The organism is Leptolyngbya sp. GB1-A1, from assembly GCF_039962475.1.
GTDB lineage: Bacteria > Cyanobacteriota > Cyanobacteriia > Elainellales > Elainellaceae > Leptolyngbya_A.
In genome coordinates, this window is sequence record NZ_JAMPLI010000011.1 from 1 (window position 1) to 115343 (window position 115343).

Annotated in this window: 99 protein-coding genes (1 of these 99 running past the window's edge); 44 read left to right on the top strand and 55 right to left on the bottom strand. The window is 50.9% G+C overall.

Annotated elements, in window-relative coordinates; all coding sequences use genetic code 11:
* From NDI45_RS13015 to NDI45_RS13025, 3 genes are all read right to left on the bottom strand, one after another.
* Positions 1-743, bottom strand: a 743-nt coding sequence (locus NDI45_RS13015; RefSeq protein ID WP_348247591.1) for an ATP-dependent metallopeptidase FtsH/Yme1/Tma family protein, incomplete at its 3' end; no start/stop codon positions are given.
* Positions 744-1128: 385 nt separating this feature from the next.
* Positions 1129-1962, bottom strand: coding sequence for a HEAT repeat domain-containing protein (locus NDI45_RS13020; protein ID WP_348247592.1), 834 nt, complete (start codon positions 1960-1962; stop codon positions 1129-1131).
* Positions 1963-2511: 549 nt separating this feature from the next.
* Positions 2512-3207: a 2,3-bisphosphoglycerate-dependent phosphoglycerate mutase gene (locus NDI45_RS13025; RefSeq protein ID WP_348247593.1), complete on the bottom strand. Its 696-nt coding sequence runs from the start codon at positions 3205-3207 to the stop codon at positions 2512-2514.
* 102 nt (positions 3208-3309) lie between these two features.
* Here NDI45_RS13025 and NDI45_RS13030 point away from each other — a divergent pair, with 102 nt between their 5' ends.
* On the top strand, positions 3310-3690 hold the full coding sequence (locus tag NDI45_RS13030) for a hypothetical protein (RefSeq protein WP_348247594.1): 381 nt from the start codon (positions 3310-3312) through the stop codon (positions 3688-3690).
* 89 nt (positions 3691-3779) lie between these two features.
* Positions 3780-5120: a serine/threonine-protein kinase gene (locus NDI45_RS13035; protein WP_190793168.1), complete on the top strand. Its 1341-nt coding sequence runs from the start codon at positions 3780-3782 to the stop codon at positions 5118-5120.
* A gap of 11 nt (positions 5121-5131) precedes the next feature.
* Here NDI45_RS13035 and NDI45_RS13040 read toward each other — a convergent pair whose 3' ends face one another.
* Positions 5132-6235, bottom strand: a complete 1104-nt coding sequence (locus NDI45_RS13040; protein ID WP_348247595.1) for a tRNA (guanine-N1)-methyltransferase — start codon at positions 6233-6235, stop codon at positions 5132-5134.
* Positions 6236-6579: 344 nt separating this feature from the next.
* Here NDI45_RS13040 and NDI45_RS13045 point away from each other — a divergent pair, with 344 nt between their 5' ends.
* Positions 6580-8145 carry a DASH family cryptochrome gene (locus tag NDI45_RS13045; RefSeq protein ID WP_348247596.1) on the top strand — a complete coding sequence of 522 codons (1566 nt, stop codon included), beginning with the start codon at positions 6580-6582 and terminating at the stop codon, positions 8143-8145.
* A gap of 40 nt (positions 8146-8185) precedes the next feature.
* Here the strand turns inward: NDI45_RS13045 and NDI45_RS13050 are convergent, their stop codons facing one another.
* The 6 genes from NDI45_RS13050 to NDI45_RS13075 form a co-directional block, all read right to left on the bottom strand.
* The gene (locus NDI45_RS13050; RefSeq protein WP_348247597.1) at positions 8186-9082 is read right to left on the bottom strand and encodes a hypothetical protein; all 897 of its coding nucleotides are present in this window, start codon (positions 9080-9082) and stop codon (positions 8186-8188) included.
* A 272-nt stretch (positions 9083-9354) separates the two neighbouring features.
* Positions 9355-10347 (bottom strand): type IV pilin-like G/H family protein, encoded by a 993-nt coding sequence (locus NDI45_RS13055; RefSeq protein WP_348247598.1) that lies wholly within the window; start codon positions 10345-10347, stop codon positions 9355-9357.
* Positions 10348-10367: 20 nt separating this feature from the next.
* On the bottom strand, positions 10368-10808 hold the full coding sequence (minE, locus tag NDI45_RS13060) for a cell division topological specificity factor MinE (RefSeq protein WP_190793163.1): 441 nt from the start codon (positions 10806-10808) through the stop codon (positions 10368-10370).
* A gap of 99 nt (positions 10809-10907) precedes the next feature.
* Positions 10908-11714 carry a septum site-determining protein MinD gene (minD, locus tag NDI45_RS13065; RefSeq protein WP_190793162.1) on the bottom strand — a complete coding sequence of 269 codons (807 nt, stop codon included), beginning with the start codon at positions 11712-11714 and terminating at the stop codon, positions 10908-10910.
* Positions 11715-12023: 309 nt separating this feature from the next.
* On the bottom strand, positions 12024-12833 hold the full coding sequence (gene minC / locus NDI45_RS13070; RefSeq protein WP_348247599.1) for a septum site-determining protein MinC: 810 nt from the start codon (positions 12831-12833) through the stop codon (positions 12024-12026).
* A gap of 193 nt (positions 12834-13026) precedes the next feature.
* On the bottom strand, positions 13027-14367 hold the full coding sequence (locus NDI45_RS13075; RefSeq protein WP_190791320.1) for a four-carbon acid sugar kinase family protein: 1341 nt from the start codon (positions 14365-14367) through the stop codon (positions 13027-13029).
* Positions 14368-14762: 395 nt separating this feature from the next.
* Here NDI45_RS13075 and NDI45_RS13080 point away from each other — a divergent pair, with 395 nt between their 5' ends.
* Complete coding sequence (locus tag NDI45_RS13080; protein ID WP_348247600.1) at positions 14763-16655, top strand: EamA family transporter; 1893 nt, start codon at positions 14763-14765, stop codon at positions 16653-16655.
* 108 nt (positions 16656-16763) lie between these two features.
* Here the strand turns inward: NDI45_RS13080 and NDI45_RS13085 are convergent, their stop codons facing one another.
* On the bottom strand, positions 16764-18203 hold the full coding sequence (locus NDI45_RS13085; RefSeq protein WP_348247601.1) for a proton extrusion protein PcxA: 1440 nt from the start codon (positions 18201-18203) through the stop codon (positions 16764-16766).
* A gap of 266 nt (positions 18204-18469) precedes the next feature.
* Between NDI45_RS13085 and NDI45_RS13090 the strand changes: the two genes are divergently transcribed.
* A complete protein-coding gene (locus NDI45_RS13090) occupies positions 18470-20677 on the top strand; it encodes a recombinase family protein (protein WP_348247602.1) in 2208 nt (735 codons plus the stop codon).
* A gap of 23 nt (positions 20678-20700) precedes the next feature.
* On the opposite strand, the gene NDI45_RS13095 is transcribed toward NDI45_RS13090, so the two are convergent.
* The 3 genes from NDI45_RS13095 to NDI45_RS13105 form a co-directional block, all read right to left on the bottom strand.
* Positions 20701-21093 (bottom strand): hypothetical protein, encoded by a 393-nt coding sequence (locus NDI45_RS13095; protein WP_348247603.1) that lies wholly within the window; start codon positions 21091-21093, stop codon positions 20701-20703.
* Entirely contained in the window at positions 21090-21287 is a 198-nt protein-coding gene (locus NDI45_RS13100) for a hypothetical protein (RefSeq protein WP_190791317.1), read from the bottom strand. The genes NDI45_RS13095 and NDI45_RS13100 overlap by 4 nt, the downstream gene beginning before the upstream one ends.
* A 140-nt stretch (positions 21288-21427) precedes the next feature.
* Complete coding sequence (locus NDI45_RS13105) at positions 21428-21628, bottom strand: hypothetical protein (protein ID WP_190791316.1); 201 nt, start codon at positions 21626-21628, stop codon at positions 21428-21430.
* A 511-nt stretch (positions 21629-22139) separates the two neighbouring features.
* On the opposite strand from NDI45_RS13105, the gene NDI45_RS13110 reads away from it, so the two are divergent.
* Entirely contained in the window at positions 22140-23810 is a 1671-nt protein-coding gene (locus NDI45_RS13110) for an alpha-amylase (RefSeq protein ID WP_348247604.1), read from the top strand.
* Between the two features lie 312 nt (positions 23811-24122).
* Here the strand turns inward: NDI45_RS13110 and NDI45_RS13115 are convergent, their stop codons facing one another.
* The 5 genes from NDI45_RS13115 to NDI45_RS13135 all read right to left on the bottom strand — a co-directional run bounded on the left by NDI45_RS13115 (position 24123) and on the right by NDI45_RS13135 (position 26873).
* Positions 24123-24473, bottom strand: coding sequence for a hypothetical protein (locus tag NDI45_RS13115; RefSeq protein WP_190791314.1), 351 nt, complete (start codon positions 24471-24473; stop codon positions 24123-24125).
* A 301-nt stretch (positions 24474-24774) separates the two neighbouring features.
* Positions 24775-25143: a hypothetical protein gene (locus tag NDI45_RS13120; protein ID WP_348247605.1), complete on the bottom strand. Its 369-nt coding sequence runs from the start codon at positions 25141-25143 to the stop codon at positions 24775-24777.
* A 356-nt stretch (positions 25144-25499) separates the two neighbouring features.
* Positions 25500-26162: an endonuclease III gene (gene nth, locus NDI45_RS13125; protein ID WP_348247606.1), complete on the bottom strand. Its 663-nt coding sequence runs from the start codon at positions 26160-26162 to the stop codon at positions 25500-25502.
* 63 nt (positions 26163-26225) lie between these two features.
* Entirely contained in the window at positions 26226-26414 is a 189-nt protein-coding gene (gene rpsU, locus NDI45_RS13130) for a 30S ribosomal protein S21 (protein WP_190791312.1), read from the bottom strand.
* Positions 26415-26552: 138 nt separating this feature from the next.
* A complete protein-coding gene (locus NDI45_RS13135; RefSeq protein ID WP_190791311.1) occupies positions 26553-26873 on the bottom strand; it encodes an RNA-binding protein in 321 nt (106 codons plus the stop codon).
* Positions 26874-27462: 589 nt separating this feature from the next.
* Here NDI45_RS13135 and NDI45_RS13140 point away from each other — a divergent pair.
* Complete coding sequence (locus NDI45_RS13140; RefSeq protein ID WP_348247607.1) at positions 27463-27930, top strand: nucleoside 2-deoxyribosyltransferase; 468 nt, start codon at positions 27463-27465, stop codon at positions 27928-27930.
* A gap of 10 nt (positions 27931-27940) precedes the next feature.
* Here the strand turns inward: NDI45_RS13140 and NDI45_RS13145 are convergent, their stop codons facing one another.
* On the bottom strand, positions 27941-31942 hold the full coding sequence (locus tag NDI45_RS13145; protein WP_348247608.1) for a CHAT domain-containing protein: 4002 nt from the start codon (positions 31940-31942) through the stop codon (positions 27941-27943).
* A 325-nt stretch (positions 31943-32267) separates the two neighbouring features.
* Here NDI45_RS13145 and NDI45_RS13150 point away from each other — a divergent pair, with 325 nt between their 5' ends.
* The 3 genes from NDI45_RS13150 to NDI45_RS13160 all read left to right on the top strand — a co-directional run bounded on the left by NDI45_RS13150 (position 32268) and on the right by NDI45_RS13160 (position 35271).
* Positions 32268-33161, top strand: a complete 894-nt coding sequence (locus tag NDI45_RS13150; RefSeq protein WP_348247609.1) for an urease accessory protein UreD — start codon at positions 32268-32270, stop codon at positions 33159-33161.
* Between the two features lie 53 nt (positions 33162-33214).
* Positions 33215-33658, top strand: a complete 444-nt coding sequence (gene aac(6'), locus NDI45_RS13155; RefSeq protein ID WP_348247610.1) for an aminoglycoside 6'-N-acetyltransferase — start codon at positions 33215-33217, stop codon at positions 33656-33658.
* Positions 33659-33759: 101 nt separating this feature from the next.
* The gene (locus tag NDI45_RS13160; protein ID WP_348247611.1) at positions 33760-35271 is read left to right on the top strand and encodes a UbiD family decarboxylase; all 1512 of its coding nucleotides are present in this window, start codon (positions 33760-33762) and stop codon (positions 35269-35271) included.
* A 133-nt stretch (positions 35272-35404) separates the two neighbouring features.
* Here the strand turns inward: NDI45_RS13160 and NDI45_RS13165 are convergent, their stop codons facing one another.
* Both NDI45_RS13165 and hpsE read right to left on the bottom strand, forming a co-directional pair.
* On the bottom strand, positions 35405-36421 hold the full coding sequence (locus NDI45_RS13165; RefSeq protein WP_190792751.1) for a glycosyltransferase: 1017 nt from the start codon (positions 36419-36421) through the stop codon (positions 35405-35407).
* Positions 36422-36445: 24 nt separating this feature from the next.
* Positions 36446-37399, bottom strand: coding sequence for a hormogonium polysaccharide biosynthesis glycosyltransferase HpsE (hpsE, locus tag NDI45_RS13170; RefSeq protein WP_348247612.1), 954 nt, complete (start codon positions 37397-37399; stop codon positions 36446-36448).
* 427 nt (positions 37400-37826) lie between these two features.
* On the opposite strand from hpsE, the gene apcA reads away from it, so the two are divergent.
* The 4 genes from apcA (at position 37827) to NDI45_RS13190 (ending at position 40560) form a co-directional block, all read left to right on the top strand.
* Positions 37827-38312, top strand: a complete 486-nt coding sequence (apcA, locus tag NDI45_RS13175) for an allophycocyanin subunit alpha (protein ID WP_190792749.1) — start codon at positions 37827-37829, stop codon at positions 38310-38312.
* A 101-nt stretch (positions 38313-38413) separates the two neighbouring features.
* Positions 38414-38899, top strand: a complete 486-nt coding sequence (apcB, locus tag NDI45_RS13180; protein ID WP_190792748.1) for an allophycocyanin subunit beta — start codon at positions 38414-38416, stop codon at positions 38897-38899.
* 246 nt (positions 38900-39145) lie between these two features.
* Positions 39146-39349, top strand: a complete 204-nt coding sequence (locus tag NDI45_RS13185) for a phycobilisome linker polypeptide (RefSeq protein ID WP_190792747.1) — start codon at positions 39146-39148, stop codon at positions 39347-39349.
* A gap of 737 nt (positions 39350-40086) precedes the next feature.
* On the top strand, positions 40087-40560 hold the full coding sequence (locus NDI45_RS13190; protein ID WP_190792746.1) for a hydrogenase maturation protease: 474 nt from the start codon (positions 40087-40089) through the stop codon (positions 40558-40560).
* On the opposite strand, the gene NDI45_RS13195 is transcribed toward NDI45_RS13190, so the two are convergent.
* Positions 40557-41246, bottom strand: a complete 690-nt coding sequence (locus NDI45_RS13195; RefSeq protein WP_190792753.1) for a PD-(D/E)XK nuclease family protein — start codon at positions 41244-41246, stop codon at positions 40557-40559. The genes NDI45_RS13190 and NDI45_RS13195 overlap by 4 nt on opposite strands.
* Before the next feature lie 15 nt (positions 41247-41261).
* On the bottom strand, positions 41262-45476 hold the full coding sequence (locus NDI45_RS13200; protein WP_348247613.1) for a PAS domain S-box protein: 4215 nt from the start codon (positions 45474-45476) through the stop codon (positions 41262-41264).
* Between the two features lie 803 nt (positions 45477-46279).
* Between NDI45_RS13200 and NDI45_RS13205 the strand changes: the two genes are divergently transcribed.
* Positions 46280-48805 carry an MHYT domain-containing protein gene (locus tag NDI45_RS13205; RefSeq protein ID WP_348247614.1) on the top strand — a complete coding sequence of 842 codons (2526 nt, stop codon included), beginning with the start codon at positions 46280-46282 and terminating at the stop codon, positions 48803-48805.
* A gap of 276 nt (positions 48806-49081) precedes the next feature.
* The gene (locus tag NDI45_RS13210) at positions 49082-50872 is read left to right on the top strand and encodes an ATP-binding protein (protein WP_348247615.1); all 1791 of its coding nucleotides are present in this window, start codon (positions 49082-49084) and stop codon (positions 50870-50872) included.
* Between the two features lie 175 nt (positions 50873-51047).
* Here the strand turns inward: NDI45_RS13210 and NDI45_RS13215 are convergent, their stop codons facing one another.
* The 8 genes from NDI45_RS13215 to NDI45_RS13250 all read right to left on the bottom strand — a co-directional run bounded on the left by NDI45_RS13215 (position 51048) and on the right by NDI45_RS13250 (position 58208).
* Positions 51048-51485, bottom strand: a complete 438-nt coding sequence (locus tag NDI45_RS13215; RefSeq protein WP_190793385.1) for a peroxiredoxin — start codon at positions 51483-51485, stop codon at positions 51048-51050.
* Between the two features lie 127 nt (positions 51486-51612).
* Positions 51613-52656, bottom strand: a complete 1044-nt coding sequence (locus NDI45_RS13220; RefSeq protein WP_348247616.1) for an ATP-binding protein — start codon at positions 52654-52656, stop codon at positions 51613-51615.
* Entirely contained in the window at positions 52604-53788 is a 1185-nt protein-coding gene (locus NDI45_RS13225) for a PAS domain S-box protein (protein WP_348247665.1), read from the bottom strand. The genes NDI45_RS13220 and NDI45_RS13225 overlap by 53 nt, the downstream gene beginning before the upstream one ends.
* Entirely contained in the window at positions 53698-54087 is a 390-nt protein-coding gene (locus NDI45_RS13230) for a PAS domain-containing protein (RefSeq protein ID WP_348247617.1), read from the bottom strand. The genes NDI45_RS13225 and NDI45_RS13230 overlap by 91 nt, the downstream gene beginning before the upstream one ends.
* A gap of 354 nt (positions 54088-54441) precedes the next feature.
* Positions 54442-54864: a polymer-forming cytoskeletal protein gene (locus NDI45_RS13235; protein ID WP_190793383.1), complete on the bottom strand. Its 423-nt coding sequence runs from the start codon at positions 54862-54864 to the stop codon at positions 54442-54444.
* Positions 54865-55071: 207 nt separating this feature from the next.
* Complete coding sequence (gene psbA / locus NDI45_RS13240) at positions 55072-56154, bottom strand: photosystem II q(b) protein (protein WP_190793382.1); 1083 nt, start codon at positions 56152-56154, stop codon at positions 55072-55074.
* Between the two features lie 496 nt (positions 56155-56650).
* Positions 56651-57550, bottom strand: a complete 900-nt coding sequence (locus NDI45_RS13245; RefSeq protein ID WP_348247618.1) for an alpha/beta hydrolase — start codon at positions 57548-57550, stop codon at positions 56651-56653.
* A gap of 220 nt (positions 57551-57770) precedes the next feature.
* Positions 57771-58208 (bottom strand): SRPBCC domain-containing protein, encoded by a 438-nt coding sequence (locus tag NDI45_RS13250; protein WP_348247619.1) that lies wholly within the window; start codon positions 58206-58208, stop codon positions 57771-57773.
* 446 nt (positions 58209-58654) lie between these two features.
* Between NDI45_RS13250 and NDI45_RS13255 the strand changes: the two genes are divergently transcribed.
* Positions 58655-60046, top strand: coding sequence for an NAD-dependent malic enzyme (locus NDI45_RS13255; protein ID WP_348247620.1), 1392 nt, complete (start codon positions 58655-58657; stop codon positions 60044-60046).
* Between the two features lie 132 nt (positions 60047-60178).
* Entirely contained in the window at positions 60179-61900 is a 1722-nt protein-coding gene (nadB, locus tag NDI45_RS13260; protein WP_348247621.1) for an L-aspartate oxidase, read from the top strand.
* A gap of 32 nt (positions 61901-61932) precedes the next feature.
* Here nadB and NDI45_RS13265 read toward each other — a convergent pair whose 3' ends face one another.
* The gene (locus tag NDI45_RS13265) at positions 61933-62265 is read right to left on the bottom strand and encodes a hypothetical protein (protein WP_206755098.1); all 333 of its coding nucleotides are present in this window, start codon (positions 62263-62265) and stop codon (positions 61933-61935) included.
* Between the two features lie 461 nt (positions 62266-62726).
* Here NDI45_RS13265 and cobO point away from each other — a divergent pair, with 461 nt between their 5' ends.
* Positions 62727-63422: a cob(I)yrinic acid a,c-diamide adenosyltransferase gene (cobO, locus tag NDI45_RS13270; RefSeq protein WP_348247622.1), complete on the top strand. Its 696-nt coding sequence runs from the start codon at positions 62727-62729 to the stop codon at positions 63420-63422.
* Positions 63423-63459: 37 nt separating this feature from the next.
* On the opposite strand, the gene NDI45_RS13275 is transcribed toward cobO, so the two are convergent.
* The gene (locus NDI45_RS13275) at positions 63460-64449 is read right to left on the bottom strand and encodes an SDR family oxidoreductase (RefSeq protein ID WP_348247623.1); all 990 of its coding nucleotides are present in this window, start codon (positions 64447-64449) and stop codon (positions 63460-63462) included.
* Positions 64450-64702: 253 nt separating this feature from the next.
* Complete coding sequence (locus tag NDI45_RS13280; protein WP_190793374.1) at positions 64703-64807, bottom strand: PetM family cytochrome b6-f complex subunit 7; 105 nt, start codon at positions 64805-64807, stop codon at positions 64703-64705.
* A 151-nt stretch (positions 64808-64958) separates the two neighbouring features.
* On the opposite strand from NDI45_RS13280, the gene pdxA reads away from it, so the two are divergent.
* Positions 64959-66059 carry a 4-hydroxythreonine-4-phosphate dehydrogenase PdxA gene (gene pdxA, locus NDI45_RS13285; RefSeq protein ID WP_348247624.1) on the top strand — a complete coding sequence of 367 codons (1101 nt, stop codon included), beginning with the start codon at positions 64959-64961 and terminating at the stop codon, positions 66057-66059.
* Between the two features lie 381 nt (positions 66060-66440).
* A complete protein-coding gene (locus tag NDI45_RS13290) occupies positions 66441-66662 on the top strand; it encodes a DUF4327 family protein (RefSeq protein WP_190793372.1) in 222 nt (73 codons plus the stop codon).
* Positions 66663-66827: 165 nt separating this feature from the next.
* Here the strand turns inward: NDI45_RS13290 and NDI45_RS13295 are convergent, their stop codons facing one another.
* Positions 66828-67175, bottom strand: coding sequence for a hypothetical protein (locus tag NDI45_RS13295; RefSeq protein WP_348247625.1), 348 nt, complete (start codon positions 67173-67175; stop codon positions 66828-66830).
* Between the two features lie 283 nt (positions 67176-67458).
* Here NDI45_RS13295 and NDI45_RS13300 point away from each other — a divergent pair, with 283 nt between their 5' ends.
* Positions 67459-68361, top strand: coding sequence for a cation diffusion facilitator family transporter (locus NDI45_RS13300; RefSeq protein WP_348247626.1), 903 nt, complete (start codon positions 67459-67461; stop codon positions 68359-68361).
* Positions 68362-68465: 104 nt separating this feature from the next.
* Here NDI45_RS13300 and NDI45_RS13305 read toward each other — a convergent pair whose 3' ends face one another.
* The 6 genes from NDI45_RS13305 to NDI45_RS13330 all read right to left on the bottom strand — a co-directional run bounded on the left by NDI45_RS13305 (position 68466) and on the right by NDI45_RS13330 (position 75520).
* The gene (locus NDI45_RS13305; protein WP_348247627.1) at positions 68466-69248 is read right to left on the bottom strand and encodes a peptidase; all 783 of its coding nucleotides are present in this window, start codon (positions 69246-69248) and stop codon (positions 68466-68468) included.
* A gap of 72 nt (positions 69249-69320) precedes the next feature.
* Positions 69321-69554: a preprotein translocase subunit SecG gene (secG, locus tag NDI45_RS13310; protein WP_348247666.1), complete on the bottom strand. Its 234-nt coding sequence runs from the start codon at positions 69552-69554 to the stop codon at positions 69321-69323.
* A 137-nt stretch (positions 69555-69691) separates the two neighbouring features.
* Positions 69692-71290, bottom strand: coding sequence for a 2,3-bisphosphoglycerate-independent phosphoglycerate mutase (gene gpmI, locus NDI45_RS13315; RefSeq protein ID WP_348247628.1), 1599 nt, complete (start codon positions 71288-71290; stop codon positions 69692-69694).
* Between the two features lie 414 nt (positions 71291-71704).
* Positions 71705-73411 (bottom strand): ABC-F family ATP-binding cassette domain-containing protein, encoded by a 1707-nt coding sequence (locus NDI45_RS13320; protein ID WP_348247629.1) that lies wholly within the window; start codon positions 73409-73411, stop codon positions 71705-71707.
* A 299-nt stretch (positions 73412-73710) separates the two neighbouring features.
* Positions 73711-74835, bottom strand: coding sequence for a saccharopine dehydrogenase NADP-binding domain-containing protein (locus tag NDI45_RS13325; protein ID WP_348247630.1), 1125 nt, complete (start codon positions 74833-74835; stop codon positions 73711-73713).
* Positions 74836-75322: 487 nt separating this feature from the next.
* Positions 75323-75520: a chlorophyll a/b-binding protein gene (locus NDI45_RS13330; RefSeq protein ID WP_190790015.1), complete on the bottom strand. Its 198-nt coding sequence runs from the start codon at positions 75518-75520 to the stop codon at positions 75323-75325.
* Between the two features lie 386 nt (positions 75521-75906).
* Here NDI45_RS13330 and NDI45_RS13335 point away from each other — a divergent pair, with 386 nt between their 5' ends.
* The 3 genes from NDI45_RS13335 (at position 75907) to NDI45_RS13345 (ending at position 78921) form a co-directional block, all read left to right on the top strand.
* Entirely contained in the window at positions 75907-76953 is a 1047-nt protein-coding gene (locus tag NDI45_RS13335; RefSeq protein WP_348247631.1) for a hemerythrin domain-containing protein, read from the top strand.
* A gap of 270 nt (positions 76954-77223) precedes the next feature.
* Complete coding sequence (locus NDI45_RS13340; RefSeq protein ID WP_190790013.1) at positions 77224-78087, top strand: SDR family oxidoreductase; 864 nt, start codon at positions 77224-77226, stop codon at positions 78085-78087.
* 135 nt (positions 78088-78222) lie between these two features.
* The gene (locus NDI45_RS13345; RefSeq protein ID WP_348247632.1) at positions 78223-78921 is read left to right on the top strand and encodes a phosphatase PAP2 family protein; all 699 of its coding nucleotides are present in this window, start codon (positions 78223-78225) and stop codon (positions 78919-78921) included.
* A gap of 165 nt (positions 78922-79086) precedes the next feature.
* Here the strand turns inward: NDI45_RS13345 and NDI45_RS13350 are convergent, their stop codons facing one another.
* Positions 79087-80484, bottom strand: coding sequence for a hypothetical protein (locus tag NDI45_RS13350; protein ID WP_348247633.1), 1398 nt, complete (start codon positions 80482-80484; stop codon positions 79087-79089).
* Between the two features lie 203 nt (positions 80485-80687).
* Entirely contained in the window at positions 80688-84380 is a 3693-nt protein-coding gene (locus tag NDI45_RS13355; RefSeq protein ID WP_348247634.1) for a PAS domain-containing protein, read from the bottom strand.
* A gap of 531 nt (positions 84381-84911) precedes the next feature.
* Here NDI45_RS13355 and uvsE point away from each other — a divergent pair.
* The 6 genes from uvsE to wecB all read left to right on the top strand — a co-directional run bounded on the left by uvsE (position 84912) and on the right by wecB (position 91738).
* Positions 84912-85988: a UV DNA damage repair endonuclease UvsE gene (uvsE, locus tag NDI45_RS13360; protein ID WP_242067479.1), complete on the top strand. Its 1077-nt coding sequence runs from the start codon at positions 84912-84914 to the stop codon at positions 85986-85988.
* 99 nt (positions 85989-86087) lie between these two features.
* A complete protein-coding gene (locus NDI45_RS13365; protein WP_190793367.1) occupies positions 86088-86630 on the top strand; it encodes a DNA starvation/stationary phase protection protein in 543 nt (180 codons plus the stop codon).
* A 386-nt stretch (positions 86631-87016) separates the two neighbouring features.
* A complete protein-coding gene (locus NDI45_RS13370; RefSeq protein ID WP_190793364.1) occupies positions 87017-87199 on the top strand; it encodes a hypothetical protein in 183 nt (60 codons plus the stop codon).
* 121 nt (positions 87200-87320) lie between these two features.
* The gene (locus tag NDI45_RS13375) at positions 87321-89555 is read left to right on the top strand and encodes a PAS domain-containing sensor histidine kinase (protein ID WP_348247635.1); all 2235 of its coding nucleotides are present in this window, start codon (positions 87321-87323) and stop codon (positions 89553-89555) included.
* 41 nt (positions 89556-89596) lie between these two features.
* Positions 89597-90436: an MOSC N-terminal beta barrel domain-containing protein gene (locus tag NDI45_RS13380; protein WP_199296709.1), complete on the top strand. Its 840-nt coding sequence runs from the start codon at positions 89597-89599 to the stop codon at positions 90434-90436.
* Between the two features lie 186 nt (positions 90437-90622).
* Positions 90623-91738: a UDP-N-acetylglucosamine 2-epimerase (non-hydrolyzing) gene (gene wecB / locus NDI45_RS13385; RefSeq protein ID WP_348247636.1), complete on the top strand. Its 1116-nt coding sequence runs from the start codon at positions 90623-90625 to the stop codon at positions 91736-91738.
* 59 nt (positions 91739-91797) lie between these two features.
* Here wecB and NDI45_RS13390 read toward each other — a convergent pair whose 3' ends face one another.
* Both NDI45_RS13390 and NDI45_RS13395 read right to left on the bottom strand, forming a co-directional pair.
* Positions 91798-93555: a cadherin-like domain-containing protein gene (locus tag NDI45_RS13390; RefSeq protein WP_348247637.1), complete on the bottom strand. Its 1758-nt coding sequence runs from the start codon at positions 93553-93555 to the stop codon at positions 91798-91800.
* Positions 93556-94511: 956 nt separating this feature from the next.
* Positions 94512-95120 (bottom strand): DUF937 domain-containing protein, encoded by a 609-nt coding sequence (locus tag NDI45_RS13395; RefSeq protein ID WP_348247638.1) that lies wholly within the window; start codon positions 95118-95120, stop codon positions 94512-94514.
* Between the two features lie 569 nt (positions 95121-95689).
* Here NDI45_RS13395 and psaC point away from each other — a divergent pair.
* The 5 genes from psaC (at position 95690) to NDI45_RS13420 (ending at position 99582) form a co-directional block, all read left to right on the top strand.
* Positions 95690-95935 (top strand): photosystem I iron-sulfur center protein PsaC, encoded by a 246-nt coding sequence (gene psaC, locus NDI45_RS13400; protein WP_348247639.1) that lies wholly within the window; start codon positions 95690-95692, stop codon positions 95933-95935.
* A gap of 107 nt (positions 95936-96042) precedes the next feature.
* On the top strand, positions 96043-96786 hold the full coding sequence (locus tag NDI45_RS13405) for a DUF554 domain-containing protein (RefSeq protein ID WP_348247640.1): 744 nt from the start codon (positions 96043-96045) through the stop codon (positions 96784-96786).
* Between the two features lie 334 nt (positions 96787-97120).
* The gene (locus NDI45_RS13410; RefSeq protein WP_348247641.1) at positions 97121-97774 is read left to right on the top strand and encodes a response regulator transcription factor; all 654 of its coding nucleotides are present in this window, start codon (positions 97121-97123) and stop codon (positions 97772-97774) included.
* A gap of 798 nt (positions 97775-98572) precedes the next feature.
* Positions 98573-98935 carry a PadR family transcriptional regulator gene (locus NDI45_RS13415; protein WP_190790363.1) on the top strand — a complete coding sequence of 121 codons (363 nt, stop codon included), beginning with the start codon at positions 98573-98575 and terminating at the stop codon, positions 98933-98935.
* A 119-nt stretch (positions 98936-99054) separates the two neighbouring features.
* The gene (locus NDI45_RS13420) at positions 99055-99582 is read left to right on the top strand and encodes a cofactor assembly of complex C subunit B (RefSeq protein ID WP_190790362.1); all 528 of its coding nucleotides are present in this window, start codon (positions 99055-99057) and stop codon (positions 99580-99582) included.
* Between the two features lie 110 nt (positions 99583-99692).
* Here the strand turns inward: NDI45_RS13420 and NDI45_RS13425 are convergent, their stop codons facing one another.
* Positions 99693-100535 carry a prephenate/arogenate dehydrogenase gene (locus NDI45_RS13425; RefSeq protein WP_348247642.1) on the bottom strand — a complete coding sequence of 281 codons (843 nt, stop codon included), beginning with the start codon at positions 100533-100535 and terminating at the stop codon, positions 99693-99695.
* Between the two features lie 282 nt (positions 100536-100817).
* Between NDI45_RS13425 and NDI45_RS13430 the strand changes: the two genes are divergently transcribed.
* From NDI45_RS13430 to NDI45_RS13440, 3 genes are all read left to right on the top strand, one after another.
* Positions 100818-102359 carry a helicase C-terminal domain-containing protein gene (locus NDI45_RS13430; RefSeq protein ID WP_348247643.1) on the top strand — a complete coding sequence of 514 codons (1542 nt, stop codon included), beginning with the start codon at positions 100818-100820 and terminating at the stop codon, positions 102357-102359.
* 89 nt (positions 102360-102448) lie between these two features.
* A complete protein-coding gene (locus NDI45_RS13435; RefSeq protein WP_190790359.1) occupies positions 102449-102661 on the top strand; it encodes a DUF2839 domain-containing protein in 213 nt (70 codons plus the stop codon).
* A 522-nt stretch (positions 102662-103183) separates the two neighbouring features.
* Positions 103184-103528, top strand: coding sequence for a DUF1815 family protein (locus tag NDI45_RS13440; protein WP_190790358.1), 345 nt, complete (start codon positions 103184-103186; stop codon positions 103526-103528).
* 56 nt (positions 103529-103584) lie between these two features.
* Here NDI45_RS13440 and dacB read toward each other — a convergent pair whose 3' ends face one another.
* The 5 genes from dacB to bchM all read right to left on the bottom strand — a co-directional run bounded on the left by dacB (position 103585) and on the right by bchM (position 108451).
* Positions 103585-105099: a D-alanyl-D-alanine carboxypeptidase/D-alanyl-D-alanine-endopeptidase gene (gene dacB / locus NDI45_RS13445; RefSeq protein ID WP_348247644.1), complete on the bottom strand. Its 1515-nt coding sequence runs from the start codon at positions 105097-105099 to the stop codon at positions 103585-103587.
* Positions 105100-105503: 404 nt separating this feature from the next.
* On the bottom strand, positions 105504-106679 hold the full coding sequence (locus NDI45_RS13450) for an LL-diaminopimelate aminotransferase (protein WP_348247667.1): 1176 nt from the start codon (positions 106677-106679) through the stop codon (positions 105504-105506).
* Positions 106680-106730: 51 nt separating this feature from the next.
* Entirely contained in the window at positions 106731-107057 is a 327-nt protein-coding gene (locus NDI45_RS13455) for a thioredoxin family protein (protein WP_348247645.1), read from the bottom strand.
* A 282-nt stretch (positions 107058-107339) separates the two neighbouring features.
* Positions 107340-107714, bottom strand: a complete 375-nt coding sequence (locus NDI45_RS13460) for a DUF423 domain-containing protein (protein WP_348247646.1) — start codon at positions 107712-107714, stop codon at positions 107340-107342.
* Positions 107715-107767: 53 nt separating this feature from the next.
* Positions 107768-108451 carry a magnesium protoporphyrin IX methyltransferase gene (gene bchM, locus NDI45_RS13465; RefSeq protein WP_190790354.1) on the bottom strand — a complete coding sequence of 228 codons (684 nt, stop codon included), beginning with the start codon at positions 108449-108451 and terminating at the stop codon, positions 107768-107770.
* A 157-nt stretch (positions 108452-108608) separates the two neighbouring features.
* Between bchM and purE the strand changes: the two genes are divergently transcribed.
* Positions 108609-109127: a 5-(carboxyamino)imidazole ribonucleotide mutase gene (gene purE, locus NDI45_RS13470; protein ID WP_190790353.1), complete on the top strand. Its 519-nt coding sequence runs from the start codon at positions 108609-108611 to the stop codon at positions 109125-109127.
* 111 nt (positions 109128-109238) lie between these two features.
* Complete coding sequence (locus tag NDI45_RS13475) at positions 109239-109802, top strand: DinB family protein (protein ID WP_190790352.1); 564 nt, start codon at positions 109239-109241, stop codon at positions 109800-109802.
* 28 nt (positions 109803-109830) lie between these two features.
* Here the strand turns inward: NDI45_RS13475 and NDI45_RS13480 are convergent, their stop codons facing one another.
* The gene (locus NDI45_RS13480; protein ID WP_190790351.1) at positions 109831-110445 is read right to left on the bottom strand and encodes an HPP family protein; all 615 of its coding nucleotides are present in this window, start codon (positions 110443-110445) and stop codon (positions 109831-109833) included.
* A 379-nt stretch (positions 110446-110824) separates the two neighbouring features.
* Between NDI45_RS13480 and NDI45_RS13485 the strand changes: the two genes are divergently transcribed.
* Positions 110825-113155, top strand: coding sequence for a glycoside hydrolase family 31 protein (locus tag NDI45_RS13485; RefSeq protein WP_348247647.1), 2331 nt, complete (start codon positions 110825-110827; stop codon positions 113153-113155).
* Between the two features lie 160 nt (positions 113156-113315).
* Positions 113316-114182, top strand: coding sequence for a branched-chain amino acid ABC transporter permease (locus tag NDI45_RS13490; RefSeq protein WP_190790349.1), 867 nt, complete (start codon positions 113316-113318; stop codon positions 114180-114182).
* Between the two features lie 186 nt (positions 114183-114368).
* On the opposite strand, the gene psaX is transcribed toward NDI45_RS13490, so the two are convergent.
* Positions 114369-114482: a photosystem I protein PsaX gene (gene psaX, locus NDI45_RS13495; RefSeq protein ID WP_190790348.1), complete on the bottom strand. Its 114-nt coding sequence runs from the start codon at positions 114480-114482 to the stop codon at positions 114369-114371.
* Between the two features lie 223 nt (positions 114483-114705).
* On the opposite strand from psaX, the gene purS reads away from it, so the two are divergent.
* Entirely contained in the window at positions 114706-114978 is a 273-nt protein-coding gene (purS, locus tag NDI45_RS13500) for a phosphoribosylformylglycinamidine synthase subunit PurS (protein ID WP_348247648.1), read from the top strand.
* 21 nt (positions 114979-114999) lie between these two features.
* Here purS and NDI45_RS13505 read toward each other — a convergent pair whose 3' ends face one another.
* Positions 115000-115343, bottom strand: partial view of a creatininase family protein gene (locus NDI45_RS13505; RefSeq protein WP_190790346.1) — the 3' end only. 403 nt of this gene lie beyond the right edge of the window; the window shows 344 of its 747 coding nt (coding positions 404-747); its start codon lies beyond the right edge, outside the window; the stop codon is at positions 115000-115002.

Here is a 115343-nt window from a genome sequence, read left to right on the forward strand (position 1 = left end):
ACAAACATCTCTACGAACTCCGAGCCAGAGATGCTGAAGAAGGGCACCCCTGCTTCTCCGGCGATCGCCTTTGCCAGCAGTGTTTTTCCGGTTCCGGGAGGACCAACGAGCAGCACCCCTTTCGGAATTTTTGCGCCGACGGCAGTGAAGCGTTCGGGTTTTTTGAGGAAGGTTACGACTTCCTGGAGTTCTTCTTTGGCTTCTTCGATGCCTGCTACGTCGTCAAACATAACGCCCGTTTTGGCTTCCATCTGGAACCGGGCTTTGGATTTGCCAAAGTTCATTGCCTGACCGGAGGCATTGCTGGTGCGCCGCAAAAACATCAATAACGCTGCAATGAGCACAAACGCTAAAAGCCCGTGCGTCACTAACCAGGCGATCGTCCGACTGTCGGCAGAAGGCTGAACATCAAGCTCCACATTATTGCCGCGGGCTGCTTCCACCAGCTCAGGGTTTTCGCCTGTAAATAGAGTCACTTCCTGGCTGGTGTTGCCCTGATAGGGCTCTTTAAGCTGCACCTCAGCCACATTTCGAGCAGGGTCAATTTGAATTCGGTTGACTTCTCCCGCTTCAACTTTTCGCAGCAGATCGCTATAGGTTAGGGCATCTTTTGCGGCTGGAGATTGAGCCAAACCCGGAGGACTGCCCAGCGTACTTTGCAGCACCAGCCAGATTGCGGTTGCCGCCCCGGTCATCCAGGAACCCTGCCGCATTTTTCGATCGCGCTTTGAGGATAAGACCATATTTGCCTGTTGCCCAGCCTGTCTCATAACCTGTTGCCCTTTGCTGTCTTGTATCGCCGAGGGAGCTGCCCTTTTTCTTTGCTTAGCACTAGTCTAGCTTGCCCCATCGTAACCTTTGTTTTGGTTGGTGGGGGAGTGGGGGAATGGGGGGATGCGTAGGACGGTGGAAGGGAGAATGAAGGGATGGGCAGGAGGTTGGGGAAGGCAATGAAGCTTGAGGAGGGTATTGGTCTGCATGAACTTCTGCCCTTTTCTCTGCAAACCTTCCCCACTTTGTACTTGCTGCTATGCTCTGCCCACTTGCGCTCCTGTGATTTCTTGACCCTTTATTCCTCCACTCCTTACTTTATTCCTCCACTCCTTACCCATCCACGCATCCACCCTTCTACTGCTGAACCTTTGTCAGAGCCATGACTGCCTGCAATCGCACATCGGGATCATTGTCCTGGGTTAACTGTTGCAGTTGTTCAAGAATTTGTTCCGATTCACTGCCGCCTTGGGCTGCAATTTCGCCTAGCTCGTACACTGCTGCAACTCGAACTGTGCCGTCGCCTGTGAGGAGGGCATGCATAAAGTGTTTGGTGCGATCGTTTTGTGAGGAGAGCTGGGCATTGGCGGTGGGACGGAGTTCTGCAATTTCTTCCAGAATGGATGGCTGGTGAACCCGGGTGGGTTCTGCGTTATTGTTAAGCACTTCGCTGATGGCAGGGTCAGTGGGAATCAGATCGGGAACTTCCACTTCGCCGGATGAGTTGGGATGCACAATACTTGTGACAGACAGAGAGGCGGCAAGGGTGAGATCCGTATCTGAGTCGAACACAACGTCTGAGTCGAACACAAATGGAGAATTGCTCGGTGAGGTTGATGATTCTGAAGATGCTTCGGAAGAAGAGGATGTTGATTCAACGGGTTCGGAAGCGGGCATTTCTGCTATCGGAGCAGGAATTTCGGGGGCGGTTTTTGGCTCGGAATTCAGGATTGGATTGTCTGAAACCGAGTCTGCAACGGAGAATTCCTGAATAGCAGGCTCGGAAACAGGCATGTCTGGAGCTTCAAGCTGAGTCGAAGCATCATTAACTAACGCTTCGATCGCCTGCTCAAATTCTGGAGCGACCTCTGAAGGTGGTGAGGCGATCGAAAACTGATCTACAGATCGATCGAGGCGAGCAGGAGCCGAATTTTGAGCAGAATAGCGTGCGGACTGACGTTTTCTAGCCACTCGCCGAGCCGCAAAATATGCTTCTACTAAAAGATAAGATACTAAACTAATCCAAATGAATTGCATAGTTTGATTGCCTTTTACCTTGCTTTTACTACGCTTTAACCGTATTGCAGCAAATGCACCCTGGATGGCGCATCTCACTTACTGAAGAATTTTGGTATTGCGATCGAAAATTGCTGCGCTTGATACTGCTCTTTTAGGCGATCGAAGGTACAGCGAATGCCAGAAGGTAATGCCGAACGTGAAAGCGGGATAGCAGGGGGAATGACAAGGCGAGTTTGCGGCAAATGCCCCCGCTTCGAACGGATGAGGAACTTGAACACGATCGGCGCGTGACCTGCCTGGAGCTATTTTTCGATCTATTTATTGTGATTGTTGTGGAAGAGTTTGCTCATGATTGAGCAGAGGATATTTCATAGGCATGTGTTAGCAAATTTATCTTTTTCTGCATTTGTTTTTGCACTTATAGCGGGTTTGGATCGGCGCAACCTCTTGCAACGACCCCTTTGAAACCGAAGGATTGAAGCCAAGAGAATTGAAAATTGACTAATTCAAAATCACTTTTTGCAGCACTGTGCCGTTGGTGTTCATGCGATAGACGATCGGGACACCCGTAGCCAGTTCGAGCAAAGGCACTTCCTCTGAGGTGAGTTGCTCGAGATCCATGATGATCGATCGCAGCGAATTGCCGTGTGCGGCAACCAGCACATTATCGCCTGCCTTAAGCTGCGCCAAAATGCGATCGCGGAAGAAAGGCATTGCCCGGTGCATCGTATCTTCTAAGCTTTCGCCACCCGGAGGACGCTCAGAAAACGATCGCCGCCAGATCTGAACTTGTGCCGCGCCAAATTTTTCGACAGTTTCCTGCTTGTCTAAGCCCTGAAGCTTGCCGTAGTAGCGTTCGTCGAGCTGGGGTGTGGTGAAAATGGGCAATTCCTGTGCGGGTTCTCCGTCGTAGTGATCCCAGCCGTGCCAGTTGGGGTCATCGTCACCATGTTGAAAGATGGGGGTTTTGCCACCACAGATTTCGCTGCACTCGGTTAGACACACCACTGCTGTCTCCATCGCCCGAAACAGCATACTCGTAAAGCAAACATCCACCCGGTAGTCTCTTAGCTTCTTAGAGGCGATCATCGCTTCTGCCCGTCCCCGCTCGCTTAGTGGCACATCGACCCATCCGGTAAATTTATTGGCAGCGTTCCACAAACTTTGTCCATGACGAATCAGAATCAGATCGGGCATTTCGATCGCCTCACACAATAAGCAATTTTTGCTAGCCGAATTTTTCTAATCCTTAAAGTGATAGATTAACAGGCATTTTGTATCGACCCTTAGGTATTACTTTTGAAGAAATTTAGAGAATATCTCAGCTTGAAGCAAAAAATTCGCAGTATTTCAATCAGGGTGCTGGTGATGCTCCTGGGAGTTAGGCTGCTGTTTTGGCTGGCGATCGTACCCCCGGCAAACGCCGCCCCCTGTCGGATGATAGGCACTCAAACGGTTTGCATCAGCGAGATCAAGCGCAGCGCGAAATATCCCTGGGAATATCGGGTAACGCTGAGCCGGGATGGTGTGAAACAGCCCCAGGAGATTTTGAACTGTCGCGATGCGAAGCAGTTTTCCCTGCAGGGTAATCGCCGACCAGTCAATTCCGAGGCAGGTGCTGTGCTGTTTCAAACCAAGGAAACTGGAGAATGGATCTGTCGGCTGGTGAAGCGGAATTGACGCAAGAAATCCTTCAAAACCTTAACTTTTGTCGGAGGTTCACTCAATAGGAGTCGGTTACACTACTCGCGAAAGTGCTGGCAGCCTCTATGTTTCAGATCGGTCAACTTTTGGACGATCGCTATCAGCTCGTTGAGCCGCTCAAGATAGCTGGCGTGCGGCAAACCTGGCGATCGATCGACTTAACCTATCAGACGGCTTGCATCATCAAGCTGCTTGGATTTCACCCGACACTGCAATGGCAGGACTATGAGCAATTTGAGCGGGAAATCAGAATTCTTAAAACTCTGAAGAATAATTTCATTCCACGCTATTTGACCCATTTCTCGCTGGAACTGGAGGGAATGCACTGGTGTGTCCTAGTGCAGGAAGAAATTTCGGGTACATCGCTGCAAAGTTTGCTGGATCAGCATCACCGCTTTACCGAGGATGAAGTGCGGCAAATCGCGATCGACTTACTCCAAATTTTGATCGATCTGCAGGGGCAGTATCCACCTGTTTTGCATCGCGACATTCACCCTGGTCATGTGATGCTGACGCCCGATCGAACAGTTTATCTAATTGGCTTTGGGGCAGCGCAAATCGGGGCAGGGGCGATCGGCGATTTCACGGTAACCGGAACTTACGGCTATGTGCCGCTAGAGCAGTTTGGCGGACAGGCTGTGCCTGCTTCTGATTTGTATGCCGTTGGCGCAACGATACTGCATTTATTGACTGGAGTATGTCCGGCAGATTTGCCACAGCATCAGTTTAAGCTTCAGTTTCGATCGTTTGTTTTGATTGACGATCGATTTGCTGTCTGGTTAGAAAAAATGCTAGAGCCAGATATAAAACAGCGATTTCAAACCGCAAAGCAAGCGTTAACGGTTTTGTTAAAAGCTCAATTAAAAACTGAATTAGAAACTGAGCCAGACGATAAGGCGGTCGTGTTAAATGCTGATGATGGTGCTCGTTCACTTCAGATTCAAAAAAACGAATTCGAGCGCGTCACACTCAATCAACTTTCTGATCAGCTACAAGTCAATATCCGCAAGCGCGGCATTCATTTTGCAGATGCGCTTTGGCTGGGTGCGGGCGCTCTTACGGGCGGCGTATCGGTATTGATGCTGTTTTCCCCTGTTCATCCGGTTTTGAGTCTGTTGTGCTGGCTCGATAGTTTGCCCCTGCTGGGAATTGGCTTGATTTCTGCGCTGGGCGAAGCCTCGGTCACGCTGAGCGATCGATCGCTGTTCATTCAGTGGAAATGTTTGGGACTTCCCTATCGCAAGGTGAAACAATCTAGCCCGGCAGTGGCGATCGATTCGGCAACAACAGGAATTACGATTCAAACCGAGAATCAGCGGCACAATATCGGGCAATTTTCGCCGGAGTTAAGTCACGCAGAGGCGGAGTGGTTGGTGGGGGAAATTGGGCGGTGGATGAGTGGGTGAGTGAATAGCTGTTAGAGTTGGGCAGCTTGGAGGCAGGTTGAGAAGGGGGCAGTGGTTTTAAGGGCTTGGGGGTTGATGTGGGTCGGGGTGGCGGCGTAGCCCCAGGATTGCAGGGTTTGGATCAAGTGCGATCGATTGGGTAAATTTAATTTGCCGCGTCGTCCGATTTCGCGCAGGGTGTAAAAGTAGGGGGGCAGGGAAGATTCTGCTTGCATGGTTTCTAGAATGGCGACGCAGTCTGACCATTGCCGTTCCTGGGCGATCGCTTTCATTTCAGCTACATAATCTGCATTGTGTAAATCACTTAGCCACATTGCGCCACTGATGCTGAGGGGCGACCGGTCTTGCGGGCAGTGGATGCGCCCCAGTTTTTCCCAGGCGATCGTCTGGTAGTCGCCGCAGGTGTGGCAGTAGCCAAGGAAGCCGTAGCTGCGGGAGTTGAGCTGGATCGACGGCACAAGCCGCACCATAACGCGATAGCTCTCTCCGGCAAACAAAGAAAAGACGGGAACTACGCCAAATCCTTTTGCGGCAGCACTCTGCTGGACTGCGCCAATCAACAATCGAAGTCCCTGTTCGTGGGCGGCAGGATGGGAACGGGCATATGCGCCAAAGGCGGCAAGACTGCGATCGGGCGTTGAGCCACTCGCGCTTCTGCCATCGGTGCTGGTGAGGTAGAGCAATCCGCCCAGAGCGACTGCCCATAGACTCGTACTTAAATAAGGCGCAGGTGACCCAAACGCATCAACATCGACCAGATCATAAAAATCCTGCTGACGATAGCACTCAAAAAAGACCCGATTGGCATCCTGATTCGTGAGACGAACGCGATCGGCTGGAATTTGAGAGAGATTCTGCTGCAATACGCCACTCATTTCAGGATTGCTGTCGTTGATCCACAAATCATTCGCTCCACTTTCCCAGAAATAGCGAAGCGATCGAATACCGCTGCCTGCCATTGCGTCTAACACGCGCAGTCGTCCGGTTTGCTGACGGTAAACGGCTGCTGCCAGCACCCCCAGATCGCGCACCATTCGACTTTGAGGGCGGTAAAAGGCATTGCCGATGTAAAAGTGAGTGTTGCGTTCGGAGGCTGCTTTGGAAGGGACGGTCATCTTTATTTTTTAGATTTTTTGCAGGAGGGTTGCTCAGTGCAGTGTGAATCAACGTTGATTGAGCTTTTTCTTTATCGCCCTGCGTTAGTCGTGGCGATATCGAGTGACTGAGGCACAGGTTGAAGCACTGGCTTGCTCAATCAGCTTAATGACAATTTTCTCAGCACCGTCGTCCACGAACTGCGAACCCTGATGGCAAGCTCATGTAGAGGAAAGAGGAAGATATGGTTTGAGGAATCGCGATTGGATAGAGCGATCGTTGCCCAAGTAGCCATGCCACCGTCTTCTTTACAAAACTTAGAACTCGTTATCATAAAAGAGTAGATTCCCCAATCAAGCATTCTGTGACTCATTCCCCGATCGTCCTCTGGTATCGTAACGATCTGCGCCTGCACGATCATGAGCCGCTGCACCGTGCCCTGCAATCCGGTACGTCTGCCGTGATTCCGGTATATTGCTTCGACCCCCGGCAGTTTGGCGAAACGTCCTATGGTTTTCCGAAGACGGGCGCATTTCGTGCTCGATTTTTGCTGGAAAGTTTGGTGGATTTGAGAAATTCCCTGAGGGCGATCGGCTCCAATTTAATTATTCGGATGGGAAAGCCAGAAACGGTTCTGGCAGAAATCGCGCAGGCAACGGGAGCAACGGCAATTTATTTTTCAAAGGAAGTCACTTCAGAAGAAGTCGCCGTTGAGCGGGCAGTCGCCGCAGCCGTCCAACCTTTGAACGTAACGATGCAACCCTACTGGGGCGTGTCGCTGTATCACCCGGATGATTTGCCGTTTGAAATTTCCCGCGTCCCGGAGCTGTTCACCAATTTCCGTAAAGAAGTTGAGCGAGCAGCAACGGTAATTCCGCCCTTTCCCAAGCCCCAATCTCTACCCCCGCTCCCAACCCTTGAACCCGGAAACCTGCCCGAGTTGAGTGATTTAGGGCTGGAAAAACCTGCGTTAGACGATCGGGCAGTGTTGCCGTTTAAAGGAGGCGAATCTGAAGCTCTGGCGCGGCTGCATCACTACTTTTGGCTAAACGATCACCTGAAAGTCTATAAAGAAACGCGCAACGGCATGCTGGGCGCAGACTATTCCACTAAATTTTCGCCCTGGCTGGCAAATGGCTGTTTGTCGCCGCGCTATGTCTATAAACAGGTGCAGGACTACGAATCGCAGCGATTTAAAAACGAGTCAACCTACTGGCTCATCTTTGAATTACTCTGGCGTGACTATTTCCGCTTCATTTCTGCCAAACACGGGAATAAGATTTTCTTTGCCTCTGGGCTGCAAGGCATTAACATTCCTTGGAAAGAAGACTGGCAGCGGTTTGATCTCTGGCGGGAAGGCATGACCGGATACCCACTGGTGGATGCAAATATGCGCGAACTGGCAGCGACCGGCTTTATCTCGAATCGCGGCAGGCAAAATGTGGCAAGCTTCCTCACCAAAAATCTGGGTATTCATTGGATGATGGGCGCGGAGTGGTTTGAGTCGCTGCTGATCGACTATGACGTAGCCAGCAATTGGGGCAACTGGAACTATACGGCAGGCGTGGGTAACGACGCACGTGGATTTCGCTTTTTCAACATCACCAAGCAGGCAAAGGACTACGACCCCCAGGGTGAATACGTGAAACACTGGCTGCCCGAACTGGCAAACGTCCCCGCTAGCAAAGTCCACGAACCCTGGAAGCTTCTGCCCGTAGAGCAACAGCGATTTAATATGCGACTGGGCGTGGATTATCCCAATCCGATCGTCGATCTGTTCAAATCTGCCGAAGCAAATGAGCGAATTTATGATCAGGCGATGCGAAGCGGTTCCCCCGCTGGGGTAATGGACCAATCCACCGACCCGCGCAGGCAGGGTAACTCTCGCAACCGCTCGATGCAGCGTCCCCAACCCTCCCGGAGACGATGAACTTGCTGAAGGGTTGTAGTCAAGATTGTGCTAAAAACTGCTAAAGCTTGATCTTGATTCCGTCGTCAGGTGTCATTTTCTCGGTCAAAATTGCAGTTCCGTTTAAGGGAGCCTCTGAAGTGACCGGAGGGGCGATCGACGGATTCGAAGGATAGCTGCTGCCGTCAAACTGTAAACGGGCATAGTGAGGCGTTGCGCCGCCCCCCTCCACAAAAATCATTAGATCCTTCCAGCCTGCGGTTGTGTCCTGAGCAATCACCACCGGAGGATTCACCAGCGTCATGCGAGAAACCATCTCATAGCTCTGTCCGGCAGGTTCCAGAATCAGCATCGTGCAGCCACCCGAACCGCAGGTGTAAGACCCCATCAGATAAACCAGGGCTTCGGGTGCGCCGTCGTCGTTCAGATCCACGCGATTGTAGGTGTAGCGCATTGATTCCAGCAAAGATTTATCGCCGCTGCGGTCTACCATGATATTGACGATCGCCGCTTCCAGAGCTGCATCTGCTGCGGTCGCTGAGGAACGATACTCAATTTGTCCCAGTCGAATTCCGTCCGGTGTGGGTAAGGGAGAATCAGGGTAAACGGCAAGCCCATCCGGCTGAACCGAGCTATCTTCATCCGGTTGAGGCGTAGAAGGTCGGGCAGCAGGCTTCGGAGTGGCGGCAGGAGGAGTTAGGGGCTTGCTGGGCGTTGCCGGAACGGGCTTGGGAATCTCTGAGGAGGCGATCGGCGTGGGGCTGGAAAGCGGACTGGGGGACGGCTGAACCGGGGTTGGCTCTGTTGTTCTTGTCGTCGTCGAAACGGTTGCTTTACGAGAATCGCAGGCAGTCAGGCTAAGGGTTGCTGCCATCAGCGCAGTCGAAATTAGCAATGCAAAGCACTTTCCCCAACGGGGCGATCGAACAACTTGAAGCGGAAGGGCAGAACGTGACATAGCCGTTGTCTCAGCGGTATTTCTGGTTAGTGATTTAGACTGAGCACGAGGAAAAAGGTTTCTGCGGGAAATTGGGGCAGTTTTGCTCAAGTTTGCTCTAGTTCACTCAACTTTGCTCTAGAGTGAAGCGTCTTGGGTTATCAGTGACGACTTGATGAGCTGCGATCGCGATTCTTTATTGCAATTTCTTAGGGTACTTCAATGGCGTACATTCAATAGCACGCATTCAGTGGCGCACATTCAATAGCACACAAAGATTGGGGTAGGCTGCATTAGTTTTCGGACGGGCAGATTACTTTGTCATCTTCAATGCGAATCTGAGCAGGCGTAATAGGAAGATCGGTGGTGCAAATGGTTGCATGAAGAGAAGCTGTTTTTAGAAAATCACTGGATTGAGCAACGGATTTTGCCTGCCGGGTGTAGACAATTCCGATAAAATTTTGAAGCCCTGGTTTTGTGGCAGTTGCAGTAATAATCGACCGATCCGGCTCGGTTGGAATGAGCTGATACTGATAGTGATTATTAGACTGAATTGGCAACTGAAGCTGATTTACAGAATCGGCAAATTTATGATTTTCTAGCCAGTAGGCTTGCTGGCTGCGGTTAATTGCTTCGATCGCGGTTTTAGCCTGCGATTGGGAGAGCGTATCAATTTGGTTTTCGTACGCGGTGATCAGAATTGAATAGCTGCCTGCAACAAAGCCGATCGCCAGATAAAAAGGACTGGCAAGACAAATGCCGACAATGCAAAGAATCTTTGCGGTTTCAGAAGCAGACTTCGCGCCCTCATAGTCCTGCTTTTGATACTGCAACTTAACTCGTCTGGAAAAAATCAGGGCAGCAATGCCGAGCGGTAAAAATGCTAGAAATGTGGTCAATAAAGCCAGAGCAAAATAGGGACGAGGACGGCTTTTGGTTGTGCCTGCTTCAGCAGAATCAATCTGGATTGAAGGAAGTTTGCTCGAAGGTTTTGGTGGCGCAAGCTGAACAGTTTTTGTCCAGGTCAGGGTGTGGGTATCGCTTTGTTTGCCATGAATCTCAAGCCGATCGATTGTCGAAATTTCCAGTTTTTCGATTCCCTTCTGAAGCGACTTCGCGATCGACTGTGGCGGAACCTCTGCCCCTTCCAGCAAAATTTTGAGGCAGCTTTCATGCCGTATCAGTTTCGCGGTGATGGAGTGGGGCTGAAGCGATCGATTGATCAAAAGGGTGATTGCTTCTAGATTTCCTTGCCTTGCAAGCTCGAACAGCGTTGGCTGACCCATTGCCCGTGAAATGTTCCAATTTAATGTTCCAGTGATGGCAGATCTGCTCTGCGGGGTGGGTCAGTTGCAGTCGGCGGTGCGGTAGATTCGGTTGATTCTGAAGACGATTCTGCACTTTGTCCTGAAGCCTGCTCCCCCGATTCTAAACTGGGGGCAAAATTCTCAACTAGGGGAGTTTGTCCGACGGGTTCTGCTTTTTTGACGCGCTTGATTGGCAGGTTGGCAATCAAAACTGTGGTTCGCTGATCATTTTCTAACGCAAAATCTGACTCGCCTGGCTCGATTTCGACATAGCGTGAGACGACTTCTAAAATCTCCTCGCGCATCTTTTCCACCATTGCCGGAGACAAATCAACTCGATCGTGTGCCAGAACAAGCTGAAGCCGTTTACGGGCAGTATCACGGCTGCTGTTGGCAGTTGCGCTGCGCGAGAAAATGCGATCGAGGAATTGCTGAAGCATGGGACAGGTAACGCGTAGCAGGTTAGGAAAAGGCAAAAAGACGATCGGTGACGGTCAAGGATAGCAATAAGAAGCGGCTGTGCAGCAGCATGAGCAATCCTATTTACGGGAGGGACGGAAGATCCGTAGAATGCGAGAAAGTAGATCCTCTTGCGGAACGGTCAAATCTAGGAACGGAACGGTTTCTCCTTCCAGTCGGCGCACGATGTTGGCATAGGCTGCTGCTGCCAGCGAAGGCGTTTCAGACAACACTAACGGTTCACCCCGGTTCGTTGAGACGATCACTCTCTCATCATCAGGAACCACACCAATCAGCGGAATTGCCAAAATTTCCTGCACATCTTTAACCGACATCATCATATCCTGCTCGACCATCGCAGGCCTAATTCGGTTAATAATTAGGTGCATTTTTTTAATATCGTTAGCTTCAAGCAAGCCCACCACGCGATCGGCATCTCGCACGGCAGCAACCTCAGGCGTGGTGACAATAATGGCTTCTTTTGCAGCGGCGATCGCATTCAGAAAGCCCATTTCAATGCCGGCAGGGCTATCGATCAGGATGTAGTGAAACACTTTGCTCAATGCACCAACCAGCTTTTTCATTTGCTCTGGCGTAACAGCTTCTTTGGTGCGATTTTGTGCCGCCGGCAGCAGGGCAAGATTGGGCTGACGCTTATCTTTGACCAGTGCCTGATCCAGGCGGCATTCGCCAGCAAGCACCTCGATCGCCGTATAGACAATTCGGTTTTCTAAACCCAACAGCAAATCCAGGTTTCGCAGCCCAAAGTCAGCATCAATTACGGCAACCTTGTGCCCCCGCTGAGCCAGAGCCATGCCCAGATTCGCAGTAGAAGTCGTCTTACCAACGCCTCCCTTGCCCGATGTCATTACAATAATTCGACTCATAGGATCTGAACGTACGTGAAACTGCTTTTGTTGGCGATTCGGTTAATATTACGCGATGTGTCAAGCGATCGTCTTGAGCCACGATCGGTCTAAAGCATCAAATACAGCGTTAAAGGTAAGATGTAACCCTGCAATTGACTCAGTAATTTGCTTTAATTTGCTTTTCACACGCAAAAGAATAGCGCAATTCAACCTGAATAAATCTAGCTTGAATACTTCATTCTAAATATTGTTTTGCCGAATCGAACAAAAAACTTACAACTCGCTGCAAACTTCCTGTATCGCGGTGCATTTTTTCAGGCAAAGCCACTAGGAAAACAGCAGATCTTTAGAGAAATCGGTTCGGCGAACAATTCGAATACTGCCGTTCATCACATAAGCTACTTCCGGCTGATATTGGCTGGGCGGCGTTTCGGGAGCACGAGCCATCAGGTCGCCAATCCGAATCTGAGTCGGTTCCATTCGCAGTGCCATGACCAGACAGCGCAAATTGCCCGATGCACCCGCCTGTACCACACCTCGCAGCGTTCCCCACACCAGCACATCTCCGTCTGCAATAATGCTGCTGCCCGGATTCACATCGCCCAGCACAATCACCGTGCCGGGATGCCGAATTTCAATCCCAGAGCGAACTGTTGTTTCCAGATAGAGCGGCTCTGCAAGTGCCTGTCCGCTTTCGTCGGACTGATTCAATCGGGGAATCGACGACTGTTGCTCAACGGAAAATCCGAGCGTGGCAGCGGCGACTGCCGTTTGTCTGCGGCTGGTATAAATGCGCTTTAGCTCCAGTTCTGCCTCACCGAGAACATCATTAATCGCCTGAATCTGACGCCCATCCAGCAATCGATCGCGAACAATGAGATGCACGGGCGTTCTCGGCTGCCAGAAGCGTTCTCCAGCGTTCAGGCGTTGCTTGAGCTGTTGCCAGATATCTGTCCACGCCGTCGCTGCACCAGGCGTTTCTAAATCAGGCGGCAAAAGCAGCAGCAGTCGCCCATTTTCACCTTTGAGGCGCACCTGAGGCACTTCTTTTGCATCCAGATTGGGGGCAGTGGGCTGGAGTTCTCCATCAGAGGCGATCGTTGACAGTGGAGCGGAAACTGGAAAATCTGAGTTCATGCAGCGTGAGTCCGTTAAGACAGTTAAAGATTAGCAGGAAAAAGTGGGGAAGGGGGAGTGGGGAGGGGGTGGATGGGTGAGGGGATAGATTGTTCGTTCAAGATTGTAGGGCAAGCGTTGTTTGGAGATTGCTGCGTCTTGAACGCTTTGAGGATGGATGAGCAAGTTTATTTTAGAAGTGGGTCGGGCTGGGTTAAGGTTCCTGTTTGCTGAGTCGCCGATACACTTCTGCCAGTGCTGCTCGATCGCCGACGTTGCCAGGAAACAGAACGACGGGAAGCTGGGGAAAGCGGGGATGATCGGCAGAGGTGCGGACAACGGAGACTCCGGGCAGAATTTGCCCCAATAGTCGAGCGGTGGTGAGTGCCAGCCCGGTGCTGAGGGTGTCGTTTGAGGTGATGCCGCCTTTGCTGATCAGGAAGCCGATCGTCTCTGGTAATCCTTTTTCGATGTCCATCAGCAGGGCTGAAACGGCAATGCCGAAATCGAGGCGGGTTTGAATATCGGCAAAGGTTAATTCTTGGCGGCTAGTGTAGATGACGGGCGTTTTGCCTGCCTGGTGTGCTTGATGAGCGCGATCGAGCGTTTGCTGCAATAGCTCGGCACGCTCCATCGCGGATCCTTCCAGGAGATGAACGACATCGACTTCGATCGCTTCAACTCCAGGGGCTTTTAGCAGGTCTTCGAGCTGCTCAGTGGTTTTTTTCACATGGGAACCGACGATCACTGCGCCCGGTTTTCCATCCCGCACATAGGCTGCCATGTCCTCCGACGCGACGGCTTGGGGCGGTAGGGCAGCAAGAGCAGTGAGCAGGCTGGCAGCACTCCGAAACAGAAATCGCTTTCCCTGACGGGCGGCTTGCAGCACATCGGTGGCAAACTGATTCAGGTCTGCCTGCGTTTCAGCATCAACGACAACACACTGATTATCCTGAAGCTGCATCAGGCGATCGAGCGTTCCCAATCGAATATCCGCCAGCAAAAAGCGATCGACCTGCGAGGCAGGAATGCGTCCCCTGGTTTTTTCTTCCACGTAGTCCGGCAAATAGCTGTGCCGATAGCCAAACACTGAATCTTTCGCAAACTCGGTTTCGTGAACCGGAGTGGGTACGTCATTCACCACCAGATAATGCACGCTGTCGCGGGTGAATCGTCCGCCCTCAAAAAAAGCTGGCGTGAGGAAATGGGCATCAAACGGACCCAGCTCCTCAGCGATCGCATCGGTTTCGATCGGGTAATGTCCGCGCAGGGTGGAGTCCGATCGGCTAACCACCAGGAAATCTTGAACGCCTGCTTCTGCAATTGCCTGTTTCAGATTTTGGCAAACTTCTCGCGTGGTGGAGAGTGCTTTCTCTGGAGTGAGTGCCCTGGTGTTGGTCAGCACAAAGAAAATGGGGGACTCGTCGGCTAAGCCCGATCGCAGCGTCTCTACGTCCCATTTCATCAACAGTAAACAGCCATGAACGGTCTGCGACCCAGTTGGATCGTCGTCCAACACAACAATTTTGGGCTTTATTTTGGGCTTTGAGGTCATCGCAATTTTTTGTGGCGTAGAGCAGGTTTATTATGGCGTGAATTGAGGGGGTGGATGAGTGAATGAGTATATGAGGGGAGAAGGGGGTGAGGAGATGAAATGGAGGGGGTGAGAGAAAGTGATAAGAAGGGGGTGAAGTGGGCAAACTGTGGTCGGAGAGGCTTTAGGATGGACGGGGAATGAGCGATCGCTTTACAGCAGGTTGCGTTTCAAACGTAAATTCTCAGGTGGGATACCGTTCATTTCGCTGCTTTAGAGCTATCATCTCTGTCAATTGACCGATCGGGTAGGGTATTTCTGCTTTGACGATCGGGTATGATTCCCCAACGGGCATCGCCCTGGATTAAAGGAACAATCAGGGACAGCGCAAGTTTATATAAGAGGTTGCAAGAGGCATGGGGCAACTGAACGATCGATCCGCAGAAATGGGGTCGCAGGAAAACGAATCTCAGGCAGCATCGCGCCATTCCAGCGACGCAGAAGATGTGCTGCAAACCATGACGCAGGATCTTCGCAGCCTCCAGCAAGACCTGATCGCTCAAATGAGTCACGATGTCCGCCGCTTGCAGGCAGAAAAATCGCGCTTATTAAACGATATTGAAAAGCTGCAAAATCAGCAGCAAATGCTGGAATCTCAGTACGAAGTCGCCCTTTCTCGCCATCAGCTTGCCCAACAGCAAACCTGGGCAAAACAACTCGCTCTCACCCTGGCAAATCATCTTCACGCTGCCCTCAGTCAGCGAATTAATCAGATGGTGACGGTTCAGCAAGTTCAGCAAGACGCTTCGGGACCCAGTCTGCCACGAATTTCGAGCAATGGCGCGATCGAATCCATAGAGGCAAACCGCTTGATGGTGTCGCTGGATGAAACGGTAAATCGCACCTTTTCAACACTCAAGCATGACTTGTCGAGCTACGAAAGTGCCTTGTCGCAGCAGATCGATCGAATGCACAACCTGGGTCAGCAGGGAGAAGTAATTCTGGAAGTGCTGGTTAAGCGCATCAGTCAGCAGCTTCAGCTTGAAATGACCCGCAGTGGCGCAATTCCTGCCAGTTCTCCCGCTCATCTTTCTGTTTCGCCTACTCCGTTTACGGCTGAATCGTTGCCGAATCCAGAAGCAAATCCGTTTGAACCGATCGAGAATCCCTATGCTGCCCCGGCTCCTGAACGAGTGCCTGAGCCTGTGCCTTTGCAGGGAACGTCTTTGCTGCCCACGCCTCCAGCAGTCGCACCTGAGCCGGTGATGGTTCCGCTTCGCTCTCCTGCCGATCCGCGTCGTTTGTCTCATTTTCAAATGGGACTCCTGCTGATTTTGCTCTCCACGCTGTCGCTGTCGTTGCACAACGTTCTTGTTGGCATTGTGAGCAATCCCAGCCGCTTGTTTGGCTTGATTCCGATCGGCGGTTTTATTAAGTTGAACGGGTTTGGCAGTTCGCTGCTAATTTTGTGGATGCGGATGCTGGTGGTCGTGCCCTTGATGGTGTGGCTTGCCCCCAGACTATATAAAAATACCTGGCACGAGATTCGGGGCTTCTTTCAGTCAAAAGATCGAATATTGCTAGGCAGCGTTCTGGGAAGCGGGTTTTTCCTGTTTCTGTCACAGGTTTTGATTTATATTGCGATCGGTCAAATTGGCCCTGGCGTTGCCGTCACGATTCTGTTTATGTATCCCCTGGCAACGGTGCCGCTAGCATGGTATTTATTTGGCGATCGACCCACACGGCTCCGGCTGCTGGTGATGGCAGCAATTCTATCGGGCGTTGTGTTTACGGCTGCTCCCAAATTAGGGACGGCGGGCGTTTCCTGGAATGGCATTTTGACCGCAGTATTTTCAGGTATTGCGTTTGCGTTCTACCTAATTTCGATGCAAGTTAGCTTCCGCAAGCTGCACCCGGTTCCGGTCAGCCTGATCCAGTTCTCCAGCATTTTTATTTTTTCCAGCGTTAGTCTCATTGTGCTGGGCGTTGAAGTTGCCCCAACCAATCGCACCGGGCTGGCGATCGCTGGACTGCTGCTGGGCGGACTGACGCTGGCAGGCTATTTGTTGAATAACTTTGGCGTGCGGTTTATGGGGGCAGCCAGAGCGTCGATTATTGCCGCGAGTGGTCCTGCGCTCACCGCATTTCTGGCATTTTTGCTCACTCCCGGCAGACACACTGCCTTGCAAAGCGTCCAGATCCTGGGAATACTGATTGTAACGCTCGGTGTCACTGCCCTCAGCTTTGAACGAATGCTGCTACAAAATCGAACCACTCGCCAACCTAAACCCTCTAGTCAGGTCAGCTAGGAATTTGGGTACTTCAAAGTCCCTCAGCATCGGGGGATTTAGGGGGCAATTTTTAGGGGGTAATATAGATACTTGCGGCTTCTTAAGCAGCTTATCACTCGTTTATCATTACTCGTTCATGGTGCGATAAGTTGCCACCGCGGAAGGCGAAACGCGATTCAGATAGCGGAAGATCCAGTATTTGAAAATCGTGTCGAGAATCACCGGAAAAGTGGCAATAAACAGGAAGATAAAATCGCGGTTTGCGGGCAGCCCAAAGTGTCGGGAAACCCCTTCGAGAATCACTTCCCAACCGTGAGGGGAGTGAAAGCCGACGAAGGTATCGGTAAACAGGATGATGATAAACGCTTTAGCACTGTCGCTTAAGCCATAAACAAGCTGATCCATAAAGGATTTCAGCACAGCAATTTCGCGCTTTCCGGTTGCAATTATTACGGCAAACGCCATCACCCCAAACAAATCAGCAAACACATTCTTGATTGCATCCGAGCCGCGATCCCGATAGTCCTGCTGAATTTCAGCCGCTCGATCGCGCACCTGCTCCACGATTTCTTCCTCGGTTTTAGGCTCCTCTTTACCAATCAAAATTTCAAACCGAATTCGCTGTTCAAATCGCTGAAGTTCGTTCAGTGCTTCATCTTCTAACTCCTCGTTGAGAAACACCTGAACCTGCTCGTTACCAGCCCGGTAGCCATCGACGATCGGACCAACAATAAAATTTTTGGCGAGTTGCAGGGTTAAGAGCGGAATAATAATCAGCAGCAAAACAAATCGGATTGCGGTGATCGTGCGAGATTTTGATTTGCGAAAATCCCGGACGAGTTCTTGCTCTGCTTCAGGATCAAGCTCTCGCCGAACCCGATCGACCGTCTCCAGAATCGATCGCGGCAGTACCCCGGTTTTATCCGTCAGGGACTTCATATCTCGCTTGGCAGCCCGCTTGGGCAGTTGATTTCCCGGAGACACGATCGGCGGCTCGGTCTGGCTCAGCTTCTGCTCGGTTTTGGACTGAGTGTTGCTGAGCTGAGGAGGATTGGACTGAGCATTGGTCACAATCATCACTGAACCGGGATTTGGCTCAGGATTGCTGTACGGTGCCAGCACTTCATCAATAAAGCGCAGCTTTTTGAGAATTAGATTAGGGCGATCGATTACATTTACGGTAAGACGATTACTTTGCAGTTCACCAGGAGAGTAATTACTGCTGTTTTCTTCGAGTTGAACTTCGGTAATGGTTTGATTTGAAAGACGGACGATCGAGCTACTTGCTTTGAACTCAAATAAACGGATTCTAATAATATCAAGATACTTTTTTAGCTCTTCTTTAAGATAAGTTCTGGCACTTTGGCTATAGTCACCGTTTTCAAGTGAAATTGGATTTCCATCAAAGTGAGCGTCTTCTAATGCTTTGATGGCAAGTGCCGCTTCGTAGGCCTGATCGAGGGCGCGTTCGGGAGTTTTTTGCAGCCAGCGATTAGCAGAGCGAAAATACTCCTTGAAAGATGCAAAAGCCGAATTTCTCATTGGGGCAATAGGATCGTCTGACATGATGCGAAGGGCGGATTCAGGATCGTTGAAAAGGCAGCAGAACGGGTTGAACAGCAGTTTTAACGATCGATTTGCTTTACAAATTAGCTGGTTTTAAAAGAACCAACTCAAGTTTCAGGTGCTTCTGGAGCAGTGATGTGAGGCAGGTTCTGCTTTAGGGCGATCGGGTTAGGTATCAACGCTACGGATCAACCAGTGAATCCAAACGATCGTTTATTCTAACGTTAGATTAGAAATGATGATACCAAGCCTCTGAGGAGCGATTCGTGTCTCTTGATTCTATTTGGATTTCGGGTGTAACGGGCAGTGGAAAAACCACCCGACTCATCCAGCAGTTTACCCAGGCAGCAGAGGCAAACTGGCAGCGAGACCGGACTCAGGCACGACAGACTGCGCTAGTCTTTGCGGCGATCGGCGATAATCGGCTCGATCTTGCCGATCGCATTGCCGCTGCGACACAGGGCAAATATCGATTTGACTCGGTGACGCCGTTGGGCTTTTTTCAGGACGAAGTGCGGCTATTTTTTCCTCTGCTGGCAGAACAGCTTGGGCTGAAAACCTTATTTCCCTTGCGGCTGCGCCCGGAAACCGAGCAGGAATTAGCGACCCGCCTTTGGCAACCCAATTTAGCGTCGGGTCGATTGCGCCAAACGGGAATGCGCGACTATGACCTTGTGCGTCGATCGCTTGACCTGCTTCAGCTTGCGGCGTTTAGCGGTACACCCCATGAAGACATTGCTTTTTTGCTGAAAGAAGGATTTGCCGAACAGGAAGGTTCTTTAGATTCACGAGATTCATGGGAGGCAATTGGCGAAGCGATCCAGCAGTGGTGGGATTGGTGTCTAGCCCGTGGACTGCTCACCTATGGAATTATCACCGAACTGTACTGGCGATATCTGCTGCCCCACCCGATTTATCGCCAGCACTTAACCAGCCGCTACTATGCTGTGTTTGCCGATGACGTAGACGAATATCCAGCAGTCGCCCGCACCCTGTTTGAACTGCTGCTCGATCCTCCCGCAGCGGGAACGGCGAAGCATTGCGGCATTCCGGGAACCTTTACATTTAATCCTGAAGGCGGAATTCGCCTGGGATTGGGAGCCGATCCCCAATATTTTGCAGAGCTTGCCCATCGCTGCCAGAACGAAACCCTATTTGCAGATGCCAATCGTTGCATTGGTGCAACCTGGGGACGGTCGGTGATGGAGTGGGTGCGTGAACCTTTACTGCTGCCGCAGTTGCCAGACTGCATTCGTACAATCCAAACGGCGGCGAGAGGACAGCTTTTGCGCCAAACTGCTGAAGAAATTGCGGCTGCAATTCATAAAGGCGAGGTTCGGCCCCAGGATGTTGCTGTGATCGCGCCTGGAGTAGACCCGATCGCCCGCTACACCCTGCGCGAAATTCTCACCAGTCAGGGAATTCCCGTTGCCTCGCTCCACGACCAGCATCCGCTTGCCAGTTCGCCGCTGATTCAGGCATTGTTGACTCTGCTGGCACTGGTTTACCCCGGCTTAGGACGATTGCTCAACCGGGAGTCGATCGCTGAAATGCTGGTGCTGTTAAGCCAGGTTCCCAACTCTGTTTATACCGAGCCAATCAGCGCACTGGAAGTCGAAGCCTTGAGTCAGTCCGATTCGGGCAGCTCAACCACCTTTATGCCGCGAATTGATCCCGTTCGAGCTGGGCTGCTGACCGACCACTGTTTTGTGCCCGATTTCGATCGCCCCCATCTGCTTCCGGCAACCGTGCTGCCTCGCTGGGATCGGTTAGGCTTTCAGGCAACTCGCGCCTATGAAGATCTGGTGCAGTGGGTCGAGTCGCAAAAACAGCAGCAGCAGCAGCGCATGATCACGAGTCCCGTTGTGTTGCTCGATCGCGCCATTCAAAAATTCTTTTTTGGCGGAAGCCATTTGCCCTATGACCAGCTTGCCGCCCTGCGCGAGCTGATGGAAACCGCTCAGCATTACTGGGAAGTGGTTACTCGCCTCCAGTCGTTCAATGCCTCAGAAGTCCCGGTGTCGCTCTCGGTGGGGCAATTCATTCAGCTCTTACGCGAAGGCACAATTACTGCAGACCCTTTTCCTTCTAGACCGATCGGCAAAGCCGCTCAAGCGGTCACGATCGCCACAATCTATCAATATCGAAACGATCGACGCTTTCATCGCTGGCAGTTCTGGCTTGATGCCGGCTCACCCTTCTGGTTATCAGGCGGGAGCGGACTGTTTGGTGCGCCCATTTTTCTAAGAAAGCGACTCGGAGCCTGGACAACCGCAGATGAGCTGGAAGCCAATGTGCAGCGACTTCAGCGACAGGTGTTTGATTTACTCCATCGGGCAACCAATCGGGTTTATCTCTGCCACAGTGAACTGGCAGCGAATGGACAAGAACAGGCAGGAAATTTGCTGACGCTGGTGAATGCTGCACTGCCTGTCACCGCAGGACAAATCCTTGAAAGACCGATCAATGCCTAAAAGCCTCGTAAGACTTAAGCATTTTAGGAAACTGAGCTTAAAATTGCCAGTTCCAACCCCAGATTAACGCTAATCCCGATCGTCAGACTAAGGTAAACCCAGACTGCTAAGAGCGATCCAGCGTGCTGACTGTCCCAACCAGAGGCGCAAAGCTGCTGCATGAGCCGTATCTTTTGGCTGGTTAAAGGACTGACAACCAGCGGCTTCACAATCCATTCCCCGATAGTGACCACAATGACAAAATAAAGCACCAGTCCAATCAGCCGCAGTCCATCCGCTAAGATTTCGCCAGAACCAATGCTGACCGGAGCGGATAGCACTCCCAGCAAAGGCTTAGCTGCCTGGGCAATGAAAACACCCGTCAAAGCAGCATAGCCAAAAATTTGAGACAGACCGAACAGGGACGATCGCTTCATAAGGGCGATCCCTGCGCGATTAAATGCTGGCTCAGCAAGGTAGGAGAAGACTCCGCCTGATGCTGATGAAGTGTAAACGCTGCCCAGGCCAGCTCGACAATACAAACTCGGCAAGCACTGGGAATTTGGGTAGGCAAAACAATCCAATAGTGCGGTGTACGTTTTGCCGCTTCAACCTGAAAGTGACGACTCATTGCGATACAATCCGGGAAGCCAGTAAAGTTAACGTTCCCGCTCCATCGCTGTTTGTCTCACAGATAGATTAACTGTCTCTGAGACTTAATAATCTGAAACTTTTCTTGATCGTTCGATTGTTGCTGAAAGTTTGCCGAAATTAAACTACTAAATTTCGCTCAACATAAGCGCGGCCTGCCATCATCGCAGCATTGCTGGTTTCGTATTCTCTGCCATCGTTTAGCAGGGTCAGGTCTGGATCAATCACCCAGCACAAATAGCTATCCATTAGAGCCGATCGGCTCACGCCTACGATCCATCCGGGGTAGGCAGACACTTGTACGATCGATCCATCGCTCATGGCATTTGTTCTCCTTGGGTTGGTTCAGGTAATGTGCGGACTTGAAAATTAGGTTGATTGGTAAAATTTGCAGAAATCTAATTTCCCTGCGCCTATCCTTTAACCTGGCTTGATTTTGACGGATCTGGAATTGAGCTTCCGTCTCTCTCAAGCCTCAAATCCATCTCATCCAGTCAATAGATATTACAATTGCATCCCAAATTAGGCATAGCCTCATCTTGCCCAGAATTACCCCTTACACTACCGTGGTTTCCCAAACAAGCTACTGAGAGAATAAGGAGGATTGAAAAGTTTGGAGTTGCCTCTTAAACCGCCTTTTCTGGAGAAATTGAACCCTCTGCTGCGGACTGCTTTAGCCTGCTTGAGGAAAACTTTTGGAAGTTTATTCTCGATCGAGATTAAGGCTGGGATGATGAGAGTGAATTTTTTCCTGGAACCTCGTCCCAGTTCGCTGAATCACTTTAAAGCTCGAAAATAAAGGCTTTCAAAACTATCTCTGGGCACTAATCCAATGACGAACGTATTTCAACAGCTTGAACAGCGATTTCATCAATTGGGCAAAGATCTGACCCCTGAAGTCGTTGAAACTGCCACTCAATCGCTTCAAGAATGGCTGGAACGCAATATCGATTGCCTTGCTGCCCGTAAACCAGGCGCAGAGTTTAACGGCACGATGATGCAGTGGTTCCACTGGTATCTGCCTTCAGATGGCACTCACTGGAACCAGCTTGCCGATCGCGCCCAGGAGCTTGCCCAGGCAGGAATAACCGCTATCTGGATGCCGCCCGCCTGCAAAGCAATGGAGGGAGAAAACGATGTAGGCTACGGCATTTATGACCTGTACGACCTGGGAGAATTTAACCAGAGCAAAAGCACCCGTACTAAGTACGGCACGAAAGACGAATACGTTGCTGCTGTGAAAGCAATTCAGCGAGCCGGAATGCAGGCTTATGCAGACGTAGTGTTTAACCACAAGATGGGCGCAGACTGCACGGAAGAGTTTGAAGTGGTGCCCTACGACCGGAGCGATCGCAACTGCCCGATCGACGGCGAGAGAACCATTCGCGGCTGGACAGAATTTAGCTTTCCCGGTCGGGGCGACAAGTATTCCTCGATGAAATGGCACTGGTGGCACTTTGACGCACTGGACTATGACGACGGCAATCCGGGCTACCGCGCTGTTTATCAGGTTAAGGGCAAAAGTTTTGATACCAAAGTCGATCTGCGCCAGGGCAACTATGACTATTTGATGGGCTGCGACCTGGATATGAATCATCCTGAGGTGCGGGGTGAGCTGAAATACTGGGGCGAGTGGCTGATGAACACCGTAGGACTGGACGGCTTCCGGCTGGATGCAATTAAGCACATCAACGGCGATTTCTTTAGCGACTGGCTGGATCACCTAGAGCATTACGCAGAGAAAGATCTGTTTTGCGTCGGGGAATACTGGACAGAAGACTTCGGCTCCCTGAGCTGGTATATCGGCAACGCAGGCGGAAGGCTGAATTTATTTGATGTGCCGTTGCACTACAACTTTCATCGCGCCAGTCGATCGGGCGGAAACTACGATATGCGATCGATCCTGGACAACACGCTGATGAAGCACCTGCCCATGTTTGCTGTCACCCTGGTCGATAACCATGACACGCAGCCCTTACAAGCACTCGAATCTATAGTGGAATCCTGGTTTAAACCACTTGCCTACGCGATTATTCTGCTGCGGGCGGAAGGCTATCCCTGCATTTTTTATGCAGACTACTACGGCGCACATTACCAGGATAAAGGACAAGACGGCAACGAGCATGAAATTTGGCTGGACTCCCACCGCTGGCTGATCGATCGCTTTCTGTTTGCCCGTCAATATTTCGCCTACGGAGCGCAGTACGACTACTTCGATCACTGGGACATCATCGGCTGGACTCGCCTCGGCTCTGAGCAGCACCCTGGTGCAATGGCAGTGATTATGAGCGATGGTCCCGGCGGCAATAAATGGATGGAAGTCGGTAAACCTAACACCACCTTTTACGACATCACCGAACACATCAAAGAACCTGTCCAAACCAATCAGCATGGTTGGGGCGAGTTTCGCTGTAACAGCGGATCTGTCTCGGTTTGGGTGGAGAGAGATCCTTTGTTGTCTTGTCTGGCAGGATTACCGATCGAGATTCGGGTGGGTGAGTGAGCGGGTCAGGGGCTTCGGGTTCCTCGTGCCAATGCTCTGCGTTGGAATGCTCATTAAGCGGCTCTGCTACAGGATTAAATCAGCGGCAGAGCTGTATCCAGGAGATTATCCAGGCTGAACCTGGACACCAAAGTTAAAGTCCTATCTGTTTGCAGGACAAATTTCGCGAATCCAGATAATTAAAGGAGCCGTTGAGGAAGCGAATAGATTCCAGCGGCTCTGTTATTCGTCAACTTGTAAAGTGGATGCCTAAACTATAGATTGCGAGAATGAAAGTTAAGAGTGCAATAATCGATAATATCTGTAAGGAAGTTATATCAAAATCCTGGTTCTCAGCTTTTTTCTATCTATGAAGTAAGAGGATAAACTATTTTGACAAACCGCTGACAATACAGTGCTTGTCCATAGATGCACCACACCAATCTTTGATTGGATAAAGATACAGGCGACGAGTACAAGTACTGAGTGAATTGTAAAAAGAATATTGGCAATAGCAAGCCTTTTCGTTTCCTCTGCTATTCCATAGCCCAAAAAAATAATCAATGAGGGAATAAGAATAAACACAAAATCAAAAACGTAAGGCTCAAAAATGAACTCGTTGGAAATTTTCAATAACTGAGCTTGACGATCGAAGAAGCCATCAACATTAGATGCTTCAGCCACAATCATTCCACTATGCCAATATCGCCATAGCCAAAATAGGAGAAGGGTCAAGATACTAAGATTGGTAATAATAAGCAGAATAGAAAAGCGAGAAGACTTTCCAGGCAACGATTCAAACATACTCTTACTTTCTTTTCTAGTCTTGATAAAGAAGCATCAAAAGCTGTGAGCATCAAAATTTATAGTTTTGATTCTTTGAAATCTTTAAGGTCTGCTTGTGTGATTTCAGCGAATCAGGTTAACCGGAGAAAGAGCATTTGAGTCAATGCTTCTCTAATCCATTAGCTCTATTGTCAAAAGGCTAGTAGCTAAAAACGTTCAGCATAAACAATAGAAGACAGATAATTTGCATTACTGATAGAAAGGTTTTGTCAAAATCCTGATTCTCATTTTCTTGTTCACGCCTGGAGTTGCCCGACAAGCAAGTTATAACTGACGCTGAAACTAAGGCACTTCTCCAAATATGTAATACATCAATTTTTGATTGTATTAATACACAGGTAAGGAATACTACAACAGAGTGAATAGAGAGAAAAGCATAGGCAATTGCAAGCTTTTTAGTAATAATTGACACTAAAGAACCTAGTCCCAAAAACGCAATGGCAAGAACAAGAAGAGAATCTAAAATATAAGGTTCAAAAACATACTTATTGAGAATTGAAAAGCTCACCCTGCGATTAAAGAAGCTATCAACATCAACACTCGCAATTAGTCCATCGTGCCAATACTGTCATAGCCAAAACGCGAGGAGAAGAAATATAGCGAGATTGGTAGAAATGATAAAAGCATAGAAGCGTGAATATGTTTTAGGCAAAGATTCAGACATACTCTCAGATCCTTTTCAGCTTCGATCAGCCCCAAAGAAATTGGGTAAAACGACTGTAACTCGCGCTTCACGAGCATCCATAGCACACTCATTGAGTAGTCTACCCAGGATCTAGAGGAAACTCATAAAAGCGTAGTGTCTCAAGTTCAGCAGTTCTTCGCTCCCCCTCTCCCTACTCTCCCTCTCGCCCATCCACCCCTCTACCCCTCAACTCCCACCTGCTGACACATCGACAGCAACGGGCATTTAGGACATTTCGGGGCATTCCCGGTACAAATGTGCTTGCCGAAGGGAACTAGCAGCGCATTAATCTCGATCCAGTATTGCTGGGGTAGTTTTGCTTCCAGGGCTGCCAGCGTTTTTTCGGGCGTGCGGCTTTGGACATAGCCCCAGCGATTGGTGACGCAATGCACATGGATATCGACGCTGATGTAGGGCTGCTCGCAGGCAATACCGAGGGCAAGATGGGCACACTTTGCCCCGACCCCTTTAAACGACAAAAAAACCTGCTCATCGCAGGGCAACTCACCGCCATATTCACGCACAATTCGATCGGCAATATCCCAAATTTGCTGCGCTTTTGCGTCGTGGTAGGTGCTTCTTTGAATCAGCCGCTCGATTTCTGCCACGCTAAGCTGAACCATTTCCGCTGGAGTGCGAGCGCGATCGAACAGCCGTTTTGCGGTAGGCAAACTGACCTCGTCATAGGTGCGAATCGAGATGATACAGGAAATTAACTGCTCAAACGGCGAATTATAACCCTGTGCTGCCAACTCAAACATCGCAGCCTTAGGAAAGGAAGAGACTGCCTGCCGCAGGCGATCGATCACTTCGTCAATTTCAAACGGCTGCTTTTCAGTCACGATCGAATCTTGCTACCGATGACTGTTACAGATTGCTGTTACAGATTACAGACTCACTATGAACTAAGCCTTGCGCCGGAACCGTCTCTGCTTGCGTCGGGCAATGGCTTTGCGCTTTTCTTTTTCGAGCGGTGTTTCAAAGTGGCGATTCTTCTTCATGTCGGCAAAAATATCGGCTCTAGACACCTGCCGCTTAAAGCGACGCAGGGCTGACTCGATTCCTTCGTTTTCGCCGACAATCACTTGAGTCATGCAATCCTCTCCTTGTTTTGATATAAATGTTTGTTCATGTTTTACCACAGAATAAAGAGCTTCCAGCAGAGCGAGGCAATCGTCTCAGCCTACTAGAAGCTCTTAACTTCAAACTATCAATTTTGGGGAATTTAAGGCTTAATAGCGACGATCGTTCCGTCCACCGCGATTGCCACCACCTCCTCCCCAACCGCCACCGCCACCTGCAGGGCGTTCTTCGCGAGGCTTCGCCTTATTGACTTTTAGATCGCGTCCCATCCACTCTGCGCCGTCAAGTGCATCGATCGCAGCCTGTTCTTCAGCGTCTGAAGACATTTCTACGAAACCAAAACCACGCATCCGACCTGTTTCCCGATCGACCGGAAGCTGAACTCGCTTTACCGTACCGTACTCAGCAAAAACAGTGGTGACGTCCTCTTCAGTAACCTGATAGGACAGGTTGCCAACATAGATTGACATAAACTACTCCATAGAACCAATGCAGAGAATCAAATAATCAGAGTGTTGTCCGTCAATCTTTATCCAATCTTGCACAAGCACAACTAACTACCGACTATCTCAAATCCCAAATCCTATAGTAGCCTGAGATGCCCGCTTCAAGTGAAATTTATTCGTAAACAAATGTATCTTTTGTGAGATAGAAGACGTAGCAGGGGAAACAGAAAGGAGAGCGATACGGGAGGAGAGGAATCATTCAGCAGAGAGCTGCCTTCCCCCATAAAAGCCTGAAAAAGCCTAAAGCGGAAAACCCTTAGGGAATTTAGCTCAAAGGTAGCCCTCATAACTACCCCCTGTTTAGGCCTGAGTTAGATGAGAGCAGGGCAGACGATTCGCGGTAAATCTGGGAATGGTTTAAATCTATTATCAATACTTTGTTTGTCTTAAAGGATTGTTTATAGGGATAGGGTCAGTCCTCGAGCAGGGCTAGGGAATGGGGAGGATGTTCGATGCTTGCAGGTCGTTTAATGCCCTAGCTATCGCTACCGATTTGTTATCACAACCAATGGCTATCACAACCAATTACTGAAGCAGGACGCTGAAAAACAGCATGACAAAAGCAATTTATCTTGCCAATCCCTATGGATTTTCCAAGCAACAGCGCGATCTACTGCTGCCGCCGATCGTTTCTGCTCTGGAGTCAATCGGTGTCGAGGTGTGGGAGCCGTTTAGCCGCAACAATCAGGTTGATTTTTCCCAGCCGGGATGGGCATATCAGGTGGCTCAGGCAGACCTGAAAGATGTGCAGCAGTGTGATGGCATTTTTGCGATCGTGAACGGAATGCCGCCGGATGAAGGGGTCATGGTCGAGCTGGGCATAGCGATCGCCCTTCAGAAAGCCATCTTTTTATTCCGAGACGATTTTCGCCGCTGCACGGATAGTGAACAGTATCCGCTGAACTTAATGGTGTTTGCCGGATTGCCGGAAGCCGATTGGCAGCGGTATTACTATACTTCGGTAGCAGAGATTAGTGCGCCGGAGAAGGCGTTGTATCAGTGGGTGAGGGGGGAGTGGTAAAGGGATGTTTTTACCAGGGGTTTCCGATGATTGTGAAGGCAGCCCAGTAGTAGGGATGGGAGAGGGAGCCGCTGAAGCTGTTGTCGCCTGGGGGGAGGGGGATGCTACCAATGCCGGGGATACCCTGGATTTGACCATTGGCGATCGTGACTTGTCCGCGTACCATTGCAATTTGCGCCTGACGGAGGGCTTCGGCTTTGATGGGCGCATTTGTAAGGGCGTCGTAGAAGCGGGTCATCAGGGCAGCAGTGGCGGTGTCGTTGACGAACCAGAGGCTTGCCACCGCAGATTTAACGCCTGTTTGCACAGCAAGTCCGGCAAAGCCGAGTTCAGCCTGTTCATTGCCCAGCGCGGTTCGACAGGCACTTAAGACCAGCATTTCCACGGGCGGATCGTTCCAGCGGAGCTGACGCACCTGATCCATTAGCAGTCGCTCGTCCCAGAACTGGATGTAGGAATTCGTAATGGGTCCGGGGACGAAGTCGGCATGAGTTGCCAGGTGAATAATGCCAAAGGGCTGGGTCTGGCGAACTTGCTTGAAATTTTCGATCGTGGCATCGTTATTCAGCACAATTCTGCCGCCTTGCCAGAGCCGCAGTACCAGCGTTGAGAGTTCTGTGGGAACGACAGGGAGCGGGTTTTGTCCCTGAGTACTCTCTGAGATGCCCATTGCCAGCAGTTGTGCTCTTCGGACATCGACGTAACGGGTGTCGGTCAGGCTGAGGCTGGGCATTAAACCGACGCTGTACTGCTCGATTAAGAACTGTTGTCCGTCATGCAGTGCCGCAAAGGGAAGCGATCGCAGTCCCATATCGGGCAGAAACACGAGGTTGGTAATGCCCTGGGTTTTCAGCTCATCGGCAAGCGGCGTGATCAGCCATTGATAAAGCTGCTGAGCATCTGCCAGGTAGCTGGTGGTTTCTAGATTGCGCGGGTTGGTAATCTCACTGCGGAAGTCTTGGGCAAGTTTCAGCAGAGCCGATCGGGTTGCCTCGGGAACACGCCGCCGGATTAACCCTTGCGCGGTCACGACTACCAGATCAAGCTGATCGCTCTCTTCCGCCAATGGGTCGATCGCCAGTGGGTTTATGCCTTCTGGCACAAAAGAAATATAGATAAATGCAGGCTGTTCGCCCGTTGCTTGCTGGATATCCTGCGCCAGCTCCTTTGCTTGATCCAGGGTAACGATCGGCTGAGGCGGCAACCCTAAATAGTCCTCAAAGTCACTTGAATACTGCCGTTCTAGCCGGGGTAGATCGGTGTCGATCAAGGTTGGCGGCAGCGTTACCTGGGGAATAGGCTGGGTCAGTGGCGGAGTATCCACACGCGGATCAGCAGATGTCAGCGGTTCGGGTGGGGATGGGGGCAGCGGGCTGGGGGATGGCCTGGGGTCAGGGGGGCGGGGATCGGGATCAGGATCAGGCGTGGGTCGAGGATCGGGATCAGGATCAGGCGTGGGTCGAGGATTGGGACCTGGTCTGGGTCGGGGACCGGGCGTGGGAGGATTACGAATCGTGACTTGAACAGCGATCGGTGCAGAGCTAGATAGAGACGGCACACCGTTCGCCAGATCCACAGCAACGACTTCAAACACAGGCAAAATGGCAGGCACATCAAGCGGCGGCGTATAGACCAGCGTATCGGTCGGAGCCAGCAGGGTTCCCGGCAGAATGGGCACTCCGTTGAGTGTCAGGGTTCCTTCGAGTGGGAGGGAAGTTAGCCGCAGCAGTGTCACATCGCCGTTGGGGTCGGTGACTCCGGCGACAAAACTGCTGACTGGAATCGAGAGCGGCTCACCCACCAGCGTGGTTAGGGCAGTGGTTCCTGGCGTAATCGTGGGTGCGGCATTTACTGAAGCGATCGCAATCGCAGGTTCAGGATTGAGCGTGTTTCCGGCAGGTGCGACGGTATAGTTGCCTGAAGCGATCGTGCCTCCTGGTCCTGCAGTAAGGCTTCCGGCACTGCCGCTCAGGGTAGTCCCGGCGATTCCGGGTGTGCCGACGACAAACGGGCGGTTTTCAGCTCCGCCTGCAAACTGAATGGCGATCGTTCCCGGTACGCCGCCATCCAAGCCGCCGGTGACATCGATACTGGCTGCGATTCCCTCCTCGGTGGGCAAAGTGCCTGTAAGCTGCACTCGATCGCCTGCAATTGCGACATCCCCTGCTTCACCAAAAGGACTGGAAGCATCGATCGTCTCGACGGTGACACTGCCCTGCGAACTGGCGATCGTCACATCCCCTGCAAGCGCACCAAACCCTGCTGCGGTCGAAATTGCGCCTGTTGTAATGTCTCCGGTTGCGGTCAGTGTGACATCGCCTGAAGCTCCTACAAATTCACCAAACCCGCTCTGAGTGAGAATGTCGCCTGTAGCGATCGTGGCTCCAGAAATCGTCAGATCGCGTCCGTTGGTAAAAATGGTCGATGTGGGACTAAAGAATCCTCCTGTTCTGTCTCTGTCTGCATCAGCTGTAAAGCGAATCGAGCCGCCGGAACTGGGGACAAACGACAGGGTGGCGATCGAGGGAGAAACCGTAATGTTGTTGGTGGCTTCTAGAATGACATCGGCAGCCTGAGCCGTGAGCGTAGCTGCGTTGATCGTGATATCGCCTGCAAATTCGCCTGCCAAAATATCTGGCAAAGCGGTGTCTGTACCGGGAGTCGCGGGGGCTGTGTCAGAAATCAGAATATTGGTTGGGTCCAACAGGAGTGTGCCTAGACGACCGTTTGCTGCACTTAGGTTGGTCTGTCCGGCAAAGGTAAGCTGCCCCCGGCTCGACACTTCCGCAAAGCCCCCGTTTCCGCCCGTTGCGCCCCCCGTCGCGCTGATGTTGCCGAAGAACTGCGTTCCCTGCTCTGACCAGATGATGACCTGTCCTCCGTTGCCTGCTGCCGTTGCGGAGTTGGCATTTGCAGCTAGGCTAGAACTGGGATCAACATAAACAACCTGAGACTGGGGCAATGTACCTGTGCCTTGCAGGTCGCCGCCGACCCGGATTCTTCCACCTGTCGCGCTCGATGCATCCAAATTGGCATCCAGCAGGGCAATTCGATCGCCCACCACCGTAATTTCAGGATTGGCGGGTGTTCCTGACGTTGCTGCATTCAGGGTTCCAGAGACGATCGTCGTTCCAGGCTGTGTGGGAATCACCGTTCCCGACCCGCGAAGCTGCACCGTCCCGTCGGGCTGGACGATTAGATCGGTTGCGCTTTGAAGCTCTTCGCCACCGGTGAGCAGGGACGGCAGGGAAAGTGGACTGGTTGGAAGCGAGGCATCGGCAGCATTTGCTGAACTTTCAGTAGGCAGTTCCAGGCTGAGCAGCGATCCGGTCTGGCTAAGGCGCACTCGATGGGTTCCAGGTACGGCGGCGATCGTCAAATTTCCCCCTGGTGCAGCAATTTCGCCGGTGTTCACCACAGTTCCGCCCAGCAGCGTCAGAGATTGTCCCTCAGTAACCGCCAGATTGCCAGAGTTCACGATCGCCCCCGACTGAGTCAGGGCAAAGTCAAACCCGATCGGCTCGCCAACCAGTGCAGCATAGTCAGGGCGACCGATGTCGCTCAGCCAACCGTTAGCAAAGCCAATTCCCGTTGCGGTTGTAGCCGTAAACGCTGCTGGAACATCGAGCCGTGCATTTCGCCCAAAAATAATCCCTGCCGGATTGATCAGATAGAGATTAGAATTGCCGCCCGACACGCGTAAAATGCCGTCGATCAGCGAAGCATCGCCGCCCCGAATCCGAGCCAGAATATTGCGAATCGCCGGATCAGACTGGAAGTTAGCAACCTGTTCTCGGCTCAGCCCAAACCGCTCAAAGCTGTGAAATAGATTTCTGCCGTCCCGCGATCGTCGTCCCCCCTCGATATCAAAACGATTGCCGCGCTGCCGTACCTGCGTTCGAGTTCCATCATTTGCCGGAGCAATGCGCTGCGCCAGAACCGGAGAAGCAGTAAAGATTGCCAGCAGCACCAGCAGCAGCCGAAAAGCCGGAGGGCAGGAAGTCTTAGACATGGGGGCATCAGGTCTAGTCAGAACAGCTCAGAAAAGCTTTGAAAAGCAACGATGATTGCCCGAACCGCCTTTCTAGCCCTCTAATTTTGGGAAACTGAGTTCTCCTTTGGCTTCTCAAAGTTCCCCAAAGTTGGGGGATTTAGGAGGCGATGTTGAATCTCGAACACTTCTCAGACAGCTTCTCCCTCTTACGTTACGTTAGGCGATCGGGTGATTCCGTACAAACGCGCAAAAAATTAATGCAGGACAGCTTCAGAATTTGATCCATTGGTTTTAGGGTGAGGTTCGCTAAAGTAATGCGTGATGTGAACGATCAACCTCACCCTTGACTGCCCTAACTCCCTTGACTGCCCCCAATCCGCCGACCTCCTGGCACGGACACCTTGAATTAGATTACGCCCAACGCGAGGAAAAGACGATTCTCGATCGCGTCTTTGTCCAGGCTCCTCTGAAAGTGCAGCGTCCTTTTTATCCTGAAGCCGGAACCTGTCATACCGTGATGCTGCATACGGCGGGAGGCATTGTGGGGGGCGATCGGCTCTCGCTGCAAATCAACCTTCAGCCCCAGGCTCATGCCCTGCTTACCTCTGCGGCGGCTGCCAAAATCTATCGCAGTAACGGTCAAGAGGCACAGCAAACCACGCACATCAAAATCGGCGCATCTGCCTGTCTGGAATGGTTTCCGCAGGAGACGATCGTGTTTGACGGGGCGCAGTATGCTCAGCAGCTCAAAGTCGAGCTAGAACCAGGCGCAATCTGGATGGGTTGGGATATTACCCGGTTAGGACGCAGTGCTAGAGGCGAACGGTTTAACGGGGGCTACTGGCGCTCGAAAACCGAAGTCTGGCAAAACGAGCGGCTGTTGTGGATTGACCCGCAGGGCATTCAGGGCGGCCATGAGATGATGACTAGCCTGCACGGACTCGCCGGATATCCCGTGATCGGCAGCTTTGTGTTCATCGGACGCGAAGTTTCCCCCGATCGAGTCAAGGCGGCAAGAACTGCATGGTATCCCGAAGGCAAAGAACCGGAAGATTCTATTTCCCTGCATGAATCAGCCAATCAAGTCGGAGTGACTCGCCTCACCGCCGGATTGCTCTGCCGCTATCGCGGAAACTCTACTCTAGAAGCCAGAAAATGGTTTATGCGGGTCTGGGAACTGGTGCGGCAGGAGGAGTTGGGGCGATCGATTTGTGTGCCGAGGGTGTGGCAGATTTAGGGGGCAATGCAGAATCTCAAACACTGCTCAAACAACCTCTGAGGGAGTGCAATGTGAAAATTGTTGAAGTGACGCAACATGGTTTCAATGAATGGCTGAATTTAGCGTTGAAACTCTGGCCAGATGATTCTGCTGAAGAAATGCAGATCACTTTGACAGAAATTCTCGAATCCTCTCGTCAGGTAGGTTTCCTGATCAGAAATGATGCCGGAACCGCGGTCGGTTTTATGAATCTTTCGCTTCGATCGGACTATGTACCAGGGGCGAGTCGCAGTCCGGTTGCCTATATCGAAGGAATTTATGTGGAAGATGAATACCGCAAACAGGGAGTTGGTACGGCTTTAATCCACTGTGCCGAACAGTGGGCACTGGAGCATGGCTGTGTAGAACTCGCTTCAGACGCTTTACTCGACAACGCTATAAGCCATGAATTTCACAGCAAAATGGGGTTTCAGGAAGTAGAACGGGTTGTCGCCTACATCAAACCCATTCTTTAAACTCATTCCTTTGCCCAACGAATGCTGTTCTCGCTCCGCTACTCCCCCATAATAAAAGAAGAAATGTAAACAGATGTTTCACGGGGTATCGGTAGCGCATCATGGCGAGAGATCTACGCGAATTTTTGCAGTTGCTCGAAGATCGGGGACAGCTCCGACGCATCAAAACCCTCGTCGATCCAAATCTAGAGATCTCCGAGATCAGTAACCGGATGCTGCAATCAGGTGGACCCGCGCTGCTGTTTGAAAACGTGAAAGGCGCAGATTATCCGGTTGCAATCAACGTGATGGGAACCGTGGAGCGCATTTGCTGGGCGATGAATATGGAGCGTCCTGAGGAACTGGAAGCTCTCGGCAAAAAGCTGGCGTTGCTCTATCAGCCCCGTCCTCCCAAGAAGATTTCGCAGGCAATCGAGCTGGGTCAAGCGTTATTTGACGTGATTAAAGCAAAGCCTGGACGCAATTTCTTTCCACCCTGTCAGCAAGTTGTCATGAAGGACGATCAGGTGGATTTAACCAAACTCCCGCTGCTGCGCGTCTATCCAGGTGACGCAGAGCGTGTGATTACGCTGGGCTTGATGATCACTAAGGACCCGGAAAATCGCACTGTGAATGTGGGTGTCTATCGCTTGCAGCTTCAGTCCAAAAATACGATGACCGTACAGTGGCTCTCGATTCGGGGTGCAACCCGTCACCTCCGAAAAGCGGCAGAGCGGGGTCAAAAGCTGGAAGTCGCTGTGGCTCTGGGGGTTGATCCACTCCTAATCATGGCAGCCGCGACTCCGATTCCGGTGGATCTATCTGAATGGCTGTTTGCCGGACTCTACAGCGGCGAAGGCGTAAAGCTGGCAAAGTGTAAAACGATCGACTTAGAAGTCCCCGCAGATGCAGAGTTTGTCCTGGAAGGCACGATTACTCCAGGCGAAACGGCGATCGACGGTCCCGCAGGTGACCACATGGGCTTTTATGGCGGCATCAATGAAAAAGCTCCCCTGATTCGCTTCCATACCGTGACGCACCGCAAAGATCCGGTTTACATGACCACGTTTAGCGGTCGTCCACCCAAAGAAGACGCAATGATGGCACTGGCTCTAAACCGCATCTACACCCCCATTTTGCGGCAGCAGGTTCCCGAAATTGTGGATTTCTTCCTGCCGATGGAAACCCTGAGCTACAAGGCGGCAGTCCTGGCGATCGACAAGGCATATCCCGGTCACGCAAGACGGGCAGCAATGGCTTTCTGGAGTGCCCTGCCCCAGTTCAACTACACAAAATTTGTGATCGTGGTGGATAAGGACATTAATATTCGCGACCCGCGTCAGGTGGTCTGGTCGATCGCCTCCAAGGTTGATCCGGGACGTGATGTGTTTATCCTGCCCGACACCCCTTTCGACTCCCTCGACTTTGCCACCGAAAAAGCAGGACTGGGCGGACGGATGGGCATTGATGCTACCACCAAAATTCCGCCAGAAACCGATCGCTACTGGCATGAGCCGCTTCAATCTGACCCCGATACTGCCGCAATGGTTAATCGACGCTGGGCGGAATACGGCTTAGCCGATCTGAAACTGGATGAAGTGAATCCGAATCTGTTTGGCTATGACATTCGCTAACCGCTGAAGGGATTTTGGAGCAGTGTTCTAGTTTCTACATCGCCTTCTAAATCCCCCAACGCTGGGGGACTTTGATCCTTTGGTAGTTCCTTAGAGAGGAGCGAATTCATGCTGCAATTCAGCAGTGCCCGGTCTACTGGAGCGCAGGATTTTCTGAAAGTGAACTGTCTCTTTTGAGCCGCCGCTCTTTAGAGTGGATGAGAATCGATCGCGCAACGGAAGGGGACAGAACCATGTTGAATACAATTTTTGTCAACGCAATCTTGATCAACGCCTGTCGTCGCCAAAGCATTGATGGCTCATATCGAAAAGCTTGAAATAAATAGCGCAGAGCAATTAGATTACTCCGGCGCGATCGACTCACTTCCGCCGCTCTTAACCCCAGATAAAAATATAAGTTGCTAAAACTCTGGTTTTTGAGGGATTGAATTGACTCAGTAGCTTCTGTAAAACAGCGATCGAGAATCCGCATGCAGTTTCTTTCGATTCCCTTGACATTGGTAGACGCAGACCCAGGTGAAATGCGATATAAAACTTGAACTTGGGGAACACAAACAAACGAATAATGAGCAGCAAGCCGGAGCCACATATCCCAATCTTGCGAATTGCTCAACGATGCATCAAAGTTTCCAATTTCCGAGAATGCCCGCTTACAAATGAGCGTATTGGAACCGTTTTCAATGAAGTTCATTAACAGCAGTTTTGCATAAACATTGCCGCTGTGTTTCGCATGGCAGCCTTTACGATAAAAGCGATCGGCTTCGTCAATATAATCAGTCCAGCTATAGGCAACTGCTGCTTCCGGGTGAGTTTGTAAAGCATGAAGCTGCAACTCTAACTTCTTCGGCGTCCAAACATCATCTGCGTCAAGCAGTGCAATGTAATCCCCAGATGCCTGCTCAATACCACGATTTCGAGTGGCAGACGAACCCGCGTGTTCACAGGAAAATACTTTGATGCGAGGATCGGAAAAACGCTTCGCAATCTCTAACGTTGCGTCTTTTGATTCATCATCAACGATGAGCAGCTCAAAATAGGTGTAAGTCTGGATTAAGACTGATTGAATTGTTCTTTGAATTGTTGCCTCAGCATTATAAGCCGGAATCACAATTGAAATGAGCGGAGGTGAAATGGAAGGAGGATTAATCATTGCTCTACTAACTCGCAATTGAGTTTATCTTGGTTTATTAGCACCGCTATTTCCCCGGAGATAAATTGGACTCATGAGAATGCTGAGATACAGTTCCATTTCGCAAGCAGCAACTATATCTGTTTTGAGCTGAGCGCGATATTTGAGAAAGTGAGAAATGAGCTTGTGTAAATCTTTCCCTAAATAAGCAAACAGCATGAAGGGTTTTTGCCACGGTTTGAGGCGGCTCATGCGAATCACCGATCGCGATAATCCAATCCCGCGTAAACAAGCTGCTAAATAGGCTTGTTCGAGTCGCCAAGCGGGAATTTTATGCCTCACCTGCATCTCCGGGTTGTACCAGATTTCCCAGCCCGACCGCTGAATATAGTTAAGTACTTCGGTATCTTCTCCCGCTAACATCGAACCCTGTACGCGGCCCACTAGAGCGGTCGTGCCCGGTACAGCTTGTAACCAGGCGTTTTTTCGCACGGCTAATCCGGCTGAAGGCGGCAACATTCGCTTTGACGGTTCATAACAATAAGCCTGATTGCCTCGTTCCACGATCGCCAGAAATGATTGAATTCGCTTGAAATTAGGCGGCGGGGCAACTTCAAATTCACCGTGAATCTGGCTGCCAAACGCGCCTGCCTGAGGATGGCTTTGAGCAAACTGATAGGCAGCAGCCACCCAGTGTTTATCCGGCAAGTTATCGTCGTCCAAGAATCCAATCAGGTCGCTCTGTGCCTCCTGAATAGCAAGCTGTCGGGCAAAGGCAGCCCCCTGACGTGGCTCAAGCACATACCGCAGCGGACAGGGAAAATCAGAAGCTTGGTAGTCGGCAATCACCTGAGCGGTTCGATCGCGGCTGTTGTTATCTACCACGATCACTTCCCAGACTAACTCTGCAGGGACTACTTGCAATCGAAGACACTGCAACACTTCGGGCAATCGCTGTTCGCTATTGTAGGTCGGAATTGCGACTGTGAAATTTACCATAAAGCAGGAGCAGGATTGGATGAGTGGAGGTGTCCTTAAGCATTCCCGGCTTTGAGGTAATCGGAACTTTATGTAGAACTCTGCGATTTGTTACGGCTTCTCAGCGATCGCCAATCTCGTTGCAGACAAATATTACAAATCAAGCAAATCGTGTAAATAAAATGTTGTCAAATCAAACATTCTATGCTTCTGGAGAGAATCAAACTTATCCTCATCCACCTGCCGTTATACATCCCTGAGGAAATGTATTACAAAATATTGCGACGTGCCTAAGAATATGAACTAAATGCCTGACAATAAATCGGGAAGATGACTGAGGATAGACCACTGAGGGGCTAGTAATCAGACACCTTTATTTCAGGCACCTTTCTGGTGTACGCCAGTATAAACATTCCTGGTACATTTTGCTTTTTGGAGGAATCCATCAATGAGTATTGTCACGAAGTCAATCGTGAATGCTGATGCTGAGGCTCGCTATCTCAGCCCTGGTGAACTGGATCAAATTCGTGGTTTCGTTACCTCGGGTGCACGTCGCCTACGGATTGCTCAGGTTCTGACCGAATCTCGTGAGCGCATCGTGAAGCAAGCTGGCGATCAGCTCTTCCAAAAGCGTCCTGACGTTGTTTCTCCCGGTGGCAACGCATACGGCGAAGAAATGACTGCAACTTGCCTGCGCGACCTCGACTACTATCTCCGCCTCGTCACCTACGGAGTCGTTTCCGGTGATATAACCCCGATCGAAGAAATCGGTATCGTGGGTGTTCGCGAGATGTACAAGTCTCTGGGTACTCCGATCGATGCAGTAGCTGAAGGCGTTCGCGCAATGAAGAATGCTGCTCTGTCGATGATGTCCGGTGAAGATGCTACTGAAGCTGGCTCTTACTTCGACTACGTTATCGGCGCAATGCAATAAGAGTTCCCGCACTGAGCTATTTTTGCTTCGGTTTGGAAAACTCATCCCTCTTTCAATTTTCTATCTTGACCCACAAGATTACGTTTTAAGGAAGCGAGATCATGCAAGACGCTATTACCTCTGTAATCAACTCAGCTGACGTTCAGGGTAAGTACCTGGATACCTCAGCAATGGAGAAGCTGAAGAGCTACTTCTCCAGCGGTGAACTGCGCGTTCGTGCAGCAACCACCATCAGCGCAAATGCTGCTGCAATTGTGAAAGAAGCTGTGGCGAAGTCTCTGCTGTACTCGGACATCACCCGTCCCGGCGGCAACATGTACACCACCCGTCGCTATGCTGCCTGCATCCGCGACCTCGACTACTACCTCCGCTATTCCACCTACGCTATGCTGGCTGGAGATCCTTCCATCCTGGATGAGCGCGTGCTGAATGGTCTGAAGGAAACCTACAACTCGCTGGGTGTACCGATCGCTGCAACCGTGCAGTCAATCCAGGCAATGAAGGAAGTCACCGCTAGCCTGGTGGGTGCTGATGCTGGTAAGGAAATGGGCGTTTACTTCGACTACATCTGCTCTGGCTTGAGCTAATTTTCAGCTTTGGTTTTGAGCTTTAGATTCGATCGTTCTGTTTTAGTTGAACAGTGCCTTGGATTTAGGGCTGAAGGCTAAAGACTCACAGCTTGAATTTCCTGGAAGTCTGGGAAGTCTAGAGTGAGTGTTAGGCAGTCAGGGGCGGCTCACAGAGCGAGCTGAGACGGTCTAAGATTGATTCTGGACTCCCAGATTTTGATTAGGATTCAACCTACTGTTTCCGACTTTTCAGGAGAGAACACGATGCGGATGTTTAAAGTAACGGCTTGCGTTCCCAGCCAAACGCGAATTCGCACTCAGCGGGAACTGCAAAATACCTACTTCACCAAGCTCGTTCCCTACGACAACTGGTTTAAGGAACAGCAGCGCATTCAGAAGATGGGCGGCAAGATTGTCAAAGTTGAATTGGCAACTGGCAAACCCGGCATGGATGTAGGTCTGAAGTAATTCTTCAAATTTTTCACAACAAGCTATCAGGTTTATTTCGCATTTGTCGTCATTAAACCTGCACAATCTGGGCAGTACCGCTCAACAACCAGGCTAGCTTAGTCGGTTTTGCGAGGTAGTGCCCACTTTGTATTTTTATACTTTTTATTGTATGTGCCGTCTTAAATGCTTCTAATAATACTTCTAATCGCTAATACTTCTAATTACTAATACCTTTAATCGCAAAATAAATCCTAATCGCACAGTAAATCGACTAACGCGATATTCTACGACTTCCGTTTTCCTATCGAACTGATTTGTCTCGGGATATTGGAACTGCTCAGTCTTTAGTGGCTGTTACGGCTCAACCCTTCCCGGCAGCAACTCATTTAGTAAGAAATTATTAAGCCTGGGCTGCTCAAAAACACGATCGTTATACTAAAGACGGTAAAGGCGATTCCTGTATGACAAGTGTTCCAGTTGTCCAGCAAGATTTTTCGTTTACCCAGGGAATCCGTTCCGCAAGATTTCTTCAGTGACCTTAATTGCCTTAGTGTTCTGAAACTGATCATCTGAAATTCATCGTCTGAAATTTACTGTTTGAAGTTTATCACCTGAAATTTATCGAGGCGGTTTTTGGCTTTCCGTTCTTCTGGGTATCAACGCTGAATTCACCCACGTTTCCTTTTTTGGGGCTACAGATAAGGCAGCAGTATTCTTTTCCTTGCAATTTGCACACCCTAAAATTTTCACTTCCTATGCTTACTATTATTGGCTGCGGTAATCTAAATCGATGTGATGATGCAGTGGGCGTTATTGTCGCTCAGCGTTTACAGAGCTTTCTTAACCGATATCCCCGATCGGATGTAGGTGTGTTTGACTGCGGTACGGGCGAAACCGATGTGATGGTTCAGGCAAGAGGCAGCAATACGCTAATTATTATTGATGCCTGCACTACGGGTTCAGAGCCAGGAGCCGTCTTTACTATGCGGGGCGCAGAGCTAGAAAGCTTACCAGAACCGGGGCACAGCCTGCACAACTTCCGTTGGGATCACGCGCTGGCAGTCGGACGTAAAATGATGGGAAAAGACTTTCCTAAAGACATCACCGTGTATTTAATTGAGGCAGATCAGCTTAATTTGGGATTAGAACTGAGTCCGGTGGTGAAATGTGCAGCTGCGAAAGTGTTTGATGCGATCGTGGAATCGCTGCCCGTTATGAGTTATGCTTAACCGCGCCGAAACCGCCGATTGAACTCTGCGACGCGCTGCTCCCACTGCTGGCAGTATTGCTTCAGCGTGTCTGCCTCTAGCCAGAACAGCTCTGCCGGAGATTCAGGAACCGCAACCACGATCGCTGCTGCCTCCAGCTCAATGCCCTGATCGGCATAGGAAAAGTTAAATGCGCTGTAGTAAGCTGCCAATTGCAGGGGGGCATCGTTCAGCCGATCGAGACTTTTGCGGGGGCGATCGGCAGTTTTCCAGTCGAGAATGCAGGGTGTGCCGGAATAGCTGGCAACGCAGTCAATTTTTCCAGCGTAGCCCAAATCATAGTGAAACACGCAGCTTTCCACCAACCGCACCTGATCGACCTGCTGCAACACGGGTGAGAGGCTGTCCCAGTAGGGTTGTACGGTTTCAGGACGGGGAACATCCTGACTCAGCAAATAGTGCTTAATGTGTTTGTGAGTTTGGGTACCGCGTCGGCTGGCATTGCCTGAAATTCGTTTGGCTTCTTCTGCCCCCACTCGATCGCGCCAGTTCATAAGTGCCTGACGAGCTTCGGGAGGCTTGGTCGCGTTCAAAATCGTTGTCACGCTGGGGAGCCGTCTTCCTTCGGCACCTACAAAGTAGCTCTGCCCCCGCTCGCGGACAGACTTGGCAGAATACACGGGTAAAAGCTGGGGAACCGGGAGCATATTCAAGAAAACGGCTCAGGAAAATTGCTTCATATCAAGCAACCGACGGATTGCCTGCAGCAGATGATCAGGATCGATCGGTTTAGACAAATGGAGCTGAAAGCCTGCCGCCATTGCCTGCTGGTAGTCGTATTCGGCAGCATAGGCAGTAAGGGCGATCGCCGGAACCTGTCCACCCTGCTTCGGAGACAACTGACGGATTTGTTTCAGCAACGTATAGCCATCGATCCGAGGCATTCCAATATCGCTGATTAGAACATCGGGAACCGTCTTGAGCAGAATCGTCAGCGTTTCTTTGGCAGAGCTAGCTAGTATGACGGTTGCCCCTGCTTCTTGCAGCAAGGTGCTGACGTATTCGCGCATATCGGCTTCGTCATCTACAGCAAGCACACAAATGCCTTTGAGCGGCTCAGCATTGGCAATCATCGGCGGCGGGGCGGGTTCTGCCAGCACCAGCGCATCGGACTGAATCAGCGGTAAACAAACAGTAAACGTTGTGCCCTGCCCTTCTCCAGCACTCTCAACGCTGACCGTGCCGCCATGGAGTTCCACGAGATGCCGCACGATCGCCAGACCCAGTCCTAAGCCGCCAAAGGTGCGCGTGATCGAGCTGTCTGCCTGCCGAAAGTAGTCAAACACATGGGGCAGGAAGTCGGGGTGGATACCTTTTCCGGTGTCGGTAACAGTGAGTTGGGCGTAGGGGGTAGGGGGTGAGAAGGGAGAGGAGGAAGGCTCGGCAGTTGTACCCGCTTGGCCACTTCCCATCTCCCCATCGCTCCCCGCAATGCGCTCTAGCTTCACTTCAACTCTGCCCCCATTAGGTGTGAATTTGACAGCGTTGGAGAGCAGGTTCCAGGCGATTTGCTGAAGGCGGGCTGCGTCGCCCGTAATCTGGTAGAGGGCAGGTAATGGGGCGAATTCGATTTGAATTGCTTTTGCTTCGGCAGCAAGCTGCACGGTTTCGATCGCCGCCTCAACCACATTGACTAGATCGATGGGAGTCATTTGCAGACTCATCTTGCCGCGCAGAATTCGGGAGACATCGAGCAGGTCTTCGATCAGCTGGGTTTGCAGTTTGGCGTTGCGTTCGATCGTTTCCAGGGCGCGGTCGGTGGTGACGGCATCAAAAGCGCGGGTTCGCAGTAGTCTAGTCCAACCGAGAATCGGGTTGAGGGGCGATCGCAGTTCGTGGGACAGCACGGCGAGGAATTCGTCTTTGATCCGGTTGGCGGTTTCGGCTTGTTGTCGGGCAGCCTGTTCCTGGGCGAGCAGCTTTTCGCGTTCGGCTTCGGCGCGTTTACGGGCAGTTAGATCGACGTAAAAGGAAACAATCTCGGTTTGTTCGTCATACGGCTCATTCATAAACGCAGAGCCAATCAAAATCGGAACGCGGGAGCCGTCTTTGCAAATGTATTCTTTTTCAAAGGGAGTGCTAACGCCGCGCTGCCGCAGTTCTTGTCCGGCGGCCATATCAAGCGGTAGGTATTCGGCGGGGGTCATATCGAGCCAGCGAATTCGTCCGGCTTTCAGATCCGATCGCTCATAGCCCGTCATTTTCAGGAAATAATCGTTGGCATCCACAATATTGCCGGAAAAGTTGCCAAACGCGACCCCAAAAATATTGGATTCGGCAAGGCGACGAAAGCGCTGTTCGCTGGTGCGGAGGGCTTGTTCTGCCTGCTTCGCTTCGCTGATATCGGTATGCACGCCGACCCACTCCAGCAGATTGCCGGACTCATCGAATACGGGCACTGCTCGAACCGAAAAATAGCGGTAGCTCCCGTCTGCAATTCTCACCCGATGTTCACTTTCAAAGGTGCTGCGGGTTGACACTGCCTCGGTCCACTGTACCCTGACTCGCGATCGATCCTCGGGATGAATCATTACCAGCCAGCCTGCGCCCAGATAATTTGGAAAGCTTTGTCCCGTCAGGCGTTCCCAGGAGGGCTGCGCCATTTCGACTTCTCCATAGGCTTCGGTCGTCCAGACGGCTTCTGCCGAGGCCAGAGCCAGCGATCGATAGCGGGCTTCTGACAGTTTGCGATCAGCAACTTCCTGTTCTAGCAAGCGATTGGTGAGTTCTAGCTCGATCGTGCGCTGAATGACTCGCCGCTCCAGATCGTCGTTGAGCGATTCGAGTTCTGCCTGAGCAGTTTGAAGCTGAGCCGTTCGCGACTGCACATGCTGTTCGAGTTCCTGGTTCAGCCGATTGATTTCTGCGGCTGCTCGATCTCGTTCTGCTTCAACCCGGACGCGATCGGTAATGTCAAACGTGAAGGCAAGAATCTGCTGGATTTCGCCCTGTTCATCCAGCATTGGCACGTATTTAATAATCATGGTGAAGGGGTCGGTCTGGGGCAGCGTGAAACTGCACTCGATCGACTGCATCTGTCGGGTTTCAACCGTTTTGAGCAGCGTGGGTAAATAGGCTTGCGTCACTTCTTCTGACCAGAGATCTTCATCGCGTTTACCGAGCATCTCTGCCAGCGTCAGATCGGCTCGACGCAGTCCGGTCTCGTTGACATACTCAAATCGCCGCTCTGCATCGTAAACCACAAATACATCTGGCAAACTGTTGACTGCCAGCCGCAGCCGTTCTTCGCTCTGACGCAGGGCGGCGGCTGCCTCTTTACTAACCGTAATATCAGTCGTGATGCCATTAATGCGATCGGGCTGTCCCTGCTCGTTTCTCACCACATAGCCCCGATCGCGAACCCAGCGAACCTGCCCATCGAGGCGGCACAGCCGATATTCTATGTCAAACTGATCGATCGATTGCTGCTGATACAGTGCCTGATCGAGTTCAATCAGGCGCGAGCGATCGTCTGGGTGAACGCAGCTTAGCCACAGATCAGACTGCTGCAAAAATTCCTGCATCGGCAAACCACAGAGTTGCTCGACGGAGGGAGTGGTATAAAGCAGCGCTCGCGTCTCGATATCGCGTGACCACAGCACATCTTGCACCGACTTCAGCACCGCGTTCAACTGAGACTGGCTCTCCTGAAGCTGTGCCTGAATCTGCTTGCGTTCTGCTTCGCGGTGCTTTGCCATGGTGATGTCCCGCATCACGCCAATCATGCCGCTCGCATTGCCATCGCTGTCTTTGAGAACGGTGACCGACGATTCGACAAATAGCCGATCGCCCTTTGCATTAAAGTGCAAAATCTCGCCGCGCCAGTACCCCTGGGTGATCAATGTTTGAGCCGCACGCTGCCGATCGCCCGGATGAAGCCACTCGTACTGCACGACCTCAGCCAGCGATCGTCCGACAACTGCCTCGGCGGGCAAGCCATACAGTTTTGCCGCACCTCCATTCCAATAAGTGATTTGCTCTTGCCGATCCACGGCAACAATAGCATCATTCACCTGCGACAAAAGCTGAAGCTGAAAATGAAGCTGCTGCTCATATTCTTGACGGCCCGCTTCAAGTTTTTTTGCGGCAGTCATATCCAGGAAGTAGGCTGCAATCCCTGTTGAACTAGGATAAATATGAACCGAGAACCAGCGATCGAGCGAGGGATAATATTCCTCGTATTGGGCAGGTTTTTGCGATGCGATGACGCGCAGGGCAGCACGGTATGCTTTGGTTCTCCGTAGTTCTGGAAAAATCTCCCAAACACTCTGTCCCAGAAGCTGCTGGCGCGGTTTGCCTAGAAGCTGTTCTGCCCTGGCATTAATGTAGGTATATCGCCAGTTGCGATCGATAATGATGAATCCATCAGTCGTCAGTTCAAAGAACTGTTCCAGTGGAAGCTGCTCTAGCGGCTCGGTTTCCTGGTTTCTTCCCCGATTTTGATCCTGGTCGAGATTGACTTGACTGTACCAAATCTTTTTCTGGAGCTGGCTTTGACGATCGGACTGCCGATTCTGGGCTGAATTGCTTTGGCTCAGATCTTCCTGGCTCAGATCGTCCTGGTCTGGATTACCCTGCTCTAGCGTGTTTTGATAGGTGCTGTTCTGATTAATGTTGTTCTGATTGGTGTAGCAGGGCTTCAGCCAGCGAAATCGATCGCTCAACAGCATTCCCACACACGCCACCGTCAAATGTGAAGTGATCTGATGAGAAGGCGGGGAACCAGGATTCCAGAATTCATCAATGAAGGCAGTCAAAGTACGTTCAAAGACCGGATCAAAGGCAAAGGGTGAATACCGATCGCAAAGCCACGTAACCGCAGCAGAAGGTAGAACCAGACTGCCAAAGAACTGAAATTGCTGAGCAAGTTTCCACATGAAAGGCGAGCCAGAAGACTTATCTCTTTTTATAGATGATTCTTCGCTAGAAGAGTTTACTGTGAATTTAAGTCAGCCTGTAGACAGAGCAGTTTAGCGATGCAGTTTAGCGATCGATCTTAGCGAGGCAGCACGGTAAAGAAAACAAGCCAAACAGTTAAAGCCATGACGGTAAACATAAGTAGCTCTCCTGATGCTGAATGAATCTGATGTTGAACAGATGTTGAACAAATAATGCTGGTTTGGTGAAATGAGAAGCCGAAATCGAAGCAACTTTTTAAGCGATCGTTTTTTAGCAACCGTTACTTGCTCAAACTTGCTCGCTTAAACTTAACTAGCCCGAAGTGTTACTTGCGCAACCCATACTACAGTGAAATACAAGTAGTGAAATACAAGCAGCGAGATAGAAGGACTAACCCAATAGAATACGGTTGTAAACGAACAGAGACAAAACTGGAATTGCGATCGCTATGGTCATTAGAGCCATAGTCATGGAAGTCGTTATTAAGGCAGTTATTAAAGGAAAAGTAATTAGCATAGCCGTAGAGTGATTTCCAGAATGCTGTTATTTTGTGGGATTACCCTGCTGTTGCACCTCTGCCCGACTGCTCAATCGTGCCTCAGTCTGTAGTGATAAATGTTTCTACGTCAGCATTCGTTTGCTCTTTATTTAGCACCAGCGATTGGATCTGTCTAAGGGTCAGGCTAATGGACAGGAATGCAGTATTTCATTCGTAATATAGAGCACATTTGATTAAATTTTCGCTAAAAAAGAATTAGTGTAGCTGAGAGGGCAGTTCACGGTGACTGCATCCTACAACCCAATTCTGGTCATTTTTTCGATCCTGTTGGCGATTGTTGCAGGTTATACTGCGCTCGATCTGACTGGACGAGTCAATGCGTCGGCGGGGGTTGCTCGAAAACTCTGGCTGGTGGGTGGCGCAGTCGCACTAGGCGTTGGCATCTGGGCAATGCACTTCATCGGGATGCTGGCGTATCGCCTGCCGCTGCCAATGACCTATGACGTGCCGATCGTTTTATTTTCGCTGGTGGTGGCAGTCGTGGCTTCGGGCGTGGTGCTGTCGATCGCCAGTCAGCCTAAACTCGATTGGAAACAGCTTGCAGTTGGCAGCCTAATCTTGGGAACGGGTATTGCATCCATGCACTACACAGGCATGGGAGCTTTGCGGCTGGCAGCAATTCCGCGCTATGACTGGCGATGGGTGCTGCTGTCGATGCTGATCGCTATTGGAGCATCGTTTGTGGCTCTGCTGCTGTCATTTAAGCTGCGAAGTGCAATTAACCTGGGCGGAACGCTGCGAAAGCTGATTGGGGCGATCGGGTTAGGCAGCGCGATTTATGGAATGCACTATGCTGCAATGGCTGCCGTTCACTTTCAGCCAATGCCTACTGCGGTCTTTCAATCTGAAGAAAAACTGGAAAATTTGTGGCTGGCAGGGCTGATCGGGTTAGCTGCGCTGGTGATTCTCATCCTGGCACTAACGGCTGCATTTATGACGCGCCGCCTTAGTGTTGAGCTTGCCAGAGCCGAGGCACTGCACGAAAGCGAAGCCCGATTTCGATCGCTCGTGCAAAACGCCTCTGACATCATTGCGGTGATCGGGGCAGACCTGCAAGTGACTGACGTAAGTTCCTCGATCGAGCAAATTCTAGACGATTCGCCGCAAAACTGGATCGGCAAAAAAGCATTTGAACTCGTGCATCCCGACGATGTGGGCAAAGCAATTCATCTGCTCCAACAGGCGATGCAAAGCAGTTCTCCCGCTAGGACGATCGCCAAAGCGCAAACCATTCAGCGAACACAGCTTCGCTTGCAGCACAAAGATGGTTCCTGGCGCGATTTTGAAGTGCTTGCCAATAGTTTGCTCAACGAACCTGCTGTTCAGGGAATTGTGATGACCTGCCGCGATATTACTGCTGCGAAGCACCTTGAAAAAATCCGCCTGCGCGTCGAAGCCGAACGAGAACAGTTGCTTGCAAGCGAGATGCTGGCACGAGGTTCCGCTGAGGTGGCAAACCGCCTCAAAGATGAGTTTCTCGCAACCCTGTCCCACGAACTGCGAACTCCTCTCAACGCGATGATGGGCTGGGTTCAGCTTTTGCAAACCCGCAAGCTCGACGAAGCCACCGCCAGCCGCGCCCTGGAAACGATCGATCGCAACACCCGCGCTCTGAGCCGTTTGGTCGAAGATGTGCTGGATGTATCGAGCATTATTACAGGCAAACTGCGAGTCGTCGTCTATCCGGTCGAGTTAGTTTCAGTGATCCAGTCTGCTCTCGATGCAGTGCGCCCTGCCGCAACCGCCAAACAAATCCAGCTAGAGTCCATGCTCGACCCTACTGCCGGACCCATCCTGGGCGATGCCGATCGCCTTCAGCAAATCGTCTGGAACCTGCTCGCCAATGCCATCAAATTCACGCCCAATGGGGGCAGAGTTGAAGTGAAGCTAGAGCATGTTGGGGAAAGCGATGGAGAGATGGAGAGCAGTCAAGGGAGCACAACGACTGCCGAGCATTCCTCTTCTACCTCTTCACTCCCTTCCCCCTTATCCCCTCACATCCCCATTCCCTCATCCGTTCCTTCATCCCTTTCCTCGTCCACCCCCTACGCCCAACTTACCGTCACCGACACCGGAAAAGGCATCCACCCCGACTTCCTGCCTTATGTATTCGATCGCTTTCGGCAGGCGGATGGCTCAACGACACGCACCTTTGGTGGTTTAGGGCTGGGTCTGGCGATCGTGCGGCATTTGGTGGAACTCCACGGCGGCGCGGTCAGCGTTGAGAGTGATGGGGAAGGCAGAGGATCTACTTTTAAGGTCAATCTGCCAATTAGCAGTGTGAACCTGTCTCCTTCTGAACTGGAGCAGGGCGATCGATCGAGTCCTGTTCAGAATTCATCTAGTCAATTGTCGGTGCTGGAAGATTTGCGGGTGCTGGTTGTGGACGATGAGCCAGATGCCAGAGAACTGCTGAGGGCAATTCTAGAGCAGGACGGCGCGATTGTTGAAACCGTTGCTTCTGCTGCGGCAGCACTGCAAGCGTTGCCCCACTTTAAGCCCCATATTGTGATCAGCGACATTGGAATGCCCGAGGAAAATGGTTATGCTTTGATTCGGCAGGTGCGAGGTCTGGCGGCATCGGCAGGTGGACAAACTCCAGCGATCGCTCTGACTGCCTATGCAGGACATGAAGATTATCAGCAAGCTCTACAGGCAGGCTTCCAGCGGCACCTTGCTAAGCCGATCGATCCGGCTGATCTAGTTAAAGCTGTGGCAGAGGTAGCGGGACGGGCGTTAATTTATTAATCCGATATTAATCCGAATGATGATTATCAATTTGTACCGGGCAACAGGATAGCGATACCGGGCAATAGGACATTTTAAGGTCTAGCTAAATTTGCTGGCTAACTTCCGTCAGTTAACTTTAAGGTTTGCCATTTCACTCTTTAAATTCTGTAAGTGTTGAGTAATGCAAAGATTTCTGCGCTCTAGAGAATTTAAAAGCAGGAAAGCGAACGACGCAAACCGACAAACTTGGGTCAGAGCGATAAACTTGTTCAGGAAATTTTTGCATCGTTTAGAATGGCGGAAATACCCGACCTCACAGCATTGGTTTCTCCTATCGTAGAAGAAATGGGGCAAATGCCTTCTGGTGAAGTTAGAAATCGGGGGGCAGTTGAGAAGTGTTTTCCTTATGTTTCTTTGACTGCTTCGATCGCAGATGCCATTGAAGTGATGCAGCAAGCTAAAACGGACTATGTTTTAGTCGTTGATAACTTCGAGCAGTCTGCGGATTTGCTCTGTTCTGAAGAATCTGCTTTGAGCCAATCGACCGCGATCGAAACGCTGGGACTGCTGACGCAGCAAGCGATCGTGCAGGAAATTGCGGCGTCGGGCAATTTGTCGTCCTGTGATCTGACGGCACTGCCGATTCGATCGATCGTGCAGCCCGCCCTAACCCTGAGCGAAGCCGAGGCAGAGGATCTATCGCAGGTTTTTCTGATGTTTCAACAGCATCAGTTGAGCCATTTACCTGTTCTAGACGCTGTTGGGCGGGTCAGCCGGGTGCTCACAATGAGCGATGTGAGAGATACCTGTATGCGGCTGTACGCAGAACAGGAAGTGGAAATTCAGCACAACACTGGACAACTGCGCCTTGTGATTGAGTTTGAGGCAATTTTGCGGCGAATTGTCGATCACATTCGCAGTTCGCTCGACGAAGCGCGGATTCTCCAGACGGCGGTAGAAGAACTGGGCGCAGGCTTAGGCATTAACTCCTGCAACATCGCGCTGTATGACCTAGAGCAGGGCACTTCCACGATTCTTTATGAGTACAACCCTCCGGTAATTCCGTTTCGCGGTCGTACGGCACGGCTTGCCAACTATCCCGAATTCTATGACCAGCTTCTGCAAGGGCAGAGCCTTCAGTTTTGCAATTTGCAGCCTAACCCGATTCGCGGACGGCGAGCGATTTTGGTGTGCCCGATTTTCGATGACCGTCAGGTTTTGGGGGATATCTGGCTGATCAACGATCGGGACTACAGCTATCGCTCCTATGAAATTCGGCTGGTGCAGCAGGTGGCAAACCAGTGTGCGATCGGCTTACGGCAGTCGCGGCTGTATCAGGCAGTGCAGCAGCAGGTTGAGGAACTGACCCGCCTGAATCTGCTGAAGGATGATTTCTTGAGTACAGTTTCCCACGAACTGCGGAGTCCGATCACCAATGCAAAAATGGCAGCTCAAATGCTGGAAATCGTGCTTCAAAAGGCAAATATGCTCAATCCTGAGTTACCTAGGCCACTCGATCGCTATCTGCAAATCCTCAAAGACGAGTGCCAGCGCGAAATTAGCCTGATTAACAACCTGCTCGATCTAACTCGCCTGAATGACGAATCGGAGCCGCTGCGGCTAACTGCGGTTGATCTCTCGCTGCTCATTCCTCAAATCACACAAGGCTTTTTAGAGCGCATCCAGAACCAAAATCAAGAGCTAATCTATAAATTGCCGCCTGATCTGCCGCTTGTGCAAACCGAGGTTACTGCGCTAGAGCGGGTTCTGATCGAACTGGTGAATAACGCCTGCAAATACACGCCGCCCCAGGAAAAAATCATTATCCGAGTTCAGGTTGCTCCACAAACGCTGCAAATCTCGATCTGTAATACGGGCATCGAAATTCCTGAAGCAGAGCGCAGTCGCATCTTCGATCGGTTTTATCGCATTCCGAACAACGATCCCTGGAAGCACGGCGGTACGGGATTGGGCCTAGCACTGGTGCGAAAACTGACGGAACGCTTGAAAGGAACGATTTGCCTTCAGGTCGGGTCCAATCAAACCACTTTTGTGATTGAGTTGCCCAGGGCGATCGAGGAGTAGGAGAGAAGTAGGAACAGATTGATGCGATCGATTTGACGCGACCGATCCCACAAACTGCTCTCTCGCCCCCAATTCAGGGAAAATCTCTCCTACGGGTTCTCAAAGTCTGCCAAAACCTGGGGCATTTCGGGGGCGGAGTAGAACTCCTAATTCTTCTCAAACACCCCCTCAAACCTTAACTGCCAATCTCTGCCAAAATATCAGTCGCGTGGCTTGCCGTGTCTATGGTTGAGTAAACTTTCGCAATTTTGCCCGACCCATCAATCACATAAGTAACTCGCTTTGAGTAGCCGCCGCCGTCTACATCGTATGCCTTGGTGATCTTGCCATCCACATCTGCTAACAGCGGAAAGGGCAGATTGTACTTTTGGGTAAATGCCTGGTGAGAGGTTTCGTCGTCCATGCTCACGCCAAACACGGTGATATCTTTGCCTTGATAGTCGCTGTAGTAGTCGCGAAAACCGCAGGCTTCTTTGGTGCAGCCAGGAGTGTCATCTTTGGGGTAGAAATACAGCACGACGGTCTTTCCGGCATAGTTAGACAGCGTGACGGTGTTGCCGTGGGTATCTTTGACGGTGAAATTGGGTGCAGTTGCGCCTTCGGTAAGCGGCATCGTCTTGTCTCCTTTTCGAATGCGGATAGACAACCAAAAATCTTAACCTAGTTTGGGTACAGGCTGGTGAATGCGCTGGTGATTGACCGATCGCCTCATGCACGCTGAATGCATTATCAACGCACCATTAATGCGCCTTCATCCAAGTAAAGTAAAAAGTCGCTCCCTGACCGATATCCGATTCGACCCAGACTCGACCCCCGCGCATTTCAACAGTTTTTTGCACTACTGCCAGTCCGATTCCGGTTCCTTCCACCTGATCGCGGGCTTCAAGCCGCTGAAAAATGCCCCAAATTTTGGGTTGATATTCGGGCACAATTCCTGCACCGTTATCGGCAACGGCAAATTCATAAAAGTGATCCTGCTCGCGCACGCGAATCTCGATTTTGGACGGGTGCTTGGACGGGTGTTTGGACTGTTGCAGTTCTTCCCCAGTTTTGGGATGAGGGACTTGCCCGTACTTCAGCGCATTGCTGATCAGATTGAGGAAAACTTGCTCTAGTGGCACTCTTTCCGTGATCAGCGTTGGCATTTCGGGCTGAATAATAATTTGCACTTCCGGCAGTGAAGACAATAGCTCGATCGTTTCCTGCAAAAGCTGCTGAACGCTGAGCCGCTCCAGTTTTCCCTTAAATCGTCCTGCCCGCGAATACTGCAAGATCCCATCGATTAAGCCTTCCATCCGATGCACCCGCCCCCGCAGCAGTTTCATTTGCTGACGCGCATCGTTGGTCAGAACGTCTTCCAGATCTTCTTCTAGCCAGGTCGAAAGGTTGGCGATCGCCCGTAAAGGAGCCTTTAAGCCGTGAGAAGCAATATAGGCAAACTGATCGAGTTCTCGATTGCTAGCTTCCAGGGCGCGGGTGAGCTGCAATAGTTCCTCTGCCTTGCGCTCGACTTCCTGCCGCGATCGAACCTGATCGGTCACATTAACTGCATGAACCATGATCCCGTAGACCTGATGGTTTGCGTCAAATAGCGGCTGGTAAACGTAGTTCCAGAAGCTCTCTTCGATTTTACCGCCGCCATTGTGATCGAAAACTGCCCGCTCCTCGCGCCCCCCATAAGCCTCACCGCTTTCATACACCCGATCGGGCAGCTCGTAAAAGCCCTGCTGATTAAGGACAGGCAACGCTTCTCGCACCGGTTGCCCAATACAGTCTTCTCCCACCAGTGAACTGCTGAAACAGAGCATTTGCCGTTTGGATTACATGATTAGAACCGTGTGTTATCCAGATGGCAGCCGGAGCCCGAGCAAACACGCCCTGAAGTTCTGCTCGCGCTGCCTGAGCTTCTGCCAGAGCCTGATCGCGCAGTTCTTGTTCCTGTTTTTGATCGGTGATATCCCGCGATACGCCAACGATTTCAACGACCTGTCCGGTGATGTCAAAAATGGGCGATTTGATCGTGTGGAAAAAGCGAACTTCACCGTCAGCGCGAACATTCGATTCTTCTGAAACTTCGATCGGCTGTCCTGAGGCAAACACTTCAGCATCAGTATCAGAATGCAGGGTGTAGTGGAAGCGCAGTTCTTCGATCGTTTTGTCGTAGTAGTTCTGGGTTGCCTGGTTTGCATAAATTAGGCGGGAGTTGGGTGCGAGGCTGTAGACCATATCCTGCACCGAGTTGAGGATTTGGGCATAGCGATATTCGCTGTCACGCAGGGCAATTTCAATCTTTTTGCTATCGGTAATGTCGCTATGAATGCCAATCCATTCACGGACAGTGCCATCGGTTTCAAGGACGGGCACGGCTCGCACAGACATCTCGCGATACATACCATCCTGTCGCCGCAGTCGATGCTCAACTTGATACATCGTTTGGGTTGTCAGCGCATGATTCCAAGCTTGAGCGGTCTGAGCGCGACCGTCTGGATGAACTGCAGTGAGCCAGCCCCAGCCCAAATATTCTTCAAGCGATTGTCCGGTAAAGGCACTCCATCCCGGCTGCTCTGAAACGAATTCTCCGTTTGCTTTCGTATCCCAAACAATTTGCGATGTGGCTTCAACCAGCGATCGATAGCGTTCTTCGCTTTTTCGCAGGGCTTCTTTGGCAGTTTCGAATTCCTGTCGCTCCGCGCGTTCGCGCTGCAATTCCCGATGGCGTTCTTCGGCTTCTCTTTCTTTTATCTTTTCGTTTGTAATATCGAGCATGATACCGTGCAGCATTTGCGGTCTGTTCTGGCTATCTTTGATCACACGCACGATATCTTTTAGCCAGATAATTCGCCCATCGGCAGCGATCGCTCGATACTCAAACTCGTGGTCGCGTCCTTCCTTAGCGGCACAGAGGCAGAATTGAATGCTGCGACCCGATCCTTTGGATGCAGAAGTGTATCCTGCCAAAAAGTCAGTTCCGAAAGCCACTGCTGCACTGGATACCCCAAAATCTGCTCAGCTCGATCGCTGACAAACGTAAATTGCCAGGTCGCCAGATCCATTTCCCAGACGATCGCATCCAAATCTTGCAGCAAAGTAAAAAATCGATCGCGAACTGCTGTTTCTGTCTGAACTGTTTCTGCCTGGGCTGTTTCTGTCTGAACTGTTTCTGCCTGGGCTGTTTCTGTCTGAACTTTAGTCTGGAAAGCTTCACTGGATTGCATCGATACATCACCAGATACCCCAGACCGATTTATAATCCAATACTCCTTCGATCGCTGGCTCGATCAGTAATGATGCCAAAGGGATTATCAGCTACGGGAGTTAAAGTTACATCTATAAGAGGAGCGATGCTGCTGTGCTTCTTGCTCAGCTTGGAAGTCCCTCAGAATTGGGAGATTCAGGGGGGCTGCAAGATTTGAAACTTAAAACAGTAACCCCCCGAAACAGCACCTTCTGTAGAACAGTAGAACCAGGAAATCGTGCGAGTCTTTATTACAGGAGCCACGAGAAATGTTGGCGCAGAAACGATGCGGAGCCAGCATTATCCTAAAGTCGCGATCGTTGCTAGAGTACGGTCACCGCAGTCTGGAACTTTCGGCAGGCGGCTGCTCCTCTTGTCCAATCAGTTCAGGATAGGAAGGTGCAACAGGCAAAGATTTCATCTCGTTAGTGGCAATATGACCCAGATAAAATGCCCCTGCTTCAATATCCAGTGAATGGGCAGTTACATCTCCTTCCAGGCGACCTGTGCGCGTGAGCGTGAGCCGTCCTTCGGCAATCACTCTGGCTTTCACCACACCATGCACCACAATATTATTTGCTCGTAGCTCTGGACCTTCAACCAATCCCGACTGGGAAATTTCCATATCGCCCCGAACTTCCACTGTGCCATGCACAATGCCATCCACGCGCAAATTTCCCTCGACGTTAAGAACTCCCTGGATTTCGCAGGTTGAGCTGATGTAGGTCAATGAAGAAGACGGATTGCGCTTAAACATCCTTAAACCGTAAAAAACAACCATTAAAAAAGAAGAAATAATCTAGCCTGAGCGCGAGCCTCTTGAGGGTAGTCCAAGTATCTGGTATAGCAAGTATCCGGTATAGAACTATAGCCCATTCACACAAATTGACAAACAAAAAAATCCCCCGCTATTGGAGGGATTCATTGAGCCTAACCGTGAGAGATGCTTATAACAGCAGGAGAATTAACCGTTGATTACAGGAGCGGTCAGTGCAACCGGAGTTTCTGCACCCGCAGCCAGGTCAAGCGGGAAGTTGTGAGCATTACGCTCGTGCATCACTTCCATGCCCAGGTTGGCGCGGTTTAGCAGGTCTGCCCAGGTGTTCACCACCCGTCCCTGCGAATCCAGAATGCTCTGGTTGAAGTTGAAGCCGTTCAGGTTGAACGCCATTGTGCTGATGCCCAGTGCCGTGAACCAGATACCGACCACTGGCCACGCACCCAGGAAGAAGTGTAGTGCCCGGCTGTTGTTGAACGAAGCATATTGGAAGATCAACCGACCAAAGTAGCCGTGTGCAGCCACGATGTTGTAGGTCTCTTCCTCTTGCCCAAAGCGGTAGCCGTAGTTCTGCGACTCGTTTTCGGAGGTTTCCCGCACCAGCGAAGAAGTTACCAGCGAACCATGCATTGCAGAGAATAGCGAACCGCCAAAGACAGCTGCCACGCCCAGCATATGGAACGGGTGCATCAAGATATTGTGCTCTGCCTGAAATACGAACATAAAGTTGAACGTTCCAGAGATACCTAGCGGCATACCATCCGAGAACGAACCTTGTCCGATCGGGTAGATCAGGAACACTGCCGTTGCAGAAGCCAGCGGTGCAGAGTAAGCCACACAAATCCAGGGGCGCATTCCGAGACGGTAGGAAAGCTCCCACTGACGACCCAAGTAGCAGAAGCAGCCGATCAGGAAGTGGAAAACGACGAGCTGGTAAGGGCCACCGTTGTAGAGCCACTCATCCATGCTGGCGGCTTCCCAAATCGGGTAGAAGTGCAGACCGATCGCGTTGGACGACGGAATCACTGCACCCGTAATAATGTTGTTGCCATAAAGCAAAGAACCTGCCACAGGTTCACGGATGCCATCAATGTCCACGGGAGGAGCAGCGATAAAGGCAATGATGTAACAGATTGTTGCAGAGAGCAGCGTCGGGATCATGATGACGCCAAACCAACCGATGTAAACCCGGTTTTCGGTAGACGTAATCCAATCGCAAAAACGCTCCCACAGACCTGCGCCTTCGCGCTTCTGAAGAGTAGTTGTCATGATTGCTATGGTTTAAGAAATGATGCGATTAAATGTATGAGCAAGTGGAACCTCGCTGTCATTTATCGTAGGCGGAGTTGCAGAATTTGCCAAGAATGGTGATTCTTTGCAACAGTAATTTATGTACCGATATGAAGACAGATTTGAGTATTTAATCAATCTATTATTTCAATCTGTTTACAATTCAAATTCAGTACAAAATTGCGATCGATTGCTTCTAATTCAATTGGAATCAGGTAATTCACAATTTGCGTTGGGTGGTACATCGGAGCAGCTTCAGCACAAAGCAACTACATCAAAATCAAAAATAGCCGCTGAAACAAAAGAATTGCTTCAAATTTCAGCAAATTTTGTTCACAACTATTCACTCAGGTTTACAAACTAATGTGTCTAATTTGTGAGTCGGATTAAATTGCCCGGCAGGGGGCACTGCCATTAGTTACCCTGCTCCTGTAAATTTGCTTTTAGAGCAAGGAAAGTCAATCATTACAGCAATTTAATGAACTCTTGTAAGGGCTTTTCTCAGCAAACCTGTGACGATCGCCGGAGTCTCTAGGTGAGGTAAAACGCCTGCATCAGGAATCGTCCAAAACTCCCGAACTGCTCCAGAACTCAGCCCAGCAAGCCGTTTGCCTACAGCAGGACTGCCAAAGCGGGACTTCTCGCCCCAAACAAAGAAAGTCGGTATGTTGAGCTGCGGTAAATACAGCGACAAATCAAAACATAAGTCGCCCCTGAGCGAGGCTAGAGCTGCATAGTCCGCGTTAAGCTGCTGCGCTGAGGTGAGGTACGCTTCCACCATTTCCTGCGTCACCCGTGATCGATTCGCAAAGAGAAACTGCTCTAGAAAATTACGCACCGCAAACTCATTTGCCGCGCCTGCGGAATACAGCAAGCGATCGATTCCTGGAATGCCTGCAATTTTCGCTGGAAGCCCGTTACCATAATTTGAATCAAAATCTGAATAGCCTGCGGGCGACACCAGAAACAGCGATTGAAACAGATCGGGACGCTGAATTGCTAATCGAATCACTAAACCCCCGGTGAGCGAAGCAGAGACGACCGTAGCAGGTGTGCCAATTTTTTCCAGCAGTTCCGTAATGACCTGAAAATAGTCTTCGGGCTGATAGTCTCGTATCGGATGGGTCGATCGTCCCCAGCCAATTAAATCGGGCGCGATCACCCGATAATCGGGCGCAAAAGCCGGATATACTTTTGACCACTCATAAGCTGACGAACCGCCACCCAAACTGTGCAGAAATACAAGCGGCGGCAAATCTTCTCCCACTTCAGGATGTCCGCGCCAGGGGCGATCGGTTGGGGTGTAGTAAACCATCACTCCCAGGAACGTGGTAATAATATGCTGCGTGAATCCGGGCGGCTGAAACTGAGGCATCGGCTTAAAGATTAATCGGCTTGAGGATTAACAGAATTTAAATCAACTAACTTCAAATCAACAAAATGAACCTACTTCAAATCAACAGAATGAACTTAGGGAGGGGCAAACGTTGGGAGGGCAAACGTCCCAAGCATAGCGGATTTCATTGAGGTTCGATCGCAGCCAAAACCTTATCCAGTTCGATATCTAAATTCAATATCTAATTCGATCGAGCCTTTTAATGGAACCCTTCGACGTACTGCTTTAGCTCTCTTGCCATGCGGCGTAAGCCCTGCTGCTCGTCCTGACGCAGAAACAGCAGAAAAACATGGGTCACGGCTCCCGAAAGGTTCTCCTGGTGAATGTATTTTGTGCGCTGGCGATCGATTTGCTGCAACTGGAAGACGCTCTCACTGCGAAATCCGGGCGCGGTATAAACCCATCTCAAACAGGTTTCAGGCTGGAGTAAGGTAATGTGCGGTTCAAATTCGGTTTCACTTTCTTCGCGCACCCGCCGCAGCGACAGGTGAACTTTTCTCCCCTGAGTAAAAGGCTTTCTGGGATTGCGATCGTACAGAAACGTGTTCCAATACAGCCATTTCTCTTTATGGATCAGGGCTTCCCAGACAACTGGCTTGGGTGCATTGATTTCGATTTCGGTGTAGAGACTGGGCATAGCTGCCGGAAAGTGCTGCGTGTTTCGTGTGCAAGGGTACAGTTTAACGGGTGAGCTGCCTCTTAGACTGGGCAGTGCATCACTGCAAGGACTAAGATTTCAATAGGATTTCGATCGCCAACGATTTAAGAGTTCCGCGAATTCCCACCGATGTAACGATAGGTTTTAGAGGATGTTTGAAAAGTCATCATGATGCCTCGAACCGCCCCCTCGTGGGTCAATCGGGTTAATCGGGTCAATTTTGGCGAGAAACCCACTTTAGGAGATTCAGATTAGGGAATTCAAAGTCCGCCAGTATTGAGGGGTTAGGGGGCAATGTAGGATATTAGACATTTTTCAAACATCCTGCTAATCTGCCGCTCCCATTGAATGACTTACTTTCGGCAACTTCCATTCAGCTGCGCCCACCCTTTAGCCACGTACGCATAGGAGCATTTAGCGATCGTATGGTCAGTCTGACACCCAACCCTAGCTATAGTTTAACGATTCGGATTCAGCTGCCCAACATTGCCGGGACGCTGGCTCCTGTGATTCAGGCGATCGCTGGGACAGGCGGAAATATTGGCCAGATTGATCTGATCGAAGTCAACCGCAAAACGCTTATCAGAGAAATTACCGTAGATGCATCGAGCGCAGATCATTCTGAGGCGATCGTTCACGCGATTAAAGACGTTCAGGGCATCAAGATACTGGATGTCTACGATCGCACATTCAGCCTGCATCGGGGCGGCAAGATCAGCGTGCAGAGCAAGATTTCGCTGAAGCGTCAAAGCGATCTGGCAATGGCTTATACGCCCGGAGTGGGGCGAATTTGTACGGCGATTGCCCAGCAGCCAGAGCGGGTTTATGAGCTGACGATTAAAAGTAATACGGTGGCGATCGTCACAGACGGCAGCGCAGTCCTGGGGCTGGGAAATCTGGGCGCAGCGGGGTCAATGCCTGTCATGGAAGGCAAGGCAATGCTGTTTAAAGAATTCGCCGGAATCGATGCCTTTCCTATTTGTCTGGCGACTCAGGATGTCGATGAGATTGTGCAGACGGTGAAGCATATTGCCCCAGTTTTTGGCGGTGTGAACCTGGAAGATATCAGTGCGCCGCGCTGCTTTGAGATCGAAGCCCGCCTGAAGCAGGAACTCGATATTCCCGTGTTTCACGATGACCAGCACGGTACGGCGATCGTCACTCTGGCAGCTCTGCTAAACGCGCTCAAGGTCGTTCACAAATCGATTGATCAGGTGCGAATCGTGATTAATGGGGCAGGTGCAGCCGGAATTGCGATCGCCCAGCTTTTGCAAACCGCAGGCGCAACCCGAATTGTAATGTGCGATTCACGCGGCATTCTCTCCACCGCTCGGACTGACCTGAACGACCAAAAGCGCAAGTTTGCCGTTTCGGAAAGCGGGTTGCTAGCAGATGCCATGATCAACGCAGACGTATTCCTGGGGGTCAGTGCGCCGGGCGTAGTCAGTGTTGAAATGGTCAAATCAATGGCAGACGAGCCGATTGTCTTTGCAATGGCAAACCCTATTCCCGAAATCCAGCCCGAACTGGTGACGGATTTAGTGGCAGTCATGGCAACCGGACGCAGCGACTACCCCAATCAAATCAACAACGTCCTGGCGTTTCCCGGTGTCTTTCGCGGAACGCTCGACTGTCGTGCCAAAACCATGACCACCCAAATGTTTCTTGAAGCGGCAAAGGCGATCGCCTCCCTAGTTAACCCAACTGATCTCAGCCGGGAACAAATTGTGCCCTCGGTCTTTGACGATCGGATCGCAATTTCAGTGGCGGCAGCAGTGCGTTATGCGGCAAGAGCTGAGGGCATTGCTCACGATTAAACCTGTCAAAGATTAAACCTGTAAAATAGGAAGGAATCAAAAGAGCTGGAAGTTTTGCCCCTGCTGATCATCTCTCTGGTTAGCTTTTTTGGGCAAGTTGTTCTTTGCTTCCCTACTTCGATCATTAAATTTGTGCCTTATTCTGAGCTTCCTGATTCGTTTGACGTTTTGATTATTGGCGGTGGTGCGGCTGGACTATATGCAGCACTTCGCATTCCCCAGCATTACCGCGTTGGCCTAATTACCAAAGAAACCCTCTCTCTCTCTGCGAGTGGCTGGGCACAAGGGGGCATTGCAGCCGCGATCGACCCGCAGGATTCGCCGAGTTTACATATCGAAGATACGCTGAAGGCAGGGGCAGGCTTGTGCGAGCCACAGGCAGTCGAGCTTTTGGCAACCCAGGCTGCGGACTGTATTGCGTCGTTGCTTGAGATGGGCGTGCGGTTTGATCGGCGGGAAAATCAGCTCGCTCTGACGCTAGAGGCGGCTCATTCTCAACGGCGAGTGCTTCATGCAGCAGATACAACAGGCAGAGCCTTGGTGAATACGCTCGTAGAGCAGGTTTTAAAGCGATCGAACGTTCAAATCCTGGAGCAGGCATTTGTGCTGGATCTGTGGCTAGAAAACCAGCAATGTTGCGGGGTCAGTTTGCTGTACCAAAACCTGCTTTGCTGGCTGCGGGCAGGAGCGGTCATTCTGGCGACGGGTGGCGGCGGGCAGGTCTTTGCCCAAACGACAAATCCGGCAGTCAGCACAGGCGACGGGGTGGCGATGGCATGGCGGGCAGGGGCAGAGCTGCGCGATTTAGAATTTGTGCAGTTTCATCCCACTGCCTTGACTTACCCTGGCGCACCGCGATTTTTGATTAGCGAGGCGGTTCGGGGGGAAGGGGCGCATCTGGTGGACTCGGCTGGACACCGATTTGCCTTTGACTACCATCCGGCAGGTGAACTCGCACCGCGTGATGTGGTAAGTCGAGCAATTTTTAGCCATCTGCAAAAGACGGCTGCTGATCCTGCAATTGCTCACGTCTGGCTGGATTTGCGTCCCATCCCTGCAGCAACGATTCGCCATCGCTTTCCAAACATCATGGGAGTTTGCCAGCAGTGGGGAATTGATATTTTCCAACAGCCGATTCCGGTCGCGCCTGCGGCTCATTACTGGATGGGCGGTGTGACTGCCGATCGCCTCAATCAAACCACGATCGCCGGACTCTTTGCCGTTGGCGAAACGGCTAGCACAGGCGTACATGGTGCAAATCGATTAGCCAGTAATTCGCTGCTAGAATGCATCGTCTTTGGAGCGCAGTTTTCAGCGTTAGACTTACCCGTGACAGAACCAATTGCCGACCCAACGCTGAATCAGTCTTCTATCCAACGGGTAGAATGGTTCGATCGCAGGCAAGAAACGCTGCCGTGGCAAACGGATGCTGAATACTTGAGTAAACTCCGTGACCTGATTCCCCGATTGGTCTGGCAAAGTGCGGGAATTTGTCGAGAGGCAGCCTCACTTCGGCAAGCGATCGAGCAGATCGACCAATGGCAACAAAGGTTTGACCATCTGACCCTGAGTCAGGAGCTAAATCGCTGGCTCAGCAGCCCGTCCACTAACCGGATTACCCTGAGCGAAACTCTTGCACCATCTGCGCCATTCGAGCTAGCAAATTTGATCCGCCTGTGGGGCGAAACTCGCAATTTGCTCAACGTGGGCAATTTAATTCTTAAAAGTGCTGCCTTTCGCACTGAAAGTCGTGGAGGGCACTATCGCACTGATCACCCGAACATTGAACCTGACTGGCAAGTTCATACGCTGATTGAGAGCCATCGCTGGAAACGATCCGCAAGCATTGGCTGACGAGCACGATTTACCCTCAAGAAACTGAGCCGTTAGCGGGCTCCAGACCCCTGAGTGCGATCGGGTGTGCCTTCGCCCGGCATTGTGGGATTGTCGCTGTACTGACTGAGCTTAATCGAAGCCTTGTATACCTGCTTTGGAGCGGCAGGGCTGTTATCGTTGGCGAATAAGTTGCTGGAAAATGAATCGTTGGAAAGCGATTTTTCCTGTAAGTCGATCGATCCATTCACTGATTTTTGGATTTCACCGTTCTCACTGAATGCAGCCGCAGAGGCAGCGGGTAGAGCAATTCCAACGCTGATGCCTGCAATGTGCAAAACGTTTGCCATCACGACAACTGCAAAAACTCGCTTTAAGATATGCATAATTTCAACAAAACACCGTAGATTCACCCAAGTAGGGTTAGTATATCTGCCTATTTGCTAAAAAAGCCAGTGCATTCACTGACTTTATGATGAATCCGGGAAGTAATTGCTGACACCACCCAATGGGATGAGTTATATCCTTTACTGTAACTAAATAAATTAAGCCGTAAGTTCACTGACTTTATTAACGGCTAGAAAAGAATTTCTTCCAGAAGGAATATAGCCATTATGGCTTGCTCTCATGGAAACAACGGAGATCGTTACGCTTTGACGTGGATTGTAAACTCTTTTAGCATAGTGGCTTAATGTGATGAGATATAGCCAGTTAAATTCCGTAATCCCTACTGAGCTTTGCAAACTAAGATTCAGCTTTATGCCACTCTCCACCAGCTACATCGGCGAGATAAAATACAAAATCTGGCATGATTAGCTCATTGTCCTGTCGTAAGCAGCTCTGAGCCATGACCTCCGACCCAGCTCATTCCCAATCAGAAATTGCCCAATCAGAAATTGATATAGAAGCAGTCCAGCTTAATGAGTCTGCAACTTCTCCTCAGCTCGCTACTGATCAGTATCAGCGCAAAATGCAGCGGCGCAAAGAGGTACAGCAGCAGCGTTTAGCAGAGCGGACGTTAGAAAAAGGACTCATCATCGTTCACACAGGCAACGGCAAGGGCAAGACAACTGCTGCGCTGGGCATGGTGCTTCGATCGCTGGGTCACGGCTATCAAGTAGCGATCGTCCAATTTATCAAAGGAGCCTGGGAGCCTGCGGAAAAGCAAGTTTTTAGCCTCTGGCAAGATCAGCTTGCATTTCACGCGATGGGCGAAGGGTTCACCTGGGAAACTCAGGATCGCGATCGCGATATTCAAGCTGCCAAAGCTGCCTGGGAAAAAGCACTCACTTACATCAACAATCCAGAGTTTCGCCTAGTACTGCTCGATGAAATTAATATCGCGCTCAAGATGGGCTACTTGACCGTAGAGGAAGTTCTACAGGGACTCGATCGCAAGCCCGAAGACTCCCATGTGATTCTCACCGGACGGGCCGCACCGCAAGCATTGGTCGATCGAGCCGATCTCGTAACCGAAATGACGCTTGTGAAGCATCCCTTCCGTGAACAGGGAGTGAAGGCACAGCCGGGAATTGAGTTTTGAGTGGGGGTTCGAGTGGTGATTCGAGTGGTGGTTCGAGCTACTTTGCAGAAGACTTAAACGGACTGCGCTTTTTCCGAGCTTTTTCTTTTGCTCTTTCCCGCTCGTATTCCAGCTCCTTGAGCTTTTTCATGATGCGCCCGAAATACTCCTGCATATAGGATTCCAGCGTTGTGGTTTCCTCAGCCGCAATCCCGAATACTGCGTAGGTTTCGTCCATCGAAGCGGCCAGCGGCTTGCCCGAAGCGACGACTTCTGAAAAGGCAAGGCGATCGGCAAGGTTCCAGCCCCATTGAAAGAAGCGAGCCGTTCGTTCGACTGCCTTCAAAATCCCGCCAGGCATCCGCGTTACTCTGGCATCTTTACCCGATAGCCGCTCACAGAGTTTGATAATTTCATAAGCTCCCCATGCTTTAGGACCCACCACGGGAAAGCTGCGACCGCTTGCTGCTGACACTTTTAATGCCTGAACCGCAAACTTAGCAATATCTTGCGTATCCATATAGGCGATCGGCGAACTCTCACCCATCACCCAAACCGCCTGATTTTCCAGGATCGGAATGGCATATTGACCAATCAGCCCTTGCATAAAGCCACACGGCTTCAAAATAGTGTAGTTTAAGCCGGATTCTGCCAGATATAGCTCGGTGCAGCGCTTGACTTCCATCAAGGGCACATTGGGAAACTTCTCTGCATCCAGGATCGAGAAAAAGATGAATCGCTCTACGCCAGCCGCTTTTGCAGCCTGAATTAGATTTACCTTTCCTTCCCAGTCGACCTGCTTAATGCTTAAAGAGTCAGTGGGTCGGGTCGTGGCGGCATCAATAACAGCAGTTATGCCCTCTAATGCTTCAGGTAGGGTGTCAGCGTTGCACAAGTCACCCCGCACCAGCTCTGCCCCCCACTCCTTCAGGAAAGCAGCTTTTCTAGGGCTTCTGACCAGACAACGAACCTGATAACCCTCATCCAGGGCGCGTCGCGTGACTTGTCTTCCTAGAGTGCCCGTCGCACCAACGATGAGTAAGCTCATGAGGGCTTCCGTTACGAATCGTTAACTTTATTAGTTTACGATACCCTAAAACGCCTCAACCACCGCGAGGAAAAATTATTAGTAAAAGTGATTTCTCACGATTATTTCTCACGATTTAAGAGAGACTGCTGTTTTAAGGGGGACTGTTGCTTAAAAAGACAGCCACATTCCCAAGCGGACCTGAGAAGTGGCTGAGATCTATTGAGATCTATAAAGCCCATGAGGAGCCAACCCCTCAAATGTTCTTTTTGCGCTACTCTTCACTACCCTGAATTCGGAGCATCAGGAAGCCCAGGCCTAAACCCACGAGAATCAGGGTAAAGGAGAGCAGTGCTGCGTTTAACATTTCGCCGTTCATGCGTGGTTATACTCCTGCATCAAAAAATTGTTAGTGCTAGATTGAACCCTAGGTTTTTCTTGCAGTCGCGGAAAGCTATGCAGGAAAGCCTGGGCAAGAATGCCTATACAAGTATCTTAGGGTAGTTTGACGGTGATCTAAAGGGCTGAATATGCGAACACCAACCGCAGTCAATGTTGCGTCCCGTCCTCGACTGGCGATCGTGTTAGGCGACCCTGCCGGAATCGGGACGGAAGTGGTTTTGAAGGCACTAAGCGACCCTGCGCTGACCGAGTCCTGTCAAATAACGCTGATTGGTAATCACGTCCTGCTGCACCACGCTTATCAACAGTTGCGCCAGACAGAGGCAATTCGGGCGAATTTGACCGTCCTAGCAAACCCTGATGATCTCGACCTGTATAATTTGCCGCTGGAATCGTCGGTGATTGAGCAAATTCAGTTGGGTACGGAGAATGCAGCGAGCGGTGCAGCCAGCTTTCGCTTTTTAGACACGGCGATCGATCGAACGCTGAACGGTCAATTTGATGGCATTGTCACTGCTCCGATCGCCAAGTCTGCGTGGAACGCTGCCGGATTTCACTATCCCGGACAAACAGAACTGCTGGCAAAAAAAGCAGGGGTAAGCCGCTATGGAATGCTCTTTGTTGCCCGATCGCCGCTTACAGACTGGACATTGAGAACGCTTTTAGCAACAACCCACATTTCACTGCGGCAGGTTCCCGATGCGCTCACGGCAGATTTGCTGACGCTGAAACTGGAACTGCTAATCGAGTGCCTGCACCAGGATTTTGGCATTGAGCAGCCCCGAATTGCGATCGCCGGACTGAACCCCCATAGCGGTGAACAGGGGCAATTGGGACGAGAAGAACAGGATTTCCTGCTGCCCTGGCTGCGGCAAATGGGCGATCGGTTTCCTCAGGTCAAACTTGATGGACTGATTCCGCCGGATACGCTGTGGGTACGTCCGGGACAAGCTTGGTGGGGTAGCGTAACGCCTGACGCAGCTCATGACGCCTATCTCGCGCTATATCACGATCAGGGATTAATCCCAGTGAAACTGCTGGCGTTCGATCGAGCCGTAAATACGACGATTGGGCTACCCTTCGTTCGCACTTCTCCTGATCATGGAACCGCGTTTGATATCGCCGGACAGGGAATTGCTCAGGCAACCAGTTTTAGAGCGGCGATCGATTTGGCGATTGAGCTAGCTCAGCAACGAATAACTCAGCAGTGTTCCCAGATCAGCCCGTAATTTAACGCAGGATGAAGCGGTATTTAAGATCTCTTGAAAGAAACTACGGAGTATTTTGCCAATTAACCGGGTGCCCTGAAACCGATTTAGTCTACCTTTAGGCTGAAACTTTATGTCAAGGTTTGCTGACTTCTGCAATTTTTATTAATATACGAGGAGGAAGATCAGCGCAAGAATAAAAAATATTCAGTATAGCCTAATACAAAAACAGCTCTAAAGAACTTGTTTTAGGTTATTCTACCTACGGAATTTCATAGCGTTTTGCTCTGTTTGTAACTTTATTGCGTGGGATTTGGCTTTCTGGCTTATTTCCCGATCTTCTCTGCTTCTAGCTTGTCTGCTTTACTTCGTGACGATCATTTTTGTAGCTGAGGGTGAATCATGGTTCAGTCTATTCAATACTCAATAGATCTGCTTCAGGATGAGGCGCGAGAACTTGTTCATAAGGGCGTAATTAGCCGAAATCAGCCGATTTACGTGCTTTGTCAGTACATTCCTGCTCGTGAGTGGGCGTTTGTAGAATGCGTCCTGGAAAACAACGACTTCCTGCTTCGCGATCGAATTGCAGACTTATTAGGACGGGAGGAGTGGTCGAACGACTAATTCTTCTCTAGTTCCTAATAAATGATTTATTGAAGCAAGGCTACGGGGGTTGGACTCGTAGCTTTTTAATTTTCGTTAATTCTTGCTGAATCTGTCCTTACCCCTGTTGTCACCCCACTAACCGCCCCACGGAATCTTTCATATCGTTCAGCAGGGATATCTGCTTTAGCCATACTGCTCTAAATACTGAGCAATGTCTTCATTGATTCGCGTTAGCTCTGCTTCAGTGGTGAGGCGAATTCGATCGTCCCGCAGGGTAATCAGAAGCTTAGCTGCAAACGGACTCGACCAAATATTGGGATTGCAAAACACTTCAAGAAAAACCTCCCCGGTATGGCGATATTCGAGGGGCGGCTGGGGTTCAGGTTTGCTGCCTGCTGCTCTTGCCGCTGTTGCTTTTAGGCTTTGCATTAAGACTGCGATCGCGCTTTGCAGTTCTCTTGCGGCTGTGGGGCTGAAGGCAAAAATCACAGAACCTTCGGATAGATTGAGCTTGATTGGTGAAGAAGACATACTTTACTAAGTTGTACTGAGTTGTACTGAGTTGCTCTTAAACTGCTGCCAGGTTGCCTGACGTCACGTTGCTTTAAGCAAGGATTGCCGGAGCGTGATAATTCTCCCATCCTAACGACCCTTTTGTGATTCGCAAGCAGAGAAGGGCATGAATCTTAGCCGATGGGCTTCCGGCAGATTATCCTTCGTCTGTCGCTTGCGGTCATTCGATCGGCTCAGTAGATTAAGGGAAGAAAAGCGAGACCATGAGGGCGATTTCCCATTCAGGCACGAGGAAAAAGCTGTGGCAATTGATAATCGATCGACTGTTCGCAGAGTTTTAGTGATTACGCTGCTGCTGAATCTATTTGTGATGGGATTAAAGGGAGCAGTGGGGTTCTGGACGGGTTCGCTGAGTTTGCTCGCCGATGCAATCCACAGTTTTACCGATAGTGCGAACAACGTTCTGGGATTAGTGACCAGCCAATTATCCTCACCGCAGCCCGATCGCGACCACCCCTATGGGCATCAAAAATATGAGGCGATCGGGGCTCTGGGAATTGCTGCCTTTCTGGGAATTGCCTGCTTTACAATTTTGGAGGGAGCGGTCGAGCGTCTTTTAACAGGCGGAGCAGAGGTACAAATTGCTGCGCCAGAACTGGGGCTACTGCTCCTCGTGTTAGGCATCAATATTTTTGTGGCATTTTATGAGCGGCGAGTCGGTCGGCGGATTGGCAGTCCGATCTTGCTTGCCGATGCTCAGCACACGATGAGCGATATCTGGGTAACAATCACCGTTCTGACAGGATTACTCGGCATCTGGATTTTTGGCATTCAGTGGCTGGATGTGGTATTGGCGTTTCCAGTTGCGCTGCTGGTTTTTCGGAGTGCCTGGAATGTGCTGCGGGATAATTTGCCCTGGCTGGTCGATGAGATGGCGATCGCGCCTGAAGCAATTCATGCGGTCGTGATGCAGGTTCCTGGTGTACTAAATTGCCACAGCATTGCCTCCAGAGGATTGCTCGGTCGCCAGGTATTCGTTGATATGCACCTGATTGTTAACGCTGCCGATGTCGAAACGGCTCATGCCATTACCGAAGCCGTCGAAGCTCGCTTGGAGCAGCACTATCATCCGGTGCGCGTCACAATTCACGTTGAGCCACCTTCGTATGAAAAAGAAGAAATCAGCTACGAGCCGCAGCCTTAGCTTCTCGTTCGATCGCTTCAATCAGGGTTAACTCTGTTCACCTTCGATCGCAGGAACAGGGAACCCTATTAATGTAGTTGTGCTGCCTCCATCATGATCGCGAGTTAATTCAGCGGTTGAGGGATTGCCCAGCCTAAACGAGTGGGTTGCTGATAAATGCGTCTCAGGGTGTTGATATCGCGATCAGAAAGCGGCGGCGGTTGGCGTACCTGCGCAGAATACATCACATCCGTTGCAGTCGGGCTATGTCCCCAGATGCCCAATGCATGCCCTAATTCGTGACGAGCAGCAGCGCGCAGATAGTCTTGCGTCTGACCCATGCCCAGCCAGATCGTCATTCGATGCAGAAGGATAGGCTTTTCTGGAATCGTGCGATCGACCCATAAATTAAAGCGAGTTTCGGCTGAACGGGCGCGAAGTTCGGGTTGGCGAGTTGCGCTTCGATCGACCTGAAGCGGTGGAGTTCTACGCCAGATGGCAATATCTGCGGTGTCGGGGACATTTACGACCGTCAACGGTAGATAGGCATTCCATTCCTGAATTGCAGCCGTAACCGCTGTGACCCATTCCTGGCTTCGGTCGGGCATCTGTGTGGCTGGTTCAAAATAAATCCGAACAGGAAAGCGCGACCAGATTAAATATCCAGCGATCGTCGGCTGTATCTTGTCAAAATAGTCATCAAAATACTCGCTTTGCGGTTCAGCTGCCTGTCCACGAGCCAGGGTTGCGGGCATGGTATGAGCCTGAGAAACAGGTAAAAATCGATCGATTTGGGCTGGAGTTGGGGACTGTGAGGTCGATCGAGACGGTGGGAGTTGAGCTTTTGCCCCTGGAATGTCTACTGTAAGTACTAGACCGATCGCCGCCAAGAAAGCGATAAAAAGCACTGAGCAAACAGCCCAGCGCAGTTTAGAAAATTTTTGTTTGCTTTGCCGCTGTCTCAGCATTGGTAGGAAATTTTAGCTGGGCAACCAGCCTGCACTTAGCACGATCGTCAGTCCAATGAAGAGTGCGGTCAGAGTCCAGGTGACGCGATTTAGGGTTAGCTCTGCGCTCTTGGTGCTGGTGAAAAGCTGTGCTTGACCCCCCAATCCACCCAGTCCATCTCCTTTCGGGCTGTGAAGCAGGACTAACACAATCAAACCAGTTGCAGAGATCGCCCAGAGAATTTGAACAGTTGTCGTAATCATAATTCGATCGCTAATTATCGCTAATGGAGGTTCGCTAATGCGGGTAGGGTCAAGCACTCAGGCAAATCACACTCTGAACACTTCGAACAGACTGCTCATTTGCCCCCTTCCCATTCTACAAAGACTGATGGATTGAAGGGCTACAAAGACAGGCGAACCGGAGTGCGATTTGCCCGCACATCAAACCCCATCGCGTCGATCATCGATTGTCCCGTCATTTCTTCTGGCTGCGGCAGTCCTAGAATTTGCAGAATCGTGGGGGCAATATCTGCCAGGGTTCCGTCCGATCGCAGTTCTACATCGGTTCCATGTCCGGGAATCTTGCGCCGTTCGCCCTCAATCAGAATAAAAGGAACTGGATTCGTGGTGTGCGCTGTCCAGGCATTGCCCTGCTCATCACACATCTGCTCAGCGTTGCCGTGATCCGCAATGATAATTGCCGTGCCGCCCATTTTACCGATGCTGTCCAGCAAGCGTCCCAAGCAAGTATCAACCGTTTCCAGAGCTTTGACGGTAGCTTCCAGGTTGCCCGTATGACCTACCATGTCAGGATTCGCGTAGTTAATCACCACCAGCGAGTAAATGCCCTTCTCAATTGCTTCGATCGCCCCTTGCGTCACCTGAGCAGCAGACATGGCAGGAGCGCGGTCATAGGTTGCTACCATTGGGCTGGGAATCAAAAGGCGATCTTCTCCCACAAACGGCTCCTCAATGCCGCCATTGAAGAAATAGGTGACATGGGCATATTTTTCGGTTTCTGCGGTGCGAAACTGCTTCAGCCCGTGCTGAGCCACCACTTGCCCCAAAATATTGTTGAGGTTCTGCGGCTCAAACGCGACCAGGACGGGCAGTGAGCCATCGTACTGAGTAAACGTCACAAAGGAAAGCGGCGCAATCGGAGCACGATCGAACCCAGTGAAGTGAGGGTCAACAAATGCTTGAGTGAGTTCCCTAGCGCGATCAGGACGGAAATTAAAGAAAATCACACCGTCGCCCGGTTCGACTGCGCCCGGAGCAATGCGAGTTGGCAGCACAAACTCATCAGTCAATCCTGCCTCGTAGGAAGCCTTCAGCACTTCGAGTGCCGATTGTCCATTGCCTGACCCGTCTTCGGTCATAACGGCGTATGCTTTTTGAACCCGATCCCAGCGGCGATCGCGATCCATACTGTAGTAACGACCGCTCAACGTTGCGATGCGACCTACGCCTACCGCCTGGATATAGTCTTCAATGTGTTGAATTGCCCCTAGCCCATCAGTCGGTCTGGTGTCGCGACCGTCGGTAACGGCGTGAATGCAAACCTCAGTCAGATTTTGTTCTTTTGCCAGGTCAATCAGCCCAAACAAATGGTTGAGATGGGAATGAACCCCTCCTTCTGAACACAGCCCAACCAGGTGCAGCTTACTGTTTCGCTGCCGGACTTCGTGACAAACTCGCAGGAGTGCTGCATTGCTTAGTAGTGTGCCATCTTCAACAGCATCTGTGATCCGAACGAGTTCCTGAGGGACAGTTCTTCCGGCTCCAATATTAAGGTGTCCCACTTCTGAGTTACCCATCTGACCTTCGGGCAATCCAACGCTTTTTCCAGAAGTTCGGATCAGCGTGTGCGGATAGGCAGCCCATAAACTTTCCATAACGGGAGTTCGAGCAGCCGCAATGGCATTTCCGCTGGTTTCCTCTCGATAGCCCCATCCATCTAATATCACGAGTACTACTGGAGAAATTGGCACCTGCGCCATGTGAATTATCCTTACTGTTCAGCAATCTCTGTGGCAATGATATCACTCAGACTTTCAGATTGTGTCAGCTAAATTCAAGACACGATGACTTTAAATTTTTAGTAAAAGTGAGCGATCAACAACATGATGAGCAGAACAATGAACAGCGGAATTTAGCACACTAAATTAGTCAGTCTGATAAGCATTACTTAAGCCTTACTGCATTAAATATCTAAGAATATCTAATCAATCGATGCAGCTTTTTTGGTGAACTCAAGATCGCAGCTTCAATTCATTGTGTCTTGGCTATCTCTACCCGTTTGGATAGGCAGGACGCTTACTCGATCGCTGATAGCCCCGACCTTTCACCCCTGCACTCCTAAATCTGCACTTGACCAGCTTAAAGAAACGCGATAAATAAATCGGAGCAGAATCTTAACCTACACGACGCTTTTGCTTTTCTTTCTGTTTTTCTCGTTTAGCAGCTACTTTCGCTGTTTTTTCTGCCTCGATCGCCGCCAGTCTCACTTTTTCTTTTTCTTCGGCAATTTTATCTAAATAGTAGTGATAGTCACCTGGATAGAGGCGCAATTCTCCGTCGCGAATCTCAACAATTTTGGTCGCAACCTGTGAGATGAAATATCGATCGTGGGAGACGACGATCGCCGTTCCATCGTAATGCTGGAGTGCTTCTTCCAGCGTTTCTTTTGCAGGAATATCGAGGTGGTTTGTTGGCTCGTCTAGAATGAGTAGATTCGCTGGACGCAGCAGCATTTTTGCAAGGGCAAGTCGAGCTTTTTCTCCGCCGCTCAGAGCCGCCACTGGCTTAAAAACCGTATCTTCGCTAAAGAGAAATCGTCCTAACAAAGTCCGAACTTCTTCGTTTTTCCAATCTGGAACCTCGTCGTGAATGGTATCCATTACGGTCTTTTCCAGATCCAGTGCTTCCGCTTGATTTTGCTCGAAATAGCTAGGGATCACTTGATGCGCACCTAGACTGACCGTTCCTTCGAGCGGTGCTTCGCTTCCAGTAATCAGACGCAACAGGGTCGATTTACCCGATCCGTTTGGGCCCAGAATTGCAATGCGATCGCCCCGCTCAAGCAGCAGGTTTGCCCCCAGAAATAAAATATTGTCCTCATAAATATGAGTGAGGTTCTTGATGATGACCACTTCGCGTCCGCTGCGGGGTGCAGGCGGAAACCGGAAGTGCAAGGTTTTTACAGATCCGACCGGAGCGTCAATTCGCTCAATTTTTTCAAGCTGTTTTTCTCGGCTCTTTGCCTGAGTGCTGCGGGTCGCGCTGGCTCGGAAGCGATCGACAAATGCCTGCTGTTTCTCAATTTCCTTTTGCTGCCGCTCAAATGCGCTGAACTGGGCGTTTTGAATTTCTTCTTTTTGCTGAAGGTAACTGCTGTAATTGCCGAGATAGCTTGTGGAGACGCCTCGCTCGGTTTCGACAATCTGATTACACAGGCGATCGAGGAATTCCCGGTCGTGCGACACGATCACCATTGGCGTTTCCAACCCTTTCAGGTAAGTTTCTAGCCATTCGATCGTTTCCAAATCCAGGTGGTTAGTCGGCTCGTCCAGCAGCAGCACATCGGGAGACTGAAGCAGAATTTTGCCCAAGCTCATTCGCATCTGCCAACCGCCGCTAAAATCGCCCACGAGCCGATCGCCGTCCTGCAGCTGAAAGTCAAGCTCCGGCAGAATCTTCTCGATTTGGGCTTCTAGACCGTAGCCGCCGAGTGCCTCAAACTGTCGCTGAAATTTGTCGAGCTTGTGGATCAGGCGATCAAGTTCTGTGGGACTGGCAGACTGCATCTCGTGCTGGACGGCTTGCAGTGCCTCGTGGGCGTCATTGGCTTCTCGAAATGCCCGCCACATTTCATCTCGGACGGTGCGGTCTACCTGTACATCAAATTCCTGCGTCAGGTAAGCAATCTTCAAGCTGGATGGACGAATGATTTCTCCGGAAGTCGGTTCGATTTCCCCGGCAATAATTTTGAGCTGGGTTGATTTTCCTGCCCCATTCACGCCCACCAGACCGATGCGATCGCCCGGTTTTACTTCCCAGTTCACGTCCTTTAGCACTTCGCCGGTCGGATAAATTTTGGAGATGTGTTCCAGACGCAGCATTGCAGGACTCCACTCGAAATGAGGAAAACGCCACATCAAATGTAACAGAAATGTTATCGCTTCAGTGACGTAAGCAATACTTGCTAGCTTGGGCTCGAAGCAGACGCAAACTTACCTGCTTAAGATATTTGAACAAGGAGGATGCTTGAACAAGCGAGCGGGCAAATGGGCAGGTGGGGCATAGCCGCGGGCAGTGCGTTGGATGTTTCGTCTCTGCAGGGTCTTGGTGGGCGTGGGTAGGGAGGCTCTCACCACTGAGCAGCACCCTTGTAAATCTTGAGATTCAAGAGATTAAAAGATTAAAGCGTTTGTTTGACCGCAACAGGCAGCTCAAACTGCTGCTCGATCGTCAACTTCCGCTCTGTCATGCCTTGCTCAAACAAATGGGTCGGCAATGCTTCTTCCACCGTCCAGACTCCTGGCTTTTGCAGCGCACCCGATAGCAACACCTGAGCAATACTCCCTGTGCCGCAGCCGGAAGCGTATGCAGTGTTTTCGTGGGCAAAGGTTGAAACGTACTGGGTGGGCTGCCCGTTGCGCTTTCCACGCACTTCTGCCCGCATTGCCACGCCAATACCGCTCCAGCGATCGGTCACGCTAGTCATGGTGTAGCTAGTTTTCGACAAAAATTCGATCATCCATGGTTGCCGCATCAGTTGGCGCGGAAACAGGTGAGCTGCCATCCAAGTGAGGCGATTGTAATAGTCGGGCACAGAGCCAAATTTGGTGATCACCGTTTTAACGGGAAATGCCTTGCACAGGGTAAACGCTTCTGGCATATCAAACCAGTACACGCCCGATCGCCCGTAACCGGGAAACTCAGTCATCTCGCGTCCAGTGTAGGGCTTAATTTCCTGCCATCTGCCGTCTACCCAAACCTGAAATGGATTTTGCAATCCGAGGAAAGTTGTCCGCATCACAGTGACGCCTGCGCCGCCCGACCCGGAGACTACATAACTAAGGTGAATCACTTCCGGTTCGTCAAGCTGTTCGATGCCCTGCCGCACCATACTGTTCGAGATACCGGGAAACACGCCAGAGTTAATCACGGCGGTTGTGCCTGCCTGCTGTGCTGCCTCACAGAGACTCAACGCATTTTTGGTAAACGATCGATCGTCGCTCACATCAAGGTAGTTCACGCCTTCGCTGATGCAGGTTTTAAGCGTAATCGCATCCCGGTAACGAAAGGGTCCTGCACAGTGAATCACCAGATCTTTGTCTGCCACCGCCGATCGCAATCGCTCTGCGTCCGAAAGGTCAAGTTCGAGAAACCGCACCCGCTCACCGAGTTTATCGCTCACATGCCCCGTATCAGCCGTGCGTCCTGTAATCGTGACTTCTGCATCGGTGTAGGTCAGCAGATCTGCGGCAACGCTGCTACCAATCCGTCCTCGTCCGCCTACGATTAAAACTTGTTTTGTCATCTTGCGTTGATGTATCAAGTTGTTAAGACAGCGTGTTCTGCTGCGTCGCTATTCTAACTTAGGCAAGAGGTTGACCTGAGCGAAGCGTGAAGATTTGATACAGTCAATCAAAGCGTTTCATCAGCTGAAAAACGATCGCAAAGTTAAGTTTGAAAAATTAAGCTTGGATCTATTTTCCAATCATAAAAGGGTGGCAAGTAGAAAACTAAAGTAAAAAAGGGCGATCGAAATAAAACGCTTCCTAGCATATGACAAAAACGGCTGCTTAAAGCGGCGATCGCTTTAACTATCTCGTTTAAATGTCTTAGATTAGCTATCTCAAGCAAATTATCTGAAAGAAATCATTTCAAACAAGTTGCCTCAAATATACTGAAGTTGGCTAGCCGTCCAAGCAATTCCTGCACGAAATTACTCGAATGGGCTAACCAACTGAATTTATGTCAACGGTTTTATTTAACCGTATTGAACCACTTGGGGAATAACAGATTTATTGCAGGTGAAGCAGGTCGCGCACGACGCTGTAACCACCCAGATCCCAAAGCAGGTATGCTACGAAGCCAATCATTGCCAGACGACCGTTCCACAGTTCTGCTTGGGGATTCCAGCCGAACAGGAAGGCGTTGCGGTCTTTACCGTTATAAGCACTAGCGACGGGGGGTAGATCGGTTGCGTTACGAGTTTCCATTGGTTAGACTCCTAAGTTGCTGACAAACGTTACGTTATGTTTCATACCTTAGCTTTCGCAGCAACTTGTGCTATCCCTCGGAGGTTATAGATCGACGATCGAGTTTTTAGAGCATGATTCGCCGCAATTAACCTCTTGTTAATTGAAATTGACTATTCACCAGAAATTGATGTGGTATTTCTATCTATTTACAGGTGATAAATCTCTTAATTTCATTATGTATGTTGCACCTTAACTGATTCAAAACCAATTCAAAATCGATTCAAAACTGATCCAGTCCTGCTTATAAGGTCGATCAGTCTTCTGAGAGATGAATTTCCTCGATCGCCTGTGTCACTTTCAGGAAAGAGTTGTGCCAAAGCAATTTAAGAGGAGAACAAAAGATTATGGCGACGACATTAGATGACGCAAAGCGGCAAGCGATTGGCATGAAGCTGTCAGAAATGGCAGAGATGCAAAAGTTTTTGATGGAAAGCGAGCAGCAGTTCATCTCTCAGATTGCTGATGATGACATTCGCGATCGTCTGCGGAGTATGCTTCAGGATGATCAGAAGAACCTAGGCATTATTGAAACTGTTATTGTTCAGTATGGTGTGAAAGCTGACCCCAAACCATCTTCATTCCAGATGATTGAAATGGGTCGTCAGATCAACAACAGTTCTGACTTCTCTGTGCTGGAGAAGCTATCTCATCACGAACTGATGAAGCATGCTGTCACTATGATGGGTCTGCTGGTTCACAAGTGTGCCCAAGTTGTGGGTGCAGACGTAGAAGCTGCAATCACTCCGCTCAACACCGTCAACTTTGAAAACCGCGCTCACCAGGAACAGCTCAAGGGCGTTCTGGAGAAAGTTGGCGTTCGTGAACTGACGGGCAAAGAAGCTGACCAAGGTCTGTGGGGACGGGTTCAGGATGCTGTTGCTGCGCTGTCTGGTGTTGCAGGAAGTGTTCTGACTCAAAACACCGATCGCTCTGACATGACGCTGCAAGATATCCTCCGCATGGATCACCAGAAAGTGAACGTGCTGTTTGCAGAAATCATGCAGACCAATGACCCGATGAAGCGTCGCGAATACTTCGGTCAGCTCTACAAAGATCTGCGCGCTCATGCCCTAGCAGAAGACGAAATCGCATACCCCGCAGTGCGCGGCAAATATCCCGAAAGCGATCTGCAAGAGCTGTACAACGAGCAAGATTCTTGGTTGCCCAAGCTCGACCAGATGGCGAAGATGGATATGATGTCTGAGCAGTTCATGAACGAAATTCGTCAGCTCATGAGCGAAGTTCAAGATCACGTTCGTCAGGAAGAAAGCACTTTCTTTGCAGCCGTGCGCGACAGCTTTAGCAAAGAAGAGCAAGAGCGTCTAGGTTCTCAGTTCAAGGCGAAGAAAAGCCAGCTCCAGGACGAAATGAAGTCTTCGATGTCGATGTAATTCGATGTAATTATCCAAACCGTCTCCCTACCCCCTAATGGTGGGAAACTGAACCCCTAAAAGTCTTCTTTTGCAAGTGAAAGGCTTAGCAGCTCAAGGTCCCCACCCTTCGGGAATTTAGGAGCGGCATCGGACATCGAATATTCATCAAACAACCTCAATTGCAGGTTAAACGATTTATCCCCCCTCAGATTCATATCAGGGGGGATTGCTATGCAAATTAAGTTTTTCACATCTTAAGTTTTTCATATTTGATAAGGAGGTTAAATCATGTCCCCCGAATCTCAAAAGCTTCAGCCCCCGCAGCATCAAAACCAGCAGCCCGGTTTAGAGTCCGAAATGACGCCTAAGCCCCAAGCTGTTGACTCGAAGTACAAAGGCAGCGACAAACTTCTAGATAAAGTCGCGCTTATTACAGGCGGCGATAGCGGGATTGGTCGTGCTGCTGCAATTCTGTTTGCCAGAGAAGGTGCAGATGTAGCGATCGTTTATCTCAACGAACACGACGATGCCCAGCAAACCAAAATGATGATTGAGCAGGAAGGTCGTCGCTGTATTTTGATTCCGGGTGATATTGGTTCGGAAGATTTCTGCAAAGATGCTGTTTCTGAAACGGTTCAGGAATTCGGGCATCTGGATATTTTGGTGAACAACGCCGCTGAACAGCATCCGCAAAAAAGCATTGAAGACATTACCGCAGACCAGCTTGAGCGCACCTTCCGCACGAATATCTTTGGAATGTTCTTCCTGACCAAGGCAGCTTTGCCTCACCTGAAAGAAGGCAGTACCATTATCAACACGACGTCGGTGACTGCTTATCAGGGCAGCCCGGAACTGCTGGATTACTCCTCTACCAAAGGCGCGATCGTAGCATTCACGCGATCGCTGTCAAAGTCTCTGATTGAGAAAGGCATCCGCGTGAACGGTGTGGCTCCGGGACCAATCTGGACTCCGCTCATCCCTGCAACTTTCCCCGAAGACAAGGTGGCACAGTTTGGCAAGCAGGCTCCGATGCAGCGCGCCGGACAGCCCGAAGAAATCGCGCCCTGCTATGTGTTCCTGGCATCCGATGACTCGTCCTACATGTCAGGTCAAATTCTGCACCCGAACGGGGGCGCAGTGGTGAACGGCTAATTGTTACCGTAATCCGAACTGCCCTATTGATCCATGAAACCTACTCTTTTGTGGGCAATGGATTCACACTTCTTCCAAACCCTCTGCCAACGTTGGTAGGGGGATTATGCTTTCTCGGCTCAGGTTTTCTCTTTAATGTTTCAGGACGTTCTTCGATCGATCAAACATTTCTGGCTACGGCGAATTTATCCTAGCCTTGCCAGTTTGATTGCGGCGATCGGCATGGTGGGCTTGATTAGCTGCTTATCGGTGCTGTGGCTAGTTGCCTATCTTAGCGACGAAATCCTAGAGCGCGAAAACTTTGCGTTTAACACTGCTTTTTTAAACTGGCTGCATCAGTTTACAAATCCGACGCTCGATCGCCTGATGCTGTCGATTACCCATCTGGGAAGTTGGCCGATCGTTGTGCCAATTCTCCTTACTGTTTTTTTAACGCTCTGGCTCAAGCGACAGCGACAGGAAGCACAGATTTTTCTGATTGCCAATATCGGTGCATTTATTCTCAAAAACGCGCTGAAGCTCTTTTTCAAAAATCCCCGTCCGGCGTTGTGGATGCGGCTAATCACTGAAACGTCTTACAGTTTTCCGAGCGGTCATGCGCTGGGGTCAATGGTGCTATACGGCATGATCGCATTTCTGCTTGCAAGGCACTTTCCAAAAAGAGCAGGCTGGTTTTATAGAATCGCAGCCGTGCTAACTGGGGCGATCGGCTTTAGTCGGCTGTATCTGGGGGTGCATTGGGTGACGGATGTTGTCGGCGGCTGGGGAATGGGATTTTTGTGGCTGATGATTTGCGTGGTGATGCTGCGGTTAAAGCAACCGCTTGTGGTTTGATGGCGATAGCGATCGGAGTTTGAGATTTAGAAAGCAACACAAGCTGAAAGCCCCTGGAATCAAAGAATTCAGGGGACTTTTCGCTAACAACGCCGCTAACAATGCAGGCGCGCTCGCAACTCGGACTGAGGATATTGCTTTAGCTCACTTGTTCATCTTGCTTATTTAGCTCACTTGTCGATGCAGGACTTCGGTTCGTTCGGCGAGCTTCTCTCCGCCCGCTTCTGCCAGTGCCCGCACATATTTCGACTTAAATTCTTCCAGCACATCGAGCAGTCTGGACTGAACTTCCTGCAAGGTTTTGTCTTGATCAAATTCCTCGGCGATCGCTTTCCGTAAATTGTGCTGTAGGCGATCAGTAATTTCCTTGCCTTCTGAATCCGAGAGTGCGCCCCTCAGACTCTGATAAATTCCCTGCACTATTGAGTTAGACAACTGCTGCACCACTTGAGTCAAGATTCGTCCCACTCCCGGCATGTGATGAAGCTGGGAATACACGGTCATTTGTTCCAAAGTTCTGGTCAGGCTATGCTGGACCAGCTCCTCGATGTCGGGCTGAATGCGGGGCAGGATGTGATGCACGCTGGTGTCATAAAGCTGATCCGTAATAGCAACCATTTCCTGGGGATTAATCCCGTTTGTTGAGGAGTCCTGATCGGGTAAAGCAGACGATAGCCATTCGATCGGATTACCCTCGCGCAGGGACTCTTTCATCTGGTCAATAATTTGAATTCCCACAATTCCGGCTAAATCGGCTCCGACGGTGACGATCGTATCTCGCTGTACCTGTACCCGGATTGGTTCCAGATCGAGTATATCGACTAGATACAGGCGCAGAGCAACCGGAATGATCCGCAGCCACCGCCAAAACGGAAGCAGTAACAGCAAGTCATACCATTCACGCAGTACCACATCGATCCAGGTTAAATCGGGATTACGACGACGAATCAGGAGAATTCGCATCAGCATATCAACCGCAAAAATCAAAACAAACGGCAGATCAATCAGCCAGAAATAATCGATCGCTGCGCCCCAGGAGTTGACTCTGCGGTAATAGTTTGTCTGAAAAAATGGCTGAATCTGAGCATCCCAAAATGCGAGTTCCTGCTGCCATCCCTGCTGTTCGAGATATGCAGAACTCCAGAATTGATCAAAAGCATCGCGGGTAAAGGGTTGCCCTGTTCTCGTCCGCATATTCTGCTGCACTGTTGCCAGTACTTCTTCTCCACGGGGCGCAGCAAAGGCTATCATTAACTGCTGGCTCAGGGTTCGCAGTTCCTGCAGCGAGTCTTCCACTTGAGGTGACTGCAACTCGTATTCGGCAAACTGGCCCTTCAGGCGATCGACCTGCATCTGGTAATACTGAGTTTCAGGATGAACCTCAACCCCCTTTACCGGATCATAAATCTGAGTAATATCAGGTAAATATTGCCTGTACACTGGACGCAGATTAAAGTAAGTCAGATCAAAAAAGACTAGCCCCAAATTAATCAGAGCAACGATCGCAATAATCAGCGCGGTGCGAGGATGACGGCGTTCAAAATCAGGCTTAAATTTAACCATAGTCGCTTGGAATAATGGTACTCAACTGCTTACATCAGACCTGCATCAGGCTGCATCAGACCTGTATTAGATCTGCATCAGACGGCGCGAAAAACGGTGCGAATTTGCACCACGGTCTGACCTTCAGCTTCGATCGTTAATCCTCATGCTCGATCAGGCATCGTTCTGGAGTATTACCCCCTTTCCTTAGCGCACCTGCTGACCTAATTACCCACTCTCCTCACCACGCTCTCGATCGCCCTCACTAGCTCATCCGGGTCAACGGGCTTCACTAAATGGCGAGCAAACCCAACAGCAAGTGCCTGCTGCTGGTCGAGTTCGCTAGCGTAGGCAGTGAGAGCGATCGCAGGCAAAAAACCATTTTTAAGCACGAGCGATCGAATCTGGCTCATCAGGGTATAGCCATCTATTTCGGGCATTCCGATGTCGCTAATCAGCAAATCAAATTCCGATCGAGCGATCGCCTGAATTGCTGCTTTTGCTGAGCTAACCGCAATTGGAACCGCCCCCGATCGCTTGAGGGTAAAGGCAATGAGGTCACGGGTATCGTTGTCATCGTCCACGACCAGAACGCGCAGTCCAGTGAGGAGATGAGGCGGTGCGGGGGTGGGAAGATGATTTGCTCCCCATCCTGATGTTCTGCTGTCCCCATCTATTTCCCGATCGCCCAGACTTCTCAACAGGGGCAGTGTGACGATAAACGTTGTGCCTTTTCCCTCGCCTTCGCTGGTTGCTTTCACGGTTCCGCCGTGGAGTTCCACCAAATGCCGCACAATCGCCAGCCCCAAGCCCAAGCCGCCAAATTTGCGCGTGGTTGCTCCGTCTTCCTGCCGGAAATAGTCAAACACATGGGGAAGAAAGTGGGGGTGGATGCCTTTTCCGGTATCGGTGACGGTGATTTGGGCGAGGGTGGGAATGGCGGACTGGCAGGGTAGAGAGGAGTCAGAGGAGGTTGTGTCTGCTGCTGTACTCGCTGCACGGTTCTCCAGCTCTCTATCTTTCCCTTTCCTCATTTCCCGATGCTTACTTTCCACCTGCTCTAGCGTGACCTGGATCCTGCCGCCATTCGGCGTGAACTTGACAGCGTTTGAGAGCAAGTTCCAGATCACTTGCTGCAAGCGGTTTGGATCCCCTGAAACACAGGCAGCTATTGGAAGGAGATGGGTTTGAATTTGGATTGATTTTGCTTCGGCGGCAAGGCGCACGGTTTCGATCGCCACTTCGATCGTTTCATTTAAATTCACCTGGCTCACATTCAGGCTGAGCCTGCCGCGCAGAATCCGGGAGACATCGAGCAGGTCTTCGATCAGCTGGGTTTGCAGTTTGGCGTTGCGTTCGATAATTTCAAGGGCGCGATCGGTTGCGGTTTGATCGAGCCGCTGTTCGCGCAGGAGTTTTGACCAGCCCAGAATCGGGTTGAGGGGCGATCGCAGTTCGTGAGACAGCACGGCGAGGAATTCGTCTTTGATCCGGTTGGCGGCTTCTGCCTGGGTGCGGGCAGTTTGCTCGGCGGCGTAGAGGTGCGAGTTTTCGATCGCTACCGATGCCATTTGAGCAAGCTGCATCAAAATATCTTCGTCGGCTGCGGTAAATTCTCCTTCATACTTATCGGAAAGCTGAATCAGACCAAGATTTCTGCCGTTTCTATAAATTAGGGGAGCTGCTAGCCAGCCGCGCATCGGCGGATGTTCTTCAGTGTCGCTGCCAGAGTTTTGCCAGCAGGGATGTGCCTCTAGCTCTGCCTGGGTCATGCGAATCGGCTGATTGGTGTTGCAGACGATCGCATAGATGTCTTCTTCGGAGGGATTTGCGGCGTAGTTCTTCCAGTCCCGATACTTTTTTGAGGTGGAGATGTTGTAAATTGCGCCTGCCAGCGTGTCTCCGGTTTTTAGCACGGTGACGGCTTGATGAGCACCGATAATCGATCGCGCCTGAGCCGTGATCACTTGCAGCACTTCTTCGACCGAGAGAACGGCATTCACGGCGAGCGCTGCCTCGGTTAAGCCGCCAAGCTGCTGAGCATACTGCTGCGATTGTGCTAAAAGCCTTTCCCGTTCGGCTGCCTGGTTTTTTTGCTGGGTTACATCGGTTGCCATCCCGTCCCAAAGAATTGAGCCATCCGGTTGGCGATCGGGGCGAAAGGCATACCGCACCCACTTCACCTTACCCGACGGTAAGAGATAGCGACCTTCCCAGTGAATGGATTCTCCCGTGGCGATCGAAGTTTCAATCACTTGTTTTAGCTCTTCGCGATCGTCTGGGTGCAGCATTTGCCACAGCACCGTCACATTTTGCTGAATGACTTCGGGTTCTACCTCAAACAGAGTGCGGCAGCTCGGACTGATATAGGGCACGGAATCTACGCCCTCGGCAGTGCGAACATAGCGACAGATTGCACCAGGAACATTGTGCGCCAATCGCTGAAATCGGGCTTCGCTCTCGCACAGGGCACGCTGAGTTCGCAAACTTTCGACTGCAAACCAGATGCGATCGGCAACTTCTTCGATCAGGCGAATTTCGGCGGTTGTCCAGGGTCGGGGCTGCGTGTGGCTAAGGCTCAGCACGGCAACCAGATGATTTTGCTTAATCAAAGGGACGGTCAGAGACGATCGCGTTTGTTCTGCCACCAGAGCTTCGCGGAAATGGGCACAGCGTATATCGGTTGCGACATCTGCGATTGCCACGGTTTGTCCCTGTCTCAAGTCATCCAGATAATCGGAGCCATAGTTTGACATTTGATACTGGGTGGCAGGGTTGATGACGCCGTGACAAATTTGCGGATGAATCATCAGCCATGTTTCGGAAGCATCGACTTCGCCATAAATACAGCGATCGATCTGAAAATAACGGCTTACCAGGGCAGCTGTCACCTGAATTACCTGTTCCGGTTCGCTTAAAAGCCGCATCGAGTCATTCAGTTCCAGCAAAAACTGCTGCTGCTGCTCTAAAGACTTGCGGTTCGTGATGTCGTAAGCACTGCCCAAGATTTGCTTCGGTTGCCCGGTTGCAGTGCGGCTAAGAACCGTATCTCTGCCGCTAAACCATCGCCACTCGCCGTTTCGGTGACGCATTCGGTACTCGTTTTCGAGAAATTCTCCGCGCTGTAGCGACTGAAAGCGGGCGATGTGTTCCGGAAATTTGCTCAGATCCTCTGGGTGAACCAGCAAGGGAAGAAGACGATCGCCCAATTCCTGAATTTCAGCCGGAGTGTAGCGGAGCAATCGATAAATTTGTGAACTGACATAAACGTTGCACTGTTCGATCAAATCATAAATATAGAGGATGCCGGGTGTCGTCTCAGTAATTTGCTGAAGCAGCCATTGCTGTTCTCGCAACTGTTCCGTTCGCTGTCGCTGAATTACATTCTGTCGTTTTACTTCGGTGATATCGCGCAGATAAATCGAAAGTTCTTCCGAGGATGGATAAGCGCATATCGCTAACCAGATCTGAAGCGATGCGATAAATGCTTCAAACTCGATCGATTCAGGATAATTACCTGCTGGTGATCTATCTGCTGATGATCTATCTGCTGGTGATAATTGACTTTCTTCAACTGCCTGTCGAAGCTGCCGTCTAATTTCTTCGGTGCCGGTTTCCTGAAATACGTCTTGCCATCTCTGACCCACTAACGATTCCGGCGATCGATGCAAAAGCTGCGCGGCGGCAGGGTTCACGTAAAAGATTGTCCAGCTTTCCTGCCCATCTTGCTTCCCAGCAGACAAATCGACTGCAATAAAAGCATCCGTCATTCGCTCTAAAACCTGGCGAGTCTGCGGATGCATTGTTTTAACTGAAGTGGATGAAGCCGATCGCGATTCTCTGCTAAGCCTGTTTTTTTTCGCTTCACCGCTCGTATTGCTCTCGTCGTTCCCGGCATTATTCACAGAGTTATTCACAGTTCTTTCCTCGCTGCTTCTTTTTTGATGCTTCAGGAAAGCGAGAATTGCCAGAAAAGACCGGGCGAATTAGTTTGTCTGGGTGAGGGATAAAGCATAAACATAAAACGAGACAGGCTTTTAGCAGTATCACAAATCTGATGGGAGTTTTGTAACATTATCATCTAAAGGGTTTGCCTTTTTCTCTCTATCGTAAGTAGGAAGCTTTTCCTGTTCCTGTCAGAAATCTATCGGGAAGGTGATGTTCTTGCAGAACAGGTTCGGTAACCAAGTTGCCCATCAAGATCTTGCAAAACTTCTGTTAAGCCAATCGCTGAAGCCGATCGCCTCAATTCATTTCTGTAACCCCCTCCTACCCGTTTCAAAAGGCTTCTCAAAAGATAGAGGGCGATCGCGTTGCAGTCCGTTTAGCTTAAGGAAATGCGATTAAACCAAAGATAAAACGGAACTGAACGTTTAGAAACGTCTAGAAAACGATCTAGAAACTTAGAAAACGATCGCATCAAAGAATTGCACTGCGAGACTGCGTTTATGGAGAACGAATCGACTGTTCAAACGTTGCCTGCGATGTCACCGCAAACTAATCAAATCTTGCCTAAGTTGGGGCTGGTTTGCATTACGGCATCTAAAGATGTTCGGTTTAAAACAACAACCCGCAAACGGCTGCTGCAACTAGAACCGGAAACCCAGGCGCAAATTTTACGCGAACTCTATGCTGAGAACCTGCGACGATTAAGGGTGGCGATCGAGTTTTGCCACAGCCGCAATATTTCGCTGTATCGTATGGGATCGGGAATGTTTCCCTTTGCAGACGATACGGTAGGAGAAGCCGTTTTACCAGAGTTTGCGGAGCCAATGCGGGCAGTGGGACAGCGGGCAAAACAGCTTGGCGTGCGGCTCGTGCTGCATCCCGATCAGTTTGTGGTGCTCAGCTCCGATCGCCCGGAAGTGATCGAAAACAGCATTAAAATTCTGGCAACCCATGCGCGAGTGATGGATATGCTGGGGCAGCCCCAATCGAACTGGGCGTTAATGAATATCCACGGCGGCAAAGGCGATCGAGCAGAGCGGCTAATCGACACCATTCGCAGCTTGCCGGACAACATTCGATCGCGGCTCACGCTGGAAAACGATGAATATACCTATGATGCCCGCCAGATTTTTGAGATTTGTCAGGCGGCGGGGGTGGCAATGGTATTCGATGCCCACCATCATGTGATTCACGAGCAAGTAGACACCTACGAAGACCCTAGCGTGGCAGAAATGCTGGAAGCGGCTCGCCAAACCTGGACAAACCCTGAATGGCAGTTAGTGCATATTTCTAACGGCGACAAGTTCTTTCGCGATCAGCGACACAGCGATTACATCACAATCATGCCGAGCTGCTATCGATCGGTTCCCTGGATCGAAATCGAAGCAAAGCAAAAAGAAGAAGCGATCGTCAAACTACAGCAAGAGTGGCTTTATGGTCCGCCCGATGCAATGGTGCAGTATGCGCCCGTGATTCCTGCTGAGCCGATCGACGAATTGATGATCGAGGATGAGCAGCCCGAAGTGATGGAACTATCGGCGGAAATCGAAGAAGCGATCGTTGAGCAAATGGTGTAGCAAATACAAGAAAAACTGATCTCTCTGTAGGTTGATGCTCTTTCGAGGGGAAATTTGTTGAACTGGTAACTGGAGTGATTGTTAGGAACTTAAGCGATGATACGTAAGATTAACATTGGTTTAACAGAAGAGCAGCGTCAAGGCGTAATCGAGCTGCTGAATCAGGATTTGTCGAGTACCTATTTGCTGCTGGTCAAAACCAGAAAATTCCATTGGGACGTGGTTGGTCCTCAGTTCCGCTCTCTGCATCAGATGTGGGATGAGCAGTATCAAATTCTGACGGAAAATATCGATGCCATTGCTGAGCGAATTCGTGCGCTGGGCGGCTACCCGATTGGGACTGCGGCTGGTTTTGTAGAGAAGTCTCTGATCAAAGAAGAGCCGGGTCAAATTCCTTTGGCAACCGACATGGTGCTGCGGCTGGTAGATGACCATGAGCAAATTATTCGCAGCTTGCGTGGGCACATCGACCAGTGTGGCGATGACTTTCACGATCAAGGTACAGCTGACTTCCTGACCGCCATTATGGAACAGCACGAAGAAATGGCATGGATGCTGCGCTCCTTTGTTGAAGGTCAGTCGCTTCAGCCAGATGGCTCTGTGTACGGTGACGATCGGATGAAGTCTGCGGCAACGGTGTAGTCAATACACGGCGACGCCAACTTGAAACAGCAAAGTTAAACAGACGGTGATGGTTATTTTACTAAGGCATTATCGCTCTGTGATCAAGTTCGATCGGTCATTCAGTCCCATATTAAGCCACTATTGAGTCACTATTGAGCTGATACTGAGCCGATCGTGGGCCCATACTAAGACGATATTGAGATAGCGTGAGTCGGACTGCTTGAACATCTAAATTCTTTTCTTTATCCAGGTCTCCTGATCGGTAAGATGAACCATTCAGGAGATTCTTTTTGTTCTGCAAACCGTCCTACATCCTGTTCTGCAAACCGTTTACAAATCGTTTTGCATACTGTTCTGCATACCGTTCTGCAAATCGTTTTACACCTTAAGCCGAGACGAAAACTATGCGCGACCCATCTGCAGAAAACCATCCCGCAGAAGATCTTTCAACTAATGACTTGCTCGATGAATATAGCCTGGAAGATGTGATGGAAGCACCCACCGAGGAATTTGATATTTCAGGACTGCCGATCGACGAATTTATCGAGCCGATCGCCGTTCCGCCCGATGGCGCAAAATCGCAGTGAGTCGTTACAATTCATTAAGTTTTCAGCGGTATAAAGCCCTCTTTTCAAGCTAATCTAACGGTGTACTGCCAGAACCCAAGTAGGCTGGAAAGGTAATCCTTCAGTTAACTCTTCGCCTATTGTGAGTCATTCTGGTCAAAATTTAGACGGTGACGTTGAACCATCTTTTGAATCCGCTGCGGATCTATTGAGGATCATTGCTCAACGGCTCGATCGCCTGCAAAGTAATCTGCCTCAGGGTAATTCGTCTGACCCGAACCACTCACTGAATCCGATCGAGGTTGGGAAACAGCTTCAAAATGATGCAGCCGCTCTGCGACAAATTGCCGATCGAGCGCAGTTGTCTGAACACCATTTGCGGCAGATGCAGGAGCGATTTTCTAAAGCCTTTTGCGCCAGTCCAGTCGCGATGTGTATTTCTCGTTTAGCTGATGGCTACTTTGTCGAAGCCAACGATCGCTTTCTGGAATTAGTCGAATATAGTCGCGAAGAATTAATTGGCAAAACCTCGATCGAGCTGAGCATTTTTGAACCACAGGAGCGGGCATTTTTGCTGTCGCTTTTGCTGCATACGTCAGAACCAGTCGAATGGTGGTTTCACAGCCGCAGCCGCAAGAAACGACTTGCCCGGATTGCCTCAGAAACGATCGAACTGAACGACGAATTGCACTTGCTGGTGCTGGTTGAAGATATCACCGACTATCGCCGGGTTCAGGCAGACTTGCAGCAGCTTAATGAGGAACTGGAATCGATCGTACAGCAGCGCACTCAGGAATTGCAGGCATCGCAAACGGCACTTCAGAATAGTCAACGTCAGCTTGAAGCTGTTTTAGATAATTCTCCCCTGCTGATATATCTGCTGGATCTAGAAAATCGCCATTTGCTGGTGAACCGTCGCTATGAGGAATTGGTCGGGCGATCGCGGCAGGAGTTGATTGGCTTTTCTGCCGAGTCTGTTTGGGGCAGTGCTCGGGCTGGAACGGGAGATTATCTTGCCGAAACTGTGTTTGAACATCTTCAGCAGGTGCGAGACAGCAGACAGCGAATCGAAGTCGAAGAAGTGCTGTATATCCATCAGCAGCAGTGCGTTTATCTTTCCAACAAGTTTCCCTTATTCGATGATCAGGGCAATCTCTACGCTGTGGGCGGCATTTGTCTAGACATTACCGGGCGGGTGCGGATCGAGGAAGAGCGCAAACAGGCACAGGCAGCCGTGGCACAGCGAGAACGGGAGTATCGCACCCTGGTTGAGAATTCGCCTGATGTAATTATGCGCGTTAACTGGGAAGGACAATTTCTCTATGTCAGTCCCAGTTTTTCGCGTACTTTCGGCGTTCCGCAGCAGGACTGTATTGGCAAAACAAAGGGCGAAATCGGTCTTTCGTCCAACCTCAGCGACTTGTGCTACCCGCAGCTTGAGCCGGTATTCGATCGCCAAGAACCGCAAACGATCGAATTTCCGATTCACACATCGCAAGGTCCACGATTTTATCAGTCGTGGGCGGTTCCAGAACTGGATGAACAGGGAAATGTGATTTCTGCCCTGATTATTGGACGGGATATTACCCAGATCAAGCAGGCAGAACAACGGCTTCAGCAGGCGATCGCTGAGCTAGAGCGAGTCAACCGACTCAAAGATGAATTTCTCAGCACGGTGTCACACGAACTTCGTACGCCCGTTTCTAACATGAAGCTGTCGATGCGGATGCTGGAAGTGGCAATGCAGCGGGCAAACTTTGAACCTGACGCTCGCTTGCTTCAATATCTGTCAATTTTGAACCAGGAATGCGATCGCGAAATTAACTTAATTAACGACCTGCTCGACCTGCAAAAACTAGAAGCTAACAAACGCGAACTGACTCTGGAACCGATCGATCTGGAAAACTGGTTGCCCCGCCTGATCGAACCCTTTCAAGAACGCGCCCAAAACCGTCAGCAGCAGTTGCGGCTTGAGTTGCCCAAGAGCTCTCTGCCAAAGTTGACCAGCGATCCCAGCAGCCTCGATCGCATCCTGGCAGAACTGCTGAACAACGCCTGCAAATACACGCCGCCGGGAGGGCAAATTGTGCTGCAAGCCGCCCTTGACTCGCAAAAGATTCTGCTGACAGTTTGCAATTCAGGCATCAAGATTCCGATCGATGAGCTGCCCCGAATTTTTGACAAGTTCTACCGCGTTCCCAGTACCGATCCCTGGAAGCAGGGCGGCACAGGCTTGGGGCTGGCACTGGTGCAAAAGCTGGTGAAACATTTGCAGGGCGCGATTCAGGTCGAGTCTAGCGCAGCCCAGACTGTATTTACCGTCACGTTACCGCTCAATCTGCCGATCGATATTCTTCCGGTTAGCCAAAATGATTGAGCGATAGACTATGAACTGACCTTCAAAGACAGATCGCCGCCATGTCTGCTTCTCCGTCCGCTTTGTCGAATCCCATACTGAGTGCCGTTCATATTTACCCAATCAAGTCCTGTCGTGGCACAGCAGTCACCTCCGCAGAACTCACGCCCTGGGGCTTGCAGTGGGATCGTCAGTGGATGGTTGTCACGCCCGAAGGCGAGTTTTTGACGCAGCGGACTTTGCCAGAGTTGGCATTAGTGGAACCTGTGATCACTGCAGATTCGCTGTATCTGATGGCTCCTGGACAGCGCGATTTCCTTGTACCTTTGCAGCAGCCTGACTCGGCGGCAGAATCTGCAAAAACAATCAAGGTCAGGGTTTGGGGCGATCAATGTGAAGCGATCGATCAGGGCGAAGCTGTCGCTCAGTGGTTCAGTCGGGCAATGGGTATTCCCTGCCGTCTCGTGCGAATCGGGGCAGGATACGATCGTCCGATTGATGCCAAATATGATCGGGGACAAACGGCTCAGGTCAGTTTTGCCGACGGTTATCCCCTGCTGCTGGTCTCCGAAGCCTCGCTCGATGACCTGAACCGACGACTTGCTGAACCCCTGCCCATGAACCGCTTTCGTCCCAATCTTGTTGTATCGGGCTGTTCTGCCTATGCCGAAGACGAGTGGCAGCAAATCCAGATTCAAAACGTGCCGCTTGATGTTGTGAAGCCCTGTACTCGCTGCATTATCACCACCATCGACCAGGAAACCACCGATCGCGGCAAAGAACCCCTGGCAACGCTGGCAACCTATCGCCGCTGGGAAAATGGCGTCATCTTTGGGCAAAACCTGATTCATCGCAGCAGGGGCACGCTTGCAGTGGGCAGCCCGGTACAGATTCTCGGCTAAGATTTTGGGCTGGAATTTTGGGTTGGTTTGGGCTGAATTGATCGCTTTTGCCATAGCAGCGCAGCCAATTCGACGTAGGATGTGTTAGGTGTAGCCGGGAGCGGCGATGTCCCGGGCACTCACCCCCTACTTCTCAAGCACACGCTCAGGCTGTTACGCTCGCAGTTGTCTTTTTGATTCATGGTCATGGCAAATCCACCCATTCGGATCTGTATTATTCTCGGCACTCGTCCTGAAGCCATTAAACTTGCGCCCGTGATTCGGCAATGTCGAGAGCAGGCTGACTTTGAGACGCAGGTTGTGCTGACCGGGCAGCATCAAGAAATGGTGGCGCAGGTGATGGATTTGTTTGGTCTGCAAGCTGACTACGACTTGGCAATCATGCAGCACGGGCAAACCCTCACCGATATCACCGATCGCACCCTGCGCGGCTTAGATCGCTTCTTCCAAGAAAAGCAGCCGCAGATGGTGCTGGTTCAAGGTGACACGACGACTGCATTTGCGGCAGCTCTGGCAGCGTTCTATCAAAAAATTCCGGTCGGGCACGTCGAAGCGGGACTGCGAACCAACGACCTGTTCAACCCCTACCCTGAAGAAGCAAATCGGCGATTGATTTCCCAGATCACCCAGCTTCACTTCGCACCTACCCAGCTTTCGGTGCAGCACTTAGAGCGATCGAGCGTGATGGGCAAAATTCACCTCACGGGCAACACGGTCATCGATGCGCTGCTCACGGTTGCCGATCGCCAGCCCGCTTGTGATATCCCCGGATTGGACTGGCAAAGTTGTCGAACGATTCTGGCAACGGTGCATCGGCGGGAAAACTGGGGCGAACCCTTGCAGGACATCGCTCACGGCTTCTTGCAAACGCTGGAAAAATTTCCCGACACTGCCTTGCTGCTGCCCCTGCACCGCAACCCCACCGTGCGCGAACCGCTTCAGGCAATCCTGGGCGATCATCCCCGCGTCTTCCTCACCGAACCGCTGGACTATGCAGAACTCGTCGGCGCGATCCAGCGTTCCTATCTGCTGCTTACCGACTCTGGCGGACTGCAAGAAGAAGCTCCCAGTCTGGGCAAACCGGTGCTGGTGCTGCGCGAAACCACCGAACGTCCAGAGGCGATCGACGCCGGAACCGCCAAGCTAATTGGCACAGCCTCCGATCGCATCCTGGAAGAATCGGCAAACCTGCTCAGCAATCCAGTGGCATATCGCACGATGGCAAATGCGGTCAATCCGTTCGGGGATGGTCATGCTGCCGAACGGATCGTGAAAGCCGTGAGAGAGTATTTTCAAGAATGACGCTCTATGTCTCGCGCTCCTTCGCTCTCGGTTGGAGAAGGGCGGGGAGATGAGGGAGTTTAGCCGATCGTGATATTCAGCGTGCCATCGGTTGAGAGTCCGCCATCGCTGACGCTGAAGCCAAAGCTGTCGCTGCGGGTTGCGCTGTCGTACAGAAACACCTGATTCGGATTGTTCAGGCTGTTACCACCGAGCCACATCAGAGTTGAACCCGAAATCGAAGCCGCTCCTTCTTGCACTGCACCACCATCAAGCTGAGCCAGCGCACCCGCCCGATACACAAAGGTCTTCACCTGACCAGGAACGATCGATTGGCCCACAATGTCCGAACCCGACAGCCCAGTCAGCTGAGCATTGCTGGGCAGGCTACCCGTAAGCTGTTGCTCGGTGCGAGTGCCGAGGTTGAACAGGTAAATGCCGTCGGCAGTGCTGCCGCTGGTCTGGTTGCGGATAAAGGCGATCGTGTTTCCGGCAACGATCGCATTCGTGTCGTTAAAGACCGCGCTGCTGTTGACGTTTTGGGCAGAAATGGGCGAAGTGGGGTTGATGTTATAGAGAATGTCCGTGTCGCCCGTTGCGCTGTAGCGTCTTTCCCAAACTACCGTGTTGCCTGTGATGCCCTTTAACGTGTCGGCGTAGCTGGCGGCATTGCTGCTTGCCTGAGTCACAGTGCCGCTGCTCAAATCTGCGAAGTAAATGCCATTATCGCGTAGGAATGCCGCTTTGTTTCCAGCTAGCAGGGGTTGATTGTCACCGTTGCTGCTGCTGTTGTTGAGCGTGCCCGTTGCGCCATTGCTCAGACTATAAAACTGGACGCTGCTCTGATTGCCCGATCGCTTTTGCCATACAACGTGAGAATCCGAAATCTGGGGTGCGGAGTCTGCGCTGCCGTCGTTGGTGAGTCGCAGCGTTTGTCCGGTGCTGCCCTTGTAGAGGTAGATTTCGGCATTTGCGCCTGCGCCGCTCTGCCAAACCACATTATCACCAGCAATTTGCGGCTTGCTGTCTGTCACTGTGTTGTTGGTGAGCTGCTGCACGCTGTTGCCGTTGAAAAGGAAGATTTCCGAGTCGCCTGTACCGTCCTGAGCTGACCAGACTGCGTTAACACCTGCCGTCTTGAGGCTGTTTGCGTCAATGGTTCCGCTGGCGATCGCCTTTGTCGAATTTTGCTGATAGCTGATGCGGTTGGCATCCAGATCTGCCTGGGTGAAGGTGCTGCCTGCGCTCAGCCGATTGCCGTTGAGGAAGAGGCTACCCAACTTGGGCAAATTCTTCACGGTATAGGTCAAATCTCCTGCGCCCTGCTGGGCATCAATGGCTCGAAGCGAGTTGCGAGAAATCGAAGCCGTACCGCCTCGACCGATCGCAATACCATTGCTGAAGAGGGAAGGAGCAGTATTGTCTTCCACGCCTGGCTTCACTACAGGTGAGCCGCTCGGACCGTTTGGGCTAGGAATAAAACGATTCACGGCACCCGTACTCATACTGAGCCGATAGCCAGTTGCACTCTGTTTGTTACCCTTGACGCGCAGGAAATAGGTTCCCGGCAGAAGTTCATTGACATTAATCCGTTCTGCCTGTTGTCCAAGACGCTGGGATTTCTGCAACAGCTTTCCTTGACCATCAAACAACGACAAATCGGCGTTTGCTTTCAGTCCTTTCAAATTAGCAGTAAAGCTGCTTCGATTCGTTACATTAAGGCGAAAATCATCGAAGGCATCTCCGCGACCACCAATTCTTTCATTCCATTTTGTAGAGATATTGGAAACTTGGATCGAGCGGGCTTTGAAAAAACGGTTTCCTGTATCTTTTAACATGACGATTTTCAGGGGGCTGCACGTTTGTACATTGATCAACAACAGTAAGCAACGGAAAGTTTCCAGAAGCAATCGCGGAAAACTATTTAAAGCTTCCTTAAAGCACTAGCCGCAATATAAATGAATGATGAAAACCCTGATGTTAGGGGATGGCAAAATCCCCGGAAAGTCGCTCCAGCACTGAGGAGCATTCATCTGTGACACTTTCCATTACTGTCTTAATTCTATTCCAACAAAGCTTGAGAAAAATAAGCTCTGTCACTTGTGAGATATTTTGAAATGTTCTTTAGAGCTACCGTAAAGCTAGGACTTATTCTTTGTTAATTTGCTGAGAGTTTTACTCCTTTTGAGCGATCGTTTAATCAAACAATAAAAAACTCTAAGCCTCAAGATTGAGAGCCTAGAGCCAAAAGATAGAAACGGGTTTCGGGTTAGATTTTAAGAGATTGGACAATCTTCAGGACTTGTTATTGTTAGACCACACAGTTGCCCTGGTTCTTTTCTGATGGGTTGTGCCGCTTTTTCGACTGTCCTATATCGATCGAAATCGCCCTCTAGCCCTGGATTTAGAAAGCTCGAAGTTCACCATAAAGGGCTACTGTGTCGCCCAATTGCTCGCTTCCTGCTCAAACGGCGGCCCCAACTGCCTTCTTATGAGCAATGCTGGCGGGAACCGAACCAATCCCGCTGATTTTCAAAGTCCCCCAGCATTCAGAGATTAGCAGGCTGCACAGCCTAGAACGCGAGCAGAATCAACTTGTGGGTACACAGTAGCCAGCCTTGGGGAATTTAGGGGGCTGTCTAACGGGGTCAAACTCAACCCTTTATCCTTAGATTCAGCAGATTCAGCAACGCCAAAAGGGGCTTCCCCTATCTGCTTCCCCATCTAAAGAGACTGTAAAAAGATAACTTTTCTGGGGCCTGGAAATCGCTCACAGAGATCCCTGTTAACGGGTCTAGCGAGGCTGATTCACATACTGTCCGGCAACGCGAAGCGCATCACTGATATCTACATCTCCATCGTGATCGGCATCCAGAAATGCGTTGAGAACCGGATTAGAACCCGCCTGATGCATCGGCGCATTGCCAAAATTAGGGTTCCCCATATTGGGATTACCAAAATTGGAGTTGCCCATATTCGGATTGCCGCCCATTGAGGAATTGGTTGCCCCCGACTTGAGCAGGTTAAGCACCACCGGAACTAGCAGCGGCAGCAAAGACTGAATTATCTGGGGACTCAATCCAGTGCGCTGAGCCATCGCCTGCACCACCTGCGGAATCTGACCCGCCCCAAAAACTGCCTGCACTGCCTGCGGATTGGGCTGCATGCCGCCATATTGATTCACGATCGCCGTCGGATTGCTATAGCCGCCCGCTGCCTGTTGCTGAAGCGACGATCGCACAAAGCCTCCCAGAATTGACATCATTGATTGGGTCTGAGAAGGATTAATCCCCTGCTGATTAGACACCTGCTGCACCGTATTGAGGATGCCGCCAATCTGATCCACATTGCCCTGCTGAGCTGGATTGTTAATCGCACCCAAAATCTGATCAAAAAGTCCCATAGGTTACTCCGCTTACTACAAGTTGATTACTGCAAGTCAGTCAAAACAGGCATAACCTTCGAAAGGATAAGGGGTGCAAGGCGATCGACTCATCCCAATAGAGAGATAGATACAGCAATAAAAAGATGGACAGGAAACCTGAATTTCAGTCCTTCCATCCACAAGTTGGGGGTCGTGATCAAACGCCAGGGCAAGCCGCTTTGCCAACCTGCTATCGTTCATACTCACCGTTCAGTCCAACAGGCTCAGGCGGAATTTTTTGGGAGGGCTAGACTTAAATCTGTTGCGCCTGCGTTTTACCTGCTCGTCGTTTTATCTGCTCTTACTCCCTCAACCTGCCCGATCGCCTGCTTCCTATACTGCTCAGCCTGCCTGGACGATTGCTTCATTACATTGTTTGAAGTTTTGCAAGCTTTCACAGATTGGATAAAAGCACTGCTGTAAACTGGATTTCGATTAGAGAACGTCATGATACGGTCACTTCACAAAGTGAGGCAGATTTGCGAACCAAATTTGCAATTCTTTGAGGGTGATTGCAAACCTTTACTCAGTTTGGAGCCGCTATATCAATGTCTCATGCAGTAAAAATCTATGACACCTGCATCGGATGCACCCAGTGCGTTCGTGCATGTCCTACAGATGTTCTGGAGATGGTTCCTTGGGATGGCTGTAAGGCGGGTCAGATTGCTTCGTCTCCTCGGACAGAAGACTGTGTTGGCTGTAAGCGATGCGAAACGGCTTGTCCGACTGACTTTCTTAGCATTCGGGTGTATTTAGGCGCGGAAACTAAGCGCAGTATGGGTCTGGCTTACTAGATACTCTATTACGCCTGCTATCTTTTGCGTTTTTCAATACATCTGGGTCTAATCTTAAGTGGGGGTTTACCCCCTTTTTTTATGGGAACTGTTTTTCTGCAATTGCTATGACTTCTGATTTATGGCTAAAAACTAGCGGAACCTGGATCAACGTTGCCACCATTCTGCTGGGAACTGCCTTTGGACTGCTGCTGAAAGGACGATTGCCGATCGCGATGCAGCGCATTATTACTCAGGGCGTAGGGCTGATCACGCTATTCGTTGGCTCTAGCATGGCAGGCAGCTTTAGCAAAGCCCAAGCAGGGGCGATCGATGGGGTAATTCTCGGCTTAGTCGCACTGGTACTAGGTGGACTGTTAGGAGAAGCGTTGCGGATAGAAACTAACCTTGAAAGAATTGGCAATTGGCTAAAGCACCGTTTTAAGGGGCAGGGTAAGTTTACAGAAGGCTTTGTCGCCGCCAGTCTTTTATTTTGTGTCGGTCCGCTCGCGTTAATCGGCAGCCTCAATAATGGCTTAACCGGAGATAACACCCTGCTTGTGATCAAAGCTTCAATGGATGGACTGGTTTCGATCGCCTTTACCAGTAGCTATGGCATGGGAGTCGGGTTTTCCGCGCTTACCATTCTGATTTACCAGGGAATTTTGTCTCTTGCCGCAGGCGTGCTGGCACTGGCAATTCCCGATCCGGCAACTGCTCCCCCCGTCATGCTTTCTACAGGGGTTGGCGGACTGATGATTTTAGGGCTGGGATTAAATTTGCTCGAAGTTGCTCAGGTCAAAGTTGCCTCTTTTCTGCCGGGCTTATTTCTTGCCCCATTGCTATACTGGCTTGCCGATCGCCTCACTTAAATTGGCTTGCCGATCGCTTCACTTAGAAGCACCGATTAATTAAAAAAAATTAATGAAATAAATGGTGGGAAGATGCCTCACCTGAATAGGTCAGTAACCTATCCCACAACAGCGACTGCTAATTGCAGATTCATTCCCTAAAATTGACCTTAGAATTGGCTTTTATCAAGACCTCAAGCACATTTGCATCAACTCAAAACAGCACAAAGCGTCATGAACAGAGGCGATACAATGCCATTGAGGGATATTTGCAAATCAAGCAATTGAAAAGCAAGCACCCCTCATCCTCCCATTCCCTTATCCCCTCACCCCTCCCTCAAAAGGAGCAACCTGCATGACAACCGTCCCAACTCCTATCCGAGTTCTCATCGTAGAAGACGACCCCATGATGCAGCTCGGATTAGAGCAATCGCTGACCAGTGCCCCCGGCATCACCGTCATCGGGCAAGCGGAAGATGGCTATACAGCAGTGGAAGAGGCATTAAAGCTAAAGCCTGACGTGATTGTGATGGATATTGGGCTACCCCGACAAGATGGGATTGCGGCAACTCAACAAATTAAGGAGGCAATGCCCGGAGTTCATGTGGTAATGCTGACTTCTCACACGACTGAGAACGAGGTGATCGGGGCACTGTCAAGCGGAGCAGATGCCTACTGCGTCAAGGGAACTAGCGTCGATCGGCTACTAACAGCGATCGAGGCAGCTCAGGAAGGAGCGAGCTATCTTGACCCCCAAGTGGCGCGGCAGGTGATGGAGCATTTAAAGCCAGTCGTTACGACGGAACCGAGTATTGTCGGTCAACTGTCTCAGCGAGAGCTAGAAGTTTTAAAGCTGATGGTGGAAGGACGCAGCAACCCGGAAATTGCAACTGCCCTCTATCTCAGCCCCAATACGGTGAAAACTCACGTTCGCGGCATTATGAACAAGCTAGCGGTAGACGATCGGGTGCAGGCAGCGGTGGTCGCCCTGCGAGCAGGACTGGTTTAACCTGCCCATCGATCGAAAAATCTCCTCCTTAAGGCGCTTTCGGGGTCAAAAGTTCCCTTGCTTGACCCCCCCTTGAACCCTGCTTTTAAAGGAATTATTAAGATTTGTTAAAAAACGCTGTGTAAAAAGTAGGTCAAATAGGACATTGATAGAATTATATACACTACATCTAGCGTAGTCCCTGTTATAGCAGCAATACAATCAACCATTGATTCCAGTGATTGTGTGCTATCGATAGTGTCAACTAAACCCTCTAAAGCGAAAACAGACAGTTTATCGCAAGATGTCTACAATTGATTATTATCTGGTAGGAAGCAATCTACTCCTTAAGATAAGTTGCGTGCTGAGCAATCTCTGCAAGTAGGACCGCGAAGCAAACTGGCTCCGTTCCGGCTGAAGAATCAGCCCATGTGCAGATTAGCTCACCGTAGCTCAAAAAGTATTACTGCTAGCATTAGCGACTGGTCATCAGCATTCCTTTCACCCTATCCTGCATCTCTCATTAGATTTGTCTACTGTAGGCACTTCTCCCTATCTTCCAGCATCAGTATTAATTCAGTGTTGACAACGCTGAAACTGTGCCATTTTGAGCATTAGTCTATTCATCTTCAAAATCTAGTTCCAATCTAGTTTCAAATCGTGATGGCTGAAGATTGTTCAGGAGTGCTGCCAGTAGCAAACGCTATTGGAGATGCAGATAGAAGTGCGATCGAAAGAGTTGAGTTACGCCTAGAGTGAGTTGTTTGCCCAGATGGGCAACTGCCAGCATTAACTGATTCGCTGAGTTATGGGATCACTATGACGACATTTGACGAGATTTACCAATTTTTCAGAAATCCACCGCCATTCTATCTGAACAAGGAACTGGCAGTCTGCTATGTCCTAGCCGTCTTACTGCGACGGGACTCCTACGGGACAGAGTTAATCAGCCTGCTCGAACATGAGTATCCAAACTATCGGTTATCCGATACGGTGCTCTACAGTGCCCTCAAGTTTCTGGAAGACGCAAACGCGATCACCGGATACTGGAAAAAGGTAGAGGGGCGGGGTCGCCCGAGACGAATGTATCAGATTTGCCCTGACTGGCACCAGCAGGCCCAGGAGCTTTCTCGGCTCTGGTATGGCTATGCAGGTCGCCCAGCACAGGTGTCCCAGCAGTAAGTTTTAATTTGCTCATTCCATCAGTTCGTAAGTTGGGCGATACTCAGAAACGTAGTGGTCATCCGGTTTCGGATTGCGCTGTCGTTTCAAACGAGTGATTACCCGCTCTCCTGCTGATTATGCAAACGTCGATTCTTTCTTCTACTGCCCTGCTGACGCTATTGCTGTCGGTGGGGCTATTTTTCTTTATTCGTGCCTCCACTAAAGACCGCATCGAAGTTGCCCAACTGATGAGCGACCAATCCGAGGAGTCGCTGCTCGACGGCCTGAAACAGTATTTCGCTGATCGCGCCTATCGTGTTATCTCACTTGACGCAGAGCAAAACCAGGTGACATTTGAGGGTTTTGTGCGCCCCAGTTTGTTTCTGGCAATATTCCTCAGTTCGCTGGCAGCGATCGGCATTTTTTGTTTGGTGCTGGTGCTGTCTTACCTGTTTCCCGCCGCCGGAAACTGGCTGCTGCTGCTCGTGCTGCTGGCTCCTGGAGCAGGGGTTTTCTACTGGAAAAAATCAGGACGATTGGAACAAGTCGCTGTCAAAGTTGAGCCAAATCAGGAGAGCCAAATCCATCGCCTGCTGACCGTCACCGCCCACCGAGACGAACTGGCAGAACTGCGGCGATCGTTAAACCTGAAGTCTGCCGAATAACTTCATGCTTATCTGCCATCAGAGTAACCGTCCTTAGAGAACATTAGAGCAGTCGCAGAAGTCCTGCATTGCCTCCCCATCTCCCCATCTCCTTTCCCCTTGCTCCTCCGCTACTCCACAAACCCTGATCGCCCCTCCTGCGTCTCAATCAAACTCTGCTCCAATTCCTCCCAGTTGCGATTCTCAATCTGATGAATCAGGCGATCGAGCTGATTTCGGTACTGAGCCAGGGCATGAAGCAGGGCAGGCTGGTTGTATCTTGCCATCATCACCCCTAGTTCTGGATTGCCGCCGCCAACCCGACTCGTATCCCGGAAGCCAGAGCTTGCAAGTTTCTGCGCCAGATCTAGTACAGCAGCATCTGATTCACTGAGGCAGGCAGAAATCAGGCTAGCACTGATCATCACAGGCAAATGAGAGATCCAGGCAACGGCGCGATCGTGTTCAGCAGGCTGGCACTGATAAAGGCGGCACTGAAGTGATTGCACCAGTGCTGCAACAGTATCCAGGGCAGCAGGTGGGGTGGTTTCGATCGGAGTGAGGACGTAGGGACGAGCGACAAACAGATCGGCTTGGGCAGCATCGAGCCCACTTTCGGCAGTGCCTGCCATTGGGTGTCCGCCCACAAAATTACGCCAGCGGGGAGCGATCGTTTCGACAATAGAGGCTTTGACCGACCCCACATCAGTCAGAATAGTATTGGAATTCAGGTGCGGAATGAGCTGCTCGACCGTGGATTCGATCGCCCCCAGCGGTGTACAGAGAAAGACCACATCGGCGGCTGCCATCAAGCTCAAATCCTGGCTGGCGTTGTCTACGATGCCCCGTGCTACGGCTTGGCGACAGGTTTCTCCGCGACGGCTCACTCCCAGCAGCGTATGCTCTGGGAACTGCTGGAAATCGATCGCCAGTGACCCACCAATCAGCCCTAATCCCACAATGCCAATTCTCATGCGTGACCCATTACAGTTTGCTAGACTTTAGACTTCAGACCCAGGACACTCGACCTCAGCCGCAAGAATCAAGCATCCTGGTCTTATCGCTGCGGTCGCTCGTCTGCTGTTCGTCGTCTGTTCTTCCAAAGTCTATTGTCTTCTGTTTCCAGCCTACGATTAACTCCTAAGTTTTCCAGGCTACAAGTTTTCACGCCCCCTCAAATCGCTCTGTAGATTCAGCGATAGATTGAGATTGCTGCGGCACCATGAAATTCATTACCGGGGAGAAGTTCGGCTTTTGTGATTGAAGTAGAAGTTCACCAACAACTGCGGGCGTTTCTGCGAGAGCAGGGCGAACCCTACTGGCAACACCATTTAACGATGGCGCGGCTAGTGGCGCGTGCGCTGCGCTTGGGCAGAAGTGCTTTGATTCAGGCGGGTGCGCCTTCGGGCTATCACGGGCGGTATCGACTGAGCTATTTAATGCCGCTATTGCTGTGGGAAGGGTCGGCAATTCTGGTGGCAAGCGAAGCTGTTCAGCAGCGACTTCTCATGGTTGAGATTCCCCGGCTCCAGCAGTGGATTCCGACGCAAAAAGAAATTCGGACGGGCGATCGCTGGCTGGGCACAGGGTTTGAAGGGCTGCTGTTGACCTCGCCTCAGTCTTGGATATCCGATCGCCTGCATGGGTCAGGACGCTTTCCGTCCCAGATTCTCACCGTGATCGATGGCGCAGACGATCTGGAGCAGTGGACGCGAAACGAGCTGACGCTCAGCCTTCAGCCGCAAAATTGGGACGAACTGATGCAAACCTGTCCCCAGCAGGCGGATCTGATTCGCGATGCGCGGGTGCAGTTGACCCGATCGATTTTTCAGCATCCGGTGAACCCCTACGATCGCTATTTGGTCGAAGCGTCAGAACAGGAGATTTTTAGCGAACTTTACCATCGGCTTACCGCAGGCATCGAGCAGCCATTGCCAAGTTGCTGGAATCAGTTCTGGCAGTCTTGTCAACAATCCAGTCAGCTTTTGTGGGCAGAGGTGATGCGGCCACAGGGACAGTTTTCGCTGCTCACGGCTCCTGCAGAGGTGGCAGATTCGCTTCAGCCTGTCTGGAACCAGCAGCCGATCGTCCTGATTGGTGGCGTGCTTGATCTAGACACCGAAGCCACCATTTATCGCCAACGGCTCGGGTTGCCCGATCTCACCTGTCTTAAGTTTTCGCCCGATCGCCAGCACGAATTAATTCAGCTCTATCTGCCAGACGGCTTACCGATGCCCAACACGCCACAGTTTCAGCCTGTGCTAATGAGTGAACTGCGAACCTTGCTGGGCGCAACTCAAACAGCAAATCAAGGCTTGACTGTCATTCTGATTGGCGACACGCCGCTAAAAGCGCAGGTTGGTTCAATGCTGGCAGCCGAGTTTGGCTCCCGCGTTCAGGTCGAGCGAACCTGTCTAGACGAGCATGGAATTCTGGTGGCAGGCTGGGACTATTGGCGGACTCATCAAGCCGTGTTGCCCGCGCCCCATTTGCTGGTGATTGCGACGCTCCCCTTTCCTTCACTCGAAGATCCGCTGGTTGCCGGACGAGTGACACACTATAAACGATCGCGACAGGACTGGTTTCGCCTATTTCTGCTGCCGGAAGCATTGAGTGAACTTCAGAGAGCCGTTGCCCCGGTGCGAGAGGCTCAAGGAGTGGTGGCACTGTTGGACAACCGGGTAAACCATCGCAGCTACGGACAGCAGATTTTATCATCGCTTAGTCCGCTTGCCCGGATTAACTATGTTGATGCAAGCCTTTTTGCCTCGCTTGAAGGATTCAGCCTGAGCGAATAGCGTTTGATCAGCCCAGCACACTCATCGGCAAGTTCGCACGATATTATCAAAGGTGGCAAGTTTAGCTGTGTTGATGTCGGAGAAGCAGTATGGGTGACGCAAAACGACGCAAGGAAATTTTGGGCGATCAGTACGGACAGGAAGGCAACGTTTACCCCTGGCTGCCGCTGAAAAAAAGCCAGGCGCAAAAATTTGTGCAGTGGACCACTAAAGGAGCCTGGATTGGCATTGGCGCACTGGTCGCTTACTGGGTAGTTGTTCGCTTTGTGGGTCCCGCGTTCGGTTGGTGGGAAGTGATTTAACCCACGACTTTCAGTTAGGACTGCGATCGTCCTGCTGTCAAAATCCAATCACAGCCCCGGATAGAATTGGTGCAAAATACAACCACGCAAAGCAATCGTGCAAAGTTTAACCTCGAGGGAGGCAGCTTGCAAAGTAAGCTAGTTGTAGAGTAGTCCGGTTGCAAAGCGATCCGGGGCAGAAGTCCAGCCCTAAATTTTCAAAAGCTGCTTATACTGAGCAGAGCATATAATAAAGCTGCTTATACTGAGCAAATCATATAATGTGGAACATAAATCTGAAGGAATTCTTCAATAACCTAGAAGTGTTATTCTGAATACCTCATTGGGCAGGTTGTATAAACTACCTTTTGCTAGAGGACTGATTTCCCTTTGTTCCTTACTCTCTGAATAATTTCGTTTCATTACTTTCAGGCAATTCATTATTTTCTCATCAGGGAAAAGACCTGGCCACCTGAGGCAAATCTTAAGAAATTGTAAAGATACAAGATTTTGTGGTAAGTGTGGTTATAGGAGGTCAAGTTAATGTTTCTTAGACTTGCAGAGCAACATCGACAATTTGTTCAAGACTTGGTGATGAATCTTCAGGCTTTGGCAACGGTGCTAGAGCAGCGGGGCTACTTGGCATCCTGCTATACCTGCGGTGGGCAAATGAACAGCGCATCGTTTATGGTCAGTCTGGCGGAAAATCACCTGATTCGGTTTCTTGTATCCGATTATGGGATCACCTGGACCGAAATGCGAGACGATCGCGAACTGATGAAACTAGAAGGGGCAGAGGCAATTAGTCAGCTTCAGGAACTTGCCAATCTGGTGAAATATCAAATTAAGCCGTCTGATTATCGTTTGAACGCCCTTCAGCCATCCTAAATGTTCTGGTTGGGTTGAATTTCAAGGCAGCGATCGCGTTACCGTTTCCGTCGTTGTTAAGGGGACTGAGCGAATTCCCTGCACGATTCATACTGCGATAGCAGCATCACAATCTCGTCAATCGTCTGTTGGGCTTTTCCAGGTAGTGTGTTCGCCTGATTCACAACAATGCTAAAGACGATCGCAGGACGATTGCCCCGATTCAAGTAGCCCGATAGAGCAGCAGTGCCGCTGAGTGCGCCTGTTTTTCCCTCTAACTGACCTCGAACCGAGGTTTCGCGAAAGCGATTTTGTAGCGTTCCCGAAATTCCAGCGACCGAAAGCGACCTGCGATAAGGCAGCGCATTATTGGTCTGCGCCATTGCTTGAAGCGTTTCCACAATTGCGGCAGGGCTGACCCCATTGTGGCGCGATAAGCCTGAGCCGTCTGCCAGCACATAGCTATCAGATTCAATTCCGAGGCGAGTGAGACTAGCCCTGAGGGCAGCGATTCCGGCTTCAAGGGCAGATTGCGATGGATCTGGGCTGTCTGCCCCTAGCGATCGCAGCAGAGCCTCTGCGTACAGATTGTTGCTGAACTGGTTTGTTTCGACTAGTAACTCGCTCAAGGGCAGCGACTGAACGGCAGCGATTTCCGCTCTGGTTGCGATCGGTGCATCATCAGCATGGGTGAGAAGCTGAGTCTGGTTCACCTCAATTCCAGCCGACCGCAGCGTTTCTGCAAACTGACGCAAAAAGTTTTGTCCCGGCTGCGGGATCGAGACCGCAACAGGTTCTGATGCTGCTCCGGCACGAAGCTGTCCAGCAACAGTAAGAATCGGCTGACTGAGATTCCGTCCCACCGAGACAAATTCTGGCGCGTCTGATGCCACCGTTCGCGATCGATTCACGATTTGCCATCCCTGCGCCTCTGACGGCTGATCCCAAACTACCTGAAGCGGTTGATCGACCTGCTGGGGCACGAGCGTGAGTCCGATCGCGTTCTGGTTCAAAATCAGGCTGTTCACAGGCGCACCGTAGCCTGCCTGAATGTCTTCCCATTCCCACGAGGGATTGACCGCATCACCACGAAAGTAGCGATCGTCCCCTACAAGGGTGGCAATGCGTGTGATGCTTCGGTCGCGAATCTGCTGTGCCAGAGCTTGAAGCTGGGCATGGGTCAAGCTGGGATCGCCCCTACCAACTACTTGCAAAACTGCGCCCTCTGGAGTTGTCCCCACCTGATAAATTGAGGTGCGAATCCGAAACTGCGCTCCTAGCTGAGTCAGAGCCGCTGCGGTAGTCAGCAGTTTGACGTTTGAAGCCGGGACAAGATAGCGATCGGGATTGCGAGCATAAAGGATCTGGGGATCTGCTTCCAGCGTTTGCGCTAAAATCCCCCACTGGGATCGCTGAAACTCTGGGTGATCGATGAGACGATCGATTTGCTGCACCAGGCTCGCGGCACAGACTGAGGCGTTCACTAAAATGGGTTGCTTCGGAGTTGCGCTTTGTGCCGATCGCATCCCAGCCATAAAGGTGAGTAGCAGACAGCCTACGCTAACCCAAGCGGTAAACGGTTTAATTGACATTCGTTCAGCTACTTTCGATCGTTTGTTTCCTGGCAAATATTCGAGCGGCTACGATGATCCCCCTCCCAATTGCCCTCACTGCTCGTTTCGTTTACGGTATATCCGCAAGTTACTAGAGATTAGGTTTGAACTTTGCAGCCCCCTACATCCCCTATTGCTGGGGGACTTTGAGAACTGAGGAAAACTGAAGAAGGCTTGGTTACCTATAGAATTGGAGAGCCAGGAAGGCGTTTCTGAAAGCCGTTTCAGCCCTGATTAGCCATCATGTGCCAGCCATTGTGTGTACAGAATAGCCAATGTCATAAGGAGACCTTAAACGCCTTGCAATAAATACCTTACGGTTTCAAAATTCCCGAAAATTCGGGGATTTAGGAGGCGATGCAAGAGATCTACTACTGTTCAATCTACCGCTTGCTCTTCATGAACTCAGCAATCCGCTCGACTGCCGTTTCTAGAATCGAGGGATCATGCACCAGCGCAAATCGCACATAGCCTTCGCCAGACTTGCCAAAGCCTGATCCCGGTGCGACGGCGACTCCGGTTTGTTCGACTAAGTCGATCGCAAACTGCATTGAATTGACTGCCCAGGGATCAGGTAATTTTGCCCAGACATACATGGCAGCTTGAGGACGAGGAACCTGCCAGCCAATGCGATTTAGGGCATCGACAAAGGCATCGCGACGCTGTCTGAAGGTCTCCACTGCTTGGGCAACGGCTTCCTGAGAACCCGAGAGGGCTTCGATCGCTCCATTCAAAATGCCCAGATACTGATTGAAATCAACCACTGCTTTGACTTGCCGGAGTGCCCGGATCAGTTCTGGGTTGCCGATCGCATATCCCACCCGAAAGCCACCCATGTTGTAGGACTTGGACATGGTAAAGAACTCGATCGACACTCGCTTTTGGGGATCGGCTTGAAGGACAGAAGGCGGGGGACTGCCCTCAAAGTACAGATCCACATAAGGGAAGTCGTGCACCAGGACGAGATTGTGCTGATCGCAGAAGGCAACCGCCTGCTTAAAGAAATCGATCGATGCGGTTGCTGTTGTGGGATTGTGCGGATAGCTCAACACCATCATTCGTGCCTGTTCCAACACGGGAATCGGAACATCTTCAAAAACTGGCAAAAAATTGTTTTCTGCCAGCAGAGGCATGGTGTAGATTTGTCCACCAGCCAGGTGAACACCGCCTGCGTGGGAAGGATAGCCCGGATCGAGCAGCAGGGCAAAATCGCCCGGATTCAGAACAGCAAGCGGTAGGTGGGCAGTTCCCTCTTGAGAGCCAATTAAGGGCAGGACTTCAGTTTCAGGATCAACGGGTACACCAAACTTGCGCTCGTACCACTGAGCTGCCGCCCGCCGAAACGCCCCCGTGCCATGAAACAAGAGATAGCCGTGGGTTGCGGGGTCTTGCAGCGATCGGGCAATGGTATCCAGTACAGGAGCAGGGGTAGGCAGATCGGACGATCCAAGGGATAGATCAGTCACGTCCAGTCCGGCAGCTCTGGCTTTTGCCTTTGCCCGATCCATATCAGCAAAAACGTTGGCTTGCAGGGGGGTGAGGCGATCGGCGAGTTGCATAGAAGGCATCGAATAAAGGACTGCCCCAAACGGGCGATCGATGGCTAGCCGCTAATTCAGCCCAGTTACGAGAAATTCTTCAACTTTCTGTTTGCTGATTGCGCCCTCGCTTGCGTCTACCATTTCTCCATCTTTGAACAACCGCAGCGCAGGCACACCTTCAACCTTGCACCAAGCCACCGATTCCGGGTTGGGGTCTACTTCCATTTTGACCACTTTCAGACGATCACCGTACTGATTCGCTGTCCAGTCCATAACCGGAGCCATGAGCCGACACGGACCACACCAGGATGCCCAAAAGTAGACCAGGACAGGCTGAGCCGCGCTCAAAACTTCAGTGGAAAACTCTGTATCTGAGATCGTAACGACGCTACTCATGAGAATAAATAGAGGAAATCTTAATAAACATCCTTTTCTAGATTACCTGCCTGGAATGCCAATTCGGAATTCGGAACTCGAAAGTCGGAATTGTGAGGCGATCGGCAAAGATCTGAATCAAAGGCAGAAACTTCTGTCAATCGGCTGCGTCAAAACAAAAGAGACTGAACCTCAAACGTGAGGGTGTGAGGAGTTCCTAAAATTGGCGGATGGGTTGTCGATCAAATTTTGGTCACGCCCATCCGCTAGTTATTTGTGCCAGGCTAATTATTGTGTGCCAGACTACTTCATCGTCCAGGCACTTACCGCTAAGCAGCCCCAACCAATGATGAAGGCAAGTCCGCCGATCGGCGCAACGGCTCCCAGAATTTTCACACCAGACAGGCTGAGGGCATACAAACTGCCGCAAAACAGCACCACCCCGACGATAAAGGCAATACCCGCCGCATTCAGCAGTGACTGAGCTGCTTCGGGACGGGTGAGCAGGATAGCAACTGCCACTAACGCCAGCGCGTGATACATCTGGTAGCGAGCCGCCGTCTCAAAGACTTCCTGAGCGCGATCAGTGAGTTTACCTTCCAGCGCGTGTGCGCCAAATGCACCAGCCGCAACGGATAATCCACCCAGGACTGCGGCGATCGTCAGAAATATCTGCATAAGTGCCCTACTTTCCCAATGATTCGAGCAGATTCCTTGACCGCTTCCACGGGTTATTTCACTGCTTCCAGCAGGCGCGAGAAGTAGAAGCGAGTTTTGGTCATAGCGTTTCGCTTAATCGTCCAGCCGTTTGCTTCCAGAGCCTTGACGATATTCGCTTCCCGATGCAGGTAGGCGCGAGTTGCTTTGCTGGGACCGGGGAAGAATTCGCCGATTTTCTTCAGCACATCATAGAAAACCGTTTTGGGCGCGAAACTGATCAGAACCCGCGATTCGGCAAGCTGGCTTAGATGAGTGATCATCTCCATTGCTTTGTCCTGCGGATAGTGAATCAGCACATCCAGACAAATTACGGTGTGATAGCTACCGCTCAGACTTTCCAAATCCTGGACCGCAAAAGTAGGATTCTCGGACTGTCCCAGAGTTGCCTGCGCCCGCTCTTTTGCCTCGCCTACCATCTTCTCGGAAATATCACTGGCAAAGACTTTTGCGCCCATTTCCGCCATCGGAATGCTGAGACTTCCCACGCCGCAGCCCGCATCGCAAATCGTCATGCCTGCCGTGTTGCCGTCCGATCGCAGCCAGTCCAGAACCGTATCGACCGTGCGCTGGTGTCCCAGACGAATATCAAGCTGCACTTTATTGACTTCGCCATCACCATAAATTCGCCGCCAGCGATCGAATCCGGTCGCGTTGAAGTAATCTTTTACGATCGTTTTATCGTCTGTTGCCGTCATGACTCCAAGCAATACCTGATTTTTAACAAGGGTTGTCTCATAACTGATTGTGCCTTAGATTGGGTTTCGCTTGGGCTTTAGATCCAGCAAAAACCAAGCCTGCATTTCCCTTTTCGAGCGACAATATCCCCTGTTGAGATTTCTAATTGAATTTTCTATGGCTTCTCCCCTAGTTGGCATTATTATGGGCAGCGACTCCGACCTTCCGACAATGAAAGGGGCGATCGAAGCCTGCGAAGAATTCCAGATTGCCCATGAAGTCGGCATTGTCTCTGCCCATCGCACTCCTGAACGGATGGTAGAATATGCCCAAACTGCCCACGATCGCGGCTTAAAAGTGATTATCGCTGGAGCCGGAGGAGCCGCCCATTTACCCGGAATGGTTGCCGCCCTAACTCCCCTCCCTGTGATTGGTGTTCCCGTTGTGACCCGCACGCTTCAGGGCATTGATTCGCTTTACTCGATTGTGCAAATGCCCGCCGGAATTCCCGTAGCCACGGTGGCGATCGGTAATGCGCGAAACGCAGGACTTCTGGCAGTGCAAATGCTTGCCGCCCACGATCGAGATTTGCTGCAACGGGTACAGCGTTATCGGCAAAGCCTGAAGGAAATGGTGATGGAGAAGCAGGCGAAACTGGAGGAGGAGGGGTATCGGCGGTATCTGGAGGGGATGTAGGGGGTGTAAGGGGTGTTTGCGCGATCGGGAGCGGCAGAGCAGCAGTTCCCTTGATTCCTTTGATTCCCGCCAGAAGGGATTTTAGCTAAGGAAAAAAAGACACTAAAGACAATGGAATCGACGCATCTCAAGCAGTTTCGGCTGATGGCGCAGTATAACTCCTGGGTCAATCAGCACCTATATGGCTTGGCTCGATCGCTTTCAGAGGAGGAGCGGCGGCGGGATTGTGGGGCATTTTTTGGGTCAATTTATGGGACGCTGAATCATCTGCTGGTGGGCGATCGCATTTGGCTGGGACGGTTTGCAACCTGTACGTCCTACACTTTTCCAGCGTTGCAGCAGACAGATTTGCTGTTGAACTGCACTGATCTGAGTCAGGAGCTTTACCCTGATTTTGAACAGCTCTGGCAGGGGCGATCGAAAACCGATCGGGCGATCGAGCAGTGGATCGAGGAACTGACACCAGAAATACTGTCTGCGTCAATGCACTATCGCAATGTAGCAGGGACGATCGATCGAACCCATGCGCTGTGGTTTGCGATCGCCCATTTCTTTAATCATCAGACGCATCATCGTGCCCAGGTGACAGTGCTGCTGCAACAAATGGGCAAGGATTACGGCATCACTGACTTTTTGATGATGTATGACTCGGCGAAAGAAGCAGTGCAGGCCTAGCGGCACGGAATGTCTAAAAGCGGAATGTCTAAAACCAGTGCTTTGGATAGGGTTTGCGACAAACCAGATTGTTATAGGCGATCGTGCAAGTTACCATCACCAGCGAACCGAGTAGCACTGGAGTCAAAACAAAATGCCAGTCTGCATGACTCATCACGCCTACTAAAGCGACGGCTCCTCCGGGCGGATGCAAGGTGCGGGTTAGCTGCATGAGTTTAATCGCGGTTGCAACGGCAAATGCCATGACCCAGGGCTGGGAACCAAACAGGGCAACGCAGATCACACAGACCAGTGCCCCTAGAGAATTCCCACAAATCACATTGCGCGGTTGCGCTAGAGGACTTTCGGGCACGGCATAAACCAGGACAGCGGTTGCACCAAAGGGAGCTGCAATCAGCGGATAGGTTGTATGCATCGTCAAATACGCCAGCACCGCAATCCCAAGAAAGCTGCCTAACCAGGACAAAAGCGCTTGCTGAAAAGAGAAATGAGGCTGATAGCGGGAACTGCCGCCCAGTTTGGCAAGCTGACTTTTGAAGCGATTATCCCAGCGGGGAAACTGCTTCGCATCGCCCTGAAGTTTGGAACGATCGGTAAAAGCATCAACAAAACGAAGCCGCGATCGGATAGGGGAGTTCCGCATAGGAGCAATTGCCTCTTGCATAAACCAGATGAATAGAAGTCAGATGAATAAGAACCAGATGAAACAGATTTAATGGCATGAGAAATTTGCCTGCCCCCATCGGGCAATCCTCATCAGGAGCGGCGAACCGTCGAGCCAGTATTTGTACTTATGTCATCATATTCTGACATTCTGCTAAAGAGATACACCGAAAGTATCGATAACTACAGAAATTTCTTATGCAATTTATGGGGTAAAGCTGTCACCCTTATAACTCCCTTCCTACCCTCTCCTACCCCTCCACCTCTCTACCTCTCACCTACCCTCCGACAGTTGCCGCTTTCCTCAAACACCCACTACAACTCACAATGTCCTTCCCCATCTCTTGATTCCTGCTGCTATGCCTGAAGTCTTTGGACAACTGCCTGTCATCGAGCCTGCCTGGACAGAACTCCAGCCGATTCAAACCGTTGAAAAACAGGAGCGCAAGGTTCTGCTGACCTGTGGTAATGCCGTCTTGAGCATCAGCGTACTGGCAGAAAACCTGATTCGCGTGCGTCTGTCGCCATCGAGCGAATTTTTGCCGCGCCGATCGTGGGCAGTGGCTCAAGAGGATAACGCTTGGTCAGTTGTGCCGTTCGAGATCGAGGAAACAGCAGATCAAGTTCAAATCAAAACTTCACAGATTCGGGTTGAAGTCGATCGCCAAACCAGACAAATCACCTGCTTCGACAAAGCCGATCGCCCCTTTGCTCAAGACATTCAGCCGATCGCCTGGCGAGAAAGCGGCATTGCTGCCTGGAAACACATCGAAACAGAGGAGCATTTCTACGGCTTTGGCGAGCGCACCGGATTTCTAGACAAACGATCGCAGGCCTATACGAACTGGACGGTAGACAGCCTCGACTACCATGCCCTCACCGACGAGATGTATCAGGCGATCCCGTTTTTTATTGCGCTGCGCCCTCAGCTTGCCTATGGGCTATTTCTCAATTCCACCTTCTGGAGTCGGTTTGATATTGGGGCAGCGCAGGCAGGAGTTTGGCAGATAGAAACCCAGAGTCCAGAACTCGACTATTACATCATTTATGGTCCGGCTCCGGCGCAAATCCTAACGACCTACACGGCCCTTACTGGACGAATGCCTCTGCCGCCAAAATGGGCGATCGGCTATCACCAGTGCCGCTGGAGCTATGCCTCTGAGGACGAAGTGCGCGAACTGACCCAAACCTTCCGTCAGAAGCAAATTCCCTGCGATGTGATCCATCTGGATATCGACTATATGCGGGATTATCGGGTGTTTACCTGGCATCCCGATCGCTTTCCCAACCCGAAGCAGCTCTTAAGCGATCTGAAGCAAAACGGTTTTCAGACCGTGACGATCGTTGATCCGGGCGTAAAGCTGGAATATCAGGGCAATTATGCAGTCTTCAACGATGGCTTAGAGAAAGAGTGCTTTGTGCGAACTCGTAATGGCAATCTATTTCAGGGCTATGTCTGGCCCGATCGTGCTGTGTTTCCCGACTTTATGCGAGCGGATGTGCGGCAGTGGTGGGCAAGCTGGCACAAAGAACTCACCGCAGCAGGTGTGTCGGGCATCTGGAATGACATGAACGAACCCGCCATGAACGATCGTCCGTTTGGTGATCCGGGAGTAAAAATCTGGTTTCCGCTCGATACGGCTCAGGGAGGAGAAGAGAACTCGACCCACGCCGAGACGCATAACCTGTACGGCATGATGATGGCACGCGCCGCCTGTGAAGCCATGCAGCAACTTAGACCGAATGAGCGATCGTTTATTTTGACGCGATCGGGCTATGCCGGAATTCAGCAATATTCAGCCGTTTGGACAGGGGACAATCATTCGCGCTGGGAATACCTGGAAATGTCACTGCCCATGCTCTGTAATCTGGGGCTATCCGGGGTCGCATTTGTCGGCGCAGATATCGGCGGATTTGCCGGAAACGCAACGGCTGAACTCTTTGCCCGCTGGATGCAAATGGGAATGCTTTATCCGCTCATGCGTGCCCATTCAATTCTCAAGAGTATGCGTCATGAACCGTGGGTGTTTGGCGCTCGGGTGGAGCAAATCTGCCGTCAGTACATCGAATTGCGCTATCAGCTTTTGCCCTACTTCTACACACTGTTCTGGCAGGCGGCAACCACAGGCGCACCCATCCTGCGTCCCTTACTGTACGACTTTCCCAACGATCCACAGACTTATGAGTTGGCAAATCAGGCAATGCTCGGTTCCGCAATCTTGGCAGCCCCGATCGATCGTCCCGGTCAAACCTGTCGCGTCGTTTATCTACCAGAGGGAACCTGGTTCGACTGGTGGACAGGTCAATCTCACAGGGGCAACACCCACATCCTCGCTGATGCTCCCCTGGAAACCATGCCGCTGTTTGTGAGGGCGGGGTCAATCCTTCCCATGATGCCCGTGATGCAATACGCCAATGAAACTCCACTCACGGAACTACGGCTGAAGATCTGGCAGGGCGAGGGCGAATTTACCCTTTACGAAGATGACGGACGCAGCTTTGCCTATCAGCAAGGAGACTGGGCAACAACCACTTATCGCGTCTATTCCGACAGCAATCAAACGATCGTCACAGTGCAAGCCAGACAGGGACAATGGCAGCCCCATCCGCGGCGCGTGATTGTGGAGTTAGTTGGCGTAGGCGAACAGTCTTTTGAAGAGGATGGAAGCGATCGGCGTTTGGTTTTCTAATATCGGCGCTTGGTTTTCTAATAATGATGCAGTTGCCTGATGAGCAGTTGCTAATGCTAAAGCGATCGACCCTTAACCTTTTGCTGCAATCAGCACCCCGATAAGCGATCGACCCGCTAAAATCAGATCTCTGTGTCGCCCCCTCACTCATCCACCCCCAATGGACTCCGAGCTACTCCAACTCTTCGTCAACGGAATCGCCGTCGGCAGCATTATCGCTTTAGCAGCCGTTGGTCTGACTCTCACTTACGGTATTCTGCGGCTGGCAAACTTTGCTCACGGCGACATCATGACCCTGGGCGCATATCTGACGCTGGTGTTTAACCTGAGCGGCATGAATATCTGGCTGTCAATTTTGCTGGGCGCAGGACTGACGATCGCCGTTGCCCTGCTTACGGAAAAGCTGCTCTGGTCGCCGATGCGAACTAAACGTGCTAGTTCTACCACGCTGATCATTATCTCGATCGGACTCGCCCTCTTCCTGCGAAACGGCATTATTTTGATCTGGGGCGGCGCAAACCAGAAATACGATCTGCCGGTTGTACCCGCGCTCGATTTGTTTGGAATACGCATTGCCCAGAACCGACTTCTGGTCGTAGGACTAACGATTCTTGTGATTTTTGGACTGCATTATCTGCTGCAAAAAACCAAGACGGGCAAAGCGATGCGAGCAGTTGCAGATAACGTCGATCTGGCACGGGTATCGGGAATTAATGTAGATCAGGTCGTGATCTGGACGTGGGTGATTGCAGCAGGCTTAACAGCGATCGGTGGCGGAATGTATGGCTTAGTAACTGCTGTGCGTCCCAATATGGGCTGGTTTCTGATCTTGCCGATGTTTGCCTCGGTGATTCTGGGCGGCATTGGCAATCCTTATGGGGCGATCGCTGGGGCGATGGTGATTGGCATTGCTCAAGAGGTTAGCACTTACTGGCTTCCCGCCGAATATAAGCTGGGCGTTGCACTGCTGCTTATGATCCTGGTGCTGCTGGTGCGTCCGCAAGGCATCTTCCGGGGCACAATGTAGTGGCTTGGTGCTGGATGAGACTTTTGCCCTGTAATTTTGCCCTGCACAGCGAATTTCAGAAACTTACTTCTGCCACTGCTGAGTCTGGAGTGACTAAAAACTGGGGAGACGTACCGCAGTGTCAAACATCTAGCCGCCGACCATGCCCTAATCCTCAGCCACTCTGACTCAGCATCCCAGGAAACGCTACTTCAGAATACCGAAGTAGAAAGCAGCGACGATCAGATTGCCCGCCAGCAGGACGATCGCCCACAGCGTGCGAAAAGGATAGCCCGGTTTACCAGTCTTCGTTGTGGTCATGGTGATTAATATGCTCCATCATGAACAGTTAACTTACCTAGATGGTAGTGGATGAGTGTCACCAGTTTGAGCAGAATTTTGATCGGGTTAGGAAAACTTAGGAAATGAGTTTCTGTCTGAATCTGATTTAGAGGGACAGTGTCTACCCTGCCCTCATAGAACCTGGTCAGCAATTTCAGCAAACCTCTTACAATAGGATTCGTCCTTTTATCTTCGATCGATCGTGGCTCAAACCTATCACGCCAAAATTTACGTTACCCTGCGTCCCTCAGTGCTAGACCCGGCAGGAACCGCAGTGCAGTCTGGGGTAAAACACATGGGCTACGACAACGTGGAGCAGGTGAGAATCGGCAAATATATCGAAGTCACGCTCACCGCAGATAGCGAAGCCGCCGCCCAAACCCAACTCGATCGCATTTGTGACCAGCTTTTGGCAAACCCCGTGATTGAGAACTACCGCTTCGACATCATGACGGCAGCAGAAGCCGCCTGCTAACCTCCAAGGTGATTCTCGGAATTATTCTCGATTCACAAATTCCAGATAACGGCTGCTCAGTTCCTTTACTGCAAGCTCATAAAACTGCTTACCGTGTTCGGGCGTTGCCAGTGCCGGATTTGACCCCATTCTGCCGTCTGGATAGCGACGACGAAAATCGATCGCCCCATAAATTGGCTCACCAGAAGTGACTTCCGAGCTGAGGGTCGCTTGTTTAATCGCATTAGGATACACATACTGCGTCAGGGCAACCTCGCTGGGAGTCGCGTGTGAGCCTTCCTGGTTGCCGTATAGCTCCTGAGCCAGCTTATAGACCGAGCCGCACATATACCAGTTCGCAACGTGACACTGAACGCGATCGGCGT

Coding starts and splice junctions, on each gene's coding strand:
- NDI45_RS13080 (WP_348247600.1), top strand. CDS start 14,763: ATGGGGCAACTGAACGATCGATCCGCAGAAATGGGGTCGCAGGAAAAC.
- NDI45_RS13230 (WP_348247617.1), bottom strand. CDS start 54,087: ATGCAATCCAGTGAAGCTTTCCAGACTAAAGTTCAGACAGAAACAGCC.
- NDI45_RS13320 (WP_348247629.1), bottom strand. CDS start 73,411: ATGCTGCGTCTGGAACACATCTCCAAAATTTATCCGACCGGCGAAGTG.
- NDI45_RS13235 (WP_190793383.1), bottom strand. CDS start 54,864: ATGTTTAAGCGCAATCCGTCTTCTTCATTGACCTACATCAGCTCAACC.
- NDI45_RS13165 (WP_190792751.1), bottom strand. CDS start 36,421: ATGATTAATCCTCCTTCCATTTCACCTCCGCTCATTTCAATTGTGATT.
- NDI45_RS13050 (WP_348247597.1), bottom strand. CDS start 9,082: ATGTCACGTTCTGCCCTTCCGCTTCAAGTTGTTCGATCGCCCCGTTGG.
- NDI45_RS13025 (WP_348247593.1), bottom strand. CDS start 3,207: ATGCCCGATCTGATTCTGATTCGTCATGGACAAAGTTTGTGGAACGCT.
- minD (WP_190793162.1), bottom strand. CDS start 11,714: ATGAGTCGAATTATTGTAATGACATCGGGCAAGGGAGGCGTTGGTAAG.
- NDI45_RS13390 (WP_348247637.1), bottom strand. CDS start 93,555: ATGTTAAAAGATACAGGAAACCGTTTTTTCAAAGCCCGCTCGATCCAA.
- NDI45_RS13425 (WP_348247642.1), bottom strand. CDS start 100,535: ATGAGAATTGGCATTGTGGGATTAGGGCTGATTGGTGGGTCACTGGCG.
- NDI45_RS13395 (WP_348247638.1), bottom strand. CDS start 95,120: ATGGGACTTTTTGATCAGATTTTGGGTGCGATTAACAATCCAGCTCAG.
- minC (WP_348247599.1), bottom strand. CDS start 12,833: ATGAACTCAGATTTTCCAGTTTCCGCTCCACTGTCAACGATCGCCTCT.
- NDI45_RS13160 (WP_348247611.1), top strand. CDS start 33,760: ATGGCGAGAGATCTACGCGAATTTTTGCAGTTGCTCGAAGATCGGGGA.
- NDI45_RS13250 (WP_348247619.1), bottom strand. CDS start 58,208: ATGCCCAGTCTCTACACCGAAATCGAAATCAATGCACCCAAGCCAGTT.
- wecB (WP_348247636.1), top strand. CDS start 90,623: ATGGCAAATCCACCCATTCGGATCTGTATTATTCTCGGCACTCGTCCT.
- NDI45_RS13475 (WP_190790352.1), top strand. CDS start 109,239: ATGGAATCGACGCATCTCAAGCAGTTTCGGCTGATGGCGCAGTATAAC.
- NDI45_RS13330 (WP_190790015.1), bottom strand. CDS start 75,520: ATGGAAACTCGTAACGCAACCGATCTACCCCCCGTCGCTAGTGCTTAT.
- NDI45_RS13040 (WP_348247595.1), bottom strand. CDS start 6,235: ATGACCGTCCCTTCCAAAGCAGCCTCCGAACGCAACACTCACTTTTAC.
- NDI45_RS13410 (WP_348247641.1), top strand. CDS start 97,121: ATGACAACCGTCCCAACTCCTATCCGAGTTCTCATCGTAGAAGACGAC.
- NDI45_RS13435 (WP_190790359.1), top strand. CDS start 102,449: ATGGGTGACGCAAAACGACGCAAGGAAATTTTGGGCGATCAGTACGGA.
- NDI45_RS13110 (WP_348247604.1), top strand. CDS start 22,140: ATGACGAACGTATTTCAACAGCTTGAACAGCGATTTCATCAATTGGGC.
- NDI45_RS13265 (WP_206755098.1), bottom strand. CDS start 62,265: ATGCATATCTTAAAGCGAGTTTTTGCAGTTGTCGTGATGGCAAACGTT.
- psaX (WP_190790348.1), bottom strand. CDS start 114,482: ATGACCACAACGAAGACTGGTAAACCGGGCTATCCTTTTCGCACGCTG.
- NDI45_RS13415 (WP_190790363.1), top strand. CDS start 98,573: ATGACGACATTTGACGAGATTTACCAATTTTTCAGAAATCCACCGCCA.
- NDI45_RS13450 (WP_348247667.1), bottom strand. CDS start 106,679: ATGCAACTCGCCGATCGCCTCACCCCCCTGCAAGCCAACGTTTTTGCT.
- NDI45_RS13255 (WP_348247620.1), top strand. CDS start 58,655: ATGGTCAGTCTGACACCCAACCCTAGCTATAGTTTAACGATTCGGATT.
- cobO (WP_348247622.1), top strand. CDS start 62,727: ATGACCTCCGACCCAGCTCATTCCCAATCAGAAATTGCCCAATCAGAA.
- NDI45_RS13200 (WP_348247613.1), bottom strand. CDS start 45,476: ATGTGGAAACTTGCTCAGCAATTTCAGTTCTTTGGCAGTCTGGTTCTA.
- NDI45_RS13455 (WP_348247645.1), bottom strand. CDS start 107,057: ATGAGTAGCGTCGTTACGATCTCAGATACAGAGTTTTCCACTGAAGTT.
- NDI45_RS13095 (WP_348247603.1), bottom strand. CDS start 21,093: ATGAAGCGATCGTCCCTGTTCGGTCTGTCTCAAATTTTTGGCTATGCT.
- minE (WP_190793163.1), bottom strand. CDS start 10,808: ATGCTTCAGCAATTCCTCGATCGCATTTTCTCGCGCAGCGCAACTGCC.
- NDI45_RS13190 (WP_190792746.1), top strand. CDS start 40,087: ATGCTTACTATTATTGGCTGCGGTAATCTAAATCGATGTGATGATGCA.
- NDI45_RS13440 (WP_190790358.1), top strand. CDS start 103,184: ATGTTTCTTAGACTTGCAGAGCAACATCGACAATTTGTTCAAGACTTG.
- NDI45_RS13335 (WP_348247631.1), top strand. CDS start 75,907: ATGGCGACGACATTAGATGACGCAAAGCGGCAAGCGATTGGCATGAAG.
- NDI45_RS13185 (WP_190792747.1), top strand. CDS start 39,146: ATGCGGATGTTTAAAGTAACGGCTTGCGTTCCCAGCCAAACGCGAATT.
- dacB (WP_348247644.1), bottom strand. CDS start 105,099: ATGTCAATTAAACCGTTTACCGCTTGGGTTAGCGTAGGCTGTCTGCTA.
- NDI45_RS13420 (WP_190790362.1), top strand. CDS start 99,055: ATGCAAACGTCGATTCTTTCTTCTACTGCCCTGCTGACGCTATTGCTG.
- NDI45_RS13100 (WP_190791317.1), bottom strand. CDS start 21,287: ATGAGTCGTCACTTTCAGGTTGAAGCGGCAAAACGTACACCGCACTAT.
- rpsU (WP_190791312.1), bottom strand. CDS start 26,414: ATGACTCAAGTGATTGTCGGCGAAAACGAAGGAATCGAGTCAGCCCTG.
- pdxA (WP_348247624.1), top strand. CDS start 64,959: ATGCGAACACCAACCGCAGTCAATGTTGCGTCCCGTCCTCGACTGGCG.
- hpsE (WP_348247612.1), bottom strand. CDS start 37,399: ATGGTAAATTTCACAGTCGCAATTCCGACCTACAATAGCGAACAGCGA.
- NDI45_RS13210 (WP_348247615.1), top strand. CDS start 49,082: ATGGCGGAAATACCCGACCTCACAGCATTGGTTTCTCCTATCGTAGAA.
- NDI45_RS13280 (WP_190793374.1), bottom strand. CDS start 64,807: ATGAACGGCGAAATGTTAAACGCAGCACTGCTCTCCTTTACCCTGATT.
- NDI45_RS13055 (WP_348247598.1), bottom strand. CDS start 10,347: ATGGGTCAGCCAACGCTGTTCGAGCTTGCAAGGCAAGGAAATCTAGAA.
- NDI45_RS13215 (WP_190793385.1), bottom strand. CDS start 51,485: ATGCCGCTTACCGAAGGCGCAACTGCACCCAATTTCACCGTCAAAGAT.
- NDI45_RS13460 (WP_348247646.1), bottom strand. CDS start 107,714: ATGCAGATATTTCTGACGATCGCCGCAGTCCTGGGTGGATTATCCGTT.
- psaC (WP_348247639.1), top strand. CDS start 95,690: ATGTCTCATGCAGTAAAAATCTATGACACCTGCATCGGATGCACCCAG.
- NDI45_RS13490 (WP_190790349.1), top strand. CDS start 113,316: ATGGACTCCGAGCTACTCCAACTCTTCGTCAACGGAATCGCCGTCGGC.
- NDI45_RS13350 (WP_348247633.1), bottom strand. CDS start 80,484: ATGGTTAAATTTAAGCCTGATTTTGAACGCCGTCATCCTCGCACCGCG.
- NDI45_RS13035 (WP_190793168.1), top strand. CDS start 3,780: ATGTTTCAGATCGGTCAACTTTTGGACGATCGCTATCAGCTCGTTGAG.
- NDI45_RS13370 (WP_190793364.1), top strand. CDS start 87,017: ATGCGCGACCCATCTGCAGAAAACCATCCCGCAGAAGATCTTTCAACT.
- gpmI (WP_348247628.1), bottom strand. CDS start 71,290: ATGGCGCAGGTGCCAATTTCTCCAGTAGTACTCGTGATATTAGATGGA.
- bchM (WP_190790354.1), bottom strand. CDS start 108,451: ATGACGGCAACAGACGATAAAACGATCGTAAAAGATTACTTCAACGCG.
- apcA (WP_190792749.1), top strand. CDS start 37,827: ATGAGTATTGTCACGAAGTCAATCGTGAATGCTGATGCTGAGGCTCGC.
- NDI45_RS13245 (WP_348247618.1), bottom strand. CDS start 57,550: ATGCCTCAGTTTCAGCCGCCCGGATTCACGCAGCATATTATTACCACG.
- NDI45_RS13105 (WP_190791316.1), bottom strand. CDS start 21,628: ATGAGCGATGGATCGATCGTACAAGTGTCTGCCTACCCCGGATGGATC.
- NDI45_RS13380 (WP_199296709.1), top strand. CDS start 89,597: ATGTCTGCTTCTCCGTCCGCTTTGTCGAATCCCATACTGAGTGCCGTT.
- NDI45_RS13075 (WP_190791320.1), bottom strand. CDS start 14,367: ATGACCTCAAAGCCCAAAATAAAGCCCAAAATTGTTGTGTTGGACGAC.
- NDI45_RS13345 (WP_348247632.1), top strand. CDS start 78,223: ATGTTTCAGGACGTTCTTCGATCGATCAAACATTTCTGGCTACGGCGA.
- NDI45_RS13085 (WP_348247601.1), bottom strand. CDS start 18,203: ATGTCAGACGATCCTATTGCCCCAATGAGAAATTCGGCTTTTGCATCT.
- NDI45_RS13145 (WP_348247608.1), bottom strand. CDS start 31,942: ATGTCTAAGACTTCCTGCCCTCCGGCTTTTCGGCTGCTGCTGGTGCTG.
- NDI45_RS13325 (WP_348247630.1), bottom strand. CDS start 74,835: ATGACAAAACAAGTTTTAATCGTAGGCGGACGAGGACGGATTGGTAGC.
- NDI45_RS13295 (WP_348247625.1), bottom strand. CDS start 67,175: ATGTCTTCTTCACCAATCAAGCTCAATCTATCCGAAGGTTCTGTGATT.
- NDI45_RS13405 (WP_348247640.1), top strand. CDS start 96,043: ATGACTTCTGATTTATGGCTAAAAACTAGCGGAACCTGGATCAACGTT.
- NDI45_RS13140 (WP_348247607.1), top strand. CDS start 27,463: ATGACAAAAGCAATTTATCTTGCCAATCCCTATGGATTTTCCAAGCAA.
- uvsE (WP_242067479.1), top strand. CDS start 84,912: ATGGAGAACGAATCGACTGTTCAAACGTTGCCTGCGATGTCACCGCAA.
- NDI45_RS13480 (WP_190790351.1), bottom strand. CDS start 110,445: ATGCGGAACTCCCCTATCCGATCGCGGCTTCGTTTTGTTGATGCTTTT.
- NDI45_RS13485 (WP_348247647.1), top strand. CDS start 110,825: ATGCCTGAAGTCTTTGGACAACTGCCTGTCATCGAGCCTGCCTGGACA.
- apcB (WP_190792748.1), top strand. CDS start 38,414: ATGCAAGACGCTATTACCTCTGTAATCAACTCAGCTGACGTTCAGGGT.
- NDI45_RS13340 (WP_190790013.1), top strand. CDS start 77,224: ATGTCCCCCGAATCTCAAAAGCTTCAGCCCCCGCAGCATCAAAACCAG.
- NDI45_RS13135 (WP_190791311.1), bottom strand. CDS start 26,873: ATGTCAATCTATGTTGGCAACCTGTCCTATCAGGTTACTGAAGAGGAC.
- psbA (WP_190793382.1), bottom strand. CDS start 56,154: ATGACAACTACTCTTCAGAAGCGCGAAGGCGCAGGTCTGTGGGAGCGT.
- NDI45_RS13290 (WP_190793372.1), top strand. CDS start 66,441: ATGGTTCAGTCTATTCAATACTCAATAGATCTGCTTCAGGATGAGGCG.
- purE (WP_190790353.1), top strand. CDS start 108,609: ATGGCTTCTCCCCTAGTTGGCATTATTATGGGCAGCGACTCCGACCTT.
- NDI45_RS13195 (WP_190792753.1), bottom strand. CDS start 41,246: ATGCTCCCGGTTCCCCAGCTTTTACCCGTGTATTCTGCCAAGTCTGTC.
- NDI45_RS13275 (WP_348247623.1), bottom strand. CDS start 64,449: ATGAGCTTACTCATCGTTGGTGCGACGGGCACTCTAGGAAGACAAGTC.